Origin of the sequence: Micromonospora marina (assembly GCF_900091565.1) — a bacterium.
In the GTDB taxonomy this organism is placed as follows: domain Bacteria; phylum Actinomycetota; class Actinomycetes; order Mycobacteriales; family Micromonosporaceae; genus Micromonospora; species Micromonospora marina.
This window is the reverse complement of the sequence record NZ_FMCV01000010.1, coordinates 55,459-167,493: the sequence shown is the minus strand read 5'-3', so window position 1 is coordinate 167,493 and position 112,035 is coordinate 55,459. Positions and strand designations below refer to the sequence as shown.

The window sequence follows — 112,035 nt, the reverse complement described above, 5'->3', positions numbered from 1 at the left end:
CTGGACCCGGGGCATCTCCAACGACGCGGTCATCTCCCGTACCTCCTTGGGTTTCTTGCCCCGATTTTAGAGGTTTCGGAAGTCGGTGCGGGTCAGACGCGGAAGCCGGCCTCCCGGGCGGCGGCGCGTTCGCGGCGCCGCTCACGGCGACGGCGGAACAGCCAGGGCACGAAGATCACCAGAGCGACCAGGAACACCAGGACCAGCACCGGCAGCAGCAGCGCCACCACCGACATGACCACGCTCGTCGCGTCCTCGGCGGTGCTGGCCACCGGCGCGCCCACCCCGGCCGTGGTCGCGTTGATGACCGGCCGTGCCGCGGCCTTGAGCAGGTGCACGCCGAGCGCGATGAGCACACCGACCAGGACCGGCACCCACTGGTGCGTGGAGAAGAACGTGTCCGGGTCGCTCACGGTCACCGTCTCGGAGCCGGCGCCCGCGCCGAACGCGAGCCCGCCGGCGGTCGGCCGGACCACCGTCTGCACCACGTCGTTGACGTGGTCGACCACCGGCACCTTGTCGGCCACCACTTCGACCGCGAGCAGGACCGCGAGGATCAGCACCACCCAGCCGTTGCCGAGCCACTGCCAGCCGCTCGGCAGCTCGACCAGGTCGGTGTAGCGGGACAGCAGCCCCATCAGCAACAGCGGGATGTAGGCGTTCAGGCCCGCCGAGGCGGCCAGGCCGGAACCGGTGAGGACTTCGAGCACGATCTCAATATGGCACCGGTGCGCCAGTGGCGCTCGTCGGCGTCCGCCGGGGACTCGGCTACCCTCGGCGGGTGCGGTTGGTGATTGCGAAGTGCTCGGTGGACTATGTCGGACGGCTCTCGGCCCACCTGCCCCCGGCGACCCGGTTGCTCATGGTGAAGGCGGACGGGTCGGTGTCGATCCACGCCGACGACCGGGCCTACAAGCCGTTGAACTGGATGAGCCCGCCCTGCCGGCTGGAGGAGGCCCCCGGCGTCTGGCGGGTGGTGAACAAGGCCGGCGAGGAGCTGCGCATCACCCTGGAGGAGATCTTCCAGGACACCTCGTACGAGCTGGGCGTGGACCCGGGCCTGCGCAAGGACGGCGTCGAAGCCCACCTGCAGGAACTGCTCGCCGCGAACCCGGAGACGCTGGGGGAGGGCTTCACGCTGGTCCGGCGGGAGTACATGACCGCCATCGGGCCGGTCGACCTGCTCTGCCGGGACGCGGTCGGCGGTGCGGTGGCGGTCGAGGTGAAGCGGCGCGGCGAGATCGACGGCGTGGAGCAGCTCACCCGCTACCTGGAGCTGATGAACCGCGATCCGCTGCTCGCGCCGGTCTCCGGGGTGTTCGCCGCGCAGGAGATCAAGCCGCAGGCGCGGGTGCTCGCCACCGACCGGGGCATCCGGTGCGTGGTGGTCGACTACGACAAGCTGCGCGGCATCGAGCGCGACGAGCTGACGCTGTTCTGAGGTGCCGCCTCAGCGGCCCCGGCCGTACATGAGCTTGGCGATCTTGACCAGGCGGGCGACGTCGGCCGGGGTGCGCTCGAACGTCATCGCCGGCAGCAGCGACCGGGCCCGGCGGCGGGTGACCGACTTGGGCCGGCCGAACTCGCGCAGGCCCTCCTCGCCGTGGATGCGGCCGAAGCCGGACTCGCCGGTGCCGCCGAACGGCAGCGTCGACATGCCGGCGAACGTCAGCGCCGAGTTGACCGAGGCCATCCCGGAGCGTAGCCGCCGCGCCACCGCCACCGCCCGCGCCCGGCCGAAGACCGAACCCCCGAGCCCGTACGGCAGCGCGTTTGCCCGCTCGACCGCCTCGTCCACGTCACGGACCCGGTTGACCACGAGCGTCGGGCCGAACGTCTCCTCCTGCACGGCCGCCGAGTCCTCCGGCACGTCGACCAGGACCGTCGGGTGCACGTACGGCGGCTGGACCGCCTCCGGGCCGCCGAGCACCGCCCGGCCGCCCCGGTCGAGCGCGTCGTCGATGTGCCGCCGGATGACATCGATCTGCGACGGCATGGTGATCGGTCCGAGGTCGGACCCGTCGGCGCCGACGGTGAGCCGCCCGGCCTTCGCCACCACCTTGTCCACGAAGGCGTCGAAGACCTGGTCGACCGCGTAGACCCGCTCGATGCCGATGCACGTCTGGCCGGCGTTCGTCAGCCCGCCCCACACGCACGCCTCCGCGGCGGCGTCCAGGTCGGCGTCGGCGTCCACGATCATCGCGTCCTTGCCGCCGGCCTCCAGCAGCACCGGCGTGAGCGTCTCGGCGCAGGCGGCCATCACCCGCTTCGCGGTCGCTGTCGAGCCGGTGAACGCCACCTTGCCCACCCCGGAGCGGCACAGCGCCGCACCGACCGCGCCGAAGCCGTGCACCGCCTGGAACACCGGCTGCTCCGGCACGACCTCGGCGAACCGGTCGACCAGCCACTGACCGACCGCCGGGGTGTACTCGCTCGGCTTGAACACCACGGCGTTGCCGGCCGCGAGCGCGTACGCGACGGAACCGATCGGCGTGAAGACCGGATAGTTCCACGGGCCGATCACGCCGACCACGCCGTACGGCTGGTATTCGAGGTGACCGGTGAACTCGGCGAGGATCAGGCGGGAGCGGACCCGGCGCGGCCCGAGCACCCGCCGGGCGTTGCGGGCCGCCCAGTCGATGTGCTCCAGCGCGGTGAGGATCTCCACCACGGCGTCACCGACCGGCTTGCCGCCCTCGGTGTGCATCAGGTCGGCCAGCTCCTCGATCCGCCGGGCGAGCACGCCGCGCCAGCGCTGGAGGCGGTCCCGCCGGCCGGCGGAACCGAGCCCGGCCCACCAGTCGCCGGCCGCCCGGGCGCGGTCGACCGCGGCACGCACGTCCGCCTCGTCGGCCAGCGGGAATCTGCCTGCCTCGGCGCCGGTGGCCGGGCTGGTCGACACCAGCAGACCCTCGGAGATGAGCGGGGCACCCGGCACATGCACAGCGGTCATGGCCGAAGTCTAGACCCGAGAATTACTCGTCGGTAGGTGTGGAACGCGCCGTACGCTGCGCGGACGATCAGCCGTCGCATCGACGGAGGTGCCGTCCGAAACGGCGAACGGGAGATGACCGGCCGGGGTCGCGGGGGTGACCGGGCGGGGGTGCAAGCCGCTACGGTGAGGTGGCAGGCTGACGCCGCGGGGCGATGGGGTGGAGGTCGACTGTCCATGAAGGAGCATCCTGAGCTGATGCCGTTGCTGACGGTGTCGGGTGGGGCGATGCGGGGGCTCACGTTCCGGGTCGGCCAGGAGGCACAGGTGATCGGCCGCGCGCCGACCGCCGACATCGTGCTTGCCGACCCGCACCTGAGCCGGCGGCACGCCTCCGTACGGGCCACCCCGGAGGGGGTGCTGCTCACCGACCTCAGCTCGACAAACGGCACCTGGCTCAACGACACCCGGGTCACCGGCAGTGTGGCCATCGCCGACGGCGACGTGGTCCGGCTGGGCCGCACCGACCTGCGCCTCTACGACCCGGGCGTGGCCCGGACCGACCCGGTCGGGATGAGCTTCGGCGCGCTCCGCCGCGACCAGCGGCCCACCCTGCCGCTGCCCGTCCCCGGGCCGCGCCAGCCGATCGAGGCGCGTGAGGCCCAGCCGGCCGACGTCAGCTAGCGGCCCGGCAACGCCGAGGCCCGGCACCCGCCGGCCGCAAGGCCGGGCCGGCGGAGTGGGGCGGTTGGGGCCATGTCGGGGTGGGGTGCTGTGTCGGTGGGGCACATGGACCGGGGTCGCGCGGGCGTGCCAGCATGCGCGGATGCGCAGCGAACGGCTCACGGTCCAGGCCAACGGCATCACCCAGGCGGTCCGCGTGGCCGGTCCACCGGACGGCGTGCCGGTGCTGCTGGTGCACGGCAACGTCTCCTCCTCCGCGTTCTGGAAACCGCTGCTGGCCCGGCTCCCGGAGACGCTGCGGGTGGTCGCCCCCGACCTGCGCGGGTACGGCGAGACCGACACCGCGCCGGTCGACGCCACCCGAGGGCTGGACGACTTCGCCGACGACGTGGCCGCGCTGCTGGACGTCCCGGAGCTGTTCCCGTCCGGCGCCCGGCCGGTGGTGGCCGGGCACTCGCTGGGCGGTGGCGTCGCGATGCGGCTGCTCGTCGGCCACCCGGATCGGGTGGCGGGACTGCTGCTGGAGGCTCCGGTGTCCCCGTACGGCTTCGGCGGCACCCGGGACCGCGACGGCACCCCCACCACGCCCGACTTCGCCGGCACCGGCGCCGGCGGCGCGAACCCGGACTTCGTGGCCCGGCTCGCCGCCGGTGACCGGAGCGCGGACGGTCCGACCAGCCCGCGCGCGGTGCTGCGCGCCGCGTACGTGGCCGACCCCGCCGCGCTGGGCGACGACGAGGACCTGCTGCTGGAGAGCATGCTGACCACCGCCACCGGCGACGACAACTACCCGGGCACGGCTGTCGCCTCGGCCCACTGGCCGGGGACCGCCGCCGGGGGGCGCGGCGTGCTCAACGCGCTCGCCCCGGCCCACTTCCGGCTCGCCGACGCGCTGGTCGCCGTGCCGGTCAAGCCGCCGGTGACCTGGGTACGCGGTGACGCCGACGTGATCGTCTCGGACACCTCGCTGTTCGACCTGGCGTACCTCGGTCAGCTCGGTGTGGTGCCCGGCTGGCCCGGCGCGCAGCAGTGCCCGCCCCAGCCGATGGTGGGGCAGACCCGCGCGGTGCTGGACCGGTACGCGGCGGCCGGCGGGACGTACCGGGAGGTCGTGCTGCCCGGCTGCGGACACAGCCCGCACCTGGAACGGCCGGCGGAGTTCGTCGCCGAGCTGCTGGCGCTGGCCGGGGAGAACGTCACCGGGTGAGGCGCGGTGCCGTGAAATATCCCACGGCGTCTCGACAACACAGCGTCACATGGCAGACTCCGGCGCATAACCTTAGCGGCCGTTCATGTCGCGGACGGCGGAGTCGAGCCAGGGGAGGCCGGTCGTGGCGCGGGAGTTCACCAGGGTGGGCGTGGTGGGTCTGGGCACCATGGGTGCCGGCATCGTGGAGGTGTTCGCCCGCAACGGCCTCGACGTCGCAGCCGTCGAGATCTCCGACGCGGCGCTGGAGCGCGGCCGGGCCACGCTGACCGGCTCCACCGACCGGGCCGTGGCCAAGGGCAAGCTCGCCGAGGCCGAGCGGGACGCCCTGATGGCGCGCGTGGACTTCCGCGTCGGGCTGGACGCGCTGCACGACGTGGACCTGGTGATCGAGGCGGTGCCCGAGCACCTGGACCTCAAGCAGCGGATCTTCGCCGAGCTGGACCGGGTCTGCAAGCCCGAGGCGATCCTGGCCACGAACACGTCCTCGCTGAGCGTCACCGAGATCTCCGTCGCCACCTCCCGGCCCCACCAGGTCATCGGCATCCACTTCTTCAACCCGGCCCCGGTGATGAAGCTGGTCGAGGTGGTCCGCACGGTGGTCACCTCCGCCGACGTGGTCGCCGACGTGGAGGCGCTCTGCGAGCGGCTCGGCAAGGTCGACGTGACGATCAGCGACCGGGCCGGCTTCATCGCCAACGCGCTGCTGTTCGGCTACCTGAACCACGCGGTCGGCATGTTCGAGGCCCGCTACGCCACCCGCGAGGACATCGACGCCGCCATGAAGCTCGGCTGCGGCCTGCCGATGGGCCCGCTGGCGCTGATGGACCTGATCGGCCTGGACACCGCGTACGAGATCCTCGACACCATGTACCGGCGCGGCGGCCGGGACCGGCGGCACGCCCCGGCCCCGCTGCTCAAGCAGATGGTCACCGCCGGTCTGCTGGGCCGCAAGTCCGGTCGCGGCTTCTACACCTACGAGCGGCCGGGCTCCCCGAAGGTCGTACCCGACGAGTTCACGCCGCTCGCCGCGGACGCCGCGCCCGCCGACGGCACCCGCGCCATCGCGAAGGTCGGCGTGGTCGGCTCCGGCACCATGGCCACCGGCATCATCGAGGTGTTCGCCAAGGCCGGGTACGAGGTCGTCTCGGTGACCCGGGGCGCGGAGAAGTCCGCGAAGGTGTGCGAGGCGGTCAAGACCTCGCTGAACAAGGGCGTGGTGCGGGGCAAGCTCAGCGAGACCGACCGGGACGAGGCGCTCGGCCGGATCACCTGGTCCGCGACGCTGGAGCACCTGGCCGACGTCGACCTGGTGGTCGAGGCCGTGGTCGAGGAGCTGAGCGTCAAGAAGGCGCTGTTCGCCAGCCTCGACGAGATCTGCAAGCCCGGCGTCGTGCTCGCCACCACCACCTCGTCGCTGCCGGTGATCGACGTGGCGATGGCGACCCAGCGCCCCGCCGACGTGGTCGGCCTGCACTTCTTCAACCCGGCGCCGATCATGCCGCTGGTGGAGATCGTGCAGACCATCCGCACCTCCGCCGAGACGTCGGCCACCGCCCGCGCGGTCTGCGCGAAGCTCGGCAAGACCGGCGTGGTCTGCGGCGACCGGTCCGGGTTCATCGTCAACGCGCTGCTGTTCCCGTACCTGAACGACGCGGTGAAGATGCTGGAGGCCAGCTACTCGACCGCCGACGACATCGACTACGCGATGAAGCTCGGCTGCGGCTACCCGATGGGCCCGTTCGAGCTGCTCGACGTGGTCGGCCTGGACGTGTCGCTGGCCATCCAGCGGGAGCTTTACCTGGAGCTGCGCGAGCCCGGCTTCGCCCCGGCGCCGCTGCTGGAGCACCTGGTCACGGCCGGCTACCTGGGCCGCAAGTCCGGCCGCGGGTTCCGCGACCACACCCGCCGCTGATCCCGGCCGGCCACGAGCGAGATCTTGGTACGGAACCGCCCCGGGAAGGGCGTATCCGTACCGAGATCGCTCGGGTTCGGGGCATCGGCGGTGGGGTGGGGATGGGCCGTAGGCTGGGATCGTGAGTCCCCGTCGAAATCGGGCCCGCCGGGAAGAAGGCCCCGGCCTGGACGCTGAGCGTGCCCGCCACGGCGTGCCGACAGTGCAGCAGTGGCGCGACGGCGACTGGCAGATACGCGCGATCAGCGGCGGCGCATCCGTCAAGACGTACCGCTGTCCCGGCTGTGACCAGGAGATCCGGCCGGGCGTGGCGCACCTGGTGGCCTGGCCGGCCGACGACCGGGGTGACCTGACCGATCGCCGGCACTGGCACTCCGGCTGCTGGCGGGCCCGGGACCGGCGCGGCCCGAACCTTCAGCGCGGCCGGGGCGCCCCGCGCTACGGCTGAGCGATCTGGATCACCCGGTTCCCGTCCCACTGGGCGGCAGGGCCGCCGACACGGGAGACTGGTAGGCGTGAGCACTCCGATTCGCGCGTCGTCGATCCTGCCCGGCCGCCGGGAGGACATCGAGCTGCACACAGCCGACGGGCTGACGCTCGTCGGTGAGCTGGCCCGGCCGCTGGAGGGCGAGCCGTCCGCCACCCTGGTCTGCCTGCACCCGCTGCCCACCCACGGCGGGATGATGGACAGCCACGTGTTCCGCAAGGCGGCCTGGCGGCTGCCGGAGCTGGCCGGCCTGGCCGTGCTCCGGTTCAACACCCGGGGCACCAGCAGCGTCCGCGGCACCAGCGAGGGGGCGTTCGACGGGGCGGTCGGGGAGAGGTTCGACGTGGCCGCCGCGATCGAGTACGCCGAGTTCCACGAGCTGCCGAACATCTGGCTGGTCGGGTGGTCGTTCGGCACCGACCTGGCGCTGAAGTACGGCTGCGACCCGGCGGTGGCGGGAGCGATCCTGCTCTCCCCGCCGCTGCGCTACTCCGCCCCGGAGGACCTGGCGGTCTGGGCCGAGACGGGCAAGCCGCTCACCGCCCTGGTGCCCGAGTTCGACGACTACCTGCGGCCGGAGGAGGCCCGGGAGCGGTTCGCCGCCGTGCCGCAGGCCGAGGTGGTGGGCGTGGACGGTGCCAAGCACCTGTGGGTCGGCGACGCGGAGAAGGTGCTGGACGAGATCGTCCAGCGGGTCGTCCCCGGCGTACCGCTGCCGCTGCCGACCACCTGGGACGGCCCGATGGAGACCGGCGACGTCAGCGCGTACGCCGACCGCACTGTCGCCGCGTTCGCCGACACCCCGGTGCCCGGCCCGGCCCAGCGACGCGCCGAGTAGCCGCTTCAGCGGGCGTCCTGGCGGGGTAGCACCACCTCGCGCAGGATCAGCTGCAACGCGGCCACGGTGGGGATCGCGATGAGCGCGCCCACCACGCCCAGCAGCGCCACCCCGAGCAGGGCGGCGAGCAACGCCGCCACCTCGTTCACCGACACCGCCCGGCGCATGATCTTCGGATAGATCAGATAGTTCTCGACCTGCTGGTAGAGCACGAAGAACACCAGGCAGGCGATGCCCACCGGCAGATCCGTGGCGAGCCCGACGAGCGTCACCACCACCGCGCCCAGCGTCGCGCCGATCTGCGGGATCAGGTCGGTCACCGCAACCACCACCGCGAGCGCGAACGGGTACGGCAGGCCGACGGCCAGCGCGAACACGAACGTGGTCACCCCGGCCAGCACCGCGATGGCGAGCGCGCCGACCATGTACGCGCCGACCCGGGTGAGGATCTCGTCACCGATCAGCCGGACCCGCTGCCGGCGCGAGCGCGGCACCAGCGCGTACCCGAGTTCGCGCAGCTTGTCGAAGTACGCCAGGAAGTAGATCGTCAGCACCAGCACGGTGAGCAGGCGGAAGATCGTCCCGAAGACCAGTTGCGCCCCACCGAGCACCCCGCCGAGCGCCCGCCCGATCGTGTCCGCGTCCGCCGCCGCCTGGACCCGTTCCATCACGTCGTAGCGGACCACGAGGTCGTTGACGGTGGGATTGCGGCGCAGCTCCTCGACGTACCCGGGCAGCTGCTGCACGAACTGGCCGGACTGGGTCACCACCGGCGGCACCAGCGCCAGCAGCCCGCCGACGATCAGCAGCACCACGACGAGCGTCACCACCGCGACGGCCAGCCCACGCGGCACGCCCCACCTGCGCAGCCGGACCACCGCCGGGTGCAGGCCGACCGCGAGGAACAGCGCGATCACCACCAGCACCAGGATGCCGGCGGCGTTGCGGATGCCCAGGAACAGCGCGTACGCCAGCAGCACGCCGAGCGCGCCGGTGAACCCGATCAGGAAGGCACTGCGCCGCAGCGGGCGGCCCGGCACGCCGAACCGGCCGCTCGGCTCGAACTCGCCCGGCTCGACGTCGACGGGCCGTCCGCTGCTCGTGTCCGTCCCGATTCGCGGGTTGCCGGCGGCGCTCGTCGCGTCGCGCGCGGGTTCCGCCTCGCCGGTGGGATCCACGGCCGCCACCTCCCCCGATCCGGCGCGGCGGGTGGCTCAGTCCTTCTCGACCGTCACGGTGCTGGGCTTGGCGCTGCGCTCGTCGGTGGTCGGCTTGGTCGGGCGCTTGCCGTTCTCACCGGTGCTGGTGATCTTCGTGGGGGTGGCGCCCCGGCCGCCCTCGCCCGGTACGGCCGCCACAGTGGGCTCGCCGTCGACCCCCGCTCCGCCAAGGGAATCCATGGTGGTCACCGGCTCGCCGACCGGCTTCGCCCTGCCCGCGTCGGCGGGCCCGCCGTCACCCTTGGCCGGGCCGGCGCCGTTCGAAACCGCGGTGGCGGTGCCCTTCACGGCCGCCGGCGCACCGCCGCCGGCCGGGGTGTCGCCGACGGTCTCCACGCCGCTGGTGACCGGTGTGCCCTCGCCCGCCGGCTTGCTGTCGGCCGTGGCCCGGCCGGTGGAGGCGGCGGCGAGGTCGCCCGGATCGACCGGGGTGGCCGCGATCCCGGCCGCGTCCGCGTCGCGCCGCAGGTCGGTGAGGCGGCGTTGCAGGTCGTCGGACTCCTGCCGCGACTTCCAGGTCTCGGTACGCAGGTCGGCCAGCTCCTGCTGGGCCTTGGCGATCTCCAGCATCACCCCGGCGAGCTGCTGCCGGCCGGCGGCCACCTCCTGCTGGGTGGCGGCCAGGTGCTGCTGCGTGGTGGCGAGGTGCTGCTGGGTGGTGGCCGCGTACTCCTCGAACTGACGGCGCGAGGCCGCGACGTGCTCGTCGGCCTTGCGCCGCTGCGCGGTGGCGTCCGCCTCGGCGCGGCGCAGCAGCTCGGCGGCCTCCAGCTCGGCCTGCTGCCGCATGCTCAGCGCGTCGGCCTCGGCGGCCTCACGGATGCCGGCGGCGGTGCGCTCGATCTCGTCGCGCCGCGTGGTGTACGCCTGCTCCAGCTCCTCCTGCCGCCTGGTGTGCTGCTTGTCCAGCTCGTCGCGGCGCCTGGCGAACTCCTGCTCGGCGGCGGCCCGGCGCTGGGCCAGCTCCTTCTCCGCGCCGTCCCGCCGCTCGGCGACCTCCTTCTCCACCCCGGCCCGCCAGGCGCCCAGCTCCTGCTGCGTCTGCGCGCGGGACTGCTGCACGTACGCCTCGGTCTCGGTGCGCGTGCGCTGCACGTACGCCTCGACCTCGGCGCGGTTGCGCTTGCCGGCCTCCGCGGCCTCGGTGGTGAGCCGGTTGGCCTCGGTGCGGGCCCGGCCGCGGGTGGCCTTGGCGGCCTCCTCCGCGTCGTCCACGATCTTCTTGGCCTCGGCCAGCGCCTTGGCGTGCGTGGCCCGGCCGGCCTCGGCGGCGGCGTCGGTGAGCCGCTTGGCCTCCTGCTGGCCCTTGGCGTGCACCTCCTTGGCGGCCTCGCGGAGCTGGCTCGCCTCCTGCTGGGCCTTGGCCAGCGCCTCCTTGGCGGCCTCACGCAGCCGCGCGGCCTCCTGCTGGGCCCGGGCGTGGATCTCCTTGGCGGTGTCGCGGAGCTGGGTGGCCTCCTGCTGGGCCTTGGCCAGCGCGTCCTGGGCGGTCCGGCGCAGCTTCTCGGCCTCGTCCTGGGCGGCCGTCCGCAGCTTGGTCGACTCGTCGTGCGCGGCCTTGCGCAGCTTCGCCGACTCGTCCTTGGCGGCCTTGAGCGTGGCCTCGGCCTCGGCCTTGCGGGCGGCGGTGTGCCGCTCCTCCTCGGCCCGGCGGGCGGCCAGCGCGATCTCGAAGTCCTTGAGCGCCTTGTTGGCCTGCTCCCGGGCCTCCTCGACGATGTGCTCGGCGGCGGCGCGGCGGGCCTCGATCTCCTCGTTCGCGGCGGCCAGGATCTCGTCGGCCTGCTCCTCGGCCATGGTGAGGATCTGCTCGACGCGCGGCCCCAGGTGCCGGAACGACGCCCGGTCCACCACCGCCGCCTGCTTGCGCACCTGGGCCAGGTCGCGCTGGAGCACCTCGACCTGACCGGCCAGCTTGTGGATCTGGGTGTACGCCTGTTCCCGCTCGGTGGTCAACGCCGCGATCTCGTGCTCCGCGCGAGCGACGTAGCGGTCGACCTGCCGTTTCTCGTATCCCCGCAGGGCGGACTCGAAGCTGGGCTCCGTCGTCACGTCCCCGCCGAGCGCGAACAGTTCCTCGCCGTGCGACATGCCCCCATCCTCACACGCATCCGGCTCTGCTGGGGCGATACGGACGCCCCTCCTGGGACCTACTTCACCCTCCGGACGAAGCGGGCCGCACACGCATGACGGCGCGGGGTGACACCGGTCACCCGGTGTCACCCCGCGCCGTGGCTCATGCCCCCGACAGCGGGTGTCTCGGTCAGCCGGCCGACTCGGCCGTCACCTTCTGCCCGGAGGCGTCGGCCTTCGGCGCATCGGCCTTGCCGCCGGCCGGAACGCCCGGCACGATGCCGGCCAGACCGGACAGCATCTGCCCGAGCTGCGAGGTGACCGCGTCCTTCTGGCGGGTCAGGTCCTCGACCTCGCGGCGGGCCGCCTGCGTGGTCAGCTCCGCCTCGGTACGGGCCTCGTTGAGCACCCGCTGCGCCTCGGCGCGCGCCTCGTTGAGCGTCTTGTCGGCCAGCGCCTTGGCCTTGTCGACGGTCTCGTTCGCGGTGCGCTCGGACTCGACCCGGCGGGCCTCGGCCCGCTGCTCGATCTCCTTGGCGCGCTCCTGCGCGGCACGGGCCCGCTGCTCCGCCTCGTTCACCAGCTTCTGGGTCTGCGCGACCTGGGTGGCGTGCCGCTCCGACTCCTCGCGCTCGGCCTTCTCCCGCCGCTCGGCGAGCTGGAGCTCCAGGGCCTGGAGGTCCTTGTCGCGCTTGTCGCGCGCGTCGGTGAGCAGCTTGGTCGCCTCGGCCCGCTTCTCCTCGGCCTCCCGCGCGGCCTTGGCCCGCTGCTGGGTGATCTCCCGCTCGGCGGTGGCGCGCAGCGTGGCGACCTCGCGCTCGACAGTCGACTTCAGCTCGGCCACCTCGTGCGCGGTGACCGTACGCAGCTGCTTGGTCTCCCGGTCGGCGTCGGCGCGCAGCGTGTCGGCCTCGCGGCGGGCCTGCACCCGGACCTCGGCGGCCTCGCGCTCGGCGGCGGTGCGGACGCTGCCGGCCTCGCGTTCGGCGGTCGCCTTCATGGCGGCGGCCTCGGCGCGTGCCTTGTCGGTGATCTCACGCGCCTCGAGGCGGGCGGCGGAGAGGATGCCCTCCGACTCGCGCTTGGCCTCGTTGCGGTGGTCGTTGGCCTGCTCCTCGGCCAGCCGCAGGATCTGCTCGACGCGAGTGCCCAGGCCGGAGAGCGTCGGCCGGCTGTTCTCCTCGAGCTGCTTGTTGGTCTCGGTGAGCTTCTGCTCCAGCGCGCTCTGGCGCTGCTCGGCCTGCCGCAGGCGGCGCTGCGCGTCGTTCATCCGCTGCTCGGCCTCGGCGCGGGCCTGCTCGGACTGGCTCAGGGCGGCGCTGAGGCGGCCGATGAAGTCGTCGACCTGGTTGGTGTTGTATCCACGCAGGCCAACGGTGAAATCGGGCTGTGAGTTCGCGTTATCGAAGAACGCAAGAGGGGAGGACTGCTGCTGGGGCATTGGGACATACTGGCAGACGCCCCAGGGTGGTTCGCAAGAGCGGTGGGCACCTTTCGCGTCCTGTTTACATGGTCAACTGCGCCGTCCGGCGAGACTGGACCAATTGGCGATCTTGGCAGCTCCCGGGCGGGTGGGGCGGGTCGGGCTTCTGCGGGGAAGGTGGCGCGAAAAGGGCCGCGGGTCGGCACCCGCGGCCCTTTGTGCGTACGCCGGTCGAATGGCGCCCCGGTCAACCGGAAAGGCAATCCGGGGCGGCCGTACGGTCAGTGACCGCGGAACCGGTTGATGGCGCTTTCGTGGCGGGAACGCATCTCGGTGTCCCGGACGCCGAGCCCGTCGGCGGGGGCGAGGCACCGCACGCCGACCTTGCCCTGGTGGGCGTTGCGGTGCACCTCGTACGCGGCCTGGCCGGTCTGCTCCAGCGCGTACGTCTTCGACACGGTCGGGTGCACCTTGCCCAGCGCGACCAGGCGGTTGGCCTGCCACGCCTCGTGGTAGTTGGCGAAGTGGCTGCCGACGATCCGCTTGAGGTGCATCCACAGGTAGCGGTTGTCGTACTGGTGGTTGAAGCCGCTGGTGGAGGCGCAGGTGACGATCGTGCCGCCCTTCTTGGCGACGTAGACGCTGGCGCCGAACGTCTCCCGGCCCGGGTGCTCGAAGACGATGTCCGGGTCCTCGCCGCCGGTCAGCTCGCGGATGCGCTCACCGAAGCGGCGCCACTCGTCCTGGTCCTGGGTCTGCTCGTCCTTCCAGAACCGGAACCCCTCGGCGGTGCGGTCGATGACCAGCTCGGCGCCCATCTTCCGGCACAGCTCGGCCTTCTCCGGCGAGGAGACCACGCAGACCGGGATCGCGCCGCCGCCCAGCGCCATCTGGGTCGCGTACCCGCCGAGGCCGCCGGAGGCGCCCCAGATCAGCACCACGTCGCCCTGCTTCATGTTCGCGCCGTGGTGCGAGACGAGCTGCCGGTACGCGGTGGAGTTGACCAGCCCGGGGCTGGCCGCCTCCTCCCAGCTCAGGTGGCGCGGCTTCGGCATCAGCTGGTTGGCCTTGACCACCGCCAGTTCGGCGAGGCCGCCGAAGTTGGTCTCGAAGCCCCAGATCCGCTGCTGCGGGTCGAGCATCGTGTCGTCGTGGCCGGCGGAGTCCTCCAGCTCGACCGAGAGGCAGTGCGCGACCACCTCGTCGCCGGCCTTCCACTTGGTCACGCCGGGCCCGGTGCGCAGCACCACGCCGGCGGCGTCCGAGCCGACCACGTGGTACGGCAGGTCGTGGCGGCGGGTCAGCTCGGAGAGCCGGCCGTACCGCTGGAGGAACTTGAAGGTGGGCAGCGGCTCGAAGATGCTCGTCCACACCGTGTTGTAGTTGATCGCGCTGGCCATCACGGCGACGAGCGCCTCACCCGGGCCCAGCTCGGGCGTCGGCACCTCCTGCACGTGCAGCGCCTTGCGCGGGTCCTTGTCGCGGGTGGCCATGCCGTCGAACATGCGGGTGTCCTCGGCACGCACCACCACGCCCCGGTAGCTCTCCGGCACGGGCAGGCCGGCGAGGCCGGCGAGCTCCCGCTCCGGCTGCGACGAACCCTCCGCCGCCATGATCGCTTCGAGGATGTCCTGCACGGTGACCTCCCGTTTGTCCGCACCCGCACACCGCGGGCAGGGGTGCTGCCATCGTCGGCGCCGGTGCGACGGGACCGCCATGTCGGCAATCGACACATTCGGCACCGGTCGCCGCTGCTGTTCGGGCGGACGTTACTGAACGGTAGCTAAAGCGGGAACCCCTGTGTGAAAAACCGCATCCACCGATGCGTGGAGGTGTCCGTGGGAACGTGCAAGTGCGCACGGCCGCGCGCGTTCCCACTTGTTAGGAAGGGCCCCTTCTTAACAGACGTCTGTTAAGAAGGGGCCCTTCCTTGCATGTCAGGCGGGCTGGACCAGCTCGATCAGTACCCCGCCGGCGTCCTTGGGGTGCACGAAGTTGACCCGGGAGTCCGAGGTGCCGCGCCGGGGGGCGTCGTAGAGCAGCCGTACGCCGCGCTCACGCAGCGCCGCACAGGCCACGTCGATGTCGGCCACCGTGTACGCGACCTGCTGGATGCCGGGACCGCGCTTGTCCAGGAACTTGCCGATCGTGGTGTCCGGGGACAGCGGGGCGAGCAACTGCACCATGCCACCGGAGGCGTCCGGCCCGACCGCGAGCATCGCCTCGCGTACGCCCTGCTCGGCGTTGGTCTCGGTGTGCACGCAGCGCATCCCGAACGTGCGCTGGTAGAAGTCGATCGCGGCGTCCAGGTCGGCCACGGCGATCCCGACGTGGTCGATGCGGCGCAGGCCGATGTCTGTGACAAACTCGGCAGCGGGCTCGACGGGGGAGTTCTCAGCCATGACGCTAGTCTGACCGAACAATCGTTAAGGCGTACAGGTCGGCACCCCCTCGGAGGCAGGCAATGGCTTCGGTGATCGTCAGCGGCGCGCGGACCCCCATGGGGCGCCTGCTGGGCAACCTCAAGGACCTCCCCGCGACCGGGCTCGGTGGCATCGCGATCAAGGCGGCCCTGGAGCGGGCCGGTGTCGCGCCCGAGCAGGTCCAGTACGTGATCATGGGCCAGGTGCTCCAGGCCGGTGCCGGGCAGATCCCGGCCCGGCAGGCGGCCGTCGAGGCCGGCATCCCGATGTCCACCCCGGCGCTGACCATCAACAAGGTCTGCCTATCCGGGCTGGACGCGATCGCGCTCGCCGACCAGCTCATCCGGGCCGGCGAGTTCGACGTGGTGGTGGCCGGTGGCATGGAGTCGATGACGAACGCCCCGCACCTGCTGCTCGGTCAGCGCTCCGGCTACAAGTACGGCGACGTGACGGTCAAGGACCACATGGCACTCGACGGTCTCACCGACGCCTGGGACTGCTGCTCGATGGGTGAGTCGACCGAGCGTCACGGCGCGAAGCACGGCATCACCCGCGCGGAGCAGGACGCGTTCGCCGCGGCCAGCCACCAGCGCGCCGCCGCCGCGCAGAAGAACGGCCACTTCGGCGACGAGATCACCCCGGTGGTCATCCCGCAGCGCAAGGGCGACCCGCTGGTGATCAGCGAGGACGAGGGCATCCGCCCGGACACCACCGCCGAGTCGCTCGGCAAGCTGCGTCCCGCCTTCACCAAGGACGGCACCATCACCGCCGGCAGCTCCTCGCCCATCTCCGACGGCGCCGCCGCAGTGGTCGTGATGAGCAAGGCGAAGGCCAAGGAGCTGGGCCTGACCTGGCTGGCCGAGATCGGCGCGCACGGCAACGTGGCCGGCCCGGACAACTCCCTGCACTCGCAGCCGTCGAACGCGATCAACCACGCCCTGAGGAAGGGCGGCCTGAGCATCGAGGACCTCGACCTCATCGAGATCAACGAGGCGTTCGCGGCGGTGGGCATCCAGTCGACCCGCGACCTCGGGATCAGCGCCGACAAGGTGAACGTCAATGGCGGCGCGATCGCGCTCGGCCACCCGATCGGCATGTCCGGCGCCCGCCTCGTACTCACGCTCGCGATGGAGCTGAAGCGGCGCGGCGGCGGCACCGGCGCGGCGGCGCTCTGCGGCGGTGGCGGGCAGGGCGACGCGCTGATCATCCACGTACCGAACGGCGCCGAGAGCTGATTGTCTTGAACGACGCGAGCAACGCCCCGGCGGCGGCCTCCGGGCCGGTGCGCCGCAGCCGAGACGTACCCATGCTGGTGGAGCGGGCCCGCGCGGGTGACCCCCGCGCGGTGGCCCGGCTGATCACCCTGGTCGAGTCCGGCGACGAGGTGCTGCCGCAGGTGGCGGCGGCGCTCGCGCCGTACGCCGGGCACGCCCAGGTGGTCGGCCTGACCGGTTCGCCCGGTGTGGGCAAGTCGACCACCACGAACGAACTGGTCCGCGCGCTGCGGGCGCGCGGTCACCGGGTCGGCGTGCTGGCCATCGACCCGTCCAGCCCGTTCACCGGCGGCGCGATCCTCGGCGACCGGGTCCGGATGCAGGACCACGCCACCGACCCGGGCGTCTACATCCGCTCGATGTCCAGCCGCGGTCACCTGGGCGGGCTCTCCGCGGCGACGCCGCAGGCGGTGCGGGTGCTGGAGGGCGCCGGCTGCGACGTGGTGCTCGTCGAGACCGTCGGCGTCGGGCAGGCGGAGGTGGAGGTGGCCTCGCTGGCCGACACCACGCTCGTGCTGCTCGCGCCCGGCATGGGCGACGCGATCCAGGCGGTCAAGGCCGGCATCCTGGAGATCGCCGACGTCTTCGTGGTCAACAAGGCCGACCGGGACGGCGCGGACGCCACCGTCCGCGACATCCAGGGCATGATCGCGCTCGGTGAGCGCGGGCCGGGCGAGTGGCGGCCGCAGGTGGTGCGCTCGATCGCCGCCCGTGCCGAGGGCATCGACGACATCGCCGCCGCGATCGACAAGCACCGCGACTGGCTGGAGCGCCACGGCGAGCTGCGCCGCCGCCGGGAGGCGCGGGCCGCCGCCGAGATCGAGGCCATCGCGCTGGGCGTGCTGCGCGCCCGGATCGGCTCACTGCGCGACGGTACGCAGCTCCCGACGCTCGCCGCCAAGGTGGCCGAGGGCGCAGTCGACCCGTACGCCGCGGCGGAGGAACTGCTCTCCCAGCTGGGCTCCTGACCCGCCCCCAGCCCTCGCTCCTGGTACGAACCCCGCGATCTTGCGGTTGCGGCCCCGGTTGCGCCTGCTTCGCGGCTTCTGCCGGGGCCGTAACTCCATGATCGACGGTCGATGTACGCTCCCCGGGACGAGGGAGGGTGGGGCGCGTGGAGCACGACGCTACTCAGGAGCTGCCGGCGATGCCTGGGACCGTGGCGGGCGGGAGCACTTCGGTCTCGGACGAGGTGGTCGAGAAGATCGCGGTGGCCGCCGCGAAGTCGGTGCCCGGGGTGGCCGAACTGGGCGGCGACATCGCCCGCTTCTTCAACGCCGTGCTGGACCGGGTCGGGCTGGACCAGGTCGGGGACGCGCGGCGCGGCTGCTCGGCGCACGTCACCGATGGTTCGGCAGTGGTCAACCTGGTCCTCGTGATCGACGCCGGGTACCCGGTACCGCAGGTGACGAACGAGGTGCGGGCCGCGGTGGCGTCCGCCATCGAGGCGTACGGACTGCGGGCCGCCGAGATCAACATCCGGGTCGACGACGTGGCGATGGGTACGCCCACCGCCTGACGTACGCCGCCCGGCTCAGTCGTGCGCCGGGCGGGTCAGCTCCACCTCGTCACCCGGCAGCAACTCCACGTCGCCCTCCGGGCCGTGGATCTCCAGCACCGGTACGCCCTCGTCCAGCAGCATGTTCCGGCGCTCGGCGCCGGTAGGCATCCGCGCGACGACTCTCGCGCCCGCGGCCAACTCCACCTGCCTGCGCTGCGGCGTCTCCCGAACCCGCGTGCCGAGCGGACGGCTGGTGGTCACGAGCCCTTCCGACCGCAGCAGCGAAATCGCCATCCGGACCGCGTCGCGGCCGATCTGGTGCTCCTGGCTGAGCCGCGACTCGCTGCCGACGCTCGCCCCGGGCGGCAGCGCGCCCGATTCGACTTGCTCTCGGATCAGGTCGGCGAGCTGGACGTAGACCGGCGTGTGCGAGCGCGGATCGATGGTCATGACGTAAGCCTTGTGCCCCGGTAGATCTGATCCATCAAGGCTTTATGGCAATGATGGATTGTAGCCATGTTGGATTCTTGCTGTGGTCGGCGCGTGTTTGCGCGGTGACCGGCGGACATGACTCCTTCGAGTGCGCTCAATCTCGACTGCTCCGGTGCCGTACCGCGAAGTGACGCTGCGGTGGCGGGGCGGGCGGAGCCGCCCGTGCGCGGCGGGCGGGTGGCTCCGCCCTTCCAGTCCCTTCGACCACGAGAGGCAGGCCTTCGTGCGGTGGAACCTCCGGTGGCCCGGTCGGCGCGAGCGAGCCGGTCGCGGCACCACCCAGCCGGGCTGCTACCGGGCGGCCAACTACACGCCGTTGCGCCCCTGGCAGGTGCGGGAACGGCGGTTCCGGACGACGCGGCTGGGTCGGCGCGGGCTCGACCCGGCCGAGGTGCACGAGTTCCTCGACCGGGTGGCGCTCGACCTGGCCGACGTCCACCGGGCGCTCGGCGTCAGTCGGGAGGAGACCGCGCGGGTCCGGGACGCGCTGCGGCGCTGGCAGTCCGAGCAGGCGCAGAAGCGGATGAACGCGGGAGCGTACGGTCGATGAGTTCCCGCGAGCGGTTCGTCATCCACCTGCCGGTCGTCGCCGGTGACATGGCCGGCGCCGTACGCCTGGCCCGGGTCGTCGCCCGCTGGTCGGGCGTGCTCGCCCAGGCCGACCCGGGCGAGACCACCGTCTCGGCCGAGGACGAGCAGGGCGTACGCCATCGGGTCTTCTGCGATCTGCGGATGGGCGACGGCCGGCGCTGCCTGCTGCGGGCCGACCACGACGGTCCGTGCGCCCGCCGGCTGCTGCTGTGACTGTCGGACCGTTCGGGCGCGGCGGGGCGGTGGCTCAGACCGTGTGGCGGTCGGCCAGCGTCAGCGCCTCGTCGAGGATCGCCAGGCCCGCCTTGGTCTCCGTCGCCGACACGGTGCACGGCGGCACCACGTGGATCCGGTTGAAGTTCGCGAACGTGACCAGGCCGCCGCGCCTGCACGCGGCCAGCACCTCGTTCATCTCCGGCGACGACGACCCGTACGGCGCCAGCGGCTCCTTCGTCTCGCGGTCGCGTACCAGCTCCAGCGCCCAGAACACGCCGAGCCCGCGTACGTCACCGACGCTCGGGTGCCGGTCGGCCAGCTCCCGCAGTCCCGGGCCCAGCACGTCGGCGCCGATCGTGGCGGCGTTCTCGACGATCCGCTCGTCCCGCATCACGTTGATGGTCGCGACGGCGGCGGCGGTGGCCAGCGGGTGGCCGGAGTAGGTCAGGCCGCCGGGGTAGGCGCGGGTGGCGAACGTCTCGGCCACGTGGTCGGCGATCACCACGCCGCCGAGCGGGACGTAACCGGAGTTCACGCCCTTGGCGAAGGTGATCAGGTCAGGCGTCACACCGTGATGGTCCAGCGCGAACCAGGCGCCGGTACGCCCGAAGCCCGCCATCACCTCGTCGGCGACGTAGAGGATGCCGTGCCTGTCGCACAGGTTCCGTACGCCCGCGAGGAAGCCCGGCGGCGGCGGCATGATGCCGGCGGTGCCCGGCACCGTCTCCAGCACGATCGCGGCGATGGTGGACGGGCCCTCCATCTCCACGACACGTTCGAGGTGGCGCAGCGCGAGCGTGCACTCCTCCTCCTCGGTGGTGGCGCCGAACTCCGACCGGTAGAGGAACGGGCCGAAGAAGCGCACGACTCCGGCGGTGCCGTTGTCGCTGGGCCAGCGGCGCGGGTCGCCGGTCAGATTCACCGCGGTCTGCGTGCCGCCGTGGTAGCTGCGGTACTGCGACAGCACCTTCGGCCGGCCGGTGTGCAGCCGGGCCATCCGGACGGCGTGTTCGATCGCGTCCGCGCCGCCGTTGGTGAAGAACACCTTGGAAAGGCCCGCCGGGGTCAACTCGGTGATCAGCCGGGCCGCCTCGCCGCGGGCGTCGTTGGCGTACGACGGCGCGATCGTGCACAGCCTGGCGGCCTGCTCCTGGATCGCCGCGACCACCACCGGGTGCTGGTGGCCGATGTTGGTGTTGACGAGCTGCGACGAGAAGTCCAGGTAGCGGTTCCCGTCGCCGTCCCAGAAGTACGAGCCCTCGGCCCGCTCGACCACCATCGGGTCGAGCGACGACTGGGCGGACCAGGAGTGGAAGACGTGCGCGCGGTCGAGTTCGTAGGTGCGCTGTGCGCTGGTGCTCATCGCGTTCTCACTTCCGCTGCTCAGACGTTCTCGGGGAAGCCGAGGTCGATCCCGCCGTGGCTGGGGTCGAGCCACCGGGAGGTGACGACCTTGCCGCGGGTGAAGAAGTGCACGCCCTCGGTGCCGTGGGCGTGCGAGTCGCCGAAGAGGCTGTCCTTCCAGCCGCCGAAGGAGTAGTAGGCCATCGGCACCGGAATCGGCACGTTGACGCCGACCATGCCGACCTCGACCTCGTTCTGGTAGCGACGCGCGGCGCCGCCGTCGTTCGTGAAGATGGCCGTCCCGTTGCCGTACCGGTTGGCGTTCACCAGCGCGAGCGCCTCGTCGTAGCTGCCGACGCGCACCACCGACAGCACCGGGCCGAAGATCTCGTCGGTGTACACGCTCATCTCCGGCGACACCCGGTCCAGCAGGCTCGGGCCGAGCCAGAACCCGGACCCGTCGCCGTCGACGCGCACGTCGCGGCCGTCCACCACCAGTTCCGCGCCCGCCTCGACGCCCGCGTCGAGGTACGACGCGACGCGGTCGCGGTGCTCCCGGGTGACCAGCGGACCCATGTCGCAGGAGCGCCGGCCGTCACCGACCTTCAGCGTGGCGATGCGCTCGCGGATCCGGGCCACCAGGTCGTCGGCGACCGGCTCGACGACAACCAGGGCCGAGATCGCCATGCACCGCTCGCCGGCCGAGCCGAACCCGGCGTTCACCGCCGCGTCGGCGGCCAGGTCCAGGTCGGCGTCGGGCAGCACCACCATGTGGTTCTTCGCGCCGCCGAGGGCCTGGACCCGCTTGCCGTTGCGGGTGCCCGTCTCGTACACGTACCGGGCGATCGGCGTGGAGCCGACGAACGACACCGCCTTGACCTCGGGGTGCTCAAGCAGCCGGTCCACCGCGACCTTGTCGCCGTGCACGACGTTGAACACGCCCGCCGGGAGGCCGGCCTGCTCCCAGAGCCGGGCCACGAGCAGCGACGCGGACGGGTCCTTCTCGCTGGGCTTGAGCACGACCGTGTTGCCCGCCGCGACAGCGACGGGCACGAACCACATCGGGACCATCACCGGGAAGTTGAACGGCGAGATGACGGCGCAGACGCCGACCGGCTGGCGGATCGAGTAGACGTCCACGTTCGTGGACACGCCCTCCGAATAGCCGCCCTTGAGCAGGTGCGGGATCCCGCAGGCGAACTCGACGACCTCCAGGCCGCGGGTGACCTCGCCGAGGGCGTCCGGGACGACCTTGCCGTGCTCGGCCGTGATCAGCTCGGCCAGCTCCTGCTTGTGCCGGTCGACCAGCTCACGGAACGCGAACAGCACCTGGGTGCGCCTGGTCAGCGACGAGGTCCGCCAGGAGGCGAACGCGGCGGCGGCCGACGCGACCGCCTGGTCCACCTCGTCGACCGAGGCCAGCGGCACCTCCGCCCGGACCGCGCCCAGCGCCGGATCGTAGACCGGGGCCGTACGCTCGGTGACGCCGGCGACCGGCTTGCCGTCGATCCAGTGGGTCACCCGCTCCAGGGGGAAGGGTGTGAGCGCGGTGCCGGGTGCTGTCTGGGTCATGCCCGGGATCATCTGCGCTTGCCCAGGTCCGGGCAATGGACACTGTGTCGTTCCCGTCCACCGGAAGCGCACATACTGTGCGCCGGAGGAGAGGGGGCGACGCTCCGATGCCCATGACGGTCCGAGACGTGCTCGAACTGCCGGCGTTGCAGCAGGCCGGGCCGCGCGTCCTGGCGGGCCGGGACCGGCTGGACGCGCCGGTGCGCTGGGTGCACGTCGCCGAGATCCCCGAGATCGCCGACCTGCTCCGGGGCGGCGAGCTGGTCCTGACCACCGGTATCGGCCTGCCCCCTGACGACGACGGGCTGCGCCGGTGGATCGACGACCTGGCGGCGGTCGGGGTGGCGGGTGTGGTGGTCGAGCTGGGCCGCCGGTTCGGCGGCACGCTGCCGGCCGGGCTGGTCGAGCACGCCCGCAGCCGGAACCTGCCCCTGATCGCGCTCCGCCGCGAGATGCGGTTCGTCGCCGTCACCGAGGTCGTCCACTCGGTGATCGTCGAGGAGCAGACGGCCGACCTGCTCGCCAAGGACGAGATCCACCGCATCTTCACCGAGCTTTCGGTGGAGGGCGCCGAGCCCCGGCAGGTGCTCCGCGAGGTCACCCGCCTGTCCCGGCGTCCCGCCGTGCTGGAGAACCTCGCCCACCAGGTGCTGGCGTACGAGACCGGCCCGCTTACCGCCGAGGAGCTGCTCGACCGCTGGGAGACCCGCTCACGCGCGGTCGAGGTCCCGTCCGGCACCGGCTACGAACCGCGCTCGGGCTGGCTGGTGACAGGTGTCGAGGCGCGGGGCGACAGGTGGGGTCGGCTCGTGCTGCTGTGCGACCAGGAGCCACCGGCCCGGACCCGGGTGCTGCTGGAACGCGCCGCGTCCACCATCGCGCTGAACCAGCTCGTCGCCCGGGACTCGTCGTCGGTCGAACGGCAGGCGCGCAGCAGCCTGCTGCTGAGCATCGTCAACCACTCGGCGCCCACCCGGGACGTGGCGCTGCGGGCGCGCGGGCTCGGTGTGGTCCTGGAGCAGCGACGGCTGCTCGGCGTCGTGGTCCGGCGGCGCCGTCCGGCCCCGGGCGCCGGTGCCGGCGGGAATGCGAACCGGCGGGAACTGCTCGACGCGGTGGAGACGGCGGTACGCGAGTGCGGGCTCGCGGCGCTCGTCGGCGACGTGGACGAGGCGGCCGGCGGTACCGGTGTCACGCTCCTCGTCGCGCTCGACGAGACCGGCTCCGACGAGGCCGCGCTGGGGAACCTGTCCGCCGCGCTCACCCGGGCGGGCCACCGAGCCGGATCGGACGTCGTGGTCGCCGCCGGATCGGTGGTCCGGACGCTCGACCTGGCCCGGCGCTCGCTGGCCGAGGCGGCGCAGGTGGCCGACGCCACGGTGCACACCGCCGAGCCGCGCCCGTTCTACCGGCTGCACGACGTCCGCCTCCGGGGCCTGCTGTACCTGCTGCGCGACGACGTGCGCCTGCAGACGTTCGTCGAGCGCGAGCTGGGCCCGCTGCTCTCCTACGACCAGCGCCACGGCACGAACCACGTCGCCCTGTTGGAGACGTACCTCGTGGAGGGCCGCAACAAGCGGCGCGCGGCGGACGCGATGTCGGTGTCGCGATCAGCGCTGTACCAGCGGCTGGAGTTGATCGAGCGGGTGCTCGGCGTCGACCTGGAGTCGAGCGAGCGGCGCCTGTCGCTGCACGTGGCGCTCACCGCGCGGGACGTCATGCGTGCCGGCGGGCCCGAGCCCACCGGCTGACCGGTCACCTGTGCGTGCCGCGGCCCGACCCGAGGCGCCGGACGCCGTCGCGGGCCGGCGCGAGGCCCGCCGGGCAGCCGTCCGCCACCCGAGGCGAGACTCTGACCTGCGGATCGACGGTGATGGGCCGGCCGCCGGGTTACCAGCCGGTACGCGTGCCCTTAAGGATCGTTCAGGATTTCGCTCTACACTCGGACTCGGGACGACGACTTGAGAAGGAGCTCCGCGGATGGACGCTGACGAGATCGCCGCCGGTCGGGCCCGCTGGCAGGCCCGCTACGACGCCGCCCGCAAGCGCGACGCGGACTTCACCACGCTGTCCGGACTGCCGGTCGAGCCGGTGTACGGCCCGCCGGAGGACTCCGCGTACCCCGGGTTCGAGCGGATCGGCTGGCCCGGCGAGTTCCCGTACACCAGGGGTCTGTATCCGACCGGCTACCGCGGGCGGACCTGGACCATCAGGCAGTTCGCCGGCTTCGGCAACGCCCGGCAGACAAACGAGCGCTACAAGATGATCCTCGGCGCGGGCGGCGGCGGTCTGTCAGTCGCCTTCGACATGCCGACGCTGATGGGCCGCGACTCGGACGACCCGCAGTCCCTCGGCGAGGTCGGCCACTGCGGCGTCGCCGTGGACTCGGCGGCCGACATGGAGGTGCTGTTCGACGGCATCGACCTGGCCGGCGTGACCACCTCCATGACCATCTCCGGTCCGGCCGTGCCGGTCTTCTGCATGTACCTGGTCGCCGCCGAACGGCAGGGCGCCGACCTGTCCACGCTGGACGGAACGCTCCAGACGGACATCTTCAAGGAGTACATCGCGCAGAAGGAGTGGCTGTTCGACCCCGAGCCGCACCTGCGCCTCATCGGCGACCTGATGGAGTACTGCGCGCGGGAGATCCCCCGGTACAAGCCGCTGTCCGTCTCCGGCTACCACATCCGCGAGGCCGGCTCGACCGCCGCGCAGGAGCTGGCGTACACGCTCGCCGACGGATTCGGGTACGTCGAGCTGGGCCTGTCGCGCGGCCTCGACGTGAACACGTTCGCCCCCGGCCTGAGCTTCTTCTTCGACTCCCACGTGGACTTCTTCGAGGAGATCGCCAAGTTCCGCGCCGCCCGCCGGATCTGGGCCCGCTGGCTGCGCGACGTGTACGGGGCGACCAGCGAGAAGGCGCAGTGGCTGCGGTTCCACACCCAGACCGCCGGGGTGTCGCTGACCGCCCAGCAGCCGGTGAACAACGTGGTCCGGACCGCCGTGGAGGCCCTGGCCGCGGTGCTCGGCGGCACCAACTCGCTGCACACCAACGCCCTCGACGAGACGCTCGCCCTGCCCACCGACTCCTCGGCCGAGATCGCCCTGCGTACCCAGCAGGTGCTGATGGAGGAGACCGGCGTGGTGAACGTGGCCGACCCGCTCGGCGGCTCCTGGTACGTCGAGGCGCTCACCGATCGGATCGAGGCCGAGGCGGAGGAGATCTTCGCCCGGATCAAGCAGCTCGGCGGCGAGGGCCCGCACACCATCGGCCCGATGACCTCCGGCATCCTGCGCGGTATCGAGGACGGCTGGTTCACCGGGCACATCGCCGAGTCGGCCTTCGCCTACCAGCAGGCGCTGGAGAAGGGCGACAAGCGGATCGTCGGCGTCAACTGCCACACCGGCACCGTCGCGAAGGACCTGGAGATCCTGCGCATCTCGCACGAGGTGGAGCTGGAGCAGCGCCGGGTGCTGACCGAGCGCAAGTCGGCCCGCGACGACGCCGCCGTCACCGCGGCCGTAGCGCGGATGGTCGAGGTCTCCCGGACCGGCGAGAACATGATCCCCGCCATGCTCGACGCGGTCCGCGCCGAGGCCACGCTCGGCGAGATCTGCGACGCCCTCCGCACCGAGTGGGGCGTCTACCGCGAGCCCGCCCGCTTCTGACCCACCGCCGTGCAAGGAAGGGCCCCTTCTTAACACGCCGTGTTAAGAAGGGGCCCTTCCTCTACCGCAGGCGTTAACAGGGGGCCCTTCCTTGCACGGGCTGAGCAGGTGGGAGAGTGGCGACTGTCGCCGTCGCGGCTGGTCGGAGATCCGTGACGCACGTGCGAGACTAGACAACCATGAGCGACCCACGGATCACCTCGTCGATCTTCACCCGCGGCGCGGTCGACCTCAGCGCGCTGCGCACCCCCGCACCGGCCGACACCTCCTCCGCCACACCGTCCCAGGGCGCTGGGCCGACCGGGCTGCCGGGCAGCCCCGCCGGCTCCACCGCCGTGATCGACGTGACCGAGGCGAACATCCAGTCCGAGGTGCTCGAACGCTCGCTCACCACACCGGTGGTGGTCTTCTTCGGTGCCGCCGGCTACCCGGAGAGCGACCAGTTCGCCCCGGTGCTGGAGCGGCTTGCCGCCGAGGGCGGCGGAGCCTGGTTGCTGGCCCGGGTCGACGTGCAGCAGCAGCCGCGGCTCGCGCAGATGTTCCAGCTCCAGACGCTGCCCACCACGTACGCCATCGTCGGTGGCCGCCCGATCGACGCCTTCCCCGGTCCGGTGCCGGAGTCGCAGGTGCGACAGTGGCTCCAGGCGGTCCTCAAGGCCGGTGGCGTCACAGTCGCCGAGCCCGAGGACCCGCGCCTCGACGCCGCCGACGACGCGCTGATGAGCGGTGACCTCGACGCGGCCGAGGCGGCGTACCGGAAGATCCTGGCCGAGTCGCCGGCGGACGCGGCGGCGGAGGCGGGCCTGGCGCAGGTCGGGCTGGCCCGCCGGGTCGCGGGTGTCGACCCGCAGGGCTCGCTCGACGCCGCGGCCGCCGCCCCCGACGACGTGGACGCCCAGCTGCTCGCCGCCGACATCGAGGTGCTCAGCGGCGTCGCCGACCAGGCGTACAAGCGGCTGGTCGGCCTGGTCCGGCGCACCGCCGGGGACGACCGGGACCGGGTACGCCAGCACCTGCTCGGCCTGTTCACCATCGCCGGCCCGGACGACCCCGCCGTGGCCTCCGCCCGACGCGCCCTGGCCAGCGCGCTGTTCTGAGTCAACCCGCGCGGGCCGGCGCACCGCCGGCCCGCCCGACCGCCGAGGACGGGAGCCCATATGCGCCGGATCGCCGTCCTCGACGCGCCGACGAACCTCGGACTGCGCCCGCCCACCGCCAGCTCGGTCCCCGGGTGCGCCAAGGCGCCGGGTGCGCTGCGCGACCACGGCCTGCTCGCCCGGCTGCGGGCCCGCGACGCCGGCTGCCTCACCCCGCCCCGGTACGACCCGGGAGACTGGCGGCCCGGCGACGGCGTCTGCCACGCGCCGGAGATCTCCGCGTACTCGGCGGCGCTCGCCGACCGGATCGGCGCGATCATCGACCGGGGCGAGTTCCCGCTGGTGCTCGGCGGTGACTGCTCGGTGCTGCTCGGCTCGGCGCTGGCCATGCACCGCCTCGGCGAGGCGGTCGGCGGGCGGATCGGGCTGGTCTTCGTCGACGGCCACTCCGACTTCCGGCACCCCGGCAACGCCTCGTACGTCGGCGCCGCCGCCGGGGAGGATCTCGCCCTGGTCACCGGCCGGGGACAGCCCGACCTGGCCGCGATCGAGGGCCGCCGGCCGTACTTCCGGGACATCGACGTGGTGGTGCTCGGCATCCGCGCGCAGGACGAGTACCGGCTCGACCTCCAGGCCGCCGGCATCACCACCCGGCCGGTGCCGGCGCTGCGCGCCGAGGGCGCGGCCCGTACCGCCCAGTGGGCGCACGAACAACTCGTCGACTGCGCCGGCTACTGGGTGCACATCGACGTGGACGTGCTCGACCCGGCGGTGATGCCCGCCGTGGACGCGCCCGACCCCGGCGGCATCGCCTTCGCCGAGCTGGAGATCCTGCTCGCCGGGCTGGTCGACACCCCGCACTGCCTCGGCGTCGAGCTGACCGTCTTCGACCCCGACTACGACCCGGACGGGGCGTACGCGGCCGAGATCGTCAACACCGTGGTGGCCGGGCTCGCCCCGGTTGCCGCGCCGGGCGCCGTGCCGCCCCGGCTGCTGCCGGCCGGACCGGTCGCCACGGCGCCCCGCGCCGCCGACAGCCGGCCCGAGCCCGAGCCGCTGCCCGAGCCGCTGCCCGCCCCGGCGGCCGTGCCGGCGCCGGCGGTCGCGGTCGAGCCGATCGGCCCCGACCCGACCGCCGACGACGACCTCGGTGACGACTCGCTCGGGCCGGGCCGGCTGCGCCGCGCCGCCACCGGAGACGAGCCGGACCCGGCCCGCTCCGGCATCGACATCGCCTGACCGGTACGCCTCAGCTCGCGGCCAGGCCGCGCAGGAACTCCTCGGCGATCGGCGCCGCGACCTTCGAACCCGCCCCGCCCTGCTCCACGAAGACGGCGAAGGCCACGTCGCCCTGCCAGCCGACGAACCAGGCGTGCGTGTGCGCCGGGTTGTTGTCGTACTCCGCGGTGCCGGTCTTGCCGTGCACCGGCTCGCCCGGCACGTCCGCCAGCGCGCTGCCGCTGCCCGCTGTGACCACCCCGCGCATCATCGACTTCAGCGCCGTCACCGACTCCGGCTTGAGCGCCTCGCCGGCCGGCGCGGGCTTGGCCGGCGCCGGGTCGAGCAGCAGCTCGGGCTGCTCGAACCTGCCCCGGGCCACCGCCGCCGTGGCGCTCGCCATCGCCAGCGGGCTCACCAGTGTGGTGCCCTGGCCGATCGCGGCGGCGGCTTGCTCGGTGGCCGAGCCGTTGGCGGAGATCTTGCCGGTGAACGCGTCGGTGCCGAGATCCCACGCGGCCTCCAGGCCGAGCGTACGGCCCGCCTGCGCCAGCCCGTCAGGGCCGAGCTTGGGTGCCAGCGCGGTGAACGCGGTGTTGCACGACTTGGCGAAGTCGGTGGCGAACGGCACCGGGCCCAGCTCGAAGTTGTCCGAGTTCTTGAAGACCCGGCCCTCGACGGTCGACGTCTTCGGGCAGTCCACAGTCGCCTGCGGAGTCACCGCGCCCCGGTCGAGCAGGCCGAGCGCACTGACCATCTTGAACGTCGAGCCGGGCGGCACCTGGGCGGTGAAGGCGAGGTTCTCGCCCGCCGCGCCCGGGCCGTTCGCGGCGGCCAGCACCGCGCCGTCGCTGATCCGCACGGCGACCAGGGCGGAGCGGCGGGCCTGCCCGCGCAACGCGGCGTCGGCGGCGTTCTGGGTGGCCACGTCGATTGTGGTCTTCACCGGCTGCCCGGGCTTCGGGTCGGCGCGGAACAGTTCCGTGCCGGTCGGCTCCACCTTGCCGTCCGGGGTGGTCCGCTCGGTGATCACGGTGACGCCGGGGACGCCGCGCAGCCGCTCGTCGTACCGGCCCTGGAGGCCGCCGTGGCCGACCAGGTCGCCGCGCGCGTACCGCTCGGGGTGGGCCTGGAGGTCGTCGGCGGTGGCCTGGTCGACCGAGCCGAGCAGCGCCCGGGCGAACTCGCGGGTCGGCGCCAGCATGAGCTGCTCGGAGACGAACCGGGTGCCGGACAGTTCGTGGATGCGCGGCTTGATCTGCCGGTACGCCTCGTCGCGCAACGTCACCACCTCGACGCGCCCGTCCGGCTTCGCCTCCTGCATCCGCTTCGGGAGGTCGCCCAGGTCGACCGGCGGGGTGAGCGCGGGCCGGATCGCCCGGAACGCGGCGTCCAGCTTCCGGACCAGGCCGGGGACGTCGTCGACCTCGCCGGGGACGACCTGCACCCGGACCACCGGGCGCGGCGCGACGATCGGCTGACCGGCCGCGTCCAGCACACCGGCGCGCTGCGCCGGCTCCCGCCGCAGCGCGATCCGGTCACCGCCCTCCAGCTTCTCGTGCACCACCGACGGCTCCCAGATCACCTGCCACTGGTCGTCGCCGCCGCGCTTGAGGCGTACCGGATTCTCGTAGGCCCAGGTGCCGCCGCCGGGCAGCGCCCAGCTCACCTTGACGCGGGCGGTGGCGACGTCCCCCTTTGTGGTGATGTCGCCGGTGCGCGCCAGCTCCGGCGGGTTGGCCGCGAGCGCGCCGGCGAGCGCCTGGATCTGCTTGGTCACCTCGCCCGCGGGCACCCGCCCGCCGGTCGGCTCGACGAAGCCGACCTCCCGCAGCTCGCCGGTGCGCCAGCCGCCGAGGAACGCCTCGACGGCCGTCTCGGGGCCGTCGTCCCCGGAGCATCCGGTCAGCGCGCCGGCCGCGACCAGGACGGCGACCAGCGCCGGGAGGGCGCGGTGACGGGTGTGACGGCGGGGGCGGACGGGGTACGACACGGGCATGAAGCAGTCCCTCCGGTGCTCAACTGCCCTGCACGCTAGTACGGTCCGGCGTTCCCCATCGCCCCGCCACGGCCTCCGGCAGCGCCAGAAGCGGCGTGTGACAGTGTGATGAACATCGCCAGTCGGGGTACTCCGCGATCGGTTGACCACGGGCCCGCAACGGGTGAAAGGACAGAGTCCCGATCCGGACGTCCGGCCAGTGGTCCGCCGCGGGAGGTACCACGCGGTAGGGCCTAGGCTGGGCGGCAGAGTGACCCACAACGCGGTGGGTCGAGGGGAGTGGCACCAATGGACCGGCGTCCGGCGATCAAACCGGGACCCGACCTCCGGCCGGCTGACACCGGCCGGGACGACGACGACAGCTTCGATTCGGCGACCGACGGAGACGGTTTCGGCCGTCTCGACACAGGGGTGACCGGGATGACCGGTTCCAGCATCGACACCCTCTACGACCTGGGCCTGCCCGCGCAGGCACTGGCCGACGAGTCGGAGGACGCCGAGCTGGACGAGCCAGTTCCCAACGCGGAGCGGCTGGTCGCCCAGGCGGTCGCGCTCGCCGGCGACGACCACGACGCGGCCACACTCGTGGACCGCTTCTGGCGGTTCGCGCCGGACGAGGAGCTGATCGGCTTCACCGCCGAGGAGATGCTTGAGGCGGCCCGGGCCCACCGGGACCTGGCCCAGCAGCGCGTTCCGGGCGAGCTGAAGCTCCGCATCCACGAGCCGGACGCCGAACAGCACCACACGGTCGTCGAGATCGTCACCGACGACATGCCGTTCCTGGTCGACTCCGTGACCGCCCTGCTGAACTCCCGCCACCTCGACGTGCACCTGCTGGTGCACCCGCTGGTCGTGGTGCGGCGTGAGCCGCTGGGCCGGCTCACCGAGGTCTCGGCGGACGTGGAACCGGACGACGCCATCGCCGGTGACCTGGTCGAGAGCTGGATGCGGATCGAGATCGACCCGGTCCGCGACCCGGCCGAACGGGAGACGCTGCGGCGCGAGTTGCAGCGGGTGCTCACCGACGTGCGCGAGGCGGTCGAGGACTGGCCGAAGATGCGGCAGCGGGCCCTCGCGCTCGCCGACGAGCTGGCCGCCGCCCGGACGTCGGACAACCGCCCGCCGGTGCCGGAGAAGGACATCACCGACTCGGTGGAGCTGCTGCGCTGGCTGGCGCACGACCACTTCACGTTCCTCGGCTACCGGGAGTACCGCCTGGTCGACACCGACGGCGCGCGCGGCGGGCAGGCCCTGGAGGCGGTGCTCGGCACCGGACTGGGCATCCTGCGTTCCGACTCGCCGGAGGCCCGGTCGCTGAACTCGATGACGCCCGAGGCGCACGAGAAGGTGCTGGAGAAGCGCCTGCTCATCATCACCAAGGCCAACTCGCGTGCCACTGTGCACCGCTCGGCGTACCTCGACTACATCGGCTTCAAGATCTTCAACGAGGCCGGCGAGGTGGTCGGGGAGCGGCGTTTCCTGGGCCTGTTCTCCACCGCCGCGTACCGGACCAGCGTGCAGGAGCTGCCGGTGGTCCGGCGCAAGGTCGCCGAGGTGCTCGACCGCTCGGGCCTGAGCCTGCGCAGCCACTCCGGCAAGGACCTGTTGCAGATCCTGGAGACCTACCCGCGCGACGAGCTGTTCCAGATCAAGACCGACGACCTGTACCACGCGGTGATCGGCGTGCTGCGGATGGCGGGCCGCCGGCAACTGCGGGTGTTCCTGCGCCGCGACGCGTACGGGCGGTTCATCTCCTGCCTGATCTACCTGCCGCGGGACCGCTTCACCACGCAGAACCGGCTGCGCATGCAGGACATCCTGCTGCGCGAGCTGAACGGCGTCGGCGTCGACTACACCACGCGGGTGACCGAGTCGATGCTGGCCCGGGTGCACTTCATCGTGCGTACCGACCCGAACAACCCGCCCGGCGACATCGACGCCGATCTGCTCGCCGAGGAGCTGGCCGACGCGACCCGGCTCTGGGACGACGACTACCGGCTGGTGCTGGAACGCAAGCTCGGCGACGAGCAGGCCAAGCACCTGTTCGCCAGGTACGCCGACGCGTTCCCGGAGGGCTACAAGGACGGGCACACGCCGTACGAGGCGATGAAGGACCTGGCGAAGCTGGAGCTGCTGGAGGAGCCCGGCCAGCTGGAGATGCACCTGTTCCGCAAGCAGGCGCCGCCGCGTCCGTACGCCGCCCGCGCCGCCGACGAGGCGATGGACGTGCGGTTCAAGGTCTACCGGTACGGCGAGCCGATGATGCTCTCCGCCGTGCTGCCGGTGCTGCACTCCCTCGGCGTGAAGGTGGTCGACGAGCACCCGTACGAGGTGGAGCGCGTCGACGGCCGGATCTGGCTCTACGACTTCGGTCTGGAGCTGCCCGAGCGGCACCAGGACCTGGCCGAGGTGCGCCCGCACGTGGAGAACGCCTTCGCCGCCGCCTGGCGGGGCGAGGCCGAGGTGGACGGCTTCAACGAGCTGGTGCTCCGGGCCGGGCTCACCTGGCGGCAGGTCGTCGTGCTGCGCGCGTACGCGAAGTACCTGCGTCAGGCCGGCACCGTGTTCTCCCAGGAGTACATGGAGCAGACGTTCATCGCGTACCCGCAGATCGCCGGACTGCTGGTGAAACTGTTCGAGACCCGGTTCGCCCCGGGCGCGACCACGCTCGACGAGCGCCGGCAGCGCAGCGGTGAGCTGGTCGACGCGATCGCCGAGGCCCTGGACGAGGTGGCCAGCCTCGACCAGGACCGCATCCTGCGGTCGTACCTGACGTTGATCCAGGCCACGCTGCGCACCAGCTTCTACCAGAAGCCGGTGGGTGGGCGGCCCAAGGCGTACGTGGCGTTCAAGCTGGACCCGCAGGCCATCCCGGACCTGCCGGCCCCGCGACCCAAGTTCGAGATCTTCGTCTACTCGCCCCGGTTCGAGGGCGTACACCTGCGCTACGGGCCGGTGGCCCGCGGCGGCCTGCGCTGGTCCGACCGGCGCGAGGACTTCCGGACCGAGGTCCTCGGCCTGGTCAAGGCGCAGATGGTGAAGAACGCGGTGATCGTGCCGGTCGGCGCCAAGGGCGGCTTCGTGCTCAAGCAGAAGCCGGGCGACCGGGACGAGGCGGTCATCTGCTACAAGGAGTTCATCTCCGCGCTGCTCGACGTCACCGACAACATCGTCAGCGGCGAGATCGTGCCGCCCGAGGACGTGGTCCGGCACGACGGCGACGACCCGTACCTGGTGGTGGCCGCCGACAAGGGCACCGCGACGTTCTCCGACATCGCCAACGAGATCTCCGAGGCGCACAGCTTCTGGCTGGGCGACGCGTTCGCCTCCGGCGGCTCGGCCGGCTACGACCACAAGAAGATGGGCATCACCGCCCGTGGCGCCTGGGAGTCCGTCAAGCGGCACTTCCGGGAGCTGGGGCACGACACCCAGACGCAGGACTTCACGGTGGTCGGTGTCGGTGACATGTCCGGCGACGTGTTCGGCAACGGGATGCTGCTGTCGCAGCACATCCGCCTGGTGGCCGCGTTCGACCACCGGCACATCTTCCTGGACCCGGATCCGGACTCGGCCCGGTCCTTCGCCGAACGCAGGCGGCTGTTCGACATGCCCCGCTCGTCCTGGGAGGACTACGACCGCGAGCTGATCTCCGAAGGCGGCGGGATCTACCCGCGTACCGCGAAGTCGGTGCCGGTCTCGCCGCAGGTCCGCGCGGTGCTCGGCCTCGACGAGGACGTCACGCAGCTCAGCCCGCCGGAGCTGATGAAGGCGATCCTCACCGCGCCGGTCGACCTGTTCTGGAACGGCGGCATCGGCACCTACGTCAAGGCGTCCAGCCAGACCAGTGCCGACGTGGGGGACAAGTCCAACGACGCCATCCGGGTGGACGGCAAGGGCCTGCGCTGCCGGGTGGTCGGCGAGGGCGGCAACCTGGGCTTCACCCAGCAGGGCCGGATCGAGTACGCCTCGACCGGCGGCCGCATCTACACCGACTTCATCGACAACGCGGCCGGTGTGGACTGCTCCGACCACGAGGTCAACATCAAGATCCTGCTCAACACGGCGGTGGCCGACGGTGAGCTGGACCGGCCGGAGCGCGACGAGCTGCTGGCCCAGATGACCGACGAGGTCGCCGATCTGGTGCTGCGGGACAACTACGACCAGGCTCGGGCGCTCAACAACGCCCAGGCACAGGCCGCCTCGCTGCTGCCGGTGCACCGGCGGATGATCAACGAGTTGGAGCGGTCCGGTGCGCTGGACCGGGCGCTGGAGGCGCTGCCCTCGGACGAGGAGCTGGCGGTCCGCACCGAGAGCGGGCTGACCGCGCCGGAGTTCGCGGTGCTGCTCGCGTACGTCAAGATCGTGCTGGAGCGCGAGATCGTCGGCGAGGGCCTGGCGGACGAGGAGTGGACGACCGAGGTCCTGGTCAACTACTTCCCGACGCCGCTGCGGCAGCGCTTCGCCGAGCGGATGGGCCGGCACCGCCTGCGCCGGGACATCGTCACGACCGTCCTGGTCAACGAGGCGATCAACCGGGGCGGCATCTCGTTCGTCTTCCGGGTGGTCGAGGAGACTGCGGCGTCCGCGGCCGACGTGCTCCGGGCGTACGCGGTGGTCCGCGAGGTGTTCGGCCTGCGCGACCTGTGGGACGCGGTCGAGGCGCTTGACAACAAGGTCTCGCCCGAGTTGCAGACCGCCGTCTATCTGGACACCCGGCGGCTGCTCGACCGCGCGGTGCGCTGGCTGGTCACCAACCGGCGGTCGCCGATCGACGTGCCGGCGGAGATCTCCCGCCTGCGTGACGGGGTGGCCCGGCTCCTGCCGGACCTGGAGCACCGGTTCTGGGGCACCGAGCGGGAGGCCATCGCGGCGCACATCGAGTCGCTGGTCGGCCGTGGGCTGCCGCGTGACCTGGCCGAGCAGGCGACCCGCCTGATGTACAGCTTCGGCCTGCTGGACATCGTCGAGACGGCGCAGGGCACCGGGCGGGACGTGAGCGAGGTGGCCTCGGTCTACTTCGTGCTCTCCGACCGGTTCCGGGTCGACGCGCTGCTGTCGAAGATCTCCCTGCTGCCCCGCGAGGACCGGTGGCAGACCCTGGCCCGGATGGCGCTGCGCTACGACCTGTACGCCGCGCTCGCCGCGCTCACCGCGGAGGTGCTCGGGTCCACGCCCGAGGACGTGCCACCGGTGGAGCGGGTGCAGGAGTGGGAGCAGGCGAACGCCACCTCGATCCACCGGGCGCACCGGGCGATGGGGGAGTTCGACGAGTCCCGCGCCGACCTGGCCGCGCTGTCGGTGCTGCTGCGCCAGATCCGTACCCTGGTCCGGACCTCGGCGGCGGCCTGACCGCTGATGCGTGCGTGGCCCGGTGGTCGGGGACCGACCACCGGGCCACTGCCGTGTAGGCCCTCAGCTCGTCATCGGGGCGTAGACGACGATGTTGTCCGAGTAGCTGCCGGCCGTCCGGTCGAACACCCCGCCGCAGGTCACGACGCGCAGGGCGGGCACGGCCGACGGGCCGTAGACCTGCGCGGCGGGAAAGGCGGTCTTCGGGTACGACCCGACCTCCCGCACCGTGAACGTGGCGGACGAGCCGTCCTGCCGGGTGACCACGATCGTGTCGCCGGGCACCAGCGCGCCGAGGTTGAAGAACACCGCCGGGCCGAGCTGGGCGGAGTCGACGTGACCCACGATCACCGCGTTACCGGCCTCGCCCGGGCTGGCGCCGGGGGAGTACCAGCCGGCCTTCATGGCCTGGTCCAGCGGGGGCACCTGGACCGTGCCGTCCGGGTTCGTGCCGAGCGACATGATCGGCGCCTGCACCCCGATGCGGGGGATCGAGATGGTGGCCGGCGCCGATCGGGGGAGCGGGGCCGGGGCGGGGCCGGTGGCGCCCGTCGCGCCCGGGGTGCCCGTCGTGCCCAGGGCTCCCGGGGTGACGGACCCGGCCGGCGGGTCCGGCGTCGCCGGGCCGTTGCCGCCCCCGGCGGCCTCCGCAGGCGGCCGGCCCGCGGCGTCCGGCCCTTCGGTGTCCGGGTCGGTGGCGATCCCGGCCGGGTCGGCTCGCGGTCCGGTGGTGACGGGAGCGGCCTGCGAGATCGGCTGCGGCGGTGACGGCGGCGGGACGGTCCGGACGGAAGCGCCGATCAGACCGGCCCCGGCCATGGCGAGCAGGACGACGACGGCGGTGCCGGCGGCACGCCACGGACTTCCGTGACGGCCGCCGGCCCGGGTCGTCGTCCGGTCAGACCAGGCCACCGGCCCGCCGCCGGCGCAGCAGCACCAGGCCGCCCAGCGCCGCGGCGCCGATCATGCCCGCGCCGCCGGTGGCGAGGTTGCGGTCCACGCCGGTGCTCGTCATGCCACCGTCGCCGCCGTCGACCCCACCGCGCGGCAGGACCACCAGCTCGCCCTCACCGCAGGTGCCCCGCAGTTCGTACCGGCCCGGCCGGGCGTCGTGCGAGACGGTGGCCTCGCCGTAGTAGACGAAGTCCTTCCCGTGCTCCCAGCCGTCATCGCCGTAGTCGTGCTCGGCGTCCCTGCCGTAGCCGCCCTTGTCGTCCTGCCAGGCGCCTCCGCTCGCCTGCCAGTCGTCCTTGCCGTGGTCGCCCTTGTCGTCCGGCCACAAGCCGTGCTCGTCCCTGCCCTGCCAGTCGCCCTTGTCGTCCTGCCAGGAGCCGTGCTCGTCCTTGCCGCCCTGCCACGAGCCGTGCTCGCCCTTGGCGTCCTTGCCGTGCTCGCCCTTGGCGTCCTTGCCGTGCTCGCCCTTGGCGTCCTTGCCGTACCGGCCCTTGCCGTCGGAGCCGTGCGCGTCCCTGGTCCAGTCCGGCGCGCCCCGCTGCTCCTTCTCCCAGCCCGGCTCGGCGTCCTGGCCGTACTCGTCGTGCCCCTGCCAGTCGCCCGGGTCGACGGCCGTGCCGCCGCCCGCGCCGCCCGGCTGCGGCTGTCCCCCCGGCTGACCGGCGGGCGGCTGGGGCTGGTTCGCCGGAGGCTGCGGCATGCCGTCGCCACCCGGCCCGTTGCCACCCGGCCCGTTGCCACCCGGCCCGTTGCCGTCCGGGCCGTGCCCGTCGCCGCCCGGCTCGCCGCGACCGTCGGGACCCTTGCCGTGGTCGTCCTTGCCGTCGGGGCCCTTGCCGTCCGGGCCCTTGCCGTCGGGGCCCTTGCCGTCGGGGCCCTTGCCGTCGGGGCCCTTGCCGTCGGGGCCCTTGCCGTCGGGGCCCTTGCCGTCGGGGCCCTTGCCGTGGTCGCCGCCGCGGTCGGTCCGGTCGCCGTGCTCGCCGTCGCGAGCCGGGTGCAGGTCGACCTTGCCGGTCACCTTCGACCAGACGGTGGCGTGCTTCTGCGGCTCGGAGCAGATCGCGAGCAGCTCGACGGTGTCCCCCGCCTTCACCACGTGCGGCCTGGCGACGACCTTGCCCTCGTCGTGCCCGCCCGCGTAGGCCATCCCCGGGGTGAACACGAGAAGGCCGGCGCCGCCGAGGGCGGCGCCCGCGACCACCTTCCCGAGCATCTTCTTAGCCATGACCAGCGTCTCCATCCCTGTTCGTCCTGAGCCCGACGTCAGTCGAGCTAAGGCCGACGTTAGACCTTTTCGCGACTTATTCGGGGAAAGATTCGCTTTTAGGGATTTGCTGATGTTGCGGCTGGTCCGCGTCCTACCCGACGCTGCGCACCGATCCGCCTCCCTTCGCCTCCGCCGGGACGCCGGTTCCGCTCGTTCGGCGCTGGCGGATCTGACCGTGCCCGTCCCGTTGGGCCCTGATCGCGCGGCTTCGCCGTCGATGCCGACGAGGCGCGGGGGTGGGGTGAGCGTCAAGCTATCGAGCCATTGCCATGGAAGCGCTCCCATGCAAGAATCGCTGCACGCGGTTCGGGGAGCCACACCGCGAGCTCAGACGTCGAGGGCAGCCGGCACCACCGGCCGACGTCCCGCTCCATCGGCCGGTCCTGCGGACCGGTTGGCACCACCACCCCACAACGCCCGTCCGGGTCGGGCGTCCCCGAAAAAACCCGTGGCGTGCACGGTCGTTCCCGCAGGACGACCGCCGCCGCCATGTGCGCCGGGCCGTACGCGGATCCGGTCTCGCCCAAGGAGATCAGTGGCATGAATCTGTGGAGAAGGCTGTCCGGCCGGAACCGGACGCTTGCGCTCACCGGCGCCGGCGTCCTGGTAGCCGGTGGACTGGTGACCCTCCCGGTCACCGCGGCGCAGGCCGCCACCCAGTGCAGCGTGACCTACACGACCAGCGACTGGCCCGGTGGATTCACCGGCAGCGTGACCATCAGGAACATCGGTGACGCGCTCAGCTCGTGGAACCTCGGCTTCACCTTCCCGAACAGCTCACAGCGGGTGGTGAACGGCTGGTCCGCGCGTTGGTCGCAGAACGGCCAGAACGTCACCGCGCAGAACGAGTCGTGGAACGGCTCCGTCGCCAGCGGTGCCACGCTGAGCCTCGGCTTCAACGGCTCCTGGAGCGGCAGCAACCCCAAGCCGACCCAGTTCACGCTCAACGGCACCGTGTGCAACGGCGGCACGCCGCCCACGAGCACCCCGCCCACGAGCACCCCGCCGACCAGCACCCCGCCGACGAGCACGCCGCCCACGTCGACCCCGCCTACCTCGACGCCGCCGACCACCCCGCCGCCGGGGCAGAAGGTCGACAACCCGTACGTCGGGGTGAAGGGGTACGTGAACCCCGAGTGGAAGGCCAAGGCCGAGTCGGTGGCCGGCGGTAACCGGGTGTCGAACAACCCGACCGCGGTCTGGCTGGACCGGATCGCCGCCATCAACGGCACCCCGGACAGCAGCTCCAACGGTGCGATGGGTGTGCGGGACCACCTGGATGAGGCGCTCGCCCAGGGTGCCGGTTACATCCAGTTCGTCATCTACAACCTGCCCGGCCGGGACTGTGCGGCGCTCGCCTCCAACGGTGAGCTGGGCCCGAACGAGCTGCCCAAGTACAAGGCCGAGTACATCGACCCGATCGCCGCGATCCAGGGCGACGCGAAGTACCGGAACCTGCGCATCATCAACATCATCGAGATCGACTCGCTGCCCAACCTGGTGACCAACACCTCGGGCAACGCGGGCGGCACCGTCATGTGTGACACGGTGAAGGCCAACGGCGCGTACGTGAACGGTGTCGGCTACGCCCTGGCGAAGCTGGGCGCGCTCGGCAACGTGTACAACTACGTCGACGCCGCCCACCACGGTTGGATCGGCTGGGACAGCAACTTCGGCCCGGTCGCCGACCAGCTCAAGGCCGCTGCCGTGGCGTCCGGCAGCACGGTGCGCAACGTGCACGGCTTCATCGTCAACACGGCCAACTACTCCGCCCTCAAGGAGCCGTACGTCAAGGTCACCGACTCGGTGAACGGCCAGACCGTGCGGCAGTCCAAGTGGATCGACTGGAACCAGTACGTCGACGAGCTGTCGTTCGCCCAGGCGTTCCGGCAGAAGCTGGTCTCGGTCGGCTTCGAAAGCAACATCGGCATGCTGATCGACACCTCCCGCAACGGGTGGGGCGGCGTCGCCCGGCCGACCGGTCCGGGCCCGATGACCAGCGTGGACGCGTACGTCAACGGCGGCCGGGTCGACCGCCGGATCCACGCCGGCAACTGGTGCAACCAGGCCGGCGCGGGTCTCGGCGAGCGGCCGCGGGCCAACCCGGAGCCGGGGATCGACGCCTACGTCTGGGTGAAGCCTCCGGGTGAGTCGGACGGCTCCAGCAAGGAGATCCCGAACAACGAGGGCAAGGGCTTCGACCGGATGTGCGACCCGACGTACACCGGTAACGCCCGCAACGGCAACAGCATGTCCGGCGCCCTGCCGGACGCGCCGATCTCCGGTGCCTGGTTCCCGGCCCAGTTCCAGCAGCTCATGCAGAACGCCTACCCGGCGCTCTCCTGAGCCGCGGTGCGGACCACCCGCGGCGGCGGGAGTGAGGCACCGCCGCGCGGGTTCCCCGGGCCCCTGGTCGACGCCCACGTCGGCCAGGGGCCCTCGGCCGTTCCGGTGTCAGGGAACGGTGCGCTCGATCGCCGCCCGGCCCAGCTCGGCCAGGTCGCGGCGGGCCCGCTCCAGGTTCTCCGGCGTCACGTCCTGCCCCCGGGCCTGCACCAGGTCCTCCGGTTCCCAGGGCTGCTCGGCGCCGGTGCGGATGTCGTCCGGGGCGGCGCCGGTGCCGGTGCCGGTCGCGCCGGTCCCGGCCGCGTACGGGTCACCGATGAGGTTCGGCGACCCGGTGTCGGGCACCGGGCCGTCGGGCTCGGTGAAGACGGGGTCGTCCGGGTCGGTGCCGGCGTTGCGCAACTGGGGCACCGTGCTGTCGTCGTCCACCGCCGCAGCCACCTCGGGGGTCTCCTCCAGCGGCCGCTCGCCACCGCGGTCACGATCGGTCATGCTGCTGCCCTCCTGTCCCTTGGGGTGATCCGAGTCGCGTACCCGGTGCGGGCCGCGCCATGCGGGCGGAGAGGGGCGTCAGGACTCGTCGCGCTGCGGCTTCGGCGCCTCGGTCGGGCGCAGCCGCTGCCGCCGCAGCATCCGCGGTGATCACCTGCGCGACCGACGAAGCTGATCGCGTTGAGCAGCGCGCGCCGCGCGGCCAAACCGACGCCGAGCACCGTGACGAAGTAGAGCGCCAGGATCAGATAGTCCAGGGCGTCATGTTCACCGCAGGCCGCCGTCGCCCGTGCCCGTGCTCCCCTCGTGTGCACCGCTGCCCGCTCGTACCCCGATCGCGAGGTTCCATACCCGCTGCTCGGTTCCGGGTTCCGGGCGTGCGGAAGCCCCGGTCGGGTCACCGGCCGGGGCTTCGTCGCGGGGGCGTCAGCGGCCCAGCACGCGGTCCAGGAAGTCGCGGTAGCCGCGCACCGCGACCCGGAGCTGCTCGGTGTCGGAGGAGCCGGACTCCTGCCAGGCGCCGAGCCGGGTGCGCTGCTCGCGCAGGGCCGTGGCGAGCGCCTCGATCGCCTCCTCGACCAGCGACTCCGCCTCGCCGACCGCGGCGCGCGGGTCGTCCACGAAGCGCAGCTGCACGTCGCGCCAGCGGTCCCGGAAACCCTGGGCGGCGTCCGGCGCGAACAGCGTCGCCGCGTCGGCCGGTACCGCGCCGGGCGTCGGCCGGTCCGCCCCGCCCAGCGTGGTGCCGGCCACCCCGGCGGCTGCCGCGCCCGCCGCCGCGGTGGGGGTGTCCGGATCGACCCGGTCGTGCCGCCGCTCGGTGTCGTCGGCGGCGGGAACGGGCTCGGCGTCCGGGTCGACCAGGCCCGGCTCGGCGCTGCCGTACCCGACCGCGCCGTCGGCCGCCGTTTCGTCCCGGACGACGCCGTCTCCGTCGCCGGTAGCAGCGGTGTGCTCGGCGTCCCAGCGGTCGCGGTCGTGCAGGCGGTCCCCGGCCGTCGGGTCGGCCCGCTCGTCGTCCAGCGGGTCGGTTCGGCCCGGCGCGCCGTCGCCCGGTGCCGCGGTGTCCTCGTCGCGCGCGTCCCGCTCGTCCTGCGGACGACCGCTCGCCAGGGCCGAGGCGGCGACCGCGTCGCCCACCGTGGCCGCCCCGAAGGCCGTCGGCAGCGGCGCCGGCTCGTGGAACGGGCGACGCCCGTCGTCGTCGGTGGGGTCGGCCGCGTCGCGCAGCTCCCCGGCCTCGTAGGCGCGGGTCTCGTCGACCTCGGCGTCGCGCCGGTCGTCGGCGACCGCCGGGTCGTCGAAGCTGCCCCGGTCGTCCAGCGCGTCCTCGGGCACGTCGGCCCGGTCGCCGTCGCGCCGGCCGGGGTCGGTGTGCTCACCCGGTTGCGGCACCGGCACCGGTGCGGACCGGACGGCCTCGGGGTGGTCCTGCGTGACCTGCTGTTCCTCGTGGCGCATGGCGGCGGCCTCCTCAGCGGCTCGGGACGTCGTGGTCGTGCTCGGGGTGGCGCTGTTCCGGCTGCTGCGGGGCGACCGGGTCCGCGCCGAGCAGGTCGGCGAAGAGGGCCCGGTAGTGCACGAGCGCCTGCCGGAGGTCCTCGGTGCCGGCCTCACCGCGCTCGTTGCGCTGCCGGATCTCGTGGGCGTCGCGGTAGTGGGTGAGCGTGCGGGCGTGCTCGACGGAGAGGTGGGCGATCTGGTCCGAGAAGTCCCCGGTGGGGTATCCGCGCTCGGCGATCAGGCGGCTCACCAGCTCGTCGGCATCGCCGACGGTCTCCGCGGGGGAGTCGACGAAGCGCACCTGGAGTTCCTCCCAGGCGGCGGCGTAGCGGGCCCGGGACTCCGGGCTCAGCGGGGTCAGCTCCAGCTCGGCGTGCCGGCGCTCGCGTTCCCGCAGCTCCCGCTCGGCGGCACTGCGGCTGTCCTGCTCGGCGACGACCCGGTCGTACTCGGGGCCGAAGCGCTCCCGAAGCGCCCGGCGGCGGCTGGCGACCACGGCGACCGCGACGAGCGCGGCGATGACGGCGACGACGATGACTATGACGACTACCTGGGTGGACGACATGGCTCCTCCTTCGCACGCTGGTATTCCCTCGCGCGGGTGATCGCCAATCCCGTTGTGCGGCACTTTCCGCCCCGGCCGGGAAAAGGCGCACCGCGGCGGCCGCCGTCCGGTGCCCGGCCGATGTCCGGCTGAGGCCCTCCTGCCCGTCTCGGACCGTAGTGAGAGCCGAGACGGCCGGTAGTGCATCCGCCCCGGATTACGTATCCTGCCCAAGGCGTCCGGGCCGGGGCCCGGCGTCGTGGCCGGCGAACAAACGGCCGCTGCCGGCGCCACCGAGCGACACCTTCCCGGGCGAGGTCTGATTGAACACCCGTGACTGGCCGATCCGCGCCAAGCTGACCGCGCTGGTCATCGGCCCGGTGACCGGGCTGCTGGCGCTGTGGATCTTCGCCACCACGCTCACCTTCGGGCCCGCGCTCGACCTGCTCTCCGCGCGTACCCTCCTCTACGACCTGGGCCGCCCGGGCGAGGCGGTGGTGACGGAGCTGCAACGGGAGCGCCGGCTGTCGGTGGTCCAGCTCGCCGGGGACCGCGCCCTCCCCGAGCTGACCGAACAACGGGTACGCACCGACGACGCGATCGTCGAGCTGCGCCGCAAGGTCGGCGGCGGCGACCTGCGCGACGTCGCCGACGCCCAGCTCGACGACCGGCTCGACCAACTGGTCTCGGCGCTCGACGCGCTGCCCGCCGGGCGGGCCTTCATCGACGACCGGAAGGTCGACCGGGCCGGCGCCGTCGGGCTCTACAGCGGGATCGTCGCCTCCGCGTTCCAGGCGTTCGGCGCCATGGCCGCGCTGCCCGACGCGCAGCTCAACCGGGAGGCGACGGCGCTCACCGCGCTGGGCCGCTCCCGGGAACTGCTCGGCCAGGCCGACGCGCTGCTGGCCGGCGCCGTCACCGCCGGCCGGTACGCCGACGGCGAGCACGAGCAACTGGTGCGCACCGTCGAGAACCAGCGCTTCCTGGCCGAGATCGCGGTCGCCGACCTGCCGCCCGCGGAGCGGACCGCGTACCAACGGCTGACCGAGGGTGCCGGGTTCCTCCAGCTGCGCGCGCTCCAGGACAGCCTGATCCGCTCGCCCGCGCTGCCCGCCCGGTTCGACATGCGGGCGTGGGACACCGGTCACGCCGAGGTCTGGCAGAGCCTGCGCGACTTCGAGCTGCGCGGCGCGGACGCCCTCGCCGAGCGGTCGGTGCCGATGGCCACCCGGATCCTCGTCCAGCTCGCCGCCGCCGGTGTGCTGGGCCTGATCGCGATCGTGGTGTGCGTGCTGGTGGCGTTGCGGGTCGGTCGGTCGCTGGCGCAACGGCTTACCGGCGTGCGCGCCGCCGCGACCGAGGTGGCCGAGCGCCGGCTGCCCGACGTCGTCGCGCGGCTGCGCCGGGGCGAGGAGGTCGACGTCGCCCGGGAGGCGCCCGAGCTGGACCTCGGCGGCGACGAGATCGGCCAGGTGGCGCGCGCCTTCAACGAGGTGCGCCGGACCGCTGTGCGCGCGGCCGTCGACGAGGTCACGCTGCGCCGGGGCTTCAACGAGGTGATCCTCAACCTCGCCCGCCGCAGCCAGGGGCTGGTGCACCGGCAGCTGGCGCTGCTGGACCGGCTGGAACGGCGTACCGAGGACCCGGACGAGCTGGCCGGGCTGTTCCAGGTCGACCACCTGGCGACGCGGCTGCGGCGGCACGCCGAGGATCTGGTCATCCTCGCCGGGGCCGCGCCCGGCCGGGGCTGGCGCCGCCCGGTCGCCGCCGTCGACGTGATGCGCGGCGCGATCTCCGAGGTCGAGGCGTACGACCGGGTCGACGTGGGCGAGGTGGCGCCGGCCGGGGTGCTGGGCCGGGCCGTCGGCGACGTGATCCACCTGCTCGCCGAGCTGATCGAGAACGCGACCGCGTTCTCCCCGCCCGGTACCCGGGTGGACGTCGCCGGCCGGAGTGTCCCGGGCGGCTACACCATCGAGATCACCGACCGGGGGCTGGGCATGTCCGCGCCGGCCCTGGCCGAGGCCAACCGCAAGCTGGCCGAGCCGCCGGAGTTCGACCCGGCCGGCAGCGCCCGGCTGGGCCTGTTCGTGGTGGCGCGTCTGGCCGCCCGGCACGGCGTACGGGTGGAGCTGCGGCCGTCCCGCCCGGCCGGCATCGTCGCCGCGGTGCTCGTACCGTCGGAACTGATCACCGACGAGCCGCCGGTGGGCGCGGACGCCTCCGCCGAGCCGGAACGGCGGCGCCTGGCCAAGGTGACCCGGCTGACCACCATGCCCCGGCCGGGGCGGCCGACCCGGCCGGGCCGGGACCGGTCGGAGAACACGGTGGTCCCGTTACAGGCGGCGCGAGCCTCGACTGTGGAACCACCCGCCGACGGCGACGGCCTGCCCCGCCGGATCCGCCGCCGCGGCGTGACCGCGCGTCCCCGCGCGGCGGTCGCCGACACCCCGGCCCACCGCACCCCGGAGGAGGCCCGCCGGGCCATGTCCGCGTTGCAGGCCGGCACCGCGCGCGGACGCCGGGACGGTTCGCGCGCCGCCGGGACCGATCCGGCCACCCCTGCCACCGGGCCGCGTGACACCGGTACGCCGTCCACCGCCGCGGGGCCGGCCGGGGAGCCCGCCCCGGCGGCGCCGGACCAAACGAACCGCGACTGAGAGGGACGCCTAGTGGTGCACACGACGCGGCAGAACGCCGATCTCGACTGGCTGCTCGACGACCTGGTGGAGCGTGTCCCCGCCGCCCGCCAGGCGGTGGTGCTCTCGGCGGACGGGCTCCTGCTCGGCGCCTCCACCGACCAGGACCGCACCGACGCGGAACACCTCTGCGCGCTGGCGTCCGGCTTCTCCGGGCTGGCCAAGGGCGCGACCCGGCACCTGAGCGGCGGCGCGGTCCGCCAGACGGTGGTGGAGATGGAGTCGGCCTACCTGTTCGTGACCGCCGCCGGCCAGGGCGCCTGCCTGGCGGTGGCGAGTGACGCCGACGCCGACATCGGCCTGGTGGCGTACGAGATGGCGATGCTCGTCATCCGGGTCGGGGAGAACCTGGCCGTGCCGAGCCGGGTGGCGGGGGAGCGGACCGATGCGCGCTGAGTCGCCGGGGCCCCAGCACGAGTGGCTGGACGCCGACGCCGGACCGGTGGTGCGCCCCTACACGCTCACCGGCGGCCGGGTGCGCTCACCCGTCGACGGCTTCGACCTGCTGGCGTTCGTGCTCGCCACCCCCGGCGCGGAACCGGCCGGGACGCCCGGTCTCCAGCCGGAGCACCGCCGCCTGATCGAGCTGGCCCGGCGGCCGAAGGCCGTGGCCGACCTCGCCGCCGGCCTGGACCTCGCCGTGGGCGTGGTCCGGGTGCTGCTCGGCGACCTTCTCGCCCATGGGCTCGTCGCGGTGCACCGGCCACCGGCCACCGCGTACCTGCCCGACGACAACATCCTCAAGGCGGTGGTCAGTGGACTCCGTGCGCTATGACCGGGAGCCGGGGGCGCCGCAGGTGCCGCTGGCCTTGAAGATCCTCATCGCCGGTGGCTTCGGCGCCGGAAAGACGACGCTGGTCAGCGCGTTGAGTGAGGTCCGGCCGTTGCAGACCGAGGAGGTCCTGACCGGGGCCGGGCTCGGCACCGACGACGTCTCCGGCGTCGAGCAGAAGACGACGACGACGGTGGCGATGGACTTCGGCCGGATCACCATCAACGACGACCTCCAGGTCTACCTGTTCGGCACCCCGGGCCAGGACCGGTTCTGGTTCCTCTGGGACGAGCTGGCGTTCGGCGCGCTCGGTGCGGTGGTGCTCGCCGACACCCGGCGGCTGGCCGACTGTTTCCCCTCGATCGACTACTTCGAGCAGCGGGGCATCCCGTTCGTGGTGGGTGTCAACTGCTTCGAGGGTTCCCGCCGGTTCGGGCTGGAGGCGGTCCGCGACGCTCTGGACCTGGACCCGGACGTCCCGCTCGTGCTCTGCGACGCCCGCGACCGGCAGTCCGGCAAGCTGGTGCTGATCTCGCTCGTGGAGCACGTGGCGCGCCAGCGCGGCGAGCCGGTGCCGGTGGGCTGAACACCCGCGCGCCCGATCCGTCGGGTCTCGTGGGACTGACCGGGCGCGCCACCGGGAAGCCTCTGGTTGGATCGCAGTCAGGATCGACGAGAGGTGGGAGCGGTGACCGGGCAGGACGAGATCGTCCACATCGGCGGCTACACGGCGGAGACGGGCGGACGGGCCGAGGGCGTCGTGGCGGCCCGGCGGGACCGGGCGACCGGGGAACTGACCCCGCTGGGCGTCGTGGCGGTCACCCCGTCGCCGTCGTTTCTGGTGCGGCATCCGGCGCTGCCGGTGCTGTACGGGTGCAACGAGCTGCCCGACGGGCTGGTGAGTGCGTTCCGGGTGGCCCCGGACGGCGGCCTCGCGCCGCTGGGCGTCCGCGAGACAGGTGGCGCGGAGCCGTGCCACCTGGCGGTCGCCCCGGACGGGCGGCACCTGTTCGTGGCGAACTACGGTGGCGGCAGCGTGGCGGTGTTCGGCCTGGACGCCGACGGCGTGCCCGGGGAGCGCGCCGACCTGGTCCGGCACTCCGGGCACGGGGCCGACCCGCGGCGGCAGGAGCACGCGCACTGCCACATGGTCTCGCCCGATCCGGCCGGTGGCGGGCTGCTCGCTGTCGACCTGGGCACCGACTCGGTCCACCGGTACGAGGTCGACGCGTCCACCGGGCGGCTCACCGAGCGGGAGCCGCGGCTGCGGACGGCACCCGGGACCGGGCCCCGGCACCTGGCCCGGCACCCGGACGGGCGGCGCTGCTGGCTCGTCGGCGAGCTGGACGCCACGGTGACCGCGTACGAGCTGACGCCGGACGGCCCGCGGCAGTCGACGCGTGTCGACGCCAGCGGCCGGGCCGGGCACGTCCAGCCTTCCGAGGTGGCCGTCGGGCCCGGCGGCCGTTTCCTCTACGTGGGCAACCGCGGGGTGGGCACGATCGCGGTCTTCGCCCTCGACGGCCCCGCGCCGGAGCTGGTGGCCGAGGTCGACACCGGCGGCGAGTGGCCCCGGCACTTCGCGTTCGCCGGTGCGCACCTGTACGTGGCCGACGAGCGGGCCGACATGATCAGGATCTTCCGGGTGGAGCCGGACGGCGGGGTGCCGGAGCCGGTGGGGGAGCCGGTGCCGGTGCCGAGTCCGACGTGCGTCAGGCCGTGACCGGACGGTCACCGATCGATAGTCCTAAGTGGATTGCCATCACCAAAGATGACTGACTGGCAACTTAGCGTGCGGGTTAGGTGATCAACTGTTTCTGCTGCGTAACTTTCGTCCGAACGGTTGTGGTGGTAACCCCACGAGGTACGCAAGATGGTCACCGTGTCTGGCCGCCATCGCATGCGTTCCCACCTCCGTGGAGCAGGTGCCGCCGCTGTCGCGACCGCTCTGGTCGCCGTCGTGGCCGGCTCCTGGTTCGGCTACCGACAGCTGGCCGGCCCGAACTGTTCGGGCCGGATCGAGCTGTCGGTGGCGACCGCCCCGGAGATCGCCCCCGCGGTGCGCGCCGCCGCGGACCAGTGGGTCTCCGACGGCGCGGCGGTGGGCGGAACCTGCATCGCGGTGAACGTCTCCTCGTCCGAGCCGGTCGAGGTGGCCGCCGCGGTGGCGAGCAAGCACGGCGCCACGCTCGCCGGCGTCGGGCAGGCCAGCGGCACCGCCGTCACGCCCGACGTCTGGGTGCCGGACTCCTCGACCTGGCTGGTCCGGCTCAAGAGCGGCGGGGCCAGCGCGTTCGCCCCGACCAACGGCGCCTCGATCGCGCGCAGCCCGGTCGTGGTGGCGCTGCCCGAGCCGGTGGCCTCGCGCATCGGGTGGCCGGACAAGGAACTCCGCTGGTCCGACCTGCTGACCCAGGTCACCGCCAGCAAGCCGCTGCGGGCCGGGATCGTCGAGCCGACCCAGGACGCGGCCGGCCTGTCCGGTCTGCTGTCGCTGACGGCGGCGGCCAGCTCCACCGGCGAGGCCGGCTCGCCGAAGGCGCAGGAGGCGATGGTCGGTGCGCTGCGTGCGCTGGCGACCAACCGTTCCTCCCTGCGGCAGGACCTGCTCGCGCGGTTTCCGCGCTCGTCCGACCCGACGGCGATCGCCAACGGGCTGGGGGCGGCGGCGCTGTCCGAGGAGGACGTGATCGCCTACAACAGCACCAAGCCGCCGATCCGGCTCGCCGCGCTCTACCTGGAGCCGGCGCCGATCCCGCTGGACTACCCGTTCGCGGTGCTGCCCGGCATCGAGCCGACCAAGGCCTCCGCCGCTCGTGTCCTCTTCGAGGTGCTGCGTACGCCGGGCTTCAAGGACCGGCTCGCCTCGCAGGCGCTGCGCGCACCGGACGGCAACTGGGGCCAAGGTTTCCAGGCCCCGACCGGCGCGCCGAGCCCGGCCAACGGCGGCGCGAGCCAGGTGCCGCCGTCGGGTCAGGGCGGCGCCGCCGACCTCGACCCCGGCGCCATCTCGACCGCCACCACGACCTGGTCGGTGGCCACCCAGTCGGGCCGGATGCTCTGCGTCATCGACGTCTCCGGCTCGATGAAGAAGCCGGTCGCGACCGCCAACGGCGCCAGCCGGGAGCAGGTCACCGTCGCCGCCGCGAGCCAGGGCCTCGGGCTGTTCGACGACTCGTGGTCGATCGGCCTCTGGACGTTCTCCACCAACCTCCAGGGCTCGCAGGACTGGAGCGAGCTGGTCGGGATAAAGCCGCTGTCCAGCAACCGTGGTTCGCTCCAGCGCGGCCTGGCCTCGATCAAGCCCTCCAACGGCAACACCGGCCTGTACGACACGGTGCTCGCGGCGTACCAGAAGGTGCAGCAGGACTGGGAGCCGGGCAAGGTCAACTCGATCGTGCTGTTCACCGACGGCAAGAACGAGGACGACGACGGCATCTCGCAGAAGGCGCTGCTGGACCGGCTGAACAAGCTGAAGGACGACGAGCAGCCGGTCCAGGTCATCATCATCGGCATCGGGACCGAGGTGAACCGGGCCGAGTTGGAGTCCATCACCAAGGTCACCGGCGGCGGCGCCTTCGTCACCACCGATCCCAGCAAGATCGGTGAGATCTTCCTCCGGGCGATCGCGCTGCGGCCGCCCGCCCCCCGCTGACCCGAAGCTCAGCGCTAGTCTTCCGCCGTACCGGAAATCCGGTACGGCGGAAGGCTTCCCGGGTCAAGACACGGGAGGTGAACTGACGGTAATGTGTCCGAATCAATCGGTAACCATAATTGTCAGGCATGATGACCGGGTTGCCTCGACCGCAGGCTCCACACCGGAGCCGGGCGGGGACGGGGCGGTCCTGAGCGAAGTGGGGAGGGCCGGTGACCTCGGCGACACTGTTGACCCCTGCCACGTCGTCGCGACCCGGTGGTGAACGCCCCGGCAAGACGACGCGAGCCGCGGAGCGGGCCTACATCCGGGTCCTGGTGGTGCTGGACACCGCCGTGCTCGCCGTGGCCATCCTGGTCGGTTACCTGGCCCGGTTCGGCGACGAGGAACCGACCGGGTCCGAGATCCCGTACGTGGTGGTCGCCCCGGCGCTCCTGCTGGTCTGGCTCGTCTCGCTCAAGGCGATGCGGTGCTACGACGACCAGGTGCTCGGCTACGGCGCCGACGAGTACCGCCGGGTCAGCGCCGCCAGCCTGCGGCTCGCCGGCGGCATCGCCATCGCCGGGTACATCGCCGATGTCGGCGTCTCCCGGGGCTTCCTGGCCATCTCCTTCGCGGTCGGCACGATCGGCCTGGAGGTGGCGCGGTTCGCGGCCCGCAAGCGGCTGCACCGGGCCCGCGACCGGGGCGCCGGCTGGTCCCGCAAGGTGCTCGTGGTGGGCGACACCGCGCACGTGCTGGAGCTGGTGCACACGCTGCGCCGGGAACCGTACGCCGGCTACCAGGTGGTCGGCGCGTGCATCCCGGACGCGCTGCTCGCCCCGGTGCCGCAGCGGCTGGGCGACGTGCCGGTGGTGGGCAGCTTCCGGGGCATCCCGGAGGCGGCCACCGCGATCGGAGCCGACACGGTGGCGGTCACCGCCTCCGGCGAGCTGACCGCGACCCGGCTGCGCCGCCTCGGCTGGCAGCTGGAGGGGACCGGCGTCGACCTGGTGGTGGCGCCGGCGCTGACCGACGTGGCCGGGCCGCGCATCCACACCCGTCCGGTCGCCGGCCTGCCGCTGATCCACGTCGAGGCGCCCGAGTTCCGCGGCGCCCGCAAGCTGGTCAAGGGCTTCGTCGACCGGTCGATCTCGCTGATCGCCCTGCTCGTGCTGGCGCCGCTGCTGACCGTGATCGCGCTGGCCATCAAGATCGACAGTCGCGGTCCGGTGCTGTTCCGGCAGACCCGCGTCGGTCAGGGCGGCGAGGAGTTCGGCGTCTTCAAGTTCCGCACCATGGTGGTCAACGCCGACGCCCTGCTCGCCGAGCTGGCCGCGCGCAACGAGACCGACGGCCTGATGTTCAAGATGCGCGACGACCCGCGCGTCACCCGGGTCGGCCGGCTGCTGCGCAAGTGGTCGCTGGACGAACTGCCCCAGCTCGCCAACGTGCTGTTCGGCCAGATGAGCCTGGTCGGCCCGCGCCCGCCGCTGCCGTCCGAGGTGGCCCGCTACGACGGCGACGTGGCACGCCGGCTGCTGGTCAAGCCCGGCATGACCGGCCTCTGGCAGGTCAGCGGCCGGTCGGATCTGAGCTGGGAGGACGGCATCCGGCTGGACCTCTACTACGTGGAGAACTGGTCGCTCGCCGCCGACCTGACCATCCTCTGGAAGACGTTCGGCGCGGTGGTCAACAGCCGCGGCGCGTACTGAGGAGACCGGGTCAGGGCTGCGGCCCCAGCCAGTCGAGGCAGACCACCACCGCGTCGTCCACCAGGTCACCCGCGACGAAGGCCCGCAGGTCGCCGATCAGCGACCGGACCGCGTCCAGCGGCTCCATCGGCCCGGTCCGGCGCAGGAACCGGTCCAGCGCCGCCTCGCCGTAGCGCACCTGCTCGGTGGTGGCGTCGATCACCCCGTCGCTGACCACGAAGAGCCGGTCCTCGCGCTGCAGCCGGAACCGCTGCGGGCGGTAGTCGGTGCCCTCGAACATGCCGAGCGGGAACTGCTCGTCCAGCTCCTGCTCGGTCACCGTACCGGCACGCAGCCGCACCAGCCGGGGGGAACCGGCGTCGACCACGGTCAGCTCGCCGGTGGCCAGATCCAGCTCGATCAGGAGCGCCGACACGTGCTGTTCGCCCCGGTACTGCGCGTAGATCGCCTGGTCGGCCAGCGCGGCCTGATCGGCCAGACCGAGCCCGGCCCGGCGCGCGTTGCGCAGCGCGTACGTGGCCAGCGAGGCGAGCAGCGCCGCGGCCACCCCCTCGCCGAAGCCGTTCAGCACCGCCAGCCAGAGCCGGTGACCGTCGTCGGACCAGTCGAAGCTGTCCCCGCGCACCGCGTACGCCGGTTCGAGCTGCCCGGCCAGGCTGAACGAGGGCCGGATCCGGCTGCGCCCGGGCAGCAGCTCCCACTGCATCTCCGCGGCCAGCGTGAGCCGCCGGCTGCGCCGGGCCGTGCGGTAGATGTCGGTGGTCGCCATGACCGCGCTCAGCTCGTGCCCGAGCACTGTGGCGATCGTGTCCAGCTCCCGGCGGGCGTGCGGGTCGGCGGGCACCGGCGAGACCTCCAGCACGCCCCGGCGTTCGCCGCGCATACCCACCGGGAACCAGCCGACCCCGTCGGCGATCATCGGCTCCTGATGGTCGAATGCCCGCCAGGCCGGGTGGCCCGGACCGGTGACCGGCGGGCCGTCACCCAGCGGCAGCAGCTCGGCGAGCCGGTAGTCGACCTGGTGGAGCTCGGTGCGGGTGACGCCGTACGTGCGGGCCAGCTCGGCGGCGAGGCGGTCCACGATGAGATCCGTCGGCGCCTCGGTCAGAATCCGGCGCGCGCGGCCCTCCGCTCCGCTCATCTTTGCTCCTTTGCACAGGTCGCCGGGCAGATCCGGGGAGTAGTCTCGGGCCCACCATGACCGAAGAGCGCAGCCCTCTGGAACCCGGAACGAGTATGTCCGCCGCCCTGGACGAGGCGGCAGGCACCCTGCTCGCCGTCTGGGAGGCGGCCCGGGAGCGCACCACCAGCCGGCTGTCGAGTGCCCAGCTGCGCGCGATCATGGTCATCGAGCAGTATGACGGCATCAACCTCCGCCGGCTCGCCACGCTCACCGACATGTTGCTCTCCTCCGCCAGCCGGCTGTGCGACCGGCTGGTCGCGGCCGGGATGCTGGAACGCGAGCCGGGCCGCTACGACCGGCGGGAGATCTCGCTGCACCTCACGCCCACCGCCGTCCGGCTCCTCGCCGAGCTGCGCGCCGACCGGCGGCACCGGCTGGAGCGGATCCTGGCCGGGATGAGCCCGGAGGGCCGGGCCGCGCTGGTACGCGGCATGCGCGAGTTCGACGAGGTGGGCCGGCGCGGGGAGGCCACAGTGGCGGACGGCTGGCCGATGCTGCAACCCTCCGGGGAACGCGTCGGCGACTCCGCCCGGCCGTCCGGCGAGCCCTCGGCGGCCCGTACCGCCTGACTCAGCCGGCGCGGCCGGGACCGTCCGGCGCGCCGTCGCGGGCGGCCCGCAACCGGGCCACCACCCGGGGATGTTCGGTGAGCGCCCGTTCCAGCGTGCCGAGCACCTCGCCCAGCAGCGCCCGGCCGCCCCGGGACGTCAGCGCCTCCTCCTGCCACCCGACGAAGTCCCGCAGCAGCCGGTCGTCGTCCACCCGCACGGCCGCGATCAGCGCGTCCACCAGGTGCGCGATGCCGGCGGCGACGTCCTCCGCGCTCTCCTGCGGCGGGTCGACCGCGGCCAGCGCGAGCCGGACCAGCTCACGCCGCCGGTGCAGCACCGCCACGTACGCGTCGTCGGGCGGGGGCGGCGGTGCGCCGGTGTGCGCGGCCGACAACGGCCGTTCCAGCAGCGCCACCGCGTCCCGGGCACTGGCGCCCCAGCCCGCCGCGCCGATCGTGGCGGCCCACCGGCCGTCCGGGCCGAAGCCGGGTCCACCGGCCAGCACCGGCACCCCGGCGGCGCGGCTGGCCTCCACCATCCGTGCCGCCCGGACCAGCCGGTTCGGCTGCACGCAGCTGAGCAGCACCGCGTCCGGGCCGGTCTGGTGCAGGTAGGAGACCAGATGCCGGGCCGGCACGCTGGCGCCGAGGAACGTCACCCGCCAGCCCGCCGCCCGGACCACCTCGGTGACGATGCGGGCGGCCAGCGCGTGCCACTCGCCCTCGACGCAGGCCATCACCACGTGCCCGCGTCGCGGCGGGCCGATCGTCGCGCCCAGCGCGTCCACCACCTGCTCGCTGACGTGGGTGGCGGCGTGCTCCTGGGCGATGCTCCACGAGCCGGTGAACCAGCGCAGGCCGACCTCCCGCTGCGCCACCGCGACCAGGTCCACCAGGACGTCCGTGACCGAGAACCCGTCGGCCAGCAGGCCGCTGGCCAGCGCGACCGCGCCGGCCCGGTCGGCGGCGTCCAGGTGACCGAGGTACGCGGCGAGCGTGTCCGGCCCGATCCGGCGCTCGGCCGCGGAGGTGGGGCGGTCAGGCGGCGGCGTCACCCGGCCGCCACGGCGAGCATGGCGATGTCGTCGTGGGACTGCCCGTCCAGCCACTCGTCGACGAGCTGAAGCACCCGGTCGACGAGCGCGGCGGGTGGTAGCCCGGCGCCGGTGGCGAGCGCCTGACGCAACCGGGCGTCGCCGAACATGGCCGGCTCGGTCGGGCCGCCCCGGGCCTCGGTCACCCCGTCGGTGTACGCCAGCAGCAGGTCACCCGGCGCCAGCCGGACCTCGGCGTCGGCGAACCGGGCGTCGGTGAGCGCGCCCACCGGCATGCCGCCCACCCGGACCGTCTCGACGCCGCCGCCGGCGCGGACGACGAGCGGCGACGGATGCCCGCCACCGGCCACCCGGATCAGCAGCCCGCCGTCCGGCTCGCGGCGCAGCGCGCCGAGCAGGAGCGTGGTGAACTGGGCCCGGCGGGCCGCGTCGGGAGCGTCCAGCAACGCCCGGTTGAGCAGCTCCAGCAGCTCCCGGGGACGCTGCTCGACCAGGCGCAGGGTCTGCAACGACTGACGGACCCGGCCGGTCAGCACTGCTGCGCCGACGCCCTTGCCGCAGACGTCGCCGAGCGCGAACAGGCCGCCGTCGCCGGTGGGGAACAGGTCGTAGAAGTCGCCGCCGATGCGCAGGCTGTCCCCGGCGGCGCGATAACCGCCGGCGAGGGTCATCCCGGACAGGCGGGGCAGCGCCGGCGGGAGCAGGCTGTTCTGGAGCACCCGGGCCAGGTGCGCCTGCTCGCCGTACAGCTCGGCCGCGGCGAGCGCGGCACCGGCCCGGCCGGCGAACTCCCGGGCCAGGCCGATCTCCCGCTTGTCGAAACCGGGCCGCTTCCGGCGGCGGGCCAGCACCAGTGCGCCGGCCGGACCGCCCGCACTGGGCATCGGGCTGATCAGCACGGTGCCCGGGCGGCCGAACCCGGCGGGCAGCACCTCGGCCAGATCCGCCAGCTCGGCGTCCAGCCACGGAGTCGGCTCGGTGAGGTCGCCATCCAGCGCCTCGACCAGGCCGGGGACGGACTCGACAACGGGCCAGCCGGCCAGGCCGGTGACCGGGCCGGGGTCACCGGTGGCGTACCGGATCCAGTGCGGCTGGTCCTCGGCGGGCGGAGGCGGGCGGTGCACCACGACTGCCGCGTCGGCCAGGTAGGGCACCGGCAGCGTCACGGCGGTGCGCAGCGTCTGCTCGCGGTGCAGGGACAGCCCGAGCCGGCTGCCCGCCTCGGCGAGGAACGCGGTACGCGACCGTTCGGCCAGCAACGCGTCGGTGCGCGCGTGTTCCTCGGTGACGTCCCGGACGTACCAGGCGCTGCGGTCGTCGGCCAGGGGACGTCGCAGGCCGCGCAGCCGCCGGCCGTGGTGTTCGGTCTCGAAGGAGTCCGACCCGGCGGCGTCGGCCAGGGCCGGCACCCGGCAGGCGGCCAGGTCGACGCCGGGCGCCACCTCGGGGAGCAGGTCGGCGGCCATCGCGTTGACGAGCGTCACCACGCCTGCCTGGTCGACCGTCACGACCGCCTCGGCGAGCCCGTCCAGCAGCTCCCGGGCCAGGTGGTCGTCAGCCGGCAACGCGGCCCCGGCAACCCGCCGGGGCCGTCTCCGCGAGGCGTGTCCACCGCCGCTGACCGGCCCCGCGACACCGCCCCGGCGCGCGGCGGTCACCTCCGGTGGCCGGGCGCTTCGGTCGGTCGACCCCTGCGCATGCTGTCGGTGCACCCCTCGCTCGGCGGACATGTCGGCTGGCGGCAAGCGTACCGAGCGCAGGCACGGAATGCCCGTCGAGGATCATCCCGGGTCAGGTGGTCCGGGTCAGCCATCCCACCGGCCGGTCGACGATCCGGCGGACCACCGAGCCGGCGCCGCCGACCGCCGCGGACTGCGCCCCGAGCACGGCCGGGCGCACCGTGACCGGGGCCCAGGCGGCCGTGAGCACCCGCCGGGCGACCTCCGCCTCCACCGTCGGCCGCAGCCAGGGCGCGAGCCGGGCGTATCCGCCCCCGAGCACCACAGTGTCCAGATCCAGCAGGTTCACCACGCCCGCCACCGCCACTCCGAGAGCGGTGCCGGCGTCGGTCAGGGCGGTCAGCGTGGCCGGGTCACCGGCCTCGGCCAGGTCGGCGAGCCGGGTGGCGGCGGTGTCCGCCGGCAGTTCCGCGCCGGGCAGCCCGGCGGCGGCCAGGATCGCCTCCTGGCCCGCGTACCGCTCCAGACAGCCCTGGCCGCCGCAGCGGCACGGCCGTCCCTGCGGCTGCACCGGGAAGTGACCGATCTCTCCGCTCCAGCCGCGCGCGCCCCGGTAGAGCGCGCCGTCGAGCACGATCCCGGCGCCGATGCCGATCTCGCCGGTGACGTGCAGGAAGCTGCGCGGGCCGGCCGGGCCGGCGTACAGCTCGCCCAGCGCGGCCAGGTTCGCCTCGTTGTCGACCACCAGCGGCGGTACCCCGTCGACCGGCTCGGCCAGCTGGTGCCCGGCGAGCAGCGCCGGCACGTCCACGTCCCGCCAGCCCAGGTTCGGCGCGAGCCGGACCACACCACCGTCGTCCACCAGACCGGGCACGGCGAGCGCCGCGCCGGCCAGTGTCAGCCCGTCGCGTACGGCAGCCGCACGTGCCTCGGCGGCCAGCGCGGCGAGCCGGGCGAGCGCGTCGGCGGGGGAGACCGGGCGCAGGTCGGCGCGGCGGACCAGATGGTGCCGGACCGTGCCGGTCAGGTCGACGACGCAGGCCGTCAGGTAGTCGACGTTCACCTCCAGGCCCAGCCCGGCCGGGCCGTCGGAGGCGAGCACCAGCCCTCGGGCCGGGCGGCCCGCACCGGTACGCGGTTCCGGCTCGGCCTCGGCGACCAGCCGCCCGGCGATCAGGTCGTCCACGACGGCGGAGACGGTGGCCCGGGTCAGGCCGGTGCCGGCGGCGATCCCGGCGCGCGAGGGCGGCCGGTCGGCGGCGGCGATCCGCCGGAGCACCACCGCGAGGTTCAACTCGCGCAGGCTGCCCTGCCGGACCGCCCCGGCGGTGCTGGTGCTTGTCACCACTTGACACTGCCACATCACCGCCATTTAATTCAACCGCTGAACAAATCGCGGACGACACCACCTGGAGGTCTGCCATGGCGCCCCGCCCCACCCCCGCGGACAAGTTCTCCTTCGGCCTGTGGACGGTGGGCTGGCCGGCCCGTGACCCATTCGGTGACGCCACCCGGCCCGAGCTGGACGCCGTCGAGGCCGTGCACCGGCTCGCCGAACTGGGCGCGTACGGCATCACCTTCCACGACGACGACCTCGTCCCGTTCGGCGCGGACACGGCCACCCGCGACGCCCGGCTGAACCGCTTCCGCAAGGCCCTCGACGAGACCGGCCTGGTCGTGCCGATGGTCACCACCAACCTGTTCACCCACCCGGTGTTCAAGGACGGCGGCTTCACCAGCAACGCTCGCGACGTGCGCCGGTACGCACTGCGCAAGGTGCTGCGCAACATCGACCTGGCCGCCGAACTGGGCGCCAGGACGTTCGTCATGTGGGGCGGCCGGGAGGGCGCCGAGTACGACGTGGCGAAGGACGTCCAGGCCGCGCTCGACCGCTACCGCGAAGCCGTCGACCTGCTCTGCGAGTATGTCGTCGACAACGGCTACGACCTGCGCTTCGCCCTGGAGCCCAAGCCGAACGAGCCGCGCGGCGACATCCTGCTGCCCACCGTCGGCCACGCGCTCGGCTTCATCTCCACGCTGGCCCGCCCGGAGATGGTCGGGCTCAACCCGGAGGTCGGGCACGAGCAGATGGCCGGCCTGAACTTCGCCCACGGCATCGCCCAGGCGCTCTGGCAGGGCAAGCTGTTCCACATCGACCTCAACGGCCAGCGCGGCATCAAGTACGACCAGGACCTGGTCTTCGGCCACGGCGACCTGCTCAACGCGTTCGCCCTGGTCGACCTGCTGGAGCACGGCGGCCCGAACGGCGGCCCGGCCTACGACGGCCCGCGCCACTTCGACTACAAGCCGTCCCGCACCGAGGACATGACCGGCGTGTGGGCCTCGGCCGAAGCGAACATGCGGACGTACCTGCTGCTCAAGGAGCGGGCCGCGGCGTTCCGCGCCGACCCGGAGGTGGCCGAGGCGCTCGCCGCCGCCCGGGTGGCCGAGCTGGCCACCCCGACGCTCGACCCCGGTGAGGGCTACCGTGAGCTGCTGACCGACCGGACCGCGTTCGAGGAGTTCGACCCGGATGCCGCCGGGGCGAAGGGCTTCGGCTTCGTCCGGCTCAACCAGCTCGCCGTCGAGCACGTGCTCGGCGCGCGCTGAGGCGGGCCGCCGTGCCGCTCGTCGCGGGTATCGACTCGTCGACGCAGTCCTGCAAGGTGGTCGTCCGAAACGCGGAGACCGGCGCGCTGGTCCGGCAGGGCCGCGCGCCGCACCCGCCCGGCACCGAGGTCGACCCGTACGCCTGGTGGGAGGCCCTGCGGGCGGCGGTCGCCGAGGCCGGTGGCCTGGCCGACGTGGCCGCCGTCTCGGTCGGCGGCCAGCAGCACGGCATGGTCTGCCTGGACACCTCCGGTGAGGTGGTCCGCCCGGCGCTGCTGTGGAACGACACCCGTTCCGCCGACGCGGCCCGGGACCTGGTCGAGGAGGCCGGCGGCGGGGAGACCGGCGGCCGGTTCTGGGCCGAGGCCACCGGCGCGGTGCCGGTGGCCAGCTTCACCGCGACGAAGCTGCGCTGGCTGGCCCGGCACGAGCCGGACAACGCCGACCGGGTCGCGGCCGTCTGCCTGCCGCACGACTGGCTCACCTGGCGGCTGGCAGGCGCTCCCGGCCTGGACGCGCTGCGCACCGACCGGGGCGACGCCAGCGGCACCGGCTACTGGTCGCCGCGCACCGGCGAGTACCGGCTGGACCTGCTGGAGCGGGCCTTCGGCAGACGCCCGAAGGTGCCGGTCGTGCTCGGTCCGGCCGAGGCGGCCGGGCACCTCGACCCGGCCGTGCTCGGCGGCGCGGCGTCCGGCGCGGGCCCGTCCGGAGGGCCGGACGCCGCCGGGCGGATCCTGCTCGGGCCGGGCACCGGGGACAACGCCGCCGCCGCGCTCGGCGCCGGGGCCGGTCCGGGCGACGTGGTCGTCTCGATCGGCACCTCCGGCACCGTCTTCGCGGTCGCGGACACCCCGGCTGCCGACGCCGGTGGCGCGGTGGCCGGATTCGCCGACGCCACCGGCCGGTTCCTGCCGCTCGTGTGCACGCTCAACGCGGCCCGGGTGCTGGACGCCGCCGCAACACTGCTCGGCGTCGACCTCGACCGGCTCGGCGAGCTGGCCCTGTCCGCACCGCCCGGCGCGGACGGGCTGGTGCTGGTGCCGTACCTGGAGGGGGAGCGGACGCCGGACCGGCCGCACGCCACCGGCGAGCTGACCGGCCTGACGCTGGGGACGTCGACCCCGGCGCACCTGGCCCGGGCCGCCGTCGAGGGCATGCTCTGCGGGCTGGCCGACGGCCTCGACGCGCTCGTCGCGCAGGGCGCCCGCGCCGACCGGCTCATCCTGGTCGGCGGTGGCGCCCGGTCCGAGGCCGTGCGCCGGATCGCGCCGCAGGTCTTCGGCCGCCCGGTGGTGGTGCCGCCGCCCGGCGAGTATGTCGCCGACGGCGCGGCCCGGCAGGCCGCCTGGGTGGCGCTCGGCGGTGACACCCCGCCCGCCTGGTCGATCGGCGACACCGAGGAGTACACGGGCGACGCGGTCCCCGCCATCCGCGAGCGCTACGCCCACGCCCGGGGGTAAGGAAGGGCCCCCTCTTAACGCCTGCGGTAGAGGAGGGGCCCCTTATTAACGGGCGCGTCGGCCGGGGGCGGTGTCCCGGAACCGGCCCGCACCTGATTGGCTGCCCTGCATGAAGGGCACGAGGACCCCCCGGCGCGGGAACGCGGCACACCGGCTCTACAGCGTCGTGGTCTTCGTGGTGCTCGCCTCGCTGGACAACGTGGCGATCGGCCTGGTACCCCCGCTGTACGGGCCGATCTCCGCCGCGCTCGACGTCCCGCAGCGGATGCTCGGCCTGGTCACCGCCGTCAGCTTCCTGGTCAGCGCGATGGCGGCGGTGGGCTGGGCGTACGTGGGGGACCGCACCAACCGCAAGCCGCTGCTCATGGTCGGCACGCTGCTCTGGGCGGCCGGCACCGGGGGCAGCGCGCTCGCCGGGGGGTACGCGACGTTCCTGGTCGCGCAGTTCGTCGGGGCGGTCGGGCTCGGTGCCGTGGGCTCGGTCGGGTTCTCCGTGGTCACCGACCTGATCTCACCGCGCCGCCGGGGCCTGGTGATGAGCTTCTGGGGGCTGTCCCAGGGGGTCGGCACACTGGCCGGGACGCTGCTCGGCGGCGTGCTCGGCGCGACCGACTGGCGGCGGCCGTTCCTGCTGCTGACCGGCGTGGGCCTGGTCGCCACAGTGGCGTACCTGTTCACCTACGACATCCGCCGCGGGCAGAGCGAACCGGAGCTGGCCGGGGCCATCGACGCCGGGAACGAGTACGACTACCGGATCAGCCGCGCCGACCTGCCCCGGATCCTGGCCCGCCGGACCAACCGCTGGCTGATCCTGCAGGGGCTCACCGCCCAGGCCGCGTTCGGCTCGCTGGTCTGGCTGCCGGTGCTGTTCAGCGAGCGGGCGCAGGCGCAGGGCTACTCACCCGCCACGGCCGTTGTGGTGGGCAGCGTCTTCGCCACCCTGTTCCAGCTCGGCGGCGTACTGTCCATCGTGGGCGGTCTGGTGGGTGATGCGCTGCAGCGGCGTACGCCCAGCGGCCGGGCCCTGGTCGCGGCCGTCGGCATCCTCGCGGCGCTGCCGTTCTACCTGGTCCTGTTCTTCGTGCCGATCCGCATCGACGTGCCCGACGGCGCCGGCTCCGGCGCGGTGGTGACGGCCGTGCTGTCCAGCGTGCTGACCGAACCGTCGGTGGGGCTGAGCCTGCTCACCGCCGTGGTGGCTCTGGCGCTGACGTCGGCGAACTCGCCGAACTGGTTCGCCCTGATCGCCGACGTGAACCCGCCCGAGCACCGGGGCACCGTCTACGGCCTGGGCAACCTGGTCAACGGCGTCGGACGGGCGGCGGGCAACGGGCTGGTCGGGGTGGCGTTCGCCGGGCTGCGGGCGGCCTTCCCGCCGCCGCTGAACTACGCGGTGGGGCTGGCCGCGTTCCAGCTCTTCTTCATTCCGACCGGCGTCATGTACTGGCTGGCCGCCCGCACGTCGCCGCGGGACATCGCGCAGGTGCACGACCTGCTGCACGCCCGCGCCGACCGCCTGGAAGGAAGGGCCCCTTCTTAACACTCGCTGTTAAGAAGGGGCCCTTCCTCTACCGGAGGCGTTAATAGGGGGCCCTTCCTTACACCCGGAACCAGGCTGTGACATCGGTCGGGACCGCGGCGTTGTCCAGCGGCGCGCTCGACACCAGCACTTCGGCGCCGGCCGGCAGCGACACCGGGTCGGTGCCGAAGTTGGTCAGCACGGTGAGGTCGCCGTTGGTGAACGTGAGCACCTCGTCGCCGGTGGTCAGGAACCGCAGCGGGCCGCGGGCCAGCGCGTGCTCGCGGCGCAGCCGCAGCGCGGTCCGGTACAGCTCGTACGTCGAGCCGGGCACGCCGCGCTGCCGGTCCAGCGCGTACTCGGCCCACACCGGTGGCTGGGGCAGCCAGCTCGCGTCGGTCGGCCCGAACCCGTACGACGGGGCGTCGGCCTCCCACGGGATCGGCACCCGGCAGCCGTCCCGGCCGCGCTCGGTGTGCCCGCTGCGCTTCCAGGTCGGGTCCTGCCGGGCCTCGTCGGGCAGCGTGGTGTGCTCCGGCAGCCCCAGTTCCTCACCCTGGTAGAGGTAGGCGGAGCCGGGCAGCGCGAGCATCAGCAGGCTGGCCGCCCGGGCCCGGCGCAGACCCAGCGCGGCGTCCGGCTGCGGGTCGTCCACGCCGACGCCGTTGGCCCGGCCGCCGGCGGTGCCGAGTCCGAGCCGGGAGGCGTGCCGGACCACGTCGTGGTTGGACAGCACCCAGGTGGTCGGTGCGCCGACCGCGTCGGTGGCCTCCAGCGAGCGGGTGATCACCGCGTACTGGGCCGGTGCGCTCCACGCGGCCAGCAGGTACTCGAAGTTGAACGCCTGGTGCATCTCGTCCGGGCGCACGTACCGGGCCAGCCGCTCGGCCGGCTCCACCCACGCCTCGGCGACGAGGATCCGCTCTCCGGGGTACGAGTCGAGCACCCGCCGCCACTCCCGGTAGATCTCGTGCACGCCGTCCTGGTCCCACATCGGCGGGCGCGGCTTGTCCACCTCGCTGCCGGAGAGGATCTCCTGCGGCTCCTGCCAGTCGGCGAGGTCGGCCTGCTTGATCAGGCCGTGTGCCACGTCCACCCGGAAGCCGTCCACGCCCCGGTCCAGCCAGAAGCGCAGCACGTCGAGGAACTCCTCGCGTACCTGGGGGTTGTCCCAGTTGAGGTCGGGCTGGCCGGAGTCGAACAGGTGCAGGTACCACTGCCCGTCGGGCAGTCGCGTCCAGGCGGGGCCGCCGAACACGCTCACCCAGTCGTTCGGCGGCTCGGCGCCGTCCGGGCCCCTGCCGTCGCGGATGACGTAGCGCTGCCGCTCCGGGCTGCCCGGCGGGGCGGCGACTGCTGCTTCGAACCAGCGGTGCGCGGACGACGTGTGGTTGGGCACCAGGTCGACGATCACCCGCAGCCCGCGGGCCTTCGCCGCGGCGATCAGCTGGTCGGCGTCGGCGAGCGTGCCGAACAGCGGGTCGACGTCGCGGTAGTCGGACACGTCGTACCCGGCGTCGGCCTGCGGGGACGGGTAGAACGGGGACAGCCAGACCGCGTCGACTCCCAGCTCGGCGAGGTGGTCGAGCCGGGACGTGATGCCCGGCAGGTCGCCGATCCCGTCGCCGTCGGAGTCGGCGAACGAGCGCGGGTAGACCTGGTAGATGACCGCCTCGGTCCACCAGCCGGTGCCCGGGGCCTGCTGCGTCGCGTCGGTGTTCAGCGCCTTACTCCTGTCTGGGTGGTGCGGGACGAGCGAGTTCGTTCAGTGTGCCCGGGGTGGCGCGGTCGATTCGCGCACCACCAGGCGAGTGGGCAGGATCACCGGGGGCGGTGTCCCGTCGCCGGTGTCGGCGCCGCGCGGCGCGGGCACCAGGCCGGGGTACGGCTCGGTGGCCCGTACGCCGAGCGGGTCGAGCAGGATGCGGGCGGCGAGCAGCCCCTGCTCGGCGGCCGGCTGGGCGATCGTCGAGAGCCCGAGCACGCCGGCCAGGTCGTGGTCGTCGACGCCCATCACGCTCACGTCGTCGGGCACCCGCAGCCCGGCGTCGCGCAGCGCGGTGATCGCTCCCATCGCCATCTCGTCGCAGGCGGCGAAGATGGCCGTCGGCGGCTCGCCCCGGGCCAGCAGCTCGGCGGTGGCCCGGGTGCCGCCGTCGATGGTGAACTGCGACTCGACGTCGAGGCTCGGGTCGGGCCGCAGCCCGGCGGCCCGTAGCGCCTCCTGGTAGCCGCGCCGCCGGTCCAGGTGGGTGGTGAAGGCCAGTTCGTCGTCGGGGTCGCCGGAGATGTGCGCGATCCGGGTGTGGCCGAGGTCGAGCAGGTGGCGGGTGGCGGTGCGGGCGGCGGCTACGTCGTCGATGCGGACGCAGGGCCAGCCGGGCACCTCGCTGCCGGAGCTGATCGTGACGCCCGGCAGGTCCAGCTTCGTCAGCGCCTGCACGTCGGCCGCGCGCAGCGGAGTCGCGACCAGGATGATCGCGTCCACGCGCTTGTGCAGGCTCGCCGTGCGAAGGACCCGCCGACGGGTCCGCTCCCGGCCGCCGAGGTTGTAGAGCAGCAGGTCGTAGCCGCTGTCCTGGAGCAGTTCCTCGACCGCCTCGACCACGGTGCCGAAGAACCACCTGGTGATCCGGGGCACCACCACCGCCACGGTGCCGGTCCGGCCGCCGGCCAGCCGGCTCGCGCTGGGCGACACCGCGTACTGGAGCTGTTCGGCGGCGGCGAGCACCCGGCGGCGGGTCGCGGCCGAGACCGTCGGCAGGCCCCGCAGCGCCCGGGAGACGGTGGCCGTGGAGACCCCGGCCAGACGGGCGACGTCGTCAATCCTGGTCATCGTGAGCTCCCCGCTGTGACCCGCACCCCGCCGCCGGCCGTGCCGGCGGCGGGGCATCGGATCAACCCTTGACGCTGCCGGCGAGCAGACCTCGCACGAAGAAGCGCTGGAGGGACAGGAACACGATAAGCGGTACGACGATCGACACGAACGCGCCGGCCGTCAGCCGCTGCCACTCGTTGCCCCGGGTGCCGGCCAGCTCCGCGAGCCGGACGGTGAGCGGGGCGGTCTCGTCGCCGCCACCGGCGAAGATCAGCGCGACCAGCAGGTCGTTCCAGACCCAGAGGAACTGGAAGATGCCGAACGCCGCCAGCGCGGGCATGATCAGCGGCAGCACGATGGTGCGGAAGATCTTCGGGTGGGTGGCCCCGTCGACCCGGGCCGCCTCCATCAGGTCGCCGGGAAGCTGCGAGATGAAGTTGTGCAGCAGGAACACGGCGAACGGAAGCGCGAAACAGGTGTGCGCGAACCACACCTGGGCGAACTTCTGCTCGTCGACCAGGTCCCACGCGGGGAGGATCTGCACCCCGGCGATGCTGACGCCGGTGGAGAAGAAGCGCAGCAGCGGCACCAGGGCCATCTGCAGCGGCACGATCTGGAGCGCGAAGATCCCGATGTAGACCCAGTCCCGTCCCTTGAAGTTCATCCACGCCAGCGCGTACGCGGCGAGCGACGCGAAGGCCAGCGGGAAGAGCACCGAGGGAATGGTGATCGCCAGCGAGTTGATGAAGTAGCTGGCCAGCTGCCCGGACGAGCCGGAGCTGAACAGCACCTCCTGGTAGTTCTCCAGCGTGATCTGCGGGTTGGTGAAGAACGTCCACCACCCGGTGGTCTTGATCTCGTTCTCCGGCCGGAGCGAGGAGATGAACAGGCCGAAGGTCGGGATCGTCCAGAGGACCGCGATCACGATCGACACGAGCGTGGCGGTACGGCTGTTCAGGCGCTTGCGCACCCGGGCGCCCCGGGTGGTCGGTTCGGTGGCCTGGGCGCCGACTCCGACGGTGGGCGTGGCGGTGGTCATCTCAGCCCTCCCGCTGCTTGCGCAGGTTGCGGATCTGGTAGATCACGATCGGGATCACCAGGACGAACAGGAACACCGCCAGGGCCGAGCCCTGCCCGTTCTCCTGGTAGCGGAACGCCTGGTTGTACATCTCGGTCGCGATGACGTTCGTGTCGTAGTTGCCGTTGGTGGCGGTACGGACGATGTCGAAGACCTTGAGCGTGGCGATGGAGATCGTCACCACCACGACGATCAGCGCCGGCCGGATGCTCGGGACGGTGATCCGCCAGAACATCTGCCACGCGGTGGTGCCGTCCAGGCGGGCCGCCTCGACGATGTCGGCCGGGATGGCCTTGATCGCGGCGGAGAGCACCACCATCGCGAAGCCGGCCTGGATCCACACCATGATCACGATGAGCAGGAACGTGTTGAGCGGCGGGTTCAGCAGCCACTGCTTCGGTTCGCCGCCCAGGCTCACCACGATCTGGTTGAGCAGGCCGATCTGGTCGCCGACGCCCCGGTAGGCGTAGACGAACCGCCAGATGATGGCGGCGCCGACGAACGAGATCGCCATCGGCAGGAAGATCAGGGACTTGGCCACGACCTCCAGTCGGGCCTTGTCCACCAGGACCGCGTAGATCAGGCCGAACGCGGTGGCCACCAGCGGCACCAGCAGCACCCAGATCAGGGTGTTGATCAGGACTCGGACGATCGAGTCCTCGGCGAACATCCAGCGGTAGTTGGCCAGGCCCACCCAGTCGCTGCTGCTGGAGTCCATGAAGGAGAGCAGCGTGGTGCGGACGGCGGGTACCACCAGCCCGACGGCGAGCAGCAGCAGCGTCGGCAACAGGAAGAAGAACGCGAACGCACCCTCGCCCTGCTTGCGGCGGCGGGGCAGCGGCGCGCCGCTCGCCGAGGCCGCGACGAGCTGTGCCTCCCGGCGCCGGGCGAAGTACGACGGCACCACGTCGAGGAGCAGGAGCAGCCCGCCCACCACCGCGACGAAGGCGATCAGCCCGTACATCAGCATGAGGAACTTCGGCTGCTCCGCCGCGAAGTCGAACTCCATCGACCCTCCCTCAAGGGTTCGGCTAGCAGAGGTGGCCCGGTCCGCCGACGCGGACCGGGCCACCTGCTAGATCACTTCCAGCTGCCCTCGATGTCGTTCAGGACGGTGGTGGTGTCCTTGCCGTTGATCCAGGCCACCATGCCCTTCCAGAAGGTGCCGGCGCCGACCGCGGCCGGCATCAGGTCCGAGCCGTCGAAGCGGAAGACCGTCTTCTCGTCCTGGAGGATGCCCACGGAGAGCTTGTCCACCGGGTTCGGGACGTTGTTCAGGTCCAGCTTCTTGTTCGCGGAGACCCAGTCACCGATCTTGGCGCGGCTGTTGGCGAACTCGCCGGAGGCCAGGTAGGTCTGCACCACCTGGACCTCGGGACGGTCGGCGAAGGCCGCGACGAACTCGCCGCCACCCAGAACCGGCTTGCCCTTCGACGGGTCGATGGCCGGGAAGTAGAACGCGAAGACGTCGCCGTCCTCGGCCACCCTGGTGCCCTCGGGCCACTGGTTGGCGTAGAACGACGCCTGGCGGTGCAGCGCGCACTTGCCGGCGGTGATGGGCGTGCCGGCCTCCTGGAACGAGGTGGTGGCGATGCTCTTCACGCCGCCGAAGCCGCCGTTGACGTACTTCTCGTTCTTCAGGATGGTGCCGGCCCGGTTGAGCGCGTCGGCCACCTGCGGGTCGTTGAACGGGATCTCGTGGGTGGTCCACTTGTCGTAGACCTCCGGGCCGCCGGTACGCAGCAGCACGTCCTCGATCCAGTCGGTGGCCGGCCAGCCGGTGGCGTCACCGGACTCGATGCCGGCGCACCACGGCTTGGTGCCGCTCGCAGCGATCTGGTCGGAGAGCTTGATCATGTCGTCCCACGTGGCGGGGACCGTCCAGCCCTTCTCCTTGAAGGTCGTCGGCGAGTACCACACGAAGGACTTCACGTTCGAGCCGAGCGGAGCGCCGTAGAGCTGGCCGTTGACGGTGCTGTACTTCAGCCAGTCGGCGGAGTAGTTCTGCTCGGCCATCGCCTTGGTGTCGGCACCGACCGGCTTGAGCTTGCCCGAGTCGACGAACCGCTTCAGCAGACCCGGCTGCGGGATGAAGGCGAGGTCGGGGGCGTTGCCGCCGTCTACCCGCACGGGCAGCTGGGCCTCGAACTCGCCGGAGCCCTCGTGGTCGATCTCGATGCCGGTGCAGTCCTCGAACTCCTTCCAGGACTGCTGGAGGCGCTCGTCCTCGATCTCACGGATCGAGGAGTAGACGGTCACCTTCTTGCCGTCGTGACCGTCGTACTTCTCGTATGCGCCGCACTCGGCCGAGCCCGCGTTGCTGCTGTTCTTGTCGTCGCCGGTGCCGCAGGCGGCGACGCCGAGCGCCAGCCCCAGGACGCCGGCGACCGCGAGCGCCTGGCGCGATCTGGCAAACGCCATGCCGATCTCCTTCCTTGCCGGCGCGTGGGGGGATCGAACCCGCGCCGGTCCGATGGTCGTCTCCACATGTAAGCGCTTGCATCGGGTCGGGGTCCACCCCTGACCGGACACGGCCCGGTAACAATCCCGAAACCCTGGCCACGGGCGATGGGTGCGCTCCCACGAAACTTCCCGGGATCGGAGCTTTCTGTCAGGATGTCCTCATCGCATTGAAGACTTTCGACATTGGAGGCAGTGGATGCGTAAGCGATGGCTCGCCCTCGGGGCGAGCGCCGCGGTCCTGGCGGCGACCCTCGTGCCGGCCGCGCCGGCGATGGCCGCCCCGACGTTCAAGGTCCCGTTCCCGTGCGACCAGTCCTGGTCCGGTCAGACCCGGACCAACCACAGTCCGGCCAACGCGATCGACTTCAACCGCACCGACGACCTGGGCGACCCGGTGGTCGCCAGCGCGCCCGGCACCGTCGACGTGGTGACCAACCTCGGCAACACCAGCTACGGCAAGTACGTCCGGATCAACCACGGTGGCGGCTGGACGACCTACTACGCCCACCTGAACGCCTTCAACGTCTCGGTCGGTCAGGCCGTCGGCTACGGCCGGGTGATCGGCTACGTCGGCACGACCGGCGGTTCCACCGGCCCGCACCTGCACTACGAGCAGCGGTCGAGCGGCAGCGCCGTCAAGATCAAGTTCAACGGCGCGCAGGCGCTCTACTGGGGCACGAAAACCTACAAGAGTGACAACGGCTGCGGCGGGGCGAACACCGGCGAGGGCACCGTCAACACGGCCGGCTCCCCGCTGACGGTCCGCTCCGGCCCCGGTACCGGGTACAGCTCGGTCGGCACGGTGGCCGACGGGGCGAAGGTGACCATCCAGTGCCAGACCAGCGGCACCAGCGTCACCGGCACGTACGGCACCAGCGCGATCTGGGACCGGATCGGCTCCGGCCGGTTCGTCTCCGACGCGTACGTCTACACCGGCTACGACGGCTACATCCCGGGCGTACCCCGCTGCTGAACCCGGCGGGCGCGGGAGCGAGCGGCCCCCGCGCCCGTGCCGGTCAGGAGTTCAGCCGCCACACGGCGAAGTTCAGCGCGGACGCGAACGTCACCCAGGCCCAGTACGGCAGCATCAGCAACGTGGCCGGCCGGGAGATGCGCCGGAACAGGGCCACCGTCACACCGATCGCCAGCCACATCAGCACGATCTCGGCGAACGCCAGCCCGTACGCCCCGGCGCCGAAGAACAGCGGGGTCCAGATCGCGTTCAGCACGAGCTGCACGACCCAGGCCCAGACCGCCGGGCCGAACCCGGCCCGGCGCCAGACCAGCCAGCCGGCGATCGCGATGAGCACGTAGAGCACTGTCCAGACCGGGCCGAACAGCCACGACGGCGGCGCCCAGGCGGGCTGCTCCAGGCTCTGGTATTCGGCGGAGGTGCCCTGTACACCCAGCCCGCCGATCGCGGCGGCGGCGAAGCTTGCGGCGCCGAAGCCGAGCAGCGCCAACCACTGGCGGGCCCCGGTGGTGCGCCGGGCGAAGGTCTGCGACATCTCCATGGTCGAGATGTTTCCGCTCGACCGCCCCGGCAAACGCCCGGTGGCGGCCCTTTCCGGACGCGAGAAAGGCCGGGGTCACCCGGCCCGGGCGTTCCGGTCCGGCAGGACGGAACGCCCGGGCCCGGCGACCCCGGCGGGTATGAGAACCGCGGTTAACTGAAGATGCTGACGCCACCCGGGCCGACCAGCAGGCCGACGACGATGAGGACGATGCCCCAGAGGATCTGCCGGCGGAACAGGGCGAGAATTCCGGCGACCACCAGTACGACTGCGAGAATCCAGAGAATCAGCTCCATGTCGGCTGGATACCCGGACATCCCGTACCGGAAACCTCCTCACGGTCAGTCGAGCTGGTCACCGCCCAGGTGGAAGACGCTGTACGCCTGTTTGATCACCGGGTGGGCCACGTTGCGGACCCGGACCCCACCCGGTGTCGTGCCGCGCTCGGTGCCGTGGTGGGCGTGGCCGTGCAGCGCCAGGGTGGTGGGCGCGGAGTCGATCGCCTGGCCGAGCTGATAGCAGCCGAGGAACGGGTAGATCTCCAGCGGCTCGCCGGCGAGCGTGTCCGGCACGGGGGAGTAGTGGGTGAGCGCGACGAGCGCGTCGCACTCCAGCGAGAGCAGCGCGCCGGCGAGCGAGTCGGCGCTCTCCCGGGTGGTCCGCACGAACGCCTTCATCTCCGGCTCGCCGAAGTCGCTGGCGCACCGCCCGGCGAACCCGCCGCCGAACCCCTTCACACCGGCCACCCCGAGCCGTCCGCCGGGGGTGTCCACGACCGTGCCGGTGCCCTCCAGCACAATGATCCCGGCGTCCTCCAGCACCTTCACCACCTGCGGCACCTCGTCGCACTGGTGGTCGTGGTTGCCGAGCACGGTGATCACCGGTACGCCGAGATCCCCGAACTCCCGGGCCACGCACCGCGCCTCGGCCTCGGTGCCGTGCCGGGTCAGGTCACCGGCGAGCAGCAGCACGTCGGCGCAGCCGGGCAGCTCCTCCAGCGCCGGGCGGAACCGGCCCACCACGTCCTCGTCCAGATGCACGTCGCCCACGGCGGCGATCCGGATCACCATCGAACCTCCCTCACGGCAGCTCCTCGATCTGGGTGGGCGCCTCGGTGCGGATCACCCCGATGTCGCTCGTCACGGGGGTGTCCGGAAAGCGCTCGGCCACCCGCCGCAGGATCTCCTCCCGCCGGTGCGGGCTCTCCACCTCGCCGTAGAGCACCAGTCCGTTCTCCCGCCGCACCACCGTGATGCCCTGCTCGGCCACGGTCGGGTCCTCGGCCAGCATGCTCTGGATCTCCGCCTCGACGTACTCGTCGGGGGGAACGTCGCCGGACAGTCCGGTCACAGTGTCTCCCTTCCGCCGGGCGTGCCACCGGGCAGCACGTCCAGCCGGTCCAGCAGCACCAGGAACGCCTCCGCGTACGGCGAGTGCTGCGTCTCCTTCCGTACCCGCTCCCAGTCGATCTGTTCCCGCAGCGATCGGGCCAGTGGCAGGGCCCGGGCGAAGTCGCAGTAGTGCTGGGAGAAGCTGAGCAGCTTGTGCACCATGAGCTGGCTGGCCGAGAGCACCGGCATGTGGATCGCGTCGACCGGGCGCACGATCGTGTCGGTGAACGTCTCCTCGGTCACCGGCGTCTCCACCGGCCGGTGGATGAGGTCCACCATCCGGTCCTCGTCGTAGACCTTGACCAGCCAGTCCTCCGGCGGGCGCTCGGCGGTGAAGCCGGCCTCGACCAGTGCCTCCAGGGCCCGGTCGACGTCCGCCTCGCGGAGCAGGAAGTCCACGTCGTGGTCGCTGGAGTGACCGCCGTGCGCGTACACCGCGAAGCTGCCACCGAGCGCGAACGGGATCTCGGACTGTTTGAGCACGGCGGCGACCTTCTTCAGCGTGTGCACCAGGGTCTCGTCCCCGCGCTCGGCCATCTGCGGCTCCCTCGTCGTCAAAATGGGGGGTGGGACCAGGATGCGTACCCGGCGGACGCTCCGGTCACACCTGTAGCGGTGCGATCGCCCCACCAGAGCAGGAAAGCGACATACGGGCCGCGTGAGCATCGGTCGGATAACCTCGGGAGGGTGGCCAGCTCACTGCGGACGCGGCGGGGCAGGGCCCGACTGCGCGCCGTCGCCCTGATCGGCATCGACGGCTCAGGTAAGACCACCCAGGCCCACCGGCTCGCCCAGGCGCTCACCGCCGCCGGCCGTCCCGCCACGTACCACCGCAACGCCGGTGGCCGCCGCTGGCTCGGCCGGATCGCCCAGCGGTTCGGCCGTCCGGACGCGCAGCGGCTCGTCGGGCGCGACGGCCTGCTCGTCGTCGAGTCGGTGCTGCGGTGGCTGGCCATCGCGCTCGCGCTGCTCAGCTGCCTGGTGACCGGCCGGACGGCGGTGATGGACAGGTGGTCCGCCTGCCAGTACGCCAGCATCCGGGCGCACGGCGGGCAGCGGTGGGAGCGGCTGGCCCGGGCCGGGTACCGGATCTTCCCGGCACCCCGGGTGACGTTCCTGCTCACCGTCGACCCCGCCGAGGCGTACCGGCGGATCGAGCGGCGCGGCACCGACCACGAGACAATGGAGTGGCTGACCGCCGCGACCGCCGCGTACCGGGGTCTGCCGGAGTACGGCAGCTTCGTGGTGGTGGACGGCAACGGACCGCCGGAGGAGGTGGCCCGCCGGATCCGGGCGCACCTGAGCGAGTGGCTGCCCGAAGACCCGGCCGCCGGTCCCGGCCCGGCTCCGGCCGGTCCGCGACGCCCGGCCGGTGACGCCGGGCGGAACGGTCCGGTGCCGGTTCAGGCCCGCCCGTAGACCGGGATGCTCGCGCCGCTGGTGGGCGCCGACTCGGGGGAGGCCAGGAAGCGGATCACCTCGGCGATCTCGGCCGGCGGCACCCAGCGGCCGTGGTCGGCGTCGGGCTGGGCGGCGCGGTTCGCCGGGGTGTCGATGACGCTCGGCAGCACCGTGTTGCACCGCACGCCGCGCTGCCGGTACTCGACCGCGACAGTGTCGGCGAACGCCCGTACCGCGGCCTTGGCGGTGGCGTAGCCGGAGGCGCCGGGGAACGGCGAGACCGCCGCCCGGGCCGAGACGCAGACGACCGCGCCGTCGCCGGACGCCGTCAGGTGCGGCAGCGCCGCGTGGGTGACCAGGTACGTCGGGCGCAGGTTCAGCCGCAGCATCCGCTCGAAGTCGTCGACCGGGGTCTCGTGCACCAGGCCGCCGGCGGCGTACCCGCCGACGAGGTTGACCACCGCGCGCAGCGGCGCGTCCGGCTCGGCGGTCGCGGCCCCGACCGCCCGCGCGGCCCCCTCGGGCGTGAGCAGGTCGGCCACGACCCGGACCGGGCCGTCGTCCGTCCCGGGCTCCCGCTGGGGTACGACCACCCGCCAGCCGGCGTCGAGGAAGGCGGCGGTGACCGCGCCGCCGAGCCCACCCGTGCCTCCGGTCACCAGCACCGTGCGTTCCGTCATGGGCACACGCTAGCCAACCGTCCCGGCGGCGCTGCGGTGGGCCGTCCGGCCCGTCCGGTCGAGGCCGACCAGGCAGGCCCGGCCGCGTGACGGCGGACCGGCACGTCGGGCGGCAGGAGCGACTCGGCCGGACCGGATGAGGTGGTGGGGCTGCGACAATGGGATCCTTGGCCCGGAGGGCGGGCACGGAAGACGGTAAATTTCCCGATACGCGGTGTCATGGTTGACGCTCACGCGGTGTGAAAGTAAGTTTCATCCGTGGCGAAGAGTCCGAAGATTTCTGCGAGTCACGAGCCCGGTGGACTGATCGTCCACATCAGCGGCCTGCTGCCCTCGCTGTCCCCGGCCGAACAGCGGGTGGCCCGGCTGGTCGTCGCCGATCCGGCGGACGCAGCCCGGCGTACGATCACCGACCTCGCCACCGCCGCCGAGACGTCCGAGGCGACGGTGATCCGCTTCTGCCGCTCGGTCGGCATGGACGGCTACCCCCAGCTGCGGATCCGGCTCGCCGCCGAGGCCGCCCGCCGGGTCGAGCCGCCGGACGCGCGGGTGGTCGGCGGCGACATCCCGCCGGGCGCGGACCTCGCCCAGATCATCGCCACGATCGCGTTCAACGACGCCCGGGCCGTGGAGCAGACCGCCGAGCAGCTCGACCCGGCGGTCTGCGAGCAGGTGGTCGAGGCGATCGGCACGGCCGGGCGGATCGACGTCTACGGCGCGGGCGCCAGCGGGTTCGTCGCCTCCGACTTCCAGCAGAAGCTGCACCGCATCGGCCGCATCGCGTTCTACTTCCCGGACGTGCACACCGCGCTCACCTCCGCCGCCCTGCTGGGCCGCGGCGACGTGGCGGTCGGCATCTCGCACACCGGCACCACGTCGGACGTCATCGAGGTGCTGGAGCAGGCCCGGGCGCGCGGCGCCACCACCGTGGCGCTGACCAACTTCCCGCGCTCACCGATCACCGAGATCGCGGACCACGTGCTCACCACCGCCGCCCGGGAGACGACGTACCGCTCCGGCGCGACCGCCAGCCGGCTGGCCCAGCTCACAGTGGTCGACTGCCTCTTCGTCGGGGTGGCCGCCCGCAGCCGGGCCCGGACGAAGAAGGCCTTGGAGGCCACCGCCGAGGCGGTCCAGTCGCGCCGGGTCGGCCCCGGGCGGAGGCGGGGATGACGGCGGGTCGGGTGGAGCGGGACGGCGTGGCGGCGGTGCGACCGGTGGTGCGCGTGGGCGCGCCGACCGAGCGGCGCAACCCGCACAGCGTCGACCTCGACCTGATGTCCACCCGGGACGTGCTCACCGTCATCAACGAGGCCGACCGGCGGGTTCCGGCAGCGGTCGCCGCCGTGCTGGACGAGATCGCCGAGACCGTCGACCTGGCCGTCTCCGCGCTGCGCGACGGGCACCGCGTGCACTACTTCGGGGCCGGCACCTCCGGTCGCCTCGGCGTGCTGGACGCGGCCGAACTGGCACCCACGTTCAACTCGCCCCGGCACTGGTTCTGCTCGCATCTGGCGGGTGGCCCGGACGCCATGTGGCGTGCCGTCGAGGACGCCGAGGACGACGAGCGCGGTGGCGCCGCCGAGGCCGTCGAGTGCGTACGCCCCGGCGACCTCGTGGTGGGCCTGGCGGCCAGCGGGCGCACCCCGTACGTCCTCGGGGCGCTCGCCGCGTCCCGGGCGCAGGGGGCCGGTACGGTGCTGCTCTGCGCGAATCCGGAGGCCGAGGCCGCCGCGTCGGTGGACGTCTTCATCGGGGTGGACACCGGACCGGAAGTGGTCACCGGGTCGACCCGGATGAAGGCCGGCACGGCGCAGAAGCTGGTGCTCAACACGTTCTCCACGGCCGTGATGGTGCGTCTGGGCCGGGTCTACTCGAACCTGATGATCGACATGGTGGCCACCAACGCCAAGCTGCGCGGCCGCATGATCTCGATTCTCGTGGAGGCCACCGGCTGCGCCGAGGAGGTGTGCCGGGTCGCCCTGGGGGAGGCCGACGGCGATCTGAAGACCGCGCTCGTCGCGCTCGTCTCCGGCGCCGAGGTGCCCGCCGCCCGGGCCGCGCTGGCCCGCTCCGCCTACCAGGTACGCGGGGCGCTCGAACTGCTCGCCTCCTGACCGTTCCGCCCCGCCCGCCGCGGGCCTGGCCCGTTCCGCCCGATCCCCGCCCGGCGCATCCGCCGGGCGGGTGCGACGCGTATCACGTGCAGGGAGGGACGGCCCCTCCCGCACGGATTGTTCAACGAGGCGGAGGGTAATCCTTGAGCACGGCTGAACCGACCGGTCCGTAGGCGCGTATCTCGCAGTGACCAGGATCGCAACGACTCGGTGACGCGGCTTGCTGTGTTCATGGAACAGGCAATGGTGCCATTCCATGGGCGAGCGGCGATTTCGCAGCTCCGGAGTACGCCGGAGACGGCGCCCGCGAGCCGCCCGAACCGGGCCGGTAACAGGAAACATGGACCGGGCTCTCAGCTACTACTCAGGCATTCGTGACAGTTTCGACTCACGACATGGAATCCCCGACGCGTCACATCTGTTGTGTAGGTGTCAGCACCTACGGGCACAGCGGAAGTTGCGGGGAGGGCTGATGAACGTGGGGATGGCAAGGAACCGGGCAACCGGCGCGAGCGAGGGGACCGTGGCAATCGTGGACAAGAACATCGGCATGCGTACCGACGAGGTCGCCGAGGAGCGGGACCTGGTCGGCGTCTACCTGCACGAGATCTCCCGGACGCCGCTGCTCGACGCCGCCCGGGAGGTCGACCTCTCCAAGGCGATCGAGGCGGGCCTCTACGCCGAGCACCTGCTCGACGAGGACCGGATTCCCGACGGCGTCGACCGGGCGGACCTGGAGCGGCTGGTCGTCGAGGGTGAGCGCGCGAAGGACCTGTTCATCCGCGCGAACCTGCGACTGGTCGTGTCGATCGCCCGGCGCTACGTGCGCTCCGGCATGCCCATGCTGGACCTGATCCAGGAGGGCAACACCGGCCTGGTCCGGGCGGTCGAGAAGTTCGACTACGAGCGCGGCTTCAAGTTCTCCACCTACGCGACCTGGTGGATCCGCCAGGCGATCAGCCGGGCGATCGCCCAGCAGGAGCGGACCGTACGGCTGCCCGTGCACCTGGTCGAAGACGTCAACCGGATGCGCAACGTGGCCCGGCAGCTCACCCGTGAGCTGGGCGGCGACCCGGAGCCGGAGCAGATCGCGACCGCGCTCGGCGTGACCGTCGAGCGGGTCAACGAGCTGGTGCGCTGGTCGCAGGACACCGTCTCGCTGGACACCCCGGTGGGCGACGACGGCGACACCAACCTCGGTGACCTGGTCGCCGACAGCGACGCGCCGTCGCCGGAGGAGATCGTGCTCACCGGCCTGGAGCGGCAGCGGATCGAGGGTTTGCTCAACCACCTCGACGACCGTTCCGCCGGCATCATGCGGGCCCGGTACGGCCTGGAGGACGGGCGCGAGCACTCGCTGACCGAGGTCGCGTCGCGGTTCTCGCTGTCCCGCGAGCGCATCCGCCAGCTGGAGATCCAGGCTCTCGGCCGGCTGCGTGAGCTGGCTCGCGCGGAAGGGCTCCAGGCGGCCTGACCTGGTAACAATGAACGACGAACGGCCGGCGTCCGACAGGGGGACGCCGGCCGTTCGCCGTTCTCGTGGTGCTCAGACCCGGCCGTAGCCGGCGATCGACATGATGTTCATGCCGCGCTTGCTGACGTTGCGTCCGGCGCTCGGCGCGTCGATGATCTGGCCGTTGCCGACGTACAGCGCCACGTGCCCGAGCCCGGAGTAGAACACCAGGTCGCCCGGCTGCAGCTGGCTGCGGCTGATCCGCGTGGTGACGCCCCACTGCCGCGCCGCGCTGTGCGGCAGCGACTTTCCGGCGGCCCGCCACGCCGCGAGCGTCAGGCCCGAGCAGTCGTAGCTGCCGGGGCCGTCCTGGCCGTAGCCGTAGGGCTTGCCGACCGCGCCGTAGGCGAACCGCACGGCCGTGCCGGCGTCACCGGAGACGGCCGGGGGCTTGCCCGCCGAGCTGGGGTTGCCGGGCGCCTCGTTGGCCCGCCCGTACGCCCTGCGCCGCATCTCGTAGAGGTCGGACAGGTCCGCCTCGATCCGCGTCTTCGCGGACTTGAGCTGCTTGGCCTGCGCCGCCTCCCGGGCGAGCGTGACGTCCAACCGGGTCTTCTGGTCGATCAGCCGCTGCTGGTCGGCGGTGAAGCTGGTGATGGTGCGCTGCCGCTGGCGGGTGAGCTGGTCGAGCGTGCCCAGCCGCTCCGGCAGCGTGGCCTGGCCGCCCGGGTCCAGCAGGGCCGCCGCGGTGCGCATGCCACCGGTCTTGTACGCCGTCGCGGCCAGCACGCCCACGTCGGCGCGGCTGCGTTCGGCCTGTTCCTGCAACGGCCCGATCCGGGCCTCCAACGCGGCCGCGGTGGCCTTGTTGGCCTTGATGTCCTCGTTGAGCTTGTTGTAGGACTCGACGATTCGCTCCAGCTCAGTCGAGGACTTCTCGATCTGCTTCGTCAGCTCGGCGGGGGTCGGCTCGGCCCGGGCCACCTGCGCCGGGACGAGCAGCGCGGCCGAGAGGCCGGCCACCGCGAGCGAGCGGAGCAGCATCCGTAAGGACGACAAGAGCGGAAAGCTCCTCTCCCACCGGTCGCCGGGCGTGTTCACGACCCGGCGACACCGGCCCGGGGCCGTCCGGGTGGACGGCTGTCGACCGGGCCGACCTGGACAACCTAACCCGTGATCGCAGTAGCCGGGAGTTCAAGCAGGGGCGAAAGTTGGCAAAGTGGCGGAAAGTGATGAGCGGGAGCCGGTGGGTGGATGAGGCGACCCGCCCGATTCGTCGTTCTGGGCGGATGTCGCCAGGCGCTGCCGGGCGAAGTCACGACAAACCCCGAGGCCAGGTGGCGCGAGCCCAACACAATGGAGCCCGGACGGGAAATCCCACCACGGGATCCCTGCTCCCGGGAGGCCGCCGTGCAGACCGACCGCTCCGCCACCCAACCGTCCCGCTCGCCGCGACCCGCCGCGCCCAGGCTGCTCTACGCCCGGCCCGGGATCGTCGTCACCGCCGAACGCTTCACCGTCGGCCGCAACAGCTGGCCGGTGTCCGAGATCACCCAGCTCCGGACCGACCGCGGGCCGCACGACCGGCTGGCGATCCGGGCCGTCGCCGTGTCCGCCACGATGATCGCCGCGGTCGGCCTGCTCCTCGGCTTCACCGGCGGCCTGCACCGGCTCACCGCCGGGGCGTACCTCCTGCTCGGGGCGGTCGGGCTGGTGCCGCTGCTGCTCGTGCTGATCGGCGACCGCGTGCGGCCCCCGGCGCACGAGCTGTGGGGACGGGTGCGGGGCACCGAGGTGTTGCTGTTCAGCAGCGACGACGAGCGGCAGTTCGGCCAGGTCGCCCGTGCGCTGGGACGGGCCAGAGAGGCGGCGCGGCTGGACGGCAGGGCCGACCCGCCGGCGGCCGGACCGTGGCGGCCCGCCCGGTGAGCGGCGGTCAGCCCGCGACCGGCTCCGGCGTACGCGGCCGGGCCTCGGCGGCCACCCAGTGGCCCACCCGCCGCTCGGCGTAGAACGAGACGAACGGCACGGTGCCGGCGAGCATCACCAGCAGCATCCGCTTCAGCGGCCAGTTCGCCCGGCGGGACAGGTCGAACGTGAGCGCCAGATAGAGCATGTACAGCCAGCCGTGCGCCACGCCGACCACGCCCACCACGCCCGGGTTGTCGAAGCCGTACTTCAGCGGCATGCCGATCAGGACCAGCACCACGAGCGCCACGCCCACGATCCAGGCGATCACGCGGTACCGGGTAAAGGCTCCGCTCACCGTCGTCCGTCCTTCCGCACCGGCCTCAGCCGGGATAGTCGCCGGGCCGGGCGCCCGGATTGGCGTTCAACCAGGATAGGTAGCGGTTGTACGCGGCCAGCTCGGCGTCGTCCGCCCCGTCGGCCGGTACGGCGGGCGCCCGCACGACGCGCACCGGCCGGCGTACCGCCGGGGTGGCGGCGACCGGCTCGGCACCGGCGGTCACCGACGGCGCGGGACCGGCCGGCGGCGCCGGATCGGTGGCGCGCAGCGCCTGGCGGACCTCACGCCACCAGACGAAGATCACGAAACCGGCGAAGACCGGCCACTCGATCGCGTAACCGAAGCTGATCGCGTTGCCCCCGGCGGCGCGGGTGACCTGCCACCAGCCCATTCCCAGGCAACCCGCCACCAGCACGACCATGGCCACGTGGCGGACGATCCACGCCGGTGTCCAGAGCCGCTCCATGCCCACGAGAGTACCGGGACCGCCGGGCGTCTCCGACGCGGCGTCGTAGTCCGGGCGGGTTTGGTGACACGCCCGGTGGGCATCCGAACAGGTGCCAACCCGAACGAGAAGAGGGGGCGACGATGACCGAATCGGTACGCCGGGACGCGAGCCCGGAACAGCGGGTCGCGGAGTGGGACGGCGATCACGCCCGCACCGTCGACGCCGACGGAGAGCAGGTCGGGGTGGACCCCGCGGACCTGGGCGACGAGGACCTGGTCCGGGAGATGCAGAGCCTGCACCGCACCCGGCTGGACACGCTGCGGCACGCCACCGACTCGGCACTCGCCAACCACCTGCGGCGCACCGCCGAACTGGAGACCGAGTACCTGGCCCGGCACCCCGGCCGGGAGGTCGACCCGAGCCGGTTGCGGGACGCCTGATGGCCAGCCACGCCGAGCGCGGCATGTCCGCGCCGCCGGAGGTGGTGTTCAACACCGCGACCGACCCGGACCGCTCCTCGGCCTGGCTGCCCGAGCGGCTGCGCAACTCCGGCACCTGCCAGGTGGAGGTCGTCAACGCCGACGATATGCGGGCCCGGTGGAGCGCCGCCGACTGGTCCGCCGAGATCGACGTGGAGCCGGCCGACGCGGGCGGCGCCCGGGTGCGGCTGGACCTGGCCGGGCCCGACCACGACCTGGCCGACGAGATCCTGGCCAACCTCGACCGCGAGGTGGCCGAGAACCTGACCGCCGGTTGAGGCCGGCCCGCACGACGAGCACGAGGAGGCCGGGTTGACCGGGAGTGGCCTGAAGCAGAAGGTGGCGCGCCTGCGCCAGGCGTACGCGCCGCACGAGCACCGGCCGCTGGAGGGCTACCTGCAGGCGATGGGCACGTACGCCGGTGTGACCGCCGCGCTCGTCGGCCTGGTCCGCGCCACCGGCCGGCCGGTGCCCGAGCGGCCCACGCCCGCGGACGTGGTGCTGCTGTCGATCGCCACGCACAAGCTCAGCCGGCTGCTGTCCAAGGACGCGATCACCAGCCCGCTGCGGGCGCCGTTCACCCGCTACGACCACCCGATCGGCAGTGGCGAGGTGATGGAGCAGGTCCGCGACGAGGGCAGCCCGACCCGGCACGCGCTCGGCGAGCTGGTCAGCTGCCCGTTCTGCCTGGCGGTCTGGGTGGCCACCGGGCTCACCGGCGGGCTGGTGCTGGCGCCCCGGCTGACCCGGCTGGTCGCCACCGCACTGACCGCGGTGGCCGCCTCCGACTTCCTCCAGATGGGGTACGCGGTCGCCCAGCAGGCCGCCGAGGGCGGTCGCCACGAGGCGTGACCCGTGGACACGAGAGGGGGCCGGCACGCGCCGGCCCCCTCTCGCATGCGTCCCACCGTCAGGTGGGGGTGGTGCCGTGGTCCTCGCCGGCCCAGCCGCGCGACGTCTCCGGCTCCCGCTCGTCCTCGTCCTCGCCGGTGATGATCTCCCGGTCCACGGCGGTGCGGTCGTGCTCGTTGGCGAAGTCCGGCTCCGGCAGCGTGTCGACGCCCTCCGGGGGCTGGCCGAGCGCCGCCAGGTGCTCGTGGTCGGGGTTGCGGTCGGTCATGTCGCGTCCTCTCGGTCCTCCGGGGGCTCAGGCGACCGTGCCGCCCAGCAGATCCGCCGCCTCGTCCGCCGCGTACTCGCCCTGCGGGAGCGCGGCGATCCGGGTGAGCAGCTCCGCCGGAAGTTCGGCGGCCACCGCCCGGCGGTAGATGTCCGCCTGGGTGATCCGTTCCTGGCCGTGGTAGATGTCGTCGAGCAGGTCGTCGAGCGGCCTGGTGTCGGGCTGCTCCGTCACGGGCGCGTCATCGGTCACGCCGACCACCTACCCGGCACCGAACCGGTCAAACGCTCCCCAACTCCGCTCAGGCCGGTGCCGGGAGCGTGGCCCGGCGGGCCCGGACGGCCTGGGCCAGGTGGTCCAGGACCTCGGCGGTGGTGTCCCAGCCAATGCAGGCGTCGGTGACCGACTGGCCGTACGCCAGCTCCCGGGTCGGGTCCAGGTCCTGCCGGCCGGGCACGAGGAAACTCTCCAGCATGATGCCGGCGATCCCGCGCTGGCCGGCGGCGAGCTGCGCGGCCACGTCGGCGGCGACGAGCGGCTGGTTGCGGTGGTCCTTGCCGCTGTTGGCGTGGCTGGCGTCGACCACCACCCGCTCCGGCAGTCCCGCCGCCCGCAGCAGCTCCAGCGCCCCGGCCACCGATTCCGCGTCGTAGTTCGGCCGGCCGCCACCGCCGCGCAGCACCAGGTGCCCGTCCGCGTTCCCCCGGGTGTGCATGATCGCCGGGGTGCCGGAGACGTCGATGCCGGGGAAGACGTGCGGCACACCGGCCGCCCGGATCGCGTCCACGGCGGTGGCGATGCTGCCGTCCGGGCGGTTCTTCATGCCGATCGGCATGGACAACCCGGAGGCGAGCTGCCGGTGCACCTGGCTCTCCACCGTCCGCGCGCCGATCGCGCCCCAGGCCACCGTGTCCGCGATGTACTGCGGGGTGATCGGGTCGAGGAACTCGCAGCCCACCGGCAGGCCCAGCCGCAGCACGTCGAGCAGGAGCGCCCGCGCGGTACGCAGGCCCGTGTTCACGTCGCCGGAGCCGTCCAGCGCCGGGTCGTTGATCAGGCCCTTCCAGCCCACCGTCGAGCGCGGCTTCTCGAAGTAGACACGCATCACCACGAGCAGGTCGTCGGCGACCCGGGCGGCGGCCTCGCGCAGCCGGCCCGCGTACTCCAGGGCGGCGGCCGGGTCGTGCACGGAGCAGGGGCCGACGACGACGAGCAGCCGGTCGTCGGCGCGGTCCAGCACCCGGCCGACGGCCCGCCGGCCCGCCACGACGGCCTCCGCCAGCGGGGTGTCGAGCGGCAGGTGGTGGTGCAGCAGGGCCGGGGTGGTCAGCGGCACCACACGGTCGATGCGCTGGTCGATGACCCGATGGGCGTCCTGGGACGTGGTCACGGTGGGGATTCCTTCCGCCGACCGTGCCCCCGTGCCGGGTCCGGGGGATCGAGCCGGCTGCTCGCATACGAAAGGGCAGGGAAACGATCCCTGCCCGGCCGGCTCGAAGAGGTGGTGACGTCAGCTCATGGTCGAGTCACCGGCTCCTCCAGCCGGCTGCCTAAACCATCGATACGACCGCGTCACGTCGGCCAGCGTACCCGACGCGCGCCGGAAAGCCCGCTGTCGTTCCGAACACTGGAACGCGGGGTATGGGGACAGCCATGAGTCACCATCAGAGCGACCAGGAACGGATCGAATCCCGGGCGCACCTGCTGCCGGAGGAGGCGGCGGCGGGCAGCGACGACGCCCAGGCGCAGGCCGACGCGATCCTCGCCGAGTCCGACATCCGCGAGGCGGACCAGAACGCCGCCCCCGACACGGTGCTGGAGCACCGCACCTCCGAGCAGACCGTCACCCCCGTCGAGCCGCCCGACTGAGCGCCGCGCCCCGGGCCCGGCGGGAACCCCGGTAACTGTCGTCCCGCAGCCGGGCCAGCGGGCCGGTCAGGCACAACCCCGGCGGCACGTTGCCGATCGGGTCGAACGCGAGCGCGGCGTCCTCTGCGGCGCCGCGCTCGTCGTCGAGGCGTACCTCGCCGAACGGCCGCCACCGGCCCACCGCCGAGGCCACCGCCAGCACCAGCCGGGCCTCGTCGGCCGAGACCGCCGCGCCCGCCTCGGCCAGGCCGCGACCCAGGTCGGGCGACTCCGGGTCGGCCAGGACGGCCAGGAGCAGCCGCCGTCCGCCGGCCCGGAACGGCATGATCGACGTGTACGTCCCGGTGAAGCGCCGCCGGGGCACCGGCAGGTTCCGCAGCACCGGCGCGGCGCCGCTGGAACTCCACAACAGGTCCACCGGCGGCTCCGGGTCGCGGTGCAGCCGGACCGCCACGCCCAGCAGGTCCGGCCAGCGGCCCGGCGTCGGCACGCCCTTGGACAGGCGGATCGTGGCCGGCCACCGGCCCGGCAGGTCGAGCATCGGCACCCCGGTCGGCGGTCCCGGCGTACCCCAGATCCGGGCCTGGCCGGCGAACGTGCGCCCGGCCGGGTGCAGCAGCCGGGCGTGCCGGAGCCGGGCCAGCGCGGCGGCGGCCCGCTCGACGGCGGAGGGTGTGGTGGCGGCCATGCCCGCACGGGTACCCCGGCGGGCACCGACGATGCTCCGGCGCGCGTGTCACCTTTCCGCCTCCGAGATCGGATAGCGTCGTCTCATGCCCGACAGCGGTTTCCCCTGGCCGATCGAGACGACCCGACTGGACAACGGCCTGCGTGTGGTGGTGAGCGAGGACCGCACCGCCCCGGCGGTGGCGGTCAACCTCTGGTACGACGTGGGCTCACGCCACGAACCCGCGGGCCAGACCGGCTTCGCCCACCTCTTCGAGCACCTCATGTTCGAGGGCTCGGTGAACGTGGCGAAGACCGAGCACATGAAGCTGATCCAGGGCGCGGGCGGCTCGCTCAACGCGACCACCAACCCGGACCGGACCAACTACTTCGAGACGGTGCCGGCCGAGCACCTGGAACTGGCGCTCTGGCTGGAGGCCGACCGGATGGGCGGGCTGGTGCCGGCGCTGACCCAGGAGACGCTTGACAACCAGCGCGACGTGGTGAAGAACGAGCGCCGGCAGCGCTACGAGAACGTGCCGTACGGCGACGCGTGGCTGCGCCTGCTGCCGCTGCTCTACCCGCCCGGCCACCCGTACCACCACGCGACGATCGGGTCGATGGCCGACCTGAACGCCGCCGACCTGGCCACCTTCCAGGAGTTCCACAGCACCTACTACGCGCCGAACAACGCCGTCCTCACGGTGGTCGGCGACACGGATGCGGCGGAGGTGTTCGCGCTCGCCGACAAGTACTTCGGTGGCCTCGCCGCGCGCGCCGACATCCCGGCCGCGCCGGACGGCCGGACCGTGCCGGCCACCGGCCGCCCGGCGGTGGAGACGGTCACCGCCGACGTGCCCGCCCCCCGCGTCTACGTCGCGCACCGCACCCACCCCTTCGGCACCCAGGGGTACGACGTGACCACGGTGCTGGGCACCGTGCTCGGCAGCGGCCGGGGCAGCCGCCTCTACCAGCGGCTCGCCGACGGGGAGCGGATCGCCCAGCCGGACCTGGTCGGCGCGTACGGGGTGGACCTGGCGCACGCGCCCGCCCCGCTGATCGCCACCGCCACGGCCCGCCCCGGGGTGAGCGCCGAGCGGCTGCGCGACGGGCTGGCCGAGGTGGTCGACGAGCTGGCCACCGTGCCGGTGACCGCCGCCGAGCTGGACCGCGCCAAGGCGCTGCTGAGCACCATGTGGTGGCGGCAGATGTCCACCGTCGACGGCCGGGCCGACACGCTCGGCCGGTACGCCACCCAGTTCGGTGACCCGGCCCGTGCGGCCGACCGGCTGCCGGCCTGGCTCGCGGTGACCGCGGAGCAGATCGCCGAGCAGGCCGCCGAACTGCTCGGCGCCGCCGACCGGGTCATCCTGACCTACCTGCCCGAGGAGAACTGATGTCGCTGATCACCACCCGTCCCGGCCCCGGCGCCGCCCGCGCCTACCGGTTCCCGCAGGTGGTCCGGCGGACGGCGGCCGGCGGCCAGGTGGTCGCCGCGCACCTGCCCGGGCAGAACCTCGCCGTCGCGTTGCTGCTGCTCGACGGCGGCGCGGGCCGGGAGCCGGTCGGCAAGGAGGGCCTCGGCGCGGTGCTGGCCAAGGCGCTGGAGGAGGGCACCGCGCAGCGGGACGCCACCGCGTACGCGCTGGCCATCGAGGCGCTCGGCACCGAGCTGGCGACCGGGCTGGACTGGGACTCGTTCCAGGTGAGCGTGCAGGTGCCGGTGGACCGGCTGACCGCCGCCGTGGAGCTGCTGGCCGAGGCGGTCCGTACCCCCCGGCTCGACCCGGCCGACGTGCTGCGCGTACGCGACGACGAGGCCACCGCCCTGCGGATGGACTGGGCCAACCCCGGCCCGCGTGCCGACGCGGTGTTGCGGGCCGAGCTGTTCGGCGCGCAGCACCGGTGGGGCCGCCCACTCTACGGCGACCCGGACAGTGTCGCCGCGCTGGAGGTGGACGACGTGACCGTCTTCCACTCGGAGTGGTTCATCCGCCCCGGCACGCTCGTCGTCGCCGGTGACCTGGAGCGGATCGACCTGGACGCGCTCGCCGCGACGGCGTTCGCCGGCGCGGGCGGCGGTCCGGTGGAACGCGGCGGCCCGGTCGAGGTGCCGCTGGCCGGGCAGCGGCGGATCATCCTGGTGGACCGGCCCGGCTCGGTGCAGTCGACGCTGCGGCTGGGCCATCCGTCCCCGCACCGCGCCCATCCCGACCACGTGCCGATGACGCTCGCCGGCACCGTGCTCGGCGGCGCGTTCACGTCCCGGCTCAACCACCTGATCCGCGAGGTACGCGGCTACACGTACGGGATCCGGGGGGACTTCGCCTCGTCCCGCCGGTTCGGCCGGTTCGCGGTCAGCTCCGGCGTGCAGACCGCGGTGACCGCGCCGGCGCTCGTCGAGTCGGTGGGCGAGGTCTCGCGTACCCAGCTGACCGGTGTCACCGAGGACGAGCTGGAGGTGGCGCGTTCCTGGCGGGCCGGGCAGCTCTCGGTCGAGTTGCAGAGCCCGCGGGCCATCGCCGCGGCGCTGAGCACGCTGGTCGTGCACGACCTGCCGGACGACTACCACGCGCGGCTGCGGGAGCAGCTGCTCGCGGCGACCGTCGAGGACGTCTCCGCGGCGGCCGCGACCTACCTGCACCCCGAGTCGCTGACCATGGTGATCGAGGGGGACGCGGCGGTCGTCCGGGACGAGCTGGTCGCCAGCGGTCTCGGCGAGGTGGTCGACCACACGTGACCGGGCGGGGCGGCGGCCTGTGATTCCCGTCGCCCCGCATCCGCGCGGTGGGAAACGTTTCCCACCCGCACCGCCCGGATGGGTAGCCTCGCGGGCATGAGGATCGGCATTGTGGGAGCCACCGGTCAGGTCGGTGGCGTCATGCGGCAGGTGCTGGCGGAGCGCGAGTTCCCGGCGGAGCAGGTGCGCCTGTTCGCCTCGGCCCGGTCGGCCGGGCGCACGCTGCCCTGGCGCGACGGCGAGGTCACCGTGGAGGACGCGGACACCGCTGACTACCGCGGCCTGGACATCGTGCTCTTCTCGGCGGGCAAGGGCACCGCGAAGGAGCTGGCTCCCCGGGTCGCCGAGGCCGGCGCCGTGGTGATCGACAACTCCTCGGCGTTCCGGATGGACCCGCAGGTGCCGCTGGTGGTGGCCGAGGTCAACCCGCACGCGGTCGCGGACCGCCCGAAGGGCATCGTGGCCAACCCGAACTGCACCACGATGGCCGCCATGCCGGTGCTGCGCCCGCTGCACGACGAGGCCGGGCTGGTCAGCCTCGTCGTCGCCACCTACCAGGCGGTCTCCGGTGCCGGTCTGGCCGGTGTGGCGGAACTGGACGAGCAGGTCCGCAAGGTGGCCGAGGACGCCGCTTCGCTCGCCTTCGACGGCGGGGCGGTGGAGTTCCCGGCGCCGCGCTCGTTCGCCCGTCCGATCGCCTTCAACGTGCTCCCGCTGGCCGGTTCGATAGTCGACGACGGCTCCTTCGAGACGGACGAGGAGCAGAAGCTGCGCAACGAGAGCCGCAAGATCCTGGAGATCCCCGGGCTGAAGGTTTCCGGCACGTGCGTGCGGGTGCCGGTCTTCACCGGCCACTCGCTGCAGATCAACGCCCGGTTCGCCCGGCCGATCGACCCGGCCCGGGCCCGTGAGCTGCTCGACGGCGCGCCCGGCGTGGCGCTGCGCGACGTGCCGACGCCGCTGGAGGCGGCCGGCCAGGACCCGACGTACGTCGGCCGGATCCGGGCCGACGAGACCGTCGAGCACGGGCTCGCGCTGTTCTGCTCCAACGACAACCTGCGCAAGGGCGCGGCGCTCAACGCCGTGCAGCTCGCCGAGCTGGTCGCCGCCGAGCGCTGACCACGCTGCTGGTGCTGGCCCCGCGGGTGCCGGAGACGGCGCCGGGCGGGATGCCGCGCGCTGCAAGCGGGCTCGCGGACGCGGTCGCCGATTTGGTGGGCGTGGTGCTGGGTATCCCGGCGGCGCCCGCGTTACCCCGCCCGCGGCGGCGGGTAGACCGCGGTGCCGACACCGAGAGGGGAGCACCATGACAACGGTCGGAGAGTTCATGACGACCCGGTTGGTGACGATGGACGGCAACGACACGCTCATGGCCGCCGCGCAGGAGATGCGCGACGGCGCCATCGGCGACGTGGTGGTGACCGACGGCGACGACGTGGTCGGCATCGTGACGGACCGGGACATCACGGTACGGGGCGTGGCCGAGAACATGAACCCCACCGCCACCCGGCTCAACCAGATCACCACCAAGGACGTGGTGACGGTCAGCCAGTACGACGACGCAGTGGCCGCCGCCGACCTGATGCGCACGTACGCGGTCCGTCGCCTCCCGGTGGTCGACGACGGCCGTCTGGTCGGCCTGGTCTCCATGGGTGACCTGGCGGTGGAGCGGGAACCCCAGTCGGTGCTCGCCGACATCAGCGCCGACGACCCCAACAACTAGACCTGTCCGCCGCGATGACGCCGGCTCCCGGTTCGGGGGCCGGCGTCGCGCGTCGCGACGGTGCGCCGCGCTCACCCGGTTCGGGCGAGGTTGGCCGCCGATTCGGCGGGGACACGGGCCTCGGACAGGCAGACCGCTGACGCGGGAGGAGTCGCTCGGATGGTGGACACGACCACGAGATTCTTCGAGGACCTGGATCGGCGGGGGTTCGAGCCCCTGCTGGCCAAGACATCCGGAACGCTCCGCTTCGACCTGCACGAGGGCCCGCACACCACGCACTGGGTGCTGGAGATCGATCACGGCAGTCTGCGGGTCCGGCAGGCGGACGGCGAGGCGGACACGGTGGTCGGCACCGAGCCGCGCCTGTTCGCCGAGCTGGTCGGCGGTGAGGAGAACGCCATCGCGGCGCTGCTGCGCGGTGACATGACAGTCATGGGTGACCTGCGGCTCGTGTTGCAGGTCGAGCGGGTCTTCCCCGGTCCGCCGGACTCCCGCGGACCGCACCACACGTTCAGCGGGAGGGGTGCCTGATGCCCGGGAACAACACCGTCCGGATCCTGGACGGCAACACGTTCGTGGTCAGCGAGGACACCGGCGACATCGAGGCCACACCGAACGAGCCGACCGGCCTGTTCTCGCTCGACACGCGGTACCTGTCGAAGTGGGTGCTCACCGTCAACGGCGAGCGGCTCAACGCGTTGTCCTACGACGACCTCCAGTACTACGAGGCCCGGTTCTTCCTGGTGCCCGGCATGGCCACGCACTACGTCGACGCGAAGCTGTCGATCATCCGGGAGCGGGCGGTCGGCGGCAGCTTCCGCGAGACGCTGACCATCCTCAACCACGACGAGAAGGCGGTCGACCTGCAGATCCGGATGGACGCCGGGTCCGACTTCGCCGACCTGTTCCAGGTCAAGGACGAGATTCTGAACAAGAAGGGCGAACACTACGCCGAGGCCGAGTCGGACCGGCTGCGCCTGGGCTACCGGCGCGGCAACTTCCGGCGGGAGACGATCGTCTCCGCCGACCAGCCGGCCCGCTACGACCAGCGGGGCTTCGCGTGGAGCATCCGGCTGGAACCCAACGAGCAGTGGGACGCCGTCATCGACGTGCAGACGTTCGCGATCGGCCCCGGCGGCCGGGACCTGCGGATGGGACTGCGCGCGCACGGCACCGAGCGGCTCGCGCTCCAGCACGACCTGGAGGAGTGGATCAGCCGGGCCCCGAAGGTGAACAGCGAGCACGACCGGGTCGCCGCGACGTACCGGCGGAGCCTGGTCGACCTCGCGGCGCTGCGCTTCTCGCCGCTGTCGCTCGGCGGGCAGACGCTGCCCGCGGCCGGCCTGCCCTGGTTCATGACCATGTTCGGCCGGGACAGCATCCTCACCTGCCTGCAGGTGCTGCCGTTCGCGCCGGAGATGTCGAAGACCACGCTGCGCATCCTCGCCGCGCTCCAGGGCACCCGGTTCGACGACTTCCGGGACGAGGATCCGGGCCGGATCCTGCACGAGATGCGGTACGGCGAGACCGCCGCGTTCGAGGAGCAGCCGCACTCGCCGTACTACGGCTCGGTGGACGCGACCCCGCTGTTCGTGGTGCTGCTCGACGAGTACGAGCGGTGGAGCGGCGACGGCGCGCTGGTCAAGGAGCTGGAACGGGAGTGCCGGGCCGCGCTCAAGTGGATCGACGACTACGCCGACCTGCTCGGCAACGGCTACATCTGGTACGAGCGGCGCAACACCGACACCGGCCTGGAGAACCAGTGCTGGAAGGACTCGTGGGACTCCATCTCGTACGCCGACGGCACGCTGCCGCCGTTCCCGCGGGCCACCTGCGAGGTGCAGGGGTACGCGTACGACGCGAAGGTGCGGGCCGCCCGGATGGCCCGGGAGTTCTGGGGCGACCCCGCGTACGCCGATCAGCTGGAACGCGGGGCGGCGGAGCTGAAGCGGCGCTTCAACAACGACTGGTGGGTCGCCGACCGCGGCTTCTACGCGCTGGCGCTGGACCCGGACGGGCGCCAGTGCGAGGTGCTCAGCTCCAACATCGGCCACCTGCTGTGGAGCGGGATCGTGGACGACGAGCGGGCGCCGACGATCGCCGAGCATCTGGTCGGCTCCCGGCTCTGGTCCGGCTGGGGGGTGCGGACGCTGGCCGAGGGCGAGGTCCGCTACAACCCGATCGGCTACCACAACGGCACGATCTGGCCGTTCGACAACTCGTTCGTCGCCTGGGGCCTGCGCCGGTACGGCTTCGCCGAGGAGGCCGCCACCGTGGCCAACGGTATCCTCGACGCGGCCACCTACTTCGACGGCCGGCTGCCGGAGGCGTTCGGCGGCTACCGGCGCGAGCTGACCAAGTTCCCGGTGGAGTATCCGACCGCGTGCAGCCCGCAGGCCTGGTCCACGGGCGCGCCGTTGCTGCTCCTGCGCAGCATGCTGGGTCTGGAGCCGCACGAACAGCACCTGGCGGTCGACCCGCGGCTGCCGGTGGGCATGGGACGGATCGAGGTGCTGGACATCCCGGGCCGCTGGGGTCGGGTGGACGCGTTCGCCAGGGGCCGGATCGACCTCGAGGAACTGGCCGACTGAGCCGGGTCAGTGCCCGGGTGGCGACGCGGTGTGCGCCTCGTTCGGCGGGAGCAGGCAGAACTCGTTGCCCTCCGGGTCGGCCAGCACGGTCCAGCGCGGCAGCTCGCGGACGACCGTGGCGCCCGCCTCCAGCACCGCGGCCCGCTCCTCGGCGTCGCCGACCAGGTCGAGGTGGATCCGGCCGGGGGCGGGCAGCGTGTCGGCGGGGCTGATCCACAGGTCCGGGCGCCGCCCGTGCGGGTCGCGCAGCAGCACCGCCTCGGCCGGGGCGAGCGTGCCCTCGGCGAGCTTCACCCGGTCCGCCTCGGCGACCGGCATCCCGGTGACCGCACTCCAGAACGGAGCCAGCAGGTAGGGATCACGGCAGTGGATGACGATCGCGGCGAGGTCCGGCATGCCTCGAACCTAGTCGCCGGCGGCGGCGGGCAGGATGCTGTCCAGGAACGCGGCGGCAGCCGCGCGCAGGTCGGGCCGGGCCAGGTCGAGCGCGTGACCGCCGTGCGTGAGCCACAGATGCGCCGGGTGCCCGGCGGCGAGCAGCCGGCCGGTCAGCTCGACCGGTTGGGCGGCCGGCACCGCTTCGTCGTCGCGCCCCTGGACCAGCAGCACCGCGCGGTCGGTCACGGCGCCATCGTCGCCGCGTCCGGGCCGGGGCGCGACCCGGTCTGCCGAGGGCAGATCGGCCCTACGGTCGCGTAACCTACCCGGGGTAAAGTTTCGACATGTCGGAACTCGTGTACCCCCCTGTGATCACCGCCGCGAAGACGATGTTCCGGCTCCTCGACCTGCGCCTGGACGTGTCCGGCAGCGAGCACGTGCCGCACACCGGCGGCGCCGTCCTCGCGTCCAACCACGTGAGCTACCTCGACTTCATCTTCTGCGGCTACGGCGCGCACCCGGCCCGGCGGCTGGTCCGGTTCATGGCCAAGGACAGCGTCTTCCGGCACCGCGTCTCCGGGCCGCTGATGCGCGGCATGAAGCACATCCCGGTCAACCGCGCCGCCGGGGCCGGCTCGTACGCCGCCGCTGTCGGCGCGCTGCGCCGGGGCGAGGTGGTCGGCGTCTTCCCGGAGGCGACGATCAGCCGCTCCTTGACGGTGAAGGACCTGAAGAACGGCGCGGCCCGGATGTCGCAGGAGGCGAACGTGCCGCTGCTGCCGGTCGCGCTCTGGGGCACCCAGCGGCTGTGGACCAAGGGCCGCCCGCGCACGCTGACCCGCCGGCACACGCCGATCACCATCGTCGTCGGCGAGCCGATGGACCCGGCCGCCTACCCGGACGCCACGGTCATGACCGCCGACCTGCGTACCCGGCTGTCGGCGCTCGTCGACCGGGCCCAGCGGGAGTACCCGGACAAGCCGTCCGGCCCGGACGACACCTGGTGGCAGCCGGCCCACCTGGGCGGCAGCGCGCCGACCCCGGAGGAGGCGGCCGAGCTGGACCGGTCCGAGCGTCGCACCCGCAGCGTCTCCTGACCACGCCGGGTTCCGCCGCGGGGGAGCGTCAGCAGGCGGAGCCGGGCTGGTCGTGGGCGGGGAAGCCCGACCACGCCCACGGCGACGCCTCGGCCGCCGGCGGACGGTAGTAGTCGTCGCGGGACAGGAACTCCACCGGCAGTGAGCCCGGCAACGTCACGGTGCCCAGCGTCGGGCCGGGGGAGGCGGCCACCCGGACGGCGAGGACGTCCCGCTCCGGCGGGGACAGGTCCACCAGTTCGGCGTTGGCGAGCCGGAACCCGGCCACCGCGCGGCGTACCTGCCGGGCCAGCGCGGCGACCGGACCGACAGGGCCGGTGAGCGCCAGCGCCGGCTGCCGGATGGTGCGCAGCGCGTCGCACACGATGCGCAACTCACCGATGCCGTCGCCCACCTCGACCAGTTCCAGCCGGGACGGCCACTGCCAGCGGATCTGGCTGCTGACCAGGCGGGACAGCCGGACCGGACGCCGGTGCCGGGCACCCGTCCGGCCGTCCCGCCCGGAGACCACGGACAGTTCGGATCCGGTGCAGACGTACGCCAGCCGGCGCTCGGTCACTGTGACAGTCGCCGGGGCGGGCAGCGACCAGCAGCGGACGTCCTCGCTCGGGCCGAGCAGGTGACCGGCGACACGCAGGCGGTGCTGCCCGAGCAGGCGTTCGCCCGGCTCGGGCACCAACTCGTAGCGCCGGTCGAGCACGGGACGGGTGGGGTCGTCGTCGGCGTCGAACCGGTGTGGTCCGACGAAGAAGGGTGCGGCGTCCTCCGGCACGGTGCGACCTCCCGGTGACGGTTGGCGGTAACGGTGAGCCTGCCCGGTTCCGGGGTCGACTGTCATGACACCTGTTAGGGGGTCGGCCGGTCGGCCGACGCCTGCGACCGGTAGATGCCGATATCTTCCGGTCGGACGAGTCCGTCCTCGATCGCCCGGGCGAGCAGTGCCGCCTTCGTGGCGGCCGGGCGCCCCGCTCGGGTGTACTTGATCCGCGCACGGTCGACGTACTGCTTCACCGTGTGCTCGCTGATCTGCATCCGGCGCGCCACCGACGCCTTCGACATCGACTGGAACCACAGCAGCAGCGCCTCGCGCTCCTTGTCCGACAGGGACGGACGGTCCGGACGGGCGTCACCGACCATCGCGCCGGCCAGCGCCGGCGGCACGTACGGCCGGTCGCTCGCCGCCGCCAGCACGGTGGCCACGCAGTGCTCGCGTCCCTCGTGCTTGGCCAGGAACGCGACCGCCCCGGCGTCGAGCGCGGCGAGCATGGTCTGCGGGTCGCTGTGCTCGGAGTAGACCACCACCCGGCGCCCGGCCGCGCTCAGCTCGGCCAGCTTGTCCAGCACCATCCGGCCGTGCAGGCGAAGGTCGAGCAGCACCACCTCGGCGTACGGCGCGGCCCGCAGCACCCGGTCCGGGTCGTCGCCGGTGGCCAGCACCCGCAACCGGGGTTCGCCGGCCAGCCAGGCGCGCACCCCGTCGATCACCACCGGATGGTCGTCCACGATCGCCACCCCGATCGGGGTTCCGGCGTTCACGTCCGCCGCCAGCGGGTCTGCGTCCATCTGATCTCCCCGTCCCGCTCGTGCAGGTGTTCCACCGGCCCGTGCCCGCCGGTCGTCGGCTCGTCCGAGCCGTCGTGATCCGGTGTCACCAGGCTGACCACCACCTCGTCCGGGCCCGCGACCACGGTGAGCCGGGCCCAGCCCTCGGCGGCGGCGAGGGCTGCGGTGAGCGGGTCGGCCAGCCCGCGCCGGATCTCCACCGGCAGTTCCGGTGGCGTGCCGACCGACACCAGGTCGATCGGCAGCCCGTTCCGCTCCGCCAGGTCGGCCGCCGCGCGCAGTTCGTGCAGCAGCGCGTCCGGCACGTCGTCCGACTCGGCGATGAGCCGGCGCAGCCGGGCTGCCGCCAGCACCGCGCGCCGCCGTACCGCCGGGTCGGCCGGGTCGGCGTCGCCCGCCGCCAGTTCGGCCAGCACCTCCTCGGCGGTGCCGCTGACCAGCGCCAGCCGCGCCTGCCGCTCGGTGCGGGCCCGCTCGGCCGCGGCCTGCTCCGCCGCCACGGCGAGCGTCGCCGCCGCGGTGGCCGCCCGGTCCCGGGCCTGCGCGGTGAGCGCCGCCGCGCCGACGAAGACCGCCACCGGCAGGGTGGAGGTGCCGTAGAGATACATCGCGGCCCGGCTCAGGTCGGCCGGGCCGGTCGCCCCGTACAGCACCACAGCGGCCAGCGCGATCGTGCCGTGCGCGGCGAGCATGACCAGCAGCCAGCGCACCGGCCGCCGCCAGAGCACCAGCAGGAAGAACCAGGCCAGGCCGCCCCACACCCAGTTGGCGGTGCTGAACAGGAACCGCTCGCCGGCCCCGGCGACCACCGCCGCGTCGATCACCAGCAGCGCCGCGGCCAGCGGCCCGGCCGCCGGCAGCCCGCCGCGCAGCAGCCGTAGGGCAGCCCCGACCCCGACCAGCGTGGTCACCAGCCAGCCCGCCGCCACCACGGCCGGGACGGCCATCCCCGGTCCCGCCCGCAACACCGCCGGCAGCGCGACCGCCAGGTGCCAGGCCGCCGCGATGACGATCGCGGCGATCCGCGCGCCACCGTCCGACGCGTCGGCGACCGCGTGCGCCTCCGGCGGGGCGGTGGCCGCTGCGGAGCGAGTCGCCTCCCGCGGCCGGGGCAGCGGACGCAGCGCGGGGCCGGCCGTCACCGCGGTACCCGACTCACTCGCCATCGGACCACTCCAGCCGGATCCGGGTGCCGGCGCCAGGGGCGGAAGTCACCACCGCCCGTCCGCCGACAGTGCTCATCCGGCCGTGGATCGACTCGCGCAGCCCGTACCGGTGGGCCGGGACCGTGGTCGGGTCGAAACCGGGACCGTCGTCGACCACCTCGACCACGACGGTGCCGCCCTCGCGGGCCAGACGCAGCGACGTGGCCGCGCCCGGCGCGTGCCGTGCCACGTTCGCCAGCGCGGCGGCGGCGCTGTCGGCGAGCGCCGTGGCGACCTCCGCCGGCAGCCGGCACGGCGCAAGCGTCGCGGTCACCGCCGGCCCGGGCGTCCCGGCGAGCACGTCGCGCAGCCGTTCGTCCAGGTCGGTCTCGCCGGCCGCGGACGCGGTCCGCGCGCCCGCCAGGACGGAGAGGGTACGCAGATCATCCGCGCACCGCTCGCGCAACGTCGCCGAGTCGGGCACCGCGCCGAGGCCGACCATGGTGAGCGTGCCCAGCACGGTGTCGTGCAGGTCGCGGTTCTGCCGCCGTTCCGCCTCGCGGGCGGCGCGCGCCACCACCGCCTCGTGGGACAGACGCTGGTAGTCGGCGAACGCGGTGTCGGCGCGGACGATCCGGCGGCGCATCACCGCCGTCATCACCGCCGCGCTGCCGGTCTGCACCAGCAGCGTCCCGGCGTGCGCCCGCGCCTCGACCGGGTCACCGGCCAGCGTGGTGCCGGTGACGTACGCGACGGTGACCAGCAGGGCGGCCGGCACCGACCAGCGGGCCGGGGCGGTGGCCTGCGCGTTGATGACTGTCGAGCTGGCCAGCACCGCGATCCAACTCGCCTCGCCCGGCAGCACCTCCGGCGCGACGAGCCAAGGGACGGCGAGCGCGGCGACGGTGGTCAGCGCCACGTCACCGGCGACCAGCGCGCCGCCGATGCCGTGCCGGAACGCGCGGAACGCGTACCAGACCGACCAGGAGGTCAGCACGACGATCGCGGGAACCAGCAGCGCCACCCGCACCGGCGGCGTACGCACCGACAGTGCGACCACCGCACCGACCAGGCCGCAGGTGAGCCGCAGCAGCGCCGGCAGAGTGGTGAAGATCAGGCTGAACGCGTCACCCGCCGGGCGGGCCAGCGGGGCCCGGGACAGGGGCATGGCGGCAGCGACCGGCATCGGGGGGATGTCCTTCCGGCAGCGACCCGGCCGGGTCCGCGCGGCATAGATTGACGCTGGAGAATAACATGCTTTGTCGCATCTGGTCACCCTTGGTGCTTGACGAGCTTGGCAGGCTACTTGACGAACTTCGCTCCGGCGTCAAGCAGCCTGCGGTCCGGCCCGACGGTCAGCGGCGCGGCGGCGAGCAGATGGGCGCTGGCGCCGCGGATCGCGGCGTCCCGCTCGAACATCTCGGCGCAGGTCAACGCGTCGGCGAACAACCGCTCGTGCGGCCCGGTGCCGAGCGCGTTCAGCAGCGGCCACAGCGGACCCTCCACCCCGTACACCTGCGGGGTGGGCAGCCCGGCCGCGACGAAGTCCGCCACCAGTTCCTCCGGGCCGGTGGACTAGGCATCGCTCGCGGTCTGGTGTCTGTGCGCCCGGCAGGATTCGAACCTGCGGCCTTGGGATTAGAAGTCCCCTGCTCTATCCGCTGAGCTACGGGCGCGCGCCGACGGTCGTCGCGCCAAGAGGGTACCGCCGCTCCCCGCGTGCCCGGGGGTACGGGTCGGCGCGTCCGTTCCGCCACTCAGCGTCCCACGCCGGGGCCCGGACCGGCACCACAGTTGCGGCGGGTCCGGCGCGGGCCGGGCGGGACGCGATCCGTACCCTCGTCGGATGCTGCTCGACCAGGAAACCGAGAACGAGATCGTCTTCGAGCTGTGTCAGCTCCTCGGACGGGCGATCCTGCCTCTCACCGGCTCGGACGGACCGGGCACACCGCCCGGCGTCCCCGGCACCGCCTTCTTCTACAGCGAGCTGGTCGGCGCTACGGACGACGGCGAGATCGCGCACGAGTGGCTGCTCACCGCCGACGCGCTCACCGACCGCGCGTACGGCGAGATCGGCCTGCGGCCGAGCGTCACCGACCCGGCCGAGGGAGCGGACGAGCCGATCGACCTGCCCGGCTTCGCGGGCCACTGGCTGCACCTGCCGGAACTGGGGCTCGCCGCGATGCCGACCGGCGGCCTGCACGGCTACGCCGACGATCGGGGCTGGCGCTGGCGTACCCAGCAGGTCACCGAGGCGGTGGCCGCGCCGGCCGACTCGGTCGCCCGGATCGGTGCGGCGCCCGCCTCGGCGTTCGTGCTGGCCCTCGGCGTCGGCGACGGCGGGGCGCGCCCGCTGGAGGCGGTGGTCGAGCGGGTCGCCCGGGACGGCGGTGAGGTGCGGGTCACGACGGAGCTGCCCGCCGGGTACGTCGGCGCGCCGGTGTTCGCGGTCGAGGCCGGGCCGGACGGCGGGCCCGCGCTGCGCTGCCTCGGCGTGGTGCTGCCGCCGCAGGCCGGCGGTCACCCGATCGCCACGTTCGACCGGATCCGGGCCGCGCTCGCGGCGGTCGTCGCCGACTGAGCCGGCGCGGTGGCGGCGGACGGCCGGCTGAGCCGGGCGTCCCGGCGGCGGGGCGGGCCGACCTCAGCCCTCGGCGGTCGCGTCGGCCGGTCGGCGCGGTGCCGGCGGTGTCGTCGGCACCGGTTCGGTCGGCCCGGCGCGGAGGAACCCCTCCGCCCACCGTCCGACCTCCGTGAAGACCTTCTCGCGGACGCCGGGACTGGACAGCGTGAGGTCGTGCAGCCCGCCGTCGAAGCGGGCGAGCGTGACGTGCCGGCCGAGACGGGGCGCCCAGCGCACCATGTGCTCGACGTCGAGCACCGCGTCGGCGCCGGTGGCGCTGTCGTGCCACTTCGTGCCCCGGAAGCTGCGCGTCGAGCAGGCGAGCAGCACCGGCACCGGGATGTCCAGCCCGGCCCGCAGGCGGCGCTGACCGGCGCGGATCGCGTTGAGCCAGCCGGCCCGGACCGGGAACCCGGCGAGCGGCTTCCAGGCCAGGTCGTACCGCCACTCGCCCCGGTGGTCGGCGTGCAGGCTCTCGCCGTACACGGTGCCCAGGCCGAACGGCAGCACCCGCTGGGGCGCCCTGCGGCCCAGGCGGGACACGGCGGCCGCGAGGGGCCGGCGGACCATCCAGGGTGCGTTGATGTCGAAGAACGGGCTGTTGAGGACGATGCCGTCGACCAGGCCGGCGTCGCGGCGGTCGTGCGCCCAGAGCGAGACGATCAGGCCGCCGGTCGAGTGGCCCATGGCGAGCAGGGTGTCGTGGCCCTCCTCGGCACGGATGATCTCCGCGGCGGCGTCCAGCTCGGGGAAGTAGTCGCTCAGGTCACGGCAGAAGTTCGGGGTCTGGTGCGCCAGGAGGCTGCGGCCGTACTTGCGCAGGTCGAGCGCGTAGAAGTCCCAGCCGCGCTCGGCGAAGAAGTCGGCCACGTGGGTCTGGAAGAAGTAGTCGACGAAGCCGTGCACGTAGAGCACGGCGCGGCCGGTCGGGCGGTCGGCCCGCCGCCGCACGAGGGTCGCGACCACCTGCCCCTCGTCGTCGGTGCCCAGGTCGATCGTCCGCCGCTCGTAGGGGGTGCCCAGCACGTCCGGTTCCACGACCGCGACGGTACGCCGCCTCGCTACCCGGCGGTAGGGGCGGTGGAAGGAGGGGGCCCTTGTTAACGCCTCCGGTAGAGGAAGGGCCCCCTGTTAACAATCGACGCGGTCGGCCCGCCCGCCGGCACCGGGCGGGCGGGCCGTGCCGGACTTCAGACCGTTTCGGCGTCCTCGCGCTCGGCGTCCTGCAACGGGGCGGCCTCGGGCTGGTCGACGGCGCGCAGGTGCTTGTTGTGGCGCGGCTCCTGCCGGGTCTTCGCGTCGTTGAGCTTGCGGCGCAGGTCGTCCCGGACGTCGTTGAGCGCGGCGTGCAGATCCTCCTCGGTCGAGGTGGTGACGATCTTCTGCCGCCCGGCGATCCAGCACTCCAGGGTCACCTTCTGGCCCCGGGCTTCGCGATCCTTGACGGACACCTCCAGTTCGGTGGCGTCGGCGTGGAAGCCGGCGAGCCGGGCGTCCAGGGTCGCGAACTGCTCGGCGATCCAGTTGCGGTCGCCCTGGGAGAACCCGGCGCCGACCCGCAGGCACTCGGCCACGGTCGCGGGATTCGCCACGGCGCTCATCGCGCTGCCTCGCGGACGTCTCGGAGAAGCATGGGAGCTCCCTTTCTCTCGGTTGATCAAGTACTTACCCAACCGGCGTGATTCCGGAACGCCTGCTTGTCGGCTCCTCCCGAGCATGCGTCGACGCAGGTCAGGACCGTAGGGCCGGTCGGCCTAGCAGATCGGGACCTTGATCGGGTGGTTGTCCACAGCGCGGCTCGTCGTCCACAGGTCCGGACCGGCGGGTGGTCCGGGCCGGGCGTCCGGCCGACGCTCACCGGGACAAGCCGATCCCTGGGAGGGGCGATGTTCGATACGTACGTGACGATCGTCGGCAACGTGCTGACCGCGCCGGAGTGGCGCCGGACCACGCAGAGCGGAACGCTGGTGGCCAACTTCAAGGTCGCCTCGACCGCCCGCCGGCTCGACCGCGACAGTGGCCGCTGGGTCGACGGCAACAGCCTTCGGGTACGCGTCAACTGCTGGCGCCGCCTCGCCGAGGGGGTGGCCGCCTCGGTCGCGGTCGGTGACCCGGTGATCGTCGCCGGGCGCCTCTACACGCGGGACTGGACCGACGAGGCGGGCACCCACCGCACGCTCTACGAGCTGGAGGCGGTCGCCGTCGGGCACGACCTGTCCCGGGGGCGCGCCCGCTTCCTGCGCAACCAGCCCCGCGCGGCGACCAGCACGGTCGAGGACGCGGAGGCCGAGCAGCGGGTGCACGGCGAGGCCACCGAGCCGGTGCCGGACGCCCAGGCCCCGGCGACGTTCGACGGCCGGCCCTTCGACGACGACTTCCCGCCGCCGGAGTACGCGGGCGGCCGGGTCGGGCTGGTCGGCACCGTCGAGCGGGTGGGCGAGCCCGACCCGTTCGACACCCGGCCCGGCGAGTCCGTTCCCGGCAGGGACGCGCCGTTCGGCGGCCCGTCCGGAGGTCTGCCGGGCGGCCCGTCGGGCGTGCGGGCGGATGGTCCGTCCGGCGCCGGCCCGGGCCTGCTGGCCGAGGACGACGAGCTGTCCCCCGAGGAGGGCGACGAGCCTGTCCCGGTCGGGGACGACGAGCTGGGTGAGGACACCGCACCCGGTGTCGGCGGACCGGGTGAGGGCGAGGCGGGCGGCGCGGGTCCGGGCGGCGCCGCCGGGACCGCATCCGGGCGCCGTAGCCGCAGGCGTACCCCGGTGCCCGCCTGACCTTTCGTCAAACGGGGGCGCGGGGTGGTGACGCCGCGTCACCACCCCGCGGTACGACTAGGCTGGCCGGCCGGAGGTGGTGACGGGTGCGGCAGGTGACCGCCATGGCGAACGCGAGCGGGTTGGTGGCGGGCTACGCGCTCGACGCCCTGCTCGGTGACCCCCGCCGGTGGCATCCGGTGGCCGGCTTCGGCACGGCGGCCGGCGCGCTGGAGCGGCGGTTCTACCGCCCCGACCGGGCGGCCGGGACCGTGTTCACGGCGCTCGCGGTCGGCGCGCCGGTCCTGCTCGGGGCCGCCGCCGCGCTGGCGACCCGCCGCCGTCCGGTGGCCCGCGCCGCGCTGGTGGCCGCCGGCACCTGGACGGTGCTGGGCGGGCGGACGCTGCGGCACGAGTCCCGGGTGATGGCACGGGCGCTGGGCCGGGCCGACCTGCCCGCCGCCCGGGCCCGCCTGGGCAACCTCTGCGGACGCGACCCGGCCGCCCTCGACGAGCCCGAACTCGCCCGCGCCACCGTCGAGTCGGTCGCCGAGAACACCTCGGACGCCGTGGTCGCCCCACTGGTCTGGGGCGCGGTCGCGGGCCTGCCCGGCCTGCTCGGCTACCGGGCGGCGAACACGCTCGACGCGATGGTCGGCCACCGCTCACCCCGGTACGCCCGCTTCGGCACCCCGGCGGCCCGGCTGGACGACGCGCTGAACCTCGTGCCGTCCCGGCTCACCGGGCTGCTCACGGTGGCCGTCGCGCCGGTCGCGCACGGGGACCGCGCCGCCGCCTGGCACGTGTGGCGGCGGGACCGGGCCGACCACCCGAGCCCGAACGCCGGTCAGTGCGAGGCGGCCATGGCGGGCGCACTCGGCGTCCGGCTCGGCGGCCGCAACGTCTACTTCGGCCGCGCCGAGACCCGGCCCTTCCTCGGTGACGGCCCCCGCCCCGAGGCTCGGCACCTGAAGCGGGCCGCCCGGATCTCCGGCGCGGTGGGTGTGGCCGCGCTCGGCCTGACCGCGCTCTACCCGCTGACGGTCGGCCGCCTGGCCGGGGCCGCCGGGCGGGCCGCGGTGGCCGTCCTCACGCGTGCAGCCCGCCGGGGGAGCGGGCGGTGAGCGGCGGGCTGCTGGTGGCCGGCACCACCTCCGACGCCGGCAAGAGCGTGCTCACCGCCGGCATCTGCCGCTGGCTGCGCCGCCGAGGTGTCCGGGTCGCCCCGTTCAAGGCGCAGAACATGTCGAACAACTCCGCCGTGGTGATCGGCCCGGACGGTCGCGGCGGCGAGCTGGGCCGGGCCCAGGCGATGCAGGCCGCCGCCTGCGGGCTCGAAGCCGACCTGCGGTTCAACCCGGTTCTGCTCAAGCCGGGCAGCGACCACGCCAGCCAGGTGGTGCTGCTCGGCGAGGCGGTCGACACGGTCACCGCCGGCAACTACCACGAGGTGCGGTCCCGGCTCGCCACCACGGCGTACGCGGCGCTGGCCGAGCTGCGTTCCGAGTACGACGTGGTGATCTGCGAGGGCGCGGGCAGCCCCGCCGAGATCAACCTGCGCGACGGCGACTACGTCAACATGGGCCTGGCGCGGCGGGCCGGGCTGCCCACGATCGTGGTCGGCGACATCGACCGGGGCGGCGTGTTCGCCTCGATGTTCGGCACCGTGGCCCTGCTCGACGCCGCCGACCAGGCGCTCGTGGCCGGGTTCGTGGTCAACAAGTTCCGGGGCGACAGGGGTCTGCTCCAGCCGGGGCTGGACATGCTGCGCCGGGTCACCGGCCGCCCGACGTACGGGGTGGTGCCCTGGGCGCTGGACCTGTGGCTCGACGCGGAGGACTCGCTCGCGTACGGGCGGGTCCTCGGCCGCCCGGCCGCGCCGCGGGGCACCGACTGGCTCGACGTCGCAGTGGTCCGGCTGCCCCGGATCAGCAACGCCACCGACGTGGAGGCCCTCGCGACCGAGCCGGGCGTGCGGGTACGCCTCACCGTCGAGCCGGCCGAGCTGGCCGCCGCCGACCTGGTGGTGCTCCCCGGCACCAAGTCGACTGTCGCCGACCTCGCCTGGCTGCGGGAGACCGGCCTCGCCGACGCGGTCCGGGCGCACGCCGCCGCCGGACGGCCGCTGCTCGGTATCTGCGGCGGCTTCCAGATGCTGGGCCGGGCGATCCACGATGCGGTGGAGAGCCGCCGGGGCACGGTACCCGGCCTCGGGCTGCTGCCCGTCGAGATCACGTTCGAGCCGGGCAAGACGGTCCGCCGGGCCGAGGGCACCGCCGCCGGCGACGTGCCGGTCCACGGCTACGAGATCCACCACGGCCGGGTCTCGGCCGCCGACCCGGGCCTCGCGCCGCTGCTGCGCTACACCGACGGCACCGGCGAGGGCGCGCGCCTCGGCAACGTGTACGGCACGCACTGGCACGGCACCTTCTCCTCGGACGCGTTCCGCCGCCGGTTCCTGACCGAGGTCGCGGAGACGGCCGGGCGGACCGGCTTCAAGGTCGCGCCGGACACGTCCTTCGCGGCGGCCCGGGAGCGGACGCTGGACCTGCTCGGCGACCTGGTGGAGGAGCACCTCGACACCGGCGCGCTGTGGCGGCTGATCGAGTCCGGCCCACCCCCGGGACTGCCCTTCGTGCCACCCGGCGCGCCACCGGCGCAGGGCACCGCCCGGACAGCGGCGGTCGGCGGCCCGGCTCAGTAGCGCACGTCGGCCGGGCGGTCGGACATCGGCAGGCCGGCCTCCCGCCAGCCCTGCACCCCGCCGACCATGTCGGTGGCCTGCCGCAGCCCCAGCGTCTGGAGGCTGGCGGCGGCCAGGCTGGAGCTGTACCCCTCCCGGCACACCACGATGACCTCGCGGTCGTATCCGGTGGCCTCGGGGATGCGCCACGCGCTGGCCGGGTCGAGCCGCCACTCCAGCACCGTGCGGTCGATGACGATCGCGCCGGGCAGCTCACCCTCCTCGCGGCGCTGCGCCTCGGTACGCGTGTCGATCAGCAGCGCGCCGCCACGGACCGCCTCGACGGTCTCGTGCGGGGTGAGCCGGCGGAGACCGGCGCGGGCCTGTTCCAGGAGGGCGTCGACGCCCGGACACATCACGTCATGGAGCACCCCCCGATGATGCCCAGCGCGCCGCGCCGCCGCTCGGCGAAACGGTCCGCCCGGGTCGCAGTTTCCAGCGGACGGGGGAACGTTAGCGTCGGTCGGGTGAACGTCGCGGTGATCGAGGCGTACGCCGGGTTGGCCCGCCGGGTGCTGGCCGGGCCGGCGCGGTTGGGGCGTACCCGGCTGGTCGCAGTCGACGGGCCCAGCGGCGCGGGCAAGAGCCGGTTCGCGGCGCGCCTCGCGGACGCCCTCGCGGCGCGGGCGGGCGGCGTCCGTCCGCCGCTCGTGCACACCGACGACCTGCTCGACGGCTGGGACGACCAGCTCACGTTCTGGACCCGGCTGGAGGAGCAGGTGCTCGGCCCGCTGCGGGCCAGCCGGGCGGGCGGCTACCGCCGGTACAGCTGGGTGCGCGGGCGCTTCCTGGACCGGGTGGTGCCGGTGCCGGCCGGACCGGTGCTGATCGTCGAGGGGGTGAGCGCCGCCCGCGCGGCGGTACGCCCCGAGCTGACGCTGTCGGTGCTCGTCACCGCGCCGGCCGAGCTTCGGTTGCGCCGGGCGCTGGACCGCGACGGCGCGCAGATCCTGCCGGAGCTGCGCCGCTGGCACGCGGGGGAGCTCGCGCACTTCGCGGCCGACGGCACCGGGGCGGCGGTGGACCTGATGGTCGACGGTGCCCCGGACCTGCCGCACGACGGCGACCGCTACTACGTGCGGGTGGGGCGGCGATCGGGCTCGGGCGACGGGACGGTGTAAGGCAAGCATACGATTCCGGTCATGACCACTCCGATCCTCTCCGAGTCCGAGGTCCGGGCCGCCGTCGAGCGGGAACTCCCCGGCGTCCGTGCCGACCTCGAGCGACTCGTCCGCATCCCGGGCATCGCCTTCGAGGGCTTCGACCACTCGCACGTGGAGCGTTCCGCCGAGGCGGTGGCGGAGCTGCTGCGCGGCTGCGGCCTCGACACGCGGATCGTCCGGTCCGGCGGCCAGCCCGCGGTGATCGGCACGAAGGCGGCCCCGCCCGGCGCGCCCACCGTGCTCCTGTACGCGCACCACGACGTGCAGCCGGTCGGCGACCTGTCGCTGTGGGAGTCGGACCCGTTCGAGCCGGTGGAGCGCGACGGCCGCCTCTACGGCCGGGGCGCCGCCGACGACAAGGCCGGCATCATGGCGCACGTCGCCGCGCTGCGGGCGTTCGGCGACCGGCTCCCGGTCGGCGTGGTGCTGTTCATCGAGGGCGAGGAGGAGTACGGCTCGGACTCGTTGGAGCGGCTGCTCGCCGACCACCGCGACGACCTGGCCTCGGACGTCATCGTGATCGCCGACTCCACCAACTGGGACGTCGGCGTGCCGGCGCTGACCACCTCGCTGCGCGGCATCGTCAACTGCTTCGTCGAGGTGCGCACGCTCGACCACGCGGTGCACAGCGGCATGTTCGGCGGTGCCGTGCCCGACGCGCTCACCGCGCTGGTGAAGCTGCTCGGCACGCTGCACGACGAGGCCGGTGACGTCGCGGTGGACGGGCTGGTCGGCCGCGAGGGCGCCAGCGTCGACTATCCGGAGGACCGGTTCCGCGCCGAGGCCGGCCTGGTCGACGGCACGACGCTGGTCGGCACCGGGCGGATCACCGACCGGCTCTGGACCAAGCCGGCGCTGGCGATCCTGGGCGTGGACGCGCCGGCCACCGGCGAGGCCCCGAACGCGCTGGTGCCGTCCGCGAAGGCGAAGCTGAGCGTACGGCTGGCGCCGGGCGACGACCCGAAGAAGGCGTACGCGGCGCTGACCGCGCATCTGGAGCGGCACGCGCCGTGGGGCGCGCAGGTGTCGGTGACGTTCGAGCACGACGGTGCGCCCTGCGTCATCGACGCCTCCGGGCCGATGTTCGACGCGGCCCGGTCGGCGTTCCGGACGGCCTGGGACGGCGCCGACCCGGTCGACATCGGGGTGGGCGGGTCGATCCCGTTCATCGCCACGTTCCAGGAGATGTTCCCGCGGGCCGCGATCCTGGTGACCGGTGTGGAGGACCCGCACGCGCGGGCGCACGGGCCGAACGAGAGCCTGCACCTGGGCGAGTTCGCCCGGGTGTGCCTGGCCGAGGCGCTGCTGCTGGCCCGGGTGGCCGAGGCCGGAAACCGCGCCTGAGGTGTCGAAACCGTAACTTCGGGGCCGATGTCGGAGTTTGTGGTGTGTCGGCGGGCGGGGTGTTATAGCCTTTCGAACATGCGTACGAACGACGAGGTGGAGCGGCTTCAGGCCGCCGTCCGTGCTCTGGGGGACGTCGACGTCTCCGCGTGGTCCGAGGACACGCTCAACGAACAGATCGGCGAGCTTTCCGCCGCCCTGGTCACGCTCGACGCGCTGCTCACCCGGGTCGCTGAGGGCGTGCGCGGGCGCGGCCTGCGCATCGAGGAACCGGTCTCGGCCTGACCGTCGGCCCGGCGCATCCGTGCGGTGTGCCGGGCCGCCGGATCCACCCCGATGTCACATGCGGCTGGCAGGATGTGGGCGTGCGTTTCGCGGAGCTGGCGGCCACCTCGGCCGCGGTCGGGGCCACCAGCGGCCGACGGGCCAAGGTGGAGTTGCTGGCCGCCGCGCTGCGCGGGCTGGAGCCGGGCGAGATCCCGGCCGGTGCCGGCTACCTCGCCGGTGAGCTGCGCCAGCGTCAGACCGGTGTGGGCTGGGCGGGCCTGCGTGAACTGCCCCCGCCGGCCGCCGAGCCGACGCTCACCGTCGCCGCCGTCGACGCCGCGATCGAGGAGATCTCCCGCGTCGCCGGGGCCGGTTCGCAGGCGCGGCGACGGGAGCTGGTCGGCCGTCTCTTCGCCGCCGCCACCGCCGACGAGCAGCGCCTGCTGACCGGCCTGTTCCGGGGTGAGCTGCGCCAGGGCGCGCAGGCCGGGCTGCTGGCCGACGCGGTCGCGCGCGCCGCCGACGTCCCGGTCACGGCCGTCCGGCGGGCCCTGCTCCTCGCCGGTGACCTGCGGGCGGTGGCGGTCGCGGCGCTCACCGGCGGCGCCGCCGCGCTGGCCGGGTTCGGGCTCCGGGTGGGCCGGCCGCTCGCGCCGATGCTGGCGCAGAGCGCGCCCTCGGTCGACGAGGCGCTCACCGCCACCGGCGTGCCGGCCGTGGTCGACGTCAAGCTCGACGGCATCCGCATCCAGGTGCACCGCTCCGGTCCGGACATCGCGGTCTTCACCCGCAGCCTCGACGAGATCACCGGCCGGCTGCCCCAGGTGGTGGCCGCCGTCCGTGCGCTGCCCGCCCGCGAGCTGGTGCTCGACGGCGAGGCGATCGGGCTCGACGCGGCCGGCCGGCCGCTGCCGTTCCAGGAGACGTCCAGCCGGGCGGCCCGGCGCACCACGCCCAGCACCACCGGGCAGGCGCCGGTCGCGCCCGCCGTGCTGGCCGCCGCCGAGCGCACCGGCGAACCGGTGCTCACGCCGTACTTCTTCGACCTGCTGCACCTCGACGGCACCGACCTGATCGACGCGCCCGGTCGGGAGCGGTGGTCGGCGCTGGCCGGTGCGGTCGACGCGTCGCTGCTCGTCGACCGGGTCGAGGTGGACGACGTGGACCAGGCGGCCGCGGCGTTCGCCGCGGCGGTCGACGCCGGCCAGGAGGGCGTGGTGGTCAAGGATCCGGCCGCGCCCTACGACGCCGGCCGGCGCGGTTCGGCCTGGGTCAAGGTCAAGCCGCGGCACACGCTCGACCTGGTGGTCCTCGCGGTCGAGTGGGGCAGCGGCCGGCGGGAGGGCTGGCTGTCCAACCTGCACCTCGGCGCCCGCGATCCGCGCACCGGCGAGTTCGTCATGCTCGGCAAGACGTTCAAGGGGCTCACCGACGAGTTGCTGCGGTGGCAGACCGGGCGGTTCCTGTCGCTCGCCGTGGAGAAGGGCGACTGGGTGGTGCGGGTCCGGCCGGAGCAGGTGGTCGAGATCGCGTTCGACGGGGTGCAGACCAGCAGCCGCTACCCGGGCGGCATGGCGTTGCGCTTCGCCCGCGTGCTGCGCTATCGCGACGACAAGACCGCCGCCGAGGCGGACACCATCGACGCGGTCCGCGCCATCCACGCCGGCCGGGTGACCGGCTGACGGTTCGGCCCGCCGACAGCCACCGGGCGTAGTCGTCCTGGTTGTTGAGCTGCTGCACCTGGAGTGCCTCCGGGTGGCGGTCACCGGGAACTGCTCGGTGGGCGGCGCGACTGCCGACGGCGGCTACGGCGAGTAACGGCTGTGCCGAGGATCGACGAGGCGGGCCGTGCCCGCTGCGGCTCGCTCAGGCGGAGGTAGGGGTGGCCGGCTCGGCGGCACGGTCCACCGGCTCGCCCGGGGCGTCCAGCCCGGCCCGGCGGCGGGCCTCCCGGCGCGCCACCCAGCCGTAGCCGAACAGGCTCATCACCGCGAAGATCCACCACTGCCACACGTAGCCGAAGTTCTGCCAGTTGTTCGTGTGCCCGATCCGGACCGCCTGGAAGGCCGGGTCGGCGGCCGGCGTCTGACCGTCGAGCAGCAGGTAGCCGCCGGTCACCGGGTAGGGGAGCTGCTCGGCGAGGCGGGGGATGTCGATGCGCCGGGCCTCCAGCTTGCCGTCGCGCCGGCTGACCGCGCCGCCGCCGCTCTCGCTGCCGACCACCCGGCCGGTGACGGTCACCTCGCCGGCCGGCACCGCCGGCACCTGCGGCTGGACGGTCGCGCCGGCACCCGGCACGGGCGGGATCCAGCCCTGGTCGACGAGCACCGCGCTGCCGTCGGCCAGCACCAGCGGGGTGAGCACCTCGAAACCGACCTTCCGGTCGAGGGTCCGGCCCCGGATCAGGACGGTGTTCGCGCTGTCGTACCGGCCGGTGGCGGTGACCCGGCTCCAGGTGAGTTCCTCGGACGGCGGGGGACCGACGTCGCCGCCGCTGGGTGCGGGGAGCGCGTCGCGCAGCGGCGCGGGCGTCATGGTGGCCCCGGCGTCGATGCGCTCGTTGACCGCCGTCCGGCCCCGGTAGCGGTCCAGCTGCCAGTTGCCCAGGAACACCATCACCGTGGCGGCGACGAGCGTGAGCACGAGGTAGCCGAGCCAGCGCGGGGTCAGCAGGAACCGGTACACGTTGGCCAAGGCTACCCGTATGAGCGATGCCACTCGCCGCTGCCAGGGCGATACGGCGCTGTGCGCACCCCTCGCGCCCGGGGCCGGACGGGTATGGTCACGCGGGCGGAAACCACCCACATCAGGAGTCGATGATGACCGACGTGCCGCGCGTCGTGCTGAGTGCGCCCTCTTCGGGGCACGGCACCGGCGCCGTCTCCCTCGGCCTGCTCGCGGCGCTCACCGCCCGGGGGATCCCGGTGGCCGGGTTCAAGGTGGGGCCGGACCAGGTGGACGCGGCGTATCTGGGGCTCGCCGCGGGGCGCGCCGGGCGCACGCTGGACCCGAGACTGGTCGGCCCGGAGCGGATCGCCCCCCTCTTCGCGTACGGCGCGGCCGGCGCCGGGTTCGCGCTGGTGCAGGGCACCATGGGCCTCTACGACTCGGTCGCCGGGCGACCGGAGAGCGAGTCCACGGCAGCAGTCGCCACCGCGCTGCGCAGCCCGGTGGTGCTGGTCGTGGACGTGGCCGCGATGGGCCAGTCGGTGGCCGCGCTGGTGCACGGCTTCCGGGCGTACGACGACGAGCTGTGGCTGGGCGGCGTGATCCTCAACCGGGTGGCCTCGTCCCGGCACGAGGCGCTGCTGCGCGAGGCGCTCGACGACGTCGGCGTGCCGGTCTACGGGGCTCTGCGCCGGCACGAGCTGCCCCCGGTGCTGCCCGCCCGCCGGTACGGCACCGGGCCCGTGGTGCGTGCCGACGCCGACGCCGGACGGGGCGTACGCCGGCTCGGTGAGGCGGTGGCGGCCACCGTCGACCTCGACCGGCTGCTGGCGCTGGCCCGCTCCGCCCCCGCGCTCACCGTCGAGCCGTGGTCGCCGGAGCCGCCCGACGCCCCGCAGCCGTCGGGGGAGCGGCCGGTGGTGGCGCTCGCCGGCGGACCGGCCGGCGCCTTCAGCCATCCCGAGACGGCCGAGCTGCTGCGGGCCGCCGGTGCCGAGGTGGTCACGCTCGACCCGGTGCGCGACGAGGCGCTGCCCGCCGGGGCGCGCGCGCTGGTCGTCGGCGGTGGGCTGCCCGAGATGTACGCGGAGCAGCTCTCCGCCAACCGCCGCCTCTGCATCGCGGTGGCCGAGCTGGCGCGTCGCGGCCGTCCGGTGGTCGCCGAGGGGGCGGGCCTGCTCTGGCTGGCCCGGGAGCTGGACGGCCGGCCCATGTGCGGGGTGCTCGACGCGACCGGCACGGTAGGGGACGGCCTCATGGTCGGTTACCGCACGGCCACGGCCGTCACCGACAGCGTGGTGGCGGCGGCCGGCACCACGGTGACCGGGCACAAGCAGCACGCCGCGGTGCTCACGCCGCGCGCCGGTGACCGTCCGGCCTGGCGTTGGGAGGGCGGCGACCCGGAGGGTTTCGTCCGGCAGGCGGTGCACGCCTCGCAGCTCGTGCCGCACTGGGCCGCGCATCCGGACATCGCGGCCCGGCTGGTGGCCGCCGCGCTGGCGCCGGCGGGGGCACCGGCGTGATCGGGCAGGTGGCGGTACGCCGGTTCCCGGCGCTCACCGTCTCCACCCCGCGCATCGGCGTGCGGCGTCTCGCCGCGGCGTCCGGGTCGACCTGGAGCTGTGGTCCTTCGTGGCCGCCGACCTCCGCTGACCGCCGTCCGCTCCCGACATCGATCAAGGAGTTCACGTCGGGGGATCCCTGACGCGAACTCCTTGATCAACTACCCGGGCGCACCCCCGGGCGGAACAGAGGGGTCAGCCGACTATCTGGTCCGAGGGTGGCGTGAACTGCCGGGTGGGCTGGCCCTTCAGGGAGTCCCGCAAGGTCCGCGCCACCGCGTTCACCGGGATCTGGGCCTGCCCGTCCCCCACCGCGTTGAACGGGTTGTCCGGATCGGCGATGAAGCTCGCCGCCGCCAGTTCCGGCGTGTAGCCGACGAACCACGCGGACCGGGTGCTGTCGGTCGTACCCGTCTTGCCGGCGACCGGGCGGCCGACCGTACCCCGCACGCTGTCGGCGGTCGACCAGCCGCCGCAGCTCCCCTTGGCCGGGGTGTCGCCGGTCGGGCAGCGCGCCGCGTCGGTGGCGGCCCGGGCCGCGTCGGCGTTCACCACCTGCCGGCACCGGGGCTTGGCGACCTCCCGTTGCACCCCGCCCGGCGTGGTGTACGTGGCGGGCGTGCCGTCCCGGTTCATGATCGAGTTGACCGGGATGGCCTCGCAGTAGCGTCCGTCGGCGGCGATCGCGGCGTACGCGTTCGCCATCTCCAGCGGGGTGGCGTCGGAGACGCCGAGCGTGAACGCGCCCCACTTCTTCGCCTTCCCCGGCGACGCCTGCTCCTTGTCCACGTCGGTACGCCAGCGCAGCCCCAGCTGCTCGGCCAGGCGCACCCCGGCGTCCGCGCCGATCTTCTCCTCCAACTGGACGAAGTAGGTGTTCACCGACTTGCCGAACCCGGACCACATGGTCTGCCGGCCGGTCATCGCGCCGCTGGCGTTGGACGGCGCCCAGCCGTCGTAGACGGCCGACTTGTACGTGTGCGGCGAGTCGTACGCGGTGGACAGCGGCATCCCGGCGTTGAGCGCGGCGAGCATCGGGAACATCTTGAACGTCGAACCGGCCTGGTAGCCCGGGAGCACCCCGCCGCCGAGCAGCGGCGCCACCGTGTTCGGATAGTTCGCCTTGACCTTCGGGCCGGCCTCCGGGTTCGAGCTGTTCGGGTTCTCGGCCAGGTCCAGCGAGTAGTTCCGGTTCACCGCCATCGCCTTGATCCGCCCGGTGCCGGGCTCGGCGACCACGATCCCGTTGGCGAACGGGCTGCCGGTGTTGTCCTTGGCGCCGACGTTCTTCTCCGCCGCCGCCTGGGTCTTCGGGTCGAGGGCGAGCACGATCCGGTAGCCGCCGCGGCGCAGCTTGTCCATCCGTTCCAGCCGGTTCTCGCCGAACGCGGGCTGGGAACTCCACCAGTTCTTCAGGTAGTCGCAGTAGAAGCCCCAGCTGCGGTGCCCGCCGTCGATCGCGGCGCAGTCGTTGGGCGGGGTGGTCAGCTTCAGCTTGATCGGCTGGCCCTTGGCCGCCGCGGCCGCGTCGGGCGACAGGTAGCCGAGGCGGGCCATGTTGTCCAGCACGTAGTTGCGGCGGCCGGTGGCGTCCTTCTGGTCCGAGGTGATCGGGTCGTACTCCGACGGTGACTTCACCAGCCCGGCCAGCGTGGCCGCCTCGACCGGGGTGAGCGTGGCCGGGGTCTTGGAGAAGAAGATCTGCGAGGCGGCGTAGATCCCGTACGCGCGGTGACCGAAGTAGGCCGAGTTGAGGTAGCGCTCCATGATCTGGTCCTTGCTCAGGTGCTTCTCGATGTCCAGCGCCATGCGCATCTCCCTGACCTTGCGCAGGCTGGTCTGCTGCGTCGCCTCCTGGACCTCCCTGGGTGTGGTCGCGCTGTCCCGCAGCGCCATCCGCACGTACTGCATGGTGATCGTCGAGGCGCCCTGGGAGACGCCGCCGGATCGGGCGTTCGATACGAAAGCACGCGCCACGCCCTTCGGGTCGACGCCGTGGTGCTGGTAGAAGCGGTTGTCCTCGGCGGCGACGATCGCCTGCTGGATGTTCGGCGACATGTTCTCGATCTTGGTGTACTGCCGGTACTCCTCGTAGAACATCGTCAGCACGGTCTTGCCGTCCGGCGCGTAGACGTACGAGGTCTCGGCCGGTAGCGCGGTCTTGAGGATGTTCGTCTTCTGTTCGATCGCGTGCGCGGTGGCCTTGGCCCCGATGCCGGTCACTGCGACCAGCGGATACAGGGCGGCGGCGACCACGATGCCGGCGATCAGCCCGGCGCGGAGAAGGGGAACGAGACGGCCAGCGGAAGCAAGGGGACGACTGCTCACGGGGCCAAGCTATGACATTTCCGATTCGGAAATGAGAAGAACTCATAAACTGGCGGACCGTGACGCGACCCACGCCGGGATGCGCTGTCCCGGGCGG

At 73.3% G+C, this 112,035-nt stretch carries 104 protein-coding genes, 1 tRNA gene and 1 pseudogene (1 of these 106 only partly in view); 54 read left to right on the top strand and 52 right to left on the bottom strand.

The features are described from left to right. Positions 1-33, bottom strand: partial view of a DUF1540 domain-containing protein gene (locus tag GA0070215_RS14545; protein WP_018788759.1) — the beginning only. The gene continues 264 nt to the left of window position 1, outside the view; 33 of the gene's 297 nt are visible here — the first part of the coding sequence; it begins with the start codon at positions 31-33; its stop codon lies beyond the left edge, outside the window. A 59-nt stretch (positions 34-92) separates the two neighbouring features. After that, positions 93-710 carry a DUF4126 domain-containing protein gene (locus GA0070215_RS14540; RefSeq protein WP_091046282.1) on the bottom strand — a complete coding sequence of 206 codons (618 nt, stop codon included), beginning with the start codon at positions 708-710 and terminating at the stop codon, positions 93-95. 71 nt (positions 711-781) lie between these two features. Between GA0070215_RS14540 and nucS the strand changes: the two genes are divergently transcribed. Then, positions 782-1,441, top strand: coding sequence for an endonuclease NucS (gene nucS, locus GA0070215_RS14535; protein WP_026268681.1), 660 nt, complete (start codon positions 782-784; stop codon positions 1,439-1,441). A gap of 9 nt (positions 1,442-1,450) precedes the next feature. Here nucS and GA0070215_RS14530 read toward each other — a convergent pair whose 3' ends face one another. Continuing rightward, positions 1,451-2,953, bottom strand: a complete 1,503-nt coding sequence (locus GA0070215_RS14530) for an aldehyde dehydrogenase family protein (protein WP_026268680.1) — start codon at positions 2,951-2,953, stop codon at positions 1,451-1,453. Positions 2,954-3,169: 216 nt separating this feature from the next. On the opposite strand from GA0070215_RS14530, the gene GA0070215_RS14525 reads away from it, so the two are divergent. The 5 genes from GA0070215_RS14525 (at position 3,170) to GA0070215_RS14505 (ending at position 8,063) form a co-directional block, all read left to right on the top strand. Further along, positions 3,170-3,616, top strand: a complete 447-nt coding sequence (locus tag GA0070215_RS14525) for an FHA domain-containing protein (protein ID WP_091046278.1) — start codon at positions 3,170-3,172, stop codon at positions 3,614-3,616. A gap of 142 nt (positions 3,617-3,758) precedes the next feature. Further along, on the top strand, positions 3,759-4,823 hold the full coding sequence (locus GA0070215_RS14520) for an alpha/beta fold hydrolase (protein WP_091046276.1): 1,065 nt from the start codon (positions 3,759-3,761) through the stop codon (positions 4,821-4,823). 124 nt (positions 4,824-4,947) lie between these two features. Next, on the top strand, positions 4,948-6,738 hold the full coding sequence (locus tag GA0070215_RS14515) for a 3-hydroxyacyl-CoA dehydrogenase family protein (RefSeq protein ID WP_018788753.1): 1,791 nt from the start codon (positions 4,948-4,950) through the stop codon (positions 6,736-6,738). Positions 6,739-6,859: 121 nt separating this feature from the next. Further along, the gene (locus tag GA0070215_RS14510) at positions 6,860-7,186 is read left to right on the top strand and encodes a hypothetical protein (RefSeq protein ID WP_081636038.1); all 327 of its coding nucleotides are present in this window, start codon (positions 6,860-6,862) and stop codon (positions 7,184-7,186) included. 67 nt (positions 7,187-7,253) lie between these two features. Beyond that, complete coding sequence (locus GA0070215_RS14505; RefSeq protein ID WP_018788751.1) at positions 7,254-8,063, top strand: alpha/beta hydrolase; 810 nt, start codon at positions 7,254-7,256, stop codon at positions 8,061-8,063. A 5-nt stretch (positions 8,064-8,068) separates the two neighbouring features. On the opposite strand, the gene GA0070215_RS14500 is transcribed toward GA0070215_RS14505, so the two are convergent. The 5 genes from GA0070215_RS14500 to mce form a co-directional block, all read right to left on the bottom strand. Then, the gene (locus GA0070215_RS14500) at positions 8,069-9,250 is read right to left on the bottom strand and encodes an AI-2E family transporter (protein WP_377468166.1); all 1,182 of its coding nucleotides are present in this window, start codon (positions 9,248-9,250) and stop codon (positions 8,069-8,071) included. Positions 9,251-9,277: 27 nt separating this feature from the next. Next, positions 9,278-11,374 carry a coiled-coil domain-containing protein gene (locus tag GA0070215_RS14495; RefSeq protein ID WP_091046272.1) on the bottom strand — a complete coding sequence of 699 codons (2,097 nt, stop codon included), beginning with the start codon at positions 11,372-11,374 and terminating at the stop codon, positions 9,278-9,280. 172 nt (positions 11,375-11,546) lie between these two features. After that, positions 11,547-12,797 carry a DivIVA domain-containing protein gene (locus GA0070215_RS14490; protein WP_091046268.1) on the bottom strand — a complete coding sequence of 417 codons (1,251 nt, stop codon included), beginning with the start codon at positions 12,795-12,797 and terminating at the stop codon, positions 11,547-11,549. 263 nt (positions 12,798-13,060) lie between these two features. Next, positions 13,061-14,416 carry a crotonyl-CoA carboxylase/reductase gene (ccrA, locus tag GA0070215_RS14485; protein ID WP_091046264.1) on the bottom strand — a complete coding sequence of 452 codons (1,356 nt, stop codon included), beginning with the start codon at positions 14,414-14,416 and terminating at the stop codon, positions 13,061-13,063. Positions 14,417-14,716: 300 nt separating this feature from the next. Further along, positions 14,717-15,181: a methylmalonyl-CoA epimerase gene (mce, locus tag GA0070215_RS14480; RefSeq protein WP_030271412.1), complete on the bottom strand. Its 465-nt coding sequence runs from the start codon at positions 15,179-15,181 to the stop codon at positions 14,717-14,719. A gap of 62 nt (positions 15,182-15,243) precedes the next feature. Between mce and GA0070215_RS14475 the strand changes: the two genes are divergently transcribed. The 3 genes from GA0070215_RS14475 to GA0070215_RS14465 all read left to right on the top strand — a co-directional run bounded on the left by GA0070215_RS14475 (position 15,244) and on the right by GA0070215_RS14465 (position 17,995). Then, entirely contained in the window at positions 15,244-16,437 is a 1,194-nt protein-coding gene (locus tag GA0070215_RS14475; protein ID WP_018788745.1) for an acetyl-CoA C-acetyltransferase, read from the top strand. Positions 16,438-16,442: 5 nt separating this feature from the next. Then, a complete protein-coding gene (gene meaB, locus GA0070215_RS14470) occupies positions 16,443-17,444 on the top strand; it encodes a methylmalonyl Co-A mutase-associated GTPase MeaB (RefSeq protein WP_091046261.1) in 1,002 nt (333 codons plus the stop codon). A 146-nt stretch (positions 17,445-17,590) separates the two neighbouring features. Then, on the top strand, positions 17,591-17,995 hold the full coding sequence (locus GA0070215_RS14465) for an Asp23/Gls24 family envelope stress response protein (RefSeq protein WP_018788743.1): 405 nt from the start codon (positions 17,591-17,593) through the stop codon (positions 17,993-17,995). Positions 17,996-18,010: 15 nt separating this feature from the next. On the opposite strand, the gene GA0070215_RS14460 is transcribed toward GA0070215_RS14465, so the two are convergent. After that, on the bottom strand, positions 18,011-18,427 hold the full coding sequence (locus tag GA0070215_RS14460; RefSeq protein ID WP_018788742.1) for a GntR family transcriptional regulator: 417 nt from the start codon (positions 18,425-18,427) through the stop codon (positions 18,011-18,013). Positions 18,428-18,692: 265 nt separating this feature from the next. Here GA0070215_RS14460 and GA0070215_RS14455 point away from each other — a divergent pair, with 265 nt between their 5' ends. After that, positions 18,693-19,019 carry a DivIVA domain-containing protein gene (locus GA0070215_RS14455; protein ID WP_018788741.1) on the top strand — a complete coding sequence of 109 codons (327 nt, stop codon included), beginning with the start codon at positions 18,693-18,695 and terminating at the stop codon, positions 19,017-19,019. Continuing rightward, complete coding sequence (locus GA0070215_RS14450) at positions 19,016-19,273, top strand: hypothetical protein (protein ID WP_018788740.1); 258 nt, start codon at positions 19,016-19,018, stop codon at positions 19,271-19,273. The genes GA0070215_RS14455 and GA0070215_RS14450 overlap by 4 nt, the downstream gene beginning before the upstream one ends. 34 nt (positions 19,274-19,307) lie before the next feature. Here the strand turns inward: GA0070215_RS14450 and GA0070215_RS14445 are convergent, their stop codons facing one another. Together GA0070215_RS14445 and GA0070215_RS14440 are read right to left on the bottom strand one after the other, a co-directional pair. After that, complete coding sequence (locus tag GA0070215_RS14445; RefSeq protein WP_091046258.1) at positions 19,308-20,639, bottom strand: aspartate aminotransferase family protein; 1,332 nt, start codon at positions 20,637-20,639, stop codon at positions 19,308-19,310. 20 nt (positions 20,640-20,659) lie between these two features. Beyond that, positions 20,660-22,192 (bottom strand): CoA-acylating methylmalonate-semialdehyde dehydrogenase, encoded by a 1,533-nt coding sequence (locus tag GA0070215_RS14440; RefSeq protein ID WP_377468176.1) that lies wholly within the window; start codon positions 22,190-22,192, stop codon positions 20,660-20,662. A 107-nt stretch (positions 22,193-22,299) separates the two neighbouring features. On the opposite strand from GA0070215_RS14440, the gene GA0070215_RS14435 reads away from it, so the two are divergent. The 4 genes from GA0070215_RS14435 (at position 22,300) to GA0070215_RS14420 (ending at position 28,197) form a co-directional block, all read left to right on the top strand. After that, complete coding sequence (locus GA0070215_RS14435; protein ID WP_091046250.1) at positions 22,300-23,943, top strand: PucR family transcriptional regulator; 1,644 nt, start codon at positions 22,300-22,302, stop codon at positions 23,941-23,943. Between the two features lie 229 nt (positions 23,944-24,172). Then, positions 24,173-25,861, top strand: a complete 1,689-nt coding sequence (gene icmA / locus GA0070215_RS14430) for a coenzyme B12-dependent isobutyryl-CoA mutase large subunit (protein ID WP_018788736.1) — start codon at positions 24,173-24,175, stop codon at positions 25,859-25,861. A gap of 179 nt (positions 25,862-26,040) precedes the next feature. Then, positions 26,041-26,958, top strand: a complete 918-nt coding sequence (locus GA0070215_RS14425) for a tetratricopeptide repeat protein (protein ID WP_091046247.1) — start codon at positions 26,041-26,043, stop codon at positions 26,956-26,958. A 60-nt stretch (positions 26,959-27,018) separates the two neighbouring features. Further along, complete coding sequence (locus tag GA0070215_RS14420) at positions 27,019-28,197, top strand: arginase family protein (RefSeq protein WP_091046242.1); 1,179 nt, start codon at positions 27,019-27,021, stop codon at positions 28,195-28,197. 10 nt (positions 28,198-28,207) lie between these two features. On the opposite strand, the gene GA0070215_RS14415 is transcribed toward GA0070215_RS14420, so the two are convergent. Continuing rightward, a complete protein-coding gene (locus GA0070215_RS14415; protein WP_091046239.1) occupies positions 28,208-30,175 on the bottom strand; it encodes a penicillin-binding transpeptidase domain-containing protein in 1,968 nt (655 codons plus the stop codon). Between the two features lie 288 nt (positions 30,176-30,463). On the opposite strand from GA0070215_RS14415, the gene GA0070215_RS14410 reads away from it, so the two are divergent. Beyond that, positions 30,464-35,524 (top strand): NAD-glutamate dehydrogenase, encoded by a 5,061-nt coding sequence (locus tag GA0070215_RS14410; protein ID WP_091046236.1) that lies wholly within the window; start codon positions 30,464-30,466, stop codon positions 35,522-35,524. A 63-nt stretch (positions 35,525-35,587) separates the two neighbouring features. On the opposite strand, the gene GA0070215_RS14405 is transcribed toward GA0070215_RS14410, so the two are convergent. Next, on the bottom strand, positions 35,588-36,436 hold the full coding sequence (locus tag GA0070215_RS14405; RefSeq protein WP_208600348.1) for a class F sortase: 849 nt from the start codon (positions 36,434-36,436) through the stop codon (positions 35,588-35,590). After that, on the bottom strand, positions 36,423-37,718 hold the full coding sequence (locus GA0070215_RS14400; RefSeq protein ID WP_091046231.1) for a hypothetical protein: 1,296 nt from the start codon (positions 37,716-37,718) through the stop codon (positions 36,423-36,425). Before GA0070215_RS14400 ends, GA0070215_RS14405 begins: the two co-directional genes overlap by 14 nt. Positions 37,719-38,285: 567 nt before the next feature. Between GA0070215_RS14400 and GA0070215_RS14395 the strand changes: the two genes are divergently transcribed. After that, entirely contained in the window at positions 38,286-40,091 is a 1,806-nt protein-coding gene (locus GA0070215_RS14395; RefSeq protein ID WP_091046337.1) for a glycoside hydrolase family 6 protein, read from the top strand. Positions 40,092-40,199: 108 nt separating this feature from the next. Here GA0070215_RS14395 and GA0070215_RS14390 read toward each other — a convergent pair whose 3' ends face one another. From GA0070215_RS14390 to GA0070215_RS14380, 3 genes are all read right to left on the bottom strand, one after another. Beyond that, positions 40,200-40,583, bottom strand: a complete 384-nt coding sequence (locus GA0070215_RS14390) for a hypothetical protein (RefSeq protein WP_018787023.1) — start codon at positions 40,581-40,583, stop codon at positions 40,200-40,202. Between the two features lie 426 nt (positions 40,584-41,009). Further along, positions 41,010-42,044, bottom strand: a complete 1,035-nt coding sequence (locus GA0070215_RS14385) for a hypothetical protein (protein WP_091046228.1) — start codon at positions 42,042-42,044, stop codon at positions 41,010-41,012. A gap of 13 nt (positions 42,045-42,057) precedes the next feature. Beyond that, positions 42,058-42,651: a hypothetical protein gene (locus GA0070215_RS14380; RefSeq protein ID WP_091046224.1), complete on the bottom strand. Its 594-nt coding sequence runs from the start codon at positions 42,649-42,651 to the stop codon at positions 42,058-42,060. A gap of 302 nt (positions 42,652-42,953) precedes the next feature. On the opposite strand from GA0070215_RS14380, the gene GA0070215_RS14375 reads away from it, so the two are divergent. The 7 genes from GA0070215_RS14375 to GA0070215_RS14345 all read left to right on the top strand — a co-directional run bounded on the left by GA0070215_RS14375 (position 42,954) and on the right by GA0070215_RS14345 (position 51,450). Continuing rightward, complete coding sequence (locus GA0070215_RS14375) at positions 42,954-45,290, top strand: sensor histidine kinase (protein ID WP_091046221.1); 2,337 nt, start codon at positions 42,954-42,956, stop codon at positions 45,288-45,290. A 12-nt stretch (positions 45,291-45,302) separates the two neighbouring features. Beyond that, positions 45,303-45,725 (top strand): roadblock/LC7 domain-containing protein, encoded by a 423-nt coding sequence (locus GA0070215_RS14370; protein WP_018787019.1) that lies wholly within the window; start codon positions 45,303-45,305, stop codon positions 45,723-45,725. Next, positions 45,715-46,104: a DUF742 domain-containing protein gene (locus tag GA0070215_RS14365; protein WP_091046217.1), complete on the top strand. Its 390-nt coding sequence runs from the start codon at positions 45,715-45,717 to the stop codon at positions 46,102-46,104. Before GA0070215_RS14370 ends, GA0070215_RS14365 begins: the two co-directional genes overlap by 11 nt. Then, positions 46,085-46,687 (top strand): GTP-binding protein, encoded by a 603-nt coding sequence (locus GA0070215_RS14360; RefSeq protein WP_018787017.1) that lies wholly within the window; start codon positions 46,085-46,087, stop codon positions 46,685-46,687. The genes GA0070215_RS14365 and GA0070215_RS14360 overlap by 20 nt, the downstream gene beginning before the upstream one ends. A gap of 102 nt (positions 46,688-46,789) precedes the next feature. After that, positions 46,790-47,824 carry a lactonase family protein gene (locus tag GA0070215_RS14355; protein WP_208600347.1) on the top strand — a complete coding sequence of 345 codons (1,035 nt, stop codon included), beginning with the start codon at positions 46,790-46,792 and terminating at the stop codon, positions 47,822-47,824. Positions 47,825-48,001: 177 nt separating this feature from the next. Continuing rightward, the gene (locus GA0070215_RS14350; protein ID WP_026268277.1) at positions 48,002-49,756 is read left to right on the top strand and encodes a substrate-binding domain-containing protein; all 1,755 of its coding nucleotides are present in this window, start codon (positions 48,002-48,004) and stop codon (positions 49,754-49,756) included. Between the two features lie 212 nt (positions 49,757-49,968). Then, positions 49,969-51,450, top strand: coding sequence for a sugar transferase (locus tag GA0070215_RS14345; RefSeq protein WP_018787014.1), 1,482 nt, complete (start codon positions 49,969-49,971; stop codon positions 51,448-51,450). A gap of 10 nt (positions 51,451-51,460) precedes the next feature. Here GA0070215_RS14345 and GA0070215_RS14340 read toward each other — a convergent pair whose 3' ends face one another. After that, entirely contained in the window at positions 51,461-52,591 is a 1,131-nt protein-coding gene (locus tag GA0070215_RS14340; RefSeq protein WP_091046211.1) for a PP2C family protein-serine/threonine phosphatase, read from the bottom strand. 95 nt (positions 52,592-52,686) lie between these two features. On the opposite strand from GA0070215_RS14340, the gene GA0070215_RS14335 reads away from it, so the two are divergent. Then, entirely contained in the window at positions 52,687-53,202 is a 516-nt protein-coding gene (locus GA0070215_RS14335; protein ID WP_091046207.1) for a MarR family winged helix-turn-helix transcriptional regulator, read from the top strand. 1 nt (position 53,203) lies between these two features. Here GA0070215_RS14335 and GA0070215_RS14330 read toward each other — a convergent pair whose 3' ends face one another. From GA0070215_RS14330 to GA0070215_RS14320, 3 genes are all read right to left on the bottom strand, one after another. Then, the gene (locus GA0070215_RS14330; RefSeq protein WP_091046203.1) at positions 53,204-54,238 is read right to left on the bottom strand and encodes a cobalamin B12-binding domain-containing protein; all 1,035 of its coding nucleotides are present in this window, start codon (positions 54,236-54,238) and stop codon (positions 53,204-53,206) included. Beyond that, entirely contained in the window at positions 54,235-55,803 is a 1,569-nt protein-coding gene (locus tag GA0070215_RS14325; protein WP_231394817.1) for a PP2C family protein-serine/threonine phosphatase, read from the bottom strand. Before GA0070215_RS14325 ends, GA0070215_RS14330 begins: the two co-directional genes overlap by 4 nt. A 226-nt stretch (positions 55,804-56,029) precedes the next feature. After that, positions 56,030-57,289, bottom strand: coding sequence for an ROK family protein (locus GA0070215_RS14320; protein ID WP_026268276.1), 1,260 nt, complete (start codon positions 57,287-57,289; stop codon positions 56,030-56,032). A 50-nt stretch (positions 57,290-57,339) separates the two neighbouring features. On the opposite strand from GA0070215_RS14320, the gene xylA reads away from it, so the two are divergent. The 3 genes from xylA to GA0070215_RS14305 all read left to right on the top strand — a co-directional run bounded on the left by xylA (position 57,340) and on the right by GA0070215_RS14305 (position 61,530). Beyond that, positions 57,340-58,527, top strand: a complete 1,188-nt coding sequence (gene xylA / locus GA0070215_RS14315; protein WP_018787008.1) for a xylose isomerase — start codon at positions 57,340-57,342, stop codon at positions 58,525-58,527. 11 nt (positions 58,528-58,538) lie between these two features. Next, entirely contained in the window at positions 58,539-59,990 is a 1,452-nt protein-coding gene (xylB, locus tag GA0070215_RS14310; RefSeq protein WP_091046200.1) for a xylulokinase, read from the top strand. Positions 59,991-60,099: 109 nt separating this feature from the next. Continuing rightward, positions 60,100-61,530, top strand: coding sequence for an MFS transporter (locus GA0070215_RS14305; RefSeq protein WP_026268275.1), 1,431 nt, complete (start codon positions 60,100-60,102; stop codon positions 61,528-61,530). 58 nt (positions 61,531-61,588) lie between these two features. Here GA0070215_RS14305 and GA0070215_RS14300 read toward each other — a convergent pair whose 3' ends face one another. The 5 genes from GA0070215_RS14300 to GA0070215_RS14280 form a co-directional block, all read right to left on the bottom strand. Next, positions 61,589-63,232: a glycoside hydrolase family 13 protein gene (locus GA0070215_RS14300; protein WP_091046197.1), complete on the bottom strand. Its 1,644-nt coding sequence runs from the start codon at positions 63,230-63,232 to the stop codon at positions 61,589-61,591. Positions 63,233-63,274: 42 nt separating this feature from the next. Next, positions 63,275-64,345, bottom strand: a complete 1,071-nt coding sequence (locus GA0070215_RS14295; protein ID WP_026268273.1) for a LacI family DNA-binding transcriptional regulator — start codon at positions 64,343-64,345, stop codon at positions 63,275-63,277. Positions 64,346-64,406: 61 nt separating this feature from the next. After that, the gene (locus GA0070215_RS14290; RefSeq protein ID WP_018787002.1) at positions 64,407-65,366 is read right to left on the bottom strand and encodes a carbohydrate ABC transporter permease; all 960 of its coding nucleotides are present in this window, start codon (positions 65,364-65,366) and stop codon (positions 64,407-64,409) included. 1 nt (position 65,367) lies between these two features. Then, on the bottom strand, positions 65,368-66,414 hold the full coding sequence (locus tag GA0070215_RS14285; RefSeq protein ID WP_018787001.1) for a carbohydrate ABC transporter permease: 1,047 nt from the start codon (positions 66,412-66,414) through the stop codon (positions 65,368-65,370). 71 nt (positions 66,415-66,485) lie between these two features. Then, entirely contained in the window at positions 66,486-67,826 is a 1,341-nt protein-coding gene (locus GA0070215_RS14280; RefSeq protein ID WP_018787000.1) for an ABC transporter substrate-binding protein, read from the bottom strand. Positions 67,827-68,064: 238 nt separating this feature from the next. Here GA0070215_RS14280 and GA0070215_RS14275 point away from each other — a divergent pair, with 238 nt between their 5' ends. After that, the gene (locus GA0070215_RS14275; RefSeq protein WP_018786999.1) at positions 68,065-68,841 is read left to right on the top strand and encodes a M23 family metallopeptidase; all 777 of its coding nucleotides are present in this window, start codon (positions 68,065-68,067) and stop codon (positions 68,839-68,841) included. A 43-nt stretch (positions 68,842-68,884) separates the two neighbouring features. Here GA0070215_RS14275 and GA0070215_RS14270 read toward each other — a convergent pair whose 3' ends face one another. The 5 genes from GA0070215_RS14270 to GA0070215_RS14255 all read right to left on the bottom strand — a co-directional run bounded on the left by GA0070215_RS14270 (position 68,885) and on the right by GA0070215_RS14255 (position 71,310). Further along, entirely contained in the window at positions 68,885-69,382 is a 498-nt protein-coding gene (locus tag GA0070215_RS14270; protein ID WP_018786998.1) for a TspO/MBR family protein, read from the bottom strand. Positions 69,383-69,534: 152 nt separating this feature from the next. Then, positions 69,535-69,678, bottom strand: coding sequence for a GPGG-motif small membrane protein (locus tag GA0070215_RS28445; protein WP_018786997.1), 144 nt, complete (start codon positions 69,676-69,678; stop codon positions 69,535-69,537). Positions 69,679-69,723: 45 nt separating this feature from the next. Next, the gene (locus GA0070215_RS14265) at positions 69,724-70,452 is read right to left on the bottom strand and encodes a metallophosphoesterase family protein (protein ID WP_018786996.1); all 729 of its coding nucleotides are present in this window, start codon (positions 70,450-70,452) and stop codon (positions 69,724-69,726) included. A gap of 10 nt (positions 70,453-70,462) precedes the next feature. After that, on the bottom strand, positions 70,463-70,672 hold the full coding sequence (locus tag GA0070215_RS14260; RefSeq protein ID WP_231394819.1) for a hypothetical protein: 210 nt from the start codon (positions 70,670-70,672) through the stop codon (positions 70,463-70,465). 56 nt (positions 70,673-70,728) lie between these two features. Next, positions 70,729-71,310, bottom strand: coding sequence for a nucleotidyltransferase (locus tag GA0070215_RS14255; RefSeq protein ID WP_018786994.1), 582 nt, complete (start codon positions 71,308-71,310; stop codon positions 70,729-70,731). A 150-nt stretch (positions 71,311-71,460) separates the two neighbouring features. Between GA0070215_RS14255 and GA0070215_RS14250 the strand changes: the two genes are divergently transcribed. Beyond that, the gene (locus GA0070215_RS14250) at positions 71,461-72,192 is read left to right on the top strand and encodes a dTMP kinase (RefSeq protein ID WP_091046188.1); all 732 of its coding nucleotides are present in this window, start codon (positions 71,461-71,463) and stop codon (positions 72,190-72,192) included. Here GA0070215_RS14250 and GA0070215_RS14245 read toward each other — a convergent pair. After that, the gene (locus GA0070215_RS14245; protein WP_091046184.1) at positions 72,177-72,854 is read right to left on the bottom strand and encodes an SDR family NAD(P)-dependent oxidoreductase; all 678 of its coding nucleotides are present in this window, start codon (positions 72,852-72,854) and stop codon (positions 72,177-72,179) included. The two genes, GA0070215_RS14250 and GA0070215_RS14245, sit on opposite strands and share 16 nt — an antisense overlap. A gap of 258 nt (positions 72,855-73,112) precedes the next feature. Here GA0070215_RS14245 and GA0070215_RS14240 point away from each other — a divergent pair, with 258 nt between their 5' ends. The 3 genes from GA0070215_RS14240 (at position 73,113) to GA0070215_RS14230 (ending at position 76,445) form a co-directional block, all read left to right on the top strand. Continuing rightward, on the top strand, positions 73,113-74,027 hold the full coding sequence (locus GA0070215_RS14240; RefSeq protein ID WP_091046180.1) for a MurR/RpiR family transcriptional regulator: 915 nt from the start codon (positions 73,113-73,115) through the stop codon (positions 74,025-74,027). Next, positions 74,024-74,971 (top strand): N-acetylmuramic acid 6-phosphate etherase, encoded by a 948-nt coding sequence (locus GA0070215_RS14235; RefSeq protein WP_091046177.1) that lies wholly within the window; start codon positions 74,024-74,026, stop codon positions 74,969-74,971. Before GA0070215_RS14240 ends, GA0070215_RS14235 begins: the two co-directional genes overlap by 4 nt. 484 nt (positions 74,972-75,455) lie before the next feature. Beyond that, positions 75,456-76,445, top strand: a complete 990-nt coding sequence (locus tag GA0070215_RS14230) for a sigma-70 family RNA polymerase sigma factor (RefSeq protein WP_026268270.1) — start codon at positions 75,456-75,458, stop codon at positions 76,443-76,445. Between the two features lie 72 nt (positions 76,446-76,517). Here GA0070215_RS14230 and GA0070215_RS14225 read toward each other — a convergent pair whose 3' ends face one another. After that, positions 76,518-77,483: a C40 family peptidase gene (locus tag GA0070215_RS14225; RefSeq protein WP_026268269.1), complete on the bottom strand. Its 966-nt coding sequence runs from the start codon at positions 77,481-77,483 to the stop codon at positions 76,518-76,520. Between the two features lie 351 nt (positions 77,484-77,834). Here GA0070215_RS14225 and GA0070215_RS14220 point away from each other — a divergent pair, with 351 nt between their 5' ends. Further along, positions 77,835-78,353 carry a DUF6232 family protein gene (locus tag GA0070215_RS14220; RefSeq protein ID WP_091046173.1) on the top strand — a complete coding sequence of 173 codons (519 nt, stop codon included), beginning with the start codon at positions 77,835-77,837 and terminating at the stop codon, positions 78,351-78,353. A 7-nt stretch (positions 78,354-78,360) separates the two neighbouring features. Here the strand turns inward: GA0070215_RS14220 and GA0070215_RS14215 are convergent, their stop codons facing one another. Continuing rightward, positions 78,361-78,690: a DUF3817 domain-containing protein gene (locus GA0070215_RS14215; protein WP_091046170.1), complete on the bottom strand. Its 330-nt coding sequence runs from the start codon at positions 78,688-78,690 to the stop codon at positions 78,361-78,363. A gap of 25 nt (positions 78,691-78,715) precedes the next feature. Further along, positions 78,716-79,138: a hypothetical protein gene (locus GA0070215_RS14210; RefSeq protein WP_018786985.1), complete on the bottom strand. Its 423-nt coding sequence runs from the start codon at positions 79,136-79,138 to the stop codon at positions 78,716-78,718. Between the two features lie 122 nt (positions 79,139-79,260). On the opposite strand from GA0070215_RS14210, the gene GA0070215_RS14205 reads away from it, so the two are divergent. Genes GA0070215_RS14205 through GA0070215_RS14195 form a run of 3 tightly spaced genes read left to right on the top strand, consistent with a single transcriptional unit; the run spans position 79,261 to position 80,451 of the window. Next, positions 79,261-79,560, top strand: a complete 300-nt coding sequence (locus GA0070215_RS14205) for a DUF6158 family protein (protein ID WP_018786984.1) — start codon at positions 79,261-79,263, stop codon at positions 79,558-79,560. Beyond that, a complete protein-coding gene (locus tag GA0070215_RS14200; protein ID WP_091046166.1) occupies positions 79,560-79,877 on the top strand; it encodes a hypothetical protein in 318 nt (105 codons plus the stop codon). The genes GA0070215_RS14205 and GA0070215_RS14200 overlap by 1 nt, the downstream gene beginning before the upstream one ends. 34 nt (positions 79,878-79,911) lie before the next feature. Next, positions 79,912-80,451, top strand: a complete 540-nt coding sequence (locus GA0070215_RS14195; protein ID WP_018786982.1) for a DUF1360 domain-containing protein — start codon at positions 79,912-79,914, stop codon at positions 80,449-80,451. Positions 80,452-80,509: 58 nt separating this feature from the next. Here GA0070215_RS14195 and GA0070215_RS14190 read toward each other — a convergent pair whose 3' ends face one another. Genes GA0070215_RS14190 through GA0070215_RS14180 form a run of 3 tightly spaced genes read right to left on the bottom strand, consistent with a single transcriptional unit; the run spans position 80,510 to position 82,118 of the window. Further along, positions 80,510-80,719: a hypothetical protein gene (locus GA0070215_RS14190; protein WP_018786981.1), complete on the bottom strand. Its 210-nt coding sequence runs from the start codon at positions 80,717-80,719 to the stop codon at positions 80,510-80,512. A gap of 27 nt (positions 80,720-80,746) precedes the next feature. Beyond that, positions 80,747-80,980: a hypothetical protein gene (locus tag GA0070215_RS14185; protein WP_018786980.1), complete on the bottom strand. Its 234-nt coding sequence runs from the start codon at positions 80,978-80,980 to the stop codon at positions 80,747-80,749. A gap of 40 nt (positions 80,981-81,020) precedes the next feature. Further along, positions 81,021-82,118, bottom strand: coding sequence for a 3-deoxy-7-phosphoheptulonate synthase (locus GA0070215_RS14180; protein WP_091046162.1), 1,098 nt, complete (start codon positions 82,116-82,118; stop codon positions 81,021-81,023). A 254-nt stretch (positions 82,119-82,372) separates the two neighbouring features. Between GA0070215_RS14180 and GA0070215_RS14175 the strand changes: the two genes are divergently transcribed. Then, positions 82,373-82,588 (top strand): hypothetical protein, encoded by a 216-nt coding sequence (locus tag GA0070215_RS14175; protein WP_018786978.1) that lies wholly within the window; start codon positions 82,373-82,375, stop codon positions 82,586-82,588. Here GA0070215_RS14175 and GA0070215_RS14170 read toward each other — a convergent pair. Continuing rightward, positions 82,563-83,276, bottom strand: coding sequence for a phosphodiesterase (locus GA0070215_RS14170; RefSeq protein WP_091046159.1), 714 nt, complete (start codon positions 83,274-83,276; stop codon positions 82,563-82,565). The two genes, GA0070215_RS14175 and GA0070215_RS14170, sit on opposite strands and share 26 nt — an antisense overlap. A gap of 85 nt (positions 83,277-83,361) precedes the next feature. Here GA0070215_RS14170 and GA0070215_RS14165 point away from each other — a divergent pair, with 85 nt between their 5' ends. The 6 genes from GA0070215_RS14165 (at position 83,362) to GA0070215_RS14140 (ending at position 90,308) form a co-directional block, all read left to right on the top strand. Next, complete coding sequence (locus GA0070215_RS14165; protein WP_018786976.1) at positions 83,362-84,651, top strand: M16 family metallopeptidase; 1,290 nt, start codon at positions 83,362-83,364, stop codon at positions 84,649-84,651. Continuing rightward, on the top strand, positions 84,651-85,994 hold the full coding sequence (locus GA0070215_RS14160; protein ID WP_018786975.1) for a M16 family metallopeptidase: 1,344 nt from the start codon (positions 84,651-84,653) through the stop codon (positions 85,992-85,994). Before GA0070215_RS14165 ends, GA0070215_RS14160 begins: the two co-directional genes overlap by 1 nt. A 96-nt stretch (positions 85,995-86,090) precedes the next feature. Next, the gene (locus GA0070215_RS14155) at positions 86,091-87,113 is read left to right on the top strand and encodes an aspartate-semialdehyde dehydrogenase (protein ID WP_026268266.1); all 1,023 of its coding nucleotides are present in this window, start codon (positions 86,091-86,093) and stop codon (positions 87,111-87,113) included. A 187-nt stretch (positions 87,114-87,300) separates the two neighbouring features. Further along, on the top strand, positions 87,301-87,717 hold the full coding sequence (locus GA0070215_RS14150) for a CBS domain-containing protein (protein ID WP_026268265.1): 417 nt from the start codon (positions 87,301-87,303) through the stop codon (positions 87,715-87,717). A gap of 159 nt (positions 87,718-87,876) precedes the next feature. Continuing rightward, on the top strand, positions 87,877-88,248 hold the full coding sequence (locus tag GA0070215_RS14145) for an SCP2 sterol-binding domain-containing protein (protein WP_018786972.1): 372 nt from the start codon (positions 87,877-87,879) through the stop codon (positions 88,246-88,248). Further along, the gene (locus tag GA0070215_RS14140; RefSeq protein ID WP_091046156.1) at positions 88,248-90,308 is read left to right on the top strand and encodes an amylo-alpha-1,6-glucosidase; all 2,061 of its coding nucleotides are present in this window, start codon (positions 88,248-88,250) and stop codon (positions 90,306-90,308) included. The genes GA0070215_RS14145 and GA0070215_RS14140 overlap by 1 nt, the downstream gene beginning before the upstream one ends. Before the next feature lie 6 nt (positions 90,309-90,314). On the opposite strand, the gene GA0070215_RS14135 is transcribed toward GA0070215_RS14140, so the two are convergent. Further along, the gene (locus GA0070215_RS14135) at positions 90,315-90,704 is read right to left on the bottom strand and encodes a VOC family protein (RefSeq protein WP_091046154.1); all 390 of its coding nucleotides are present in this window, start codon (positions 90,702-90,704) and stop codon (positions 90,315-90,317) included. A 9-nt stretch (positions 90,705-90,713) separates the two neighbouring features. Further along, positions 90,714-90,932, bottom strand: a complete 219-nt coding sequence (locus GA0070215_RS14130; protein WP_244167001.1) for an alpha/beta hydrolase — start codon at positions 90,930-90,932, stop codon at positions 90,714-90,716. Between the two features lie 98 nt (positions 90,933-91,030). On the opposite strand from GA0070215_RS14130, the gene GA0070215_RS14125 reads away from it, so the two are divergent. Continuing rightward, positions 91,031-91,783, top strand: coding sequence for a lysophospholipid acyltransferase family protein (locus tag GA0070215_RS14125; RefSeq protein ID WP_018786968.1), 753 nt, complete (start codon positions 91,031-91,033; stop codon positions 91,781-91,783). Between the two features lie 28 nt (positions 91,784-91,811). Here GA0070215_RS14125 and GA0070215_RS14120 read toward each other — a convergent pair whose 3' ends face one another. From GA0070215_RS14120 to GA0070215_RS14095, 6 genes are all read right to left on the bottom strand, one after another. Beyond that, on the bottom strand, positions 91,812-92,555 hold the full coding sequence (locus GA0070215_RS14120; RefSeq protein ID WP_091046151.1) for a hypothetical protein: 744 nt from the start codon (positions 92,553-92,555) through the stop codon (positions 91,812-91,814). Between the two features lie 74 nt (positions 92,556-92,629). Then, entirely contained in the window at positions 92,630-93,346 is a 717-nt protein-coding gene (locus GA0070215_RS14115) for a response regulator transcription factor (protein ID WP_091046147.1), read from the bottom strand. Then, complete coding sequence (locus tag GA0070215_RS14110; RefSeq protein ID WP_091046145.1) at positions 93,316-94,512, bottom strand: hypothetical protein; 1,197 nt, start codon at positions 94,510-94,512, stop codon at positions 93,316-93,318. The genes GA0070215_RS14115 and GA0070215_RS14110 overlap by 31 nt, the downstream gene beginning before the upstream one ends. Continuing rightward, complete coding sequence (locus GA0070215_RS14105; RefSeq protein WP_091046142.1) at positions 94,502-95,677, bottom strand: ATP-binding protein; 1,176 nt, start codon at positions 95,675-95,677, stop codon at positions 94,502-94,504. The genes GA0070215_RS14110 and GA0070215_RS14105 overlap by 11 nt, the downstream gene beginning before the upstream one ends. Positions 95,678-95,793: 116 nt before the next feature. After that, entirely contained in the window at positions 95,794-96,045 is a 252-nt protein-coding gene (locus GA0070215_RS14100; RefSeq protein WP_244167000.1) for a hypothetical protein, read from the bottom strand. A 49-nt stretch (positions 96,046-96,094) separates the two neighbouring features. After that, positions 96,095-96,167 (bottom strand) — tRNA-Arg (locus tag GA0070215_RS14095). A gap of 170 nt (positions 96,168-96,337) precedes the next feature. Between GA0070215_RS14095 and GA0070215_RS14090 the strand changes: the two genes are divergently transcribed. Next, positions 96,338-97,072: a hypothetical protein gene (locus GA0070215_RS14090; protein WP_091046140.1), complete on the top strand. Its 735-nt coding sequence runs from the start codon at positions 96,338-96,340 to the stop codon at positions 97,070-97,072. Between the two features lie 63 nt (positions 97,073-97,135). Here the strand turns inward: GA0070215_RS14090 and GA0070215_RS14085 are convergent, their stop codons facing one another. Further along, on the bottom strand, positions 97,136-98,152 hold the full coding sequence (locus tag GA0070215_RS14085) for an alpha/beta hydrolase (RefSeq protein WP_167361518.1): 1,017 nt from the start codon (positions 98,150-98,152) through the stop codon (positions 97,136-97,138). Positions 98,153-98,304: 152 nt separating this feature from the next. Further along, positions 98,305-98,715, bottom strand: coding sequence for an HPF/RaiA family ribosome-associated protein (locus GA0070215_RS14080; RefSeq protein ID WP_091046137.1), 411 nt, complete (start codon positions 98,713-98,715; stop codon positions 98,305-98,307). A gap of 285 nt (positions 98,716-99,000) precedes the next feature. Between GA0070215_RS14080 and ssb the strand changes: the two genes are divergently transcribed. From ssb to GA0070215_RS14065, 3 genes are all read left to right on the top strand, one after another. Further along, entirely contained in the window at positions 99,001-99,885 is an 885-nt protein-coding gene (gene ssb, locus GA0070215_RS14075; protein WP_091046133.1) for a single-stranded DNA-binding protein, read from the top strand. Positions 99,886-99,989: 104 nt separating this feature from the next. Next, positions 99,990-100,988, top strand: a complete 999-nt coding sequence (locus tag GA0070215_RS14070; RefSeq protein WP_091046329.1) for a cobalamin biosynthesis protein — start codon at positions 99,990-99,992, stop codon at positions 100,986-100,988. After that, the gene (locus tag GA0070215_RS14065; protein WP_091046130.1) at positions 100,985-102,568 is read left to right on the top strand and encodes a cobyric acid synthase; all 1,584 of its coding nucleotides are present in this window, start codon (positions 100,985-100,987) and stop codon (positions 102,566-102,568) included. The genes GA0070215_RS14070 and GA0070215_RS14065 overlap by 4 nt, the downstream gene beginning before the upstream one ends. Here GA0070215_RS14065 and GA0070215_RS14060 read toward each other — a convergent pair. Continuing rightward, the gene (locus tag GA0070215_RS14060; RefSeq protein WP_018786946.1) at positions 102,562-102,963 is read right to left on the bottom strand and encodes a rhodanese-like domain-containing protein; all 402 of its coding nucleotides are present in this window, start codon (positions 102,961-102,963) and stop codon (positions 102,562-102,564) included. The genes GA0070215_RS14065 and GA0070215_RS14060 overlap by 7 nt on opposite strands. Before the next feature lie 111 nt (positions 102,964-103,074). On the opposite strand from GA0070215_RS14060, the pseudogene GA0070215_RS14055 reads away from it, so the two are divergent. The 4 genes and pseudogenes from GA0070215_RS14055 to GA0070215_RS14040 form a co-directional block, all read left to right on the top strand. Beyond that, a pseudogene (locus GA0070215_RS14055) lies at positions 103,075-103,775 on the top strand (uridine kinase family protein); the annotation flags it as partial. Continuing rightward, positions 103,750-105,114 (top strand): dipeptidase, encoded by a 1,365-nt coding sequence (locus GA0070215_RS14050; protein ID WP_091046126.1) that lies wholly within the window; start codon positions 103,750-103,752, stop codon positions 105,112-105,114. The pseudogene GA0070215_RS14055 and the gene GA0070215_RS14050, both read left to right, overlap by 26 nt. A 78-nt stretch (positions 105,115-105,192) precedes the next feature. After that, a complete protein-coding gene (locus GA0070215_RS14045; RefSeq protein WP_018786943.1) occupies positions 105,193-105,399 on the top strand; it encodes a hypothetical protein in 207 nt (68 codons plus the stop codon). 80 nt (positions 105,400-105,479) lie between these two features. Then, the gene (locus tag GA0070215_RS14040; protein ID WP_091046326.1) at positions 105,480-107,063 is read left to right on the top strand and encodes an ATP-dependent DNA ligase; all 1,584 of its coding nucleotides are present in this window, start codon (positions 105,480-105,482) and stop codon (positions 107,061-107,063) included. Between the two features lie 184 nt (positions 107,064-107,247). On the opposite strand, the gene GA0070215_RS14035 is transcribed toward GA0070215_RS14040, so the two are convergent. After that, positions 107,248-108,066, bottom strand: a complete 819-nt coding sequence (locus GA0070215_RS14035; RefSeq protein WP_091046323.1) for an SURF1 family cytochrome oxidase biogenesis protein — start codon at positions 108,064-108,066, stop codon at positions 107,248-107,250. Between the two features lie 134 nt (positions 108,067-108,200). On the opposite strand from GA0070215_RS14035, the gene GA0070215_RS14030 reads away from it, so the two are divergent. Continuing rightward, the gene (locus GA0070215_RS14030) at positions 108,201-109,571 is read left to right on the top strand and encodes a cobyrinic acid a,c-diamide synthase CobB (protein WP_091046319.1); all 1,371 of its coding nucleotides are present in this window, start codon (positions 108,201-108,203) and stop codon (positions 109,569-109,571) included. 234 nt (positions 109,572-109,805) lie between these two features. Here GA0070215_RS14030 and GA0070215_RS14025 read toward each other — a convergent pair whose 3' ends face one another. Then, positions 109,806-111,938: a transglycosylase domain-containing protein gene (locus GA0070215_RS14025; protein WP_026268255.1), complete on the bottom strand. Its 2,133-nt coding sequence runs from the start codon at positions 111,936-111,938 to the stop codon at positions 109,806-109,808. Positions 111,939-112,035: the final 97 nt, after the last annotated feature.

What these genes read in the sequence shown, in the direction of transcription:
- GA0070215_RS14530 (WP_026268680.1), bottom strand. Translation starts at nt 2,953, where the DNA reads ATGACCGCTGTGCATGTGCCGGGTGCCCCGCTCATCTCCGAGGGTCTG.
- GA0070215_RS14525 (WP_091046278.1), top strand. Translation starts at nt 3,170, where the DNA reads ATGAAGGAGCATCCTGAGCTGATGCCGTTGCTGACGGTGTCGGGTGGG.
- GA0070215_RS14520 (WP_091046276.1), top strand. Translation starts at nt 3,759, where the DNA reads ATGCGCAGCGAACGGCTCACGGTCCAGGCCAACGGCATCACCCAGGCG.
- GA0070215_RS14495 (WP_091046272.1), bottom strand. Translation starts at nt 11,374, where the DNA reads ATGTCGCACGGCGAGGAACTGTTCGCGCTCGGCGGGGACGTGACGACG.
- GA0070215_RS14490 (WP_091046268.1), bottom strand. Translation starts at nt 12,797, where the DNA reads ATGCCCCAGCAGCAGTCCTCCCCTCTTGCGTTCTTCGATAACGCGAAC.
- mce (WP_030271412.1), bottom strand. Translation starts at nt 15,181, where the DNA reads ATGGCTGAGAACTCCCCCGTCGAGCCCGCTGCCGAGTTTGTCACAGAC.
- GA0070215_RS14475 (WP_018788745.1), top strand. Translation starts at nt 15,244, where the DNA reads ATGGCTTCGGTGATCGTCAGCGGCGCGCGGACCCCCATGGGGCGCCTG.
- GA0070215_RS14460 (WP_018788742.1), bottom strand. Translation starts at nt 18,427, where the DNA reads ATGACCATCGATCCGCGCTCGCACACGCCGGTCTACGTCCAGCTCGCC.
- GA0070215_RS14450 (WP_018788740.1), top strand. Translation starts at nt 19,016, where the DNA reads ATGAGTTCCCGCGAGCGGTTCGTCATCCACCTGCCGGTCGTCGCCGGT.
- GA0070215_RS14445 (WP_091046258.1), bottom strand. Translation starts at nt 20,639, where the DNA reads ATGAGCACCAGCGCACAGCGCACCTACGAACTCGACCGCGCGCACGTC.
- GA0070215_RS14440 (WP_377468176.1), bottom strand. Translation starts at nt 22,192, where the DNA reads ATGACCCAGACAGCACCCGGCACCGCGCTCACACCCTTCCCCCTGGAG.
- GA0070215_RS14435 (WP_091046250.1), top strand. Translation starts at nt 22,300, where the DNA reads ATGCCCATGACGGTCCGAGACGTGCTCGAACTGCCGGCGTTGCAGCAG.
- icmA (WP_018788736.1), top strand. Translation starts at nt 24,173, where the DNA reads ATGGACGCTGACGAGATCGCCGCCGGTCGGGCCCGCTGGCAGGCCCGC.
- GA0070215_RS14425 (WP_091046247.1), top strand. Translation starts at nt 26,041, where the DNA reads ATGAGCGACCCACGGATCACCTCGTCGATCTTCACCCGCGGCGCGGTC.
- GA0070215_RS14420 (WP_091046242.1), top strand. Translation starts at nt 27,019, where the DNA reads ATGCGCCGGATCGCCGTCCTCGACGCGCCGACGAACCTCGGACTGCGC.
- GA0070215_RS14415 (WP_091046239.1), bottom strand. Translation starts at nt 30,175, where the DNA reads ATGCCCGTGTCGTACCCCGTCCGCCCCCGCCGTCACACCCGTCACCGC.
- GA0070215_RS14410 (WP_091046236.1), top strand. Translation starts at nt 30,464, where the DNA reads ATGGACCGGCGTCCGGCGATCAAACCGGGACCCGACCTCCGGCCGGCT.
- GA0070215_RS14400 (WP_091046231.1), bottom strand. Translation starts at nt 37,718, where the DNA reads ATGGAGACGCTGGTCATGGCTAAGAAGATGCTCGGGAAGGTGGTCGCG.
- GA0070215_RS14395 (WP_091046337.1), top strand. Translation starts at nt 38,286, where the DNA reads ATGAATCTGTGGAGAAGGCTGTCCGGCCGGAACCGGACGCTTGCGCTC.
- GA0070215_RS14390 (WP_018787023.1), bottom strand. Translation starts at nt 40,583, where the DNA reads ATGACCGATCGTGACCGCGGTGGCGAGCGGCCGCTGGAGGAGACCCCC.
- GA0070215_RS14385 (WP_091046228.1), bottom strand. Translation starts at nt 42,044, where the DNA reads ATGCGCCACGAGGAACAGCAGGTCACGCAGGACCACCCCGAGGCCGTC.
- GA0070215_RS14380 (WP_091046224.1), bottom strand. Translation starts at nt 42,651, where the DNA reads ATGTCGTCCACCCAGGTAGTCGTCATAGTCATCGTCGTCGCCGTCATC.
- GA0070215_RS14365 (WP_091046217.1), top strand. Translation starts at nt 45,715, where the DNA reads ATGCGCGCTGAGTCGCCGGGGCCCCAGCACGAGTGGCTGGACGCCGAC.
- GA0070215_RS14350 (WP_026268277.1), top strand. Translation starts at nt 48,002, where the DNA reads ATGCGTTCCCACCTCCGTGGAGCAGGTGCCGCCGCTGTCGCGACCGCT.
- GA0070215_RS14340 (WP_091046211.1), bottom strand. Translation starts at nt 52,591, where the DNA reads ATGAGCGGAGCGGAGGGCCGCGCGCGCCGGATTCTGACCGAGGCGCCG.
- GA0070215_RS14335 (WP_091046207.1), top strand. Translation starts at nt 52,687, where the DNA reads ATGTCCGCCGCCCTGGACGAGGCGGCAGGCACCCTGCTCGCCGTCTGG.
- GA0070215_RS14320 (WP_026268276.1), bottom strand. Translation starts at nt 57,289, where the DNA reads ATGGCGGTGATGTGGCAGTGTCAAGTGGTGACAAGCACCAGCACCGCC.
- xylA (WP_018787008.1), top strand. Translation starts at nt 57,340, where the DNA reads ATGGCGCCCCGCCCCACCCCCGCGGACAAGTTCTCCTTCGGCCTGTGG.
- GA0070215_RS14305 (WP_026268275.1), top strand. Translation starts at nt 60,100, where the DNA reads ATGAAGGGCACGAGGACCCCCCGGCGCGGGAACGCGGCACACCGGCTC.
- GA0070215_RS14295 (WP_026268273.1), bottom strand. Translation starts at nt 64,345, where the DNA reads ATGACCAGGATTGACGACGTCGCCCGTCTGGCCGGGGTCTCCACGGCC.
- GA0070215_RS14290 (WP_018787002.1), bottom strand. Translation starts at nt 65,366, where the DNA reads ATGACCACCGCCACGCCCACCGTCGGAGTCGGCGCCCAGGCCACCGAA.
- GA0070215_RS14285 (WP_018787001.1), bottom strand. Translation starts at nt 66,414, where the DNA reads ATGGAGTTCGACTTCGCGGCGGAGCAGCCGAAGTTCCTCATGCTGATG.
- GA0070215_RS14280 (WP_018787000.1), bottom strand. Translation starts at nt 67,826, where the DNA reads ATGGCGTTTGCCAGATCGCGCCAGGCGCTCGCGGTCGCCGGCGTCCTG.
- GA0070215_RS14275 (WP_018786999.1), top strand. Translation starts at nt 68,065, where the DNA reads ATGCGTAAGCGATGGCTCGCCCTCGGGGCGAGCGCCGCGGTCCTGGCG.
- GA0070215_RS14270 (WP_018786998.1), bottom strand. Translation starts at nt 69,382, where the DNA reads ATGGAGATGTCGCAGACCTTCGCCCGGCGCACCACCGGGGCCCGCCAG.
- GA0070215_RS28445 (WP_018786997.1), bottom strand. Translation starts at nt 69,678, where the DNA reads ATGGAGCTGATTCTCTGGATTCTCGCAGTCGTACTGGTGGTCGCCGGA.
- GA0070215_RS14265 (WP_018786996.1), bottom strand. Translation starts at nt 70,452, where the DNA reads ATGGTGATCCGGATCGCCGCCGTGGGCGACGTGCATCTGGACGAGGAC.
- GA0070215_RS14260 (WP_231394819.1), bottom strand. Translation starts at nt 70,672, where the DNA reads ATGCTGGCCGAGGACCCGACCGTGGCCGAGCAGGGCATCACGGTGGTG.
- GA0070215_RS14255 (WP_018786994.1), bottom strand. Translation starts at nt 71,310, where the DNA reads ATGGCCGAGCGCGGGGACGAGACCCTGGTGCACACGCTGAAGAAGGTC.
- GA0070215_RS14245 (WP_091046184.1), bottom strand. Translation starts at nt 72,854, where the DNA reads ATGACGGAACGCACGGTGCTGGTGACCGGAGGCACGGGTGGGCTCGGC.
- GA0070215_RS14235 (WP_091046177.1), top strand. Translation starts at nt 74,024, where the DNA reads ATGACGGCGGGTCGGGTGGAGCGGGACGGCGTGGCGGCGGTGCGACCG.
- GA0070215_RS14230 (WP_026268270.1), top strand. Translation starts at nt 75,456, where the DNA reads ATGGCAAGGAACCGGGCAACCGGCGCGAGCGAGGGGACCGTGGCAATC.
- GA0070215_RS14210 (WP_018786985.1), bottom strand. Translation starts at nt 79,138, where the DNA reads ATGGAGCGGCTCTGGACACCGGCGTGGATCGTCCGCCACGTGGCCATG.
- GA0070215_RS14205 (WP_018786984.1), top strand. Translation starts at nt 79,261, where the DNA reads ATGACCGAATCGGTACGCCGGGACGCGAGCCCGGAACAGCGGGTCGCG.
- GA0070215_RS14200 (WP_091046166.1), top strand. Translation starts at nt 79,560, where the DNA reads ATGGCCAGCCACGCCGAGCGCGGCATGTCCGCGCCGCCGGAGGTGGTG.
- GA0070215_RS14190 (WP_018786981.1), bottom strand. Translation starts at nt 80,719, where the DNA reads ATGACCGACCGCAACCCCGACCACGAGCACCTGGCGGCGCTCGGCCAG.
- GA0070215_RS14175 (WP_018786978.1), top strand. Translation starts at nt 82,373, where the DNA reads ATGAGTCACCATCAGAGCGACCAGGAACGGATCGAATCCCGGGCGCAC.
- GA0070215_RS14170 (WP_091046159.1), bottom strand. Translation starts at nt 83,276, where the DNA reads ATGGCCGCCACCACACCCTCCGCCGTCGAGCGGGCCGCCGCCGCGCTG.
- GA0070215_RS14165 (WP_018786976.1), top strand. Translation starts at nt 83,362, where the DNA reads ATGCCCGACAGCGGTTTCCCCTGGCCGATCGAGACGACCCGACTGGAC.
- GA0070215_RS14160 (WP_018786975.1), top strand. Translation starts at nt 84,651, where the DNA reads ATGTCGCTGATCACCACCCGTCCCGGCCCCGGCGCCGCCCGCGCCTAC.
- GA0070215_RS14155 (WP_026268266.1), top strand. Translation starts at nt 86,091, where the DNA reads ATGAGGATCGGCATTGTGGGAGCCACCGGTCAGGTCGGTGGCGTCATG.
- GA0070215_RS14150 (WP_026268265.1), top strand. Translation starts at nt 87,301, where the DNA reads ATGACAACGGTCGGAGAGTTCATGACGACCCGGTTGGTGACGATGGAC.
- GA0070215_RS14145 (WP_018786972.1), top strand. Translation starts at nt 87,877, where the DNA reads ATGGTGGACACGACCACGAGATTCTTCGAGGACCTGGATCGGCGGGGG.
- GA0070215_RS14140 (WP_091046156.1), top strand. Translation starts at nt 88,248, where the DNA reads ATGCCCGGGAACAACACCGTCCGGATCCTGGACGGCAACACGTTCGTG.
- GA0070215_RS14135 (WP_091046154.1), bottom strand. Translation starts at nt 90,704, where the DNA reads ATGCCGGACCTCGCCGCGATCGTCATCCACTGCCGTGATCCCTACCTG.
- GA0070215_RS14125 (WP_018786968.1), top strand. Translation starts at nt 91,031, where the DNA reads ATGTCGGAACTCGTGTACCCCCCTGTGATCACCGCCGCGAAGACGATG.
- GA0070215_RS14115 (WP_091046147.1), bottom strand. Translation starts at nt 93,346, where the DNA reads ATGGACGCAGACCCGCTGGCGGCGGACGTGAACGCCGGAACCCCGATC.
- GA0070215_RS14110 (WP_091046145.1), bottom strand. Translation starts at nt 94,512, where the DNA reads ATGGCGAGTGAGTCGGGTACCGCGGTGACGGCCGGCCCCGCGCTGCGT.
- GA0070215_RS14105 (WP_091046142.1), bottom strand. Translation starts at nt 95,677, where the DNA reads ATGCCGGTCGCTGCCGCCATGCCCCTGTCCCGGGCCCCGCTGGCCCGC.
- GA0070215_RS14090 (WP_091046140.1), top strand. Translation starts at nt 96,338, where the DNA reads ATGCTGCTCGACCAGGAAACCGAGAACGAGATCGTCTTCGAGCTGTGT.
- GA0070215_RS14080 (WP_091046137.1), bottom strand. Translation starts at nt 98,715, where the DNA reads ATGAGCGCCGTGGCGAATCCCGCGACCGTGGCCGAGTGCCTGCGGGTC.
- ssb (WP_091046133.1), top strand. Translation starts at nt 99,001, where the DNA reads ATGTTCGATACGTACGTGACGATCGTCGGCAACGTGCTGACCGCGCCG.
- GA0070215_RS14070 (WP_091046329.1), top strand. Translation starts at nt 99,990, where the DNA reads ATGGCGAACGCGAGCGGGTTGGTGGCGGGCTACGCGCTCGACGCCCTG.
- GA0070215_RS14060 (WP_018786946.1), bottom strand. Translation starts at nt 102,963, where the DNA reads ATGTGTCCGGGCGTCGACGCCCTCCTGGAACAGGCCCGCGCCGGTCTC.
- GA0070215_RS14050 (WP_091046126.1), top strand. Translation starts at nt 103,750, where the DNA reads ATGACCACTCCGATCCTCTCCGAGTCCGAGGTCCGGGCCGCCGTCGAG.
- GA0070215_RS14045 (WP_018786943.1), top strand. Translation starts at nt 105,193, where the DNA reads ATGCGTACGAACGACGAGGTGGAGCGGCTTCAGGCCGCCGTCCGTGCT.
- GA0070215_RS14030 (WP_091046319.1), top strand. Translation starts at nt 108,201, where the DNA reads ATGACCGACGTGCCGCGCGTCGTGCTGAGTGCGCCCTCTTCGGGGCAC.